Origin of the sequence: Agrobacterium sp. DE0009 (assembly GCF_007680755.1) — a bacterium.
GTDB classification, from domain to species: domain Bacteria; phylum Pseudomonadota; class Alphaproteobacteria; order Rhizobiales; family Rhizobiaceae; genus Agrobacterium; species Agrobacterium tumefaciens_B.
In genome coordinates, this window is sequence record NZ_VEIU01000011.1 from 1 (window position 1) to 93,194 (window position 93,194).

Below are 93,194 nucleotides of genomic sequence, written 5' to 3' on the forward strand. Positions count from 1 at the left end.
CCGTTTTAGCGCCCCTCTGGCGCTAAAACATCTTGCGAGGGATCGCTGCCCCCGCCAAGGACGGTCATATCATCTGGCTCTTCGCCGGATCAGATCGTGGCGCTGACCGTGCCGCCTTCATGGCCACATTGATCATGACGGCAAAACTCAACAACATTGATCCGCAGGTGTGGCTTGCCGACGCCCTTGCCTGTATCGCCGACACGCCGATCACCCGTCTGGAGCAACTGCTTCCTTGGAATTGGACGTCGCCAGCGTCAGAAGCTCAAGCTGCCTGACCTGTGGCCTTCACCGGAGGCTTACGAAACAAGGTAAGCGCGTAGGCCACCCCACGTATCTTTCGGACTGCTGATAGGCGATTTTCTGCATGAGTCATGCGGAGAATCCTATGAGCGACAATGTGAATCACCCTCGGACCTTTGAGGTTTTGACTGCAGAGCCGGTGCGAAGACGACGCAAGCCGCGTGAGTGGTCAGACGACGAAAAGGCGCGAATCCTGGCCATGGCGCTGCAGCCTGGGGCGAACGTCTCGGCGGTTGCTAGATCTGAAGGCTTAGATCCGTCACAGCTTTATGGATGGCGACGCATGGCACTGGCATCGGGCGTTGTTGCACCCCTGACTGAGAGAACTGGCAAGCAGAAGTTCGCGCGCGTTGAAACGGTGAGCAGCGGCTCGGTCGATATTGCCATTGCCGATATGGTGGTGCGCGTCTGCGGCGCGTTCGATCCTGATCACCTGGTGAAGGTTCTGCGGGCGGTTCGCAAGGCATGATCGTTTCTGGTGTGGTGGTCTATGTGTCATGCCAGCCGGTCGACTTCCGCAAAGGAGCCGCCTCGTTGATGGCGCTGGTGCGCGATGGTGCTCTCGATCCCTTCAATGGCGCGCTTTACGTCTTCCGCTCGAAACGGGCCGACCGTATTCGTATTGTCTGGTGGGATGGCAGCGGTGTCTGCCTCTATTCGAAAACCTTGGAAGATCAAGGCTTCTGCTGGCCGGGTATATCGGCGGCACGGATACGTCTGGACCATTCTCAGCTGATGGCGTTGCTGGCAGGAATGGATTGGAAAAAGATCCGCCCGACGAAGGTCAGGCGACCCTTGTTGACGGGCTGACAGCGCCTGCGACAAGATGAATCATGCCGCTGTAATGGTTGGGAAAACGGCTGTTTTTGTGCTCTACTCATTGCCATGGATTTGCCCCCTCACGACCTGCCGGACGACGTTGACGCGCTGAAAGCGATGGTCCTCGCGATGGCGCGCGAGCAGGCTGCAAAAGAAGCCCGACTGAAGGCCGCTGAAGCTGAGATCGCCCGGCTGGAGGCGGTGGAGAAGAGCGCCAACGAGCGGATTGCCAACCTCACATCGATCCTGAAGGTTCTGCAGCGCACCCAACATGGCACCCGTTCCGAGCGACTGCGGCTTGGCGTCAACGACGAACAGGTGTCCTTTGCCTTCGAGGAAGTCGAGACCGGCCTTTCGGCAATCAAGAGCGAGCTTGATCACGCCGCCAAGGACAAGCCGAAACGGGGAGCACGTCCACGCAGGGGTTTTGCCGCTCATCTCGAACGCATCGAGGAAGTGATCGAGCCAGAGATTCCTGCTGAATACGTGGGCCTGGAAAAGGTCCTGATCGGTGAGGATCGCTCCGAACGGCTGGATGTCGTGCCGCCGAAGTTCCGGGTCATCGTGACGCGCCGCCCCAAATACACCTTCCGCGGCCACGATGGCGTGCTCCAGGCTTTGGCACCGGCGCACATCATCGAAAGCGGCCTGCCGACGGAGCGGCTGCTCGCCTATATCGCCGTCTCCAAATACTCAGACGGCCTTCCGCTTTACCGGCAGGAGGCAATCTATCTCCGCGACGGTGTCGAGATCAGCCGATCGTTGATGGCCCAGTGGATGGGGCATCTGGGCTTCGAACTGCAGATCTGCGCCGATTATATCCTTGAGCGCGTCAAGGAGGGTGAAAGGATCTTCGCTGACGAAACCACCTTACCCACTCTTGCCCCTGGGTCCGGGAAAACGACGAAGGCCTGGCTTTGGGCTTACGCTCGCGATGATAGACCCTATGGTGGAACCAGCCCGCCGATGGTGGCCTATCGGTTTGAGGACAGCAGGGGCGCTGACCGCGTGGTGCGTCATCTCGCCGGATTCAGCGGCATCCTGCAAGTTGACGGCTACTCAGCCTATACAAGTCTCGACAAGACGCGTGCCAAAGACGGCAGCAATGAAACGGTCCAGCTCGCAGGCTGCTGGGCGCATCTACGCCGCAAGTTTTACGACCTTCACATTAGCGGCGTCTCGAAGGCTGCAACGGACACGATCATCGCGATGACCGAGCTGTGGCGCATCGAGGATGAGGTCCGCGGTCGCAATGCCGACAGCCGTTCCGTGCTGCGTCAGGAAAAATCTGCAACCATCGTCACCCGCCTCTTTGATCTTTGGGAGAAAGAGCTGGGCAAGGTCTCTGGCAAGTCCAAGACCGCCGAAGCGATCCGTTACGCGCTCACCCGGCGCGAAACACTGGAGCGCTTCCTGACGGACGGACGCATCGAAATTGACTCCAATATCGTCGAGCGCGCTATCAGGCCCCAAACAATTACGAGAAAGAACAGTCTATTCGCCGGCAGCGAAGGCGGTGGACGGACTTGGGCGACTCTGGCCACCCTCTTGCAGACAGCCAAGATGAACAACGTCGATCCGCTCGACTGGCTCTCACAGACATTGACCCGCATTGCTCAAGGCTGGCCTGTCTCTGAAATCGAGGCGCTTATGCCCTGGAACTTCAAGCCCCACGCCCTCGGCTAACCGCTTACGAAACAAGGGATCGCATTGAACTATATCCAGCCCAGCAGGCCTCAGCAGAACGCCTATGTCGAGCGCTACAACCGAACTGTTGGGCATGAATGGCTCGATCTGTATATTTTTGACAGCATCACGGAGGTGCAGGAGATCGCCACGGAATTGCTTTGGACGTATAACCACGAACGGCCCTACATGGGCATTGGCGGCATTACACCCGCTCAGAAACTGAAAATGGCCGCGTGAGTTCTACCGCTAAACCACCTTAAAACGGGGAGGATTACCATTTTCTGCGCTTGGCGCGCTGTGAAACAAACAACGGGCAACCCCTCAGCCGATAGCGCATGGTAGAACCACGTTGAGAGCGGACCCGTCTCGAAAACCACGCGCTTCACATATGGTGCTTGTTTGCGAATAATCGCTGCCAGGACGGTGGGATCTGATACGCACTTGCCTCGCCAAATCCGCGAGCCGCCTTGCTGGATCGAAATCGCGGTCTCATTCTGCGAAACATCAAGCCCGATGTACTGTTCCATGATTGCTCTCCATTGAATGTTTGGGCCCGGTTCCAATTGAGAGCCCGTTTCTCCATCTTATCGGGGCGCAACCACCCCGCAATGGACGTTGGTTGTTGCAGGGCGCACACCGCGATTACCCCATGTTCAATAACATCTGCCTTTTGGAGCCCATCGGCAACATACCGCCAGCCGAAGCCGTAGAACGATATTACGCCATGCTGGACGCACCGGCCGTGGCCGCATAACTTAAATGAAACGGCCTCCGGCACCTGGTGCGGTTCAGTGCCGATCACACCGATGAGTCCGGAAGGGGGTGTCCAGTCAGCTTCGTTGGTATGAGCTGTGAAACTCATCCGTCCGTTGATCCGGAAATGGCGCGGTTCAAGTTCTGGTAATAACGTCAAAATAAATGTTTTTTAATGCTAGAACGTGTCCTGAAGTCCGCGATCAGAAAATTCTCTCAAGGGAGCCTCACATTTGTTTATCAGGCTGCGATAAGGGATGGAAAGTCAGATCTACCGAGTGGAGAATTAGCTTCGCATTGCAGTTGTAATGCGTCGACAATACTCCAAGTTTTGGGAGCTGCTGATAGTGTGGTTAGAGACGATCCCGATTGATATGTGTATAAGTAAAGGTGTATCGATGAAGTGTGAAGTTTGCGGAAACGACGATTTTGTCCCGACGGAAGTCCTTTGGGACGCCCTTGTTCTGGAGTGGCAAATCTCTGAGTTTGAACGGAGCTATATCGACAGACAACAGGGGACGAAGTGCAGTCGCTGCGGATCAAACATCAGGAGCCAAGCGTTGGCTCGGTCTGTGATGAACCATTGGAATTTCACCGGGACGTTTTCTGAGTTCGCAGACGAAAAAAAAGATCTCAAGATACTGGAGTTGAACGAAGCCGCGCAGTTGTCTGGAGTATTGGCGACTATGCCTAGCCGGATTCTTGCAGAATACCCGGAAATTGATATGCAGCGATTGCCCTACGCTTCAAACAGTTTTGATCTCGTAGTCCATTCAGACACGCTTGAGCATGTTCCGAACCCGGTCGAAGCCCTAACGGAATGTCAGCGCGTGCTGAAGGACGGCGGTCTTCTCGCATACACGGTTCCGGTTATCGTTGATCGAATGTCCCGCACCCGGGACGGTATGTCGCCCAGTTATCATGGCTCGCCGGGTGATAACGCAAACGACTATATTGTTATTTCAGAATACGGTGCCAACATGTGGATAGAGGTGATTAAGGCGGGATTTGATGCCGTGACAATTACAACGTTCGATTATCCGGCAGGGATTTCAATTAGCGCGTCGAAAGGACGTAGACCCCAGCCTCAACGGCGAAAGGCGCCTCAAGCCTCGAATCTTTTTCGAAGGTTCCTAGGTCTTCTCCGACCCGAGAAGTAGGCCGAATTGCCGCAACCTTGACCGTTCGCGCCAGAGATATTGGCAAGCAATCGTGCCTATTCAGTTCTAATACGCGCGATGCTGCCGGCCATTGAGTCCACTTCTTCAATGAATACATTGGGGAAAAAAGACGTTCCCCAAAGCACCGCGATTGTGACGATGGGGTCATTGTCTCGACTTGAACCTGCAAATAGTCTATCCGCCTCAATATGTTTGCGCTTTTCGCCAAGGAAAAATTATGACCGACGATTTTGATCGCGTGGGGGGAAGCATTCTCGCAACGACAGCAGAGACAATCTCCGTTGAACCTACGTACCGGTACGATATCGCGAAAAGTTTCATCATAGGCAAAGACGTTTTGGATATCGGCTGCGGAGAAGGTGAGTGGACTGCCGCCCTCGCGTCGAGTGCCAAATGCGTCATCGGTATGGATGCTTCAGAAGAGTCCGTTCACTATGCAACGGCAAAACACAAAGGCGAAAACATTTCCTTTGTAATTGGTTCAAGTAAACATATCCCGCTGCCGTCGTCATCGGTGGACGTTGTCATATGCTTTCAAGCACACGGAACGATCAGCTCTCTCGAAAGTGTTCTAAGCGAGATCAAGCGCGTTCTTCGTGCTGAAGGAGTTTTGATTATCTCGACTCCGACGCGATGCGCTGATGCTGTCAACGTGGATAAAACTAATTTTTCTCAACATGAGAAAGTGATTGAGCAATACGTCATTGAGAAACTCGGAGAATTTTTCGCACACCTATCACTTTACGACGAGAGGATTGGTTTGGCTTCGGAAATCGACTCACAAGAACGGTTCGCCGAGTTTATTTTGGCAGACGCGGAAAGCCTTACGACCAAAGCTGGTATGCCTCCAACATATTTGCTCAGCGTCGCATCGGATAGGCCGATCGGAGAAGTAATTGCAAGCGGCTTTCTCTCAGAGGGCAGCCCCGAGACAATTCTTAAGCAGGAGGTGGGAGGCAACGCTCAATGGGTCGAAATACTCATGAAGGATATCAGTCACATATCCGGAGAGGTTGATGCACTTCAGCGCAACAACTGGATGAGTCAGGCTTCCATAACGAAGATTTTGAGGCGTCTGATTTTTGCTCGGTTGTTATACGCGTTATCGCGGGTACGCGCCTTCCCCGCCCGGAGACGCGAGCGATTTTTGAAGTCCGCAGAAAAGCGTGACCCAATGCTGCTTTCACGTAAAGTCGATCAATTTTGCCTAAACTATTATCAAGTGATTGGCTCAAACAAGGCCATCGAAGCCAGTCGCTCCGCTATCTTTGCCCGAAGTGGAATGAGAGTGACGGCGATAGTTCCGAATTTCAACCACGCGCGTTACCTAGCTCAGCGTCTAGATAGCATCCTGTCGCAGACATATCCGCTTATTGATATTCTGGTTTTAGATGATTGCTCCACTGACAATAGCCGGTCCGTGATTGACTCATATGTAACGCGTTTTCCTGGACGGATCAGTGCGGTCTACAATACTGAGAATTCAGGAAATGTGTTTCGTCAGTGGCAGAAAGGCCATTCGCTCGCGGAGGGTGATCTGGTCTGGATTTGCGAAAGCGACGATTTTTGTGAGCCGACGTTCATCGAACGAATGATCAGCGCGTTCCGCGACCCGAGCGTGATGGTGGCTTTCGGGCGGATACAGTTTGCGAATAGTCGGGGAGAATATTTTGCCGGGCTCGATCATTACCGTGAAGATAGTGAGCCTGGGATTTGGGATTCCCGCCTGACGCGGCCGGCGGCCGAATGGTTTCGCGGCGGCTTTGGCGTCAAGAATGTCATTGCCAACGTTGGAGGAAGCCTGTGGCGGCGGTTTGAGATTTCGGATCGGGTCTGGGAAGAGGCCCGACATTACAAAATCATGGGTGACTGGTACCTTTATGCGGTTATCGCGGGCGGTGGACAAATCGCTTATGAGCCAAGTGCCGTCAGCTATTTCCGTATCCACGAGAGCAATACCTCTGGGAGTAGCGCGCAATCGAAACCAGAATATTACAAAGAATATGCGCAACTGATGACATCGTTGAAGAAGCGTTGGGACATCCCAGATGGTACCGTTCAGCGCTTTATCGAAGTCTGTCGTAGTGTGTCGAGCGGCGCAGGAGTGCAGGCAGAGCAATTTGAAAAACTGGTCAACTATCGAGAGCTTAGTGAGATCCCGCGGGAACACATTCATGTCCTGATCGGCATTCTCGGATTTTCTTTCGGTGGCGGAGAAATATTCCCTGTTCACCTCGCGAATGCGCTTCGTCGGCAGGGCATAATGGTGTCCATTCTTCAGATTCACGACGCAGACGATCATAATGACGTCAGGTCGATGCTTGATCCTGGAATTCCCGTTTATCTGGCAAATGCGGTTCGCGATATGGGGATCGACAATTTTATCAGGAGTGCAGGGATCTCCGTGGTCCATTCCCACGTCGCCAATGTTGAGGGCTTTCTGCTCGACCGAAGCCGCACTTCCGTGCCGTTCATTTCCACACTGCATGGCTCTTACGAGGCAATGGGGATTTCGACGAGAAGGATAGCCAGATGGAGCAAGAAAATTGACTTATTTGCCTATACGGCTGATCGAAACCTGAGGCCGTTCGCTGATCTGAAGATCGACCAGGGGAAATTCCTGAAAGTAAAAAATGCCATGCCAGTCGATAACGTGGCGTTTCCGCAGACGCGTACGCAGTTGGGAATCTCGGATGATGCGGTAGTGTTTTCGCTGGTTGCGAGAGGGGCTGAAGGCAAAGGCTGGATGGAGGCCGTCAGGGCATATCGGTTATTGCGGGAACGGAGACCTGATGTCCCAATGGCGATGCTTATGGTGGGCGAGGGGCCAGCCACAGAGGAAGCCAAGCGTCTGGCGACATCGGATTCGACCATTCATTTCCTTGGGTTCGTAAAGGAGATCTATGGTCTCTACCGAATGAGTGACGTGGCTCTGATACCGACGCGCTTCCCCGGTGAATCCTATCCTCTGTGTTTGATCCAGGCTCTTCAAGTGGGCGTTCCTTGTGTTTCCACCGATGTCGGCGAGATCAAGGCAATGTCGCAAATTGATGGCCAGCAGGCGGGAATCGTAATCAAGAACGATAGTGACAACGACCGATTTGTGACCGAACTGAGTAATGCAATGGAGAAAATCTTGGAGAAGGATGTCCGTGGCAGCTTTAAGGAGAAAGCGAAGCTTTTGGGAGAAGCGTATGATATTAATGCACTGGCTGGGGAGTACATTGTTCATTATCGGTCGGTGCTTGCAAAAAAATGATTTTGATCGCGAATAGGTTATAGGTTCTTTATGAAGATACTGGTTCTCGGGGGCGCTGGATTTATTGGTTACCACCTCGTCGAAGATTTGGTCGCTGCAGGGAATGATATAGTGGTGATGGGGAGAGGTGCCGTGGCTTCTCGTCCACTCCCTGCAGATGTGCGATATGTTTCGGGAGAGTTGGGGAATAGCCGACTCATGCGCGAGTTGCTTAGCGGCGTGGATGCTGTTGTGCATCTCGTAAGCGGAACCGTGCCTTCAACCGGCGATAAGGATCCCGGAAGGGATGTCGAACTCAATCTCCTCGGGACCCTCAGCCTCCTCGACGATATGGCCGCATGTAACGTGACACGTATCCTCTATTTGTCGTCCGGGGGGACTGTCTATGGAAAACCGCAGGAAGTCCCAATTCCGGAACGGCACATTTTAGATCCGATATGTTCATACGGCGTCGTTAAGGTTGCAATAGAGTCTTATCTCAAACTCTACGAGAATAAAGCTGGCTTAAGGCCGGTCGTAATACGCGCCTCCAATCCATACGGCCGTTACCAGGGTAAAATTGGTGTGCAGGGCGTAATAGGCACGTATCTCAACCGAGCTCTTCACAATCAGCCCATCGAGATCTGGGGCGATGGCTCCACGATCCGCGACTATATTCATGTCAAAGATTTAAGCAGCCTGTGCGTATCGGCCCTCTTAAGCGAAAAGATGGGGATATATAATGGTGGGAGCGGAACCGGTACGTCGGTTCTCGATATCGCGGAGGTTGTAAAGGAAGTAACCGGAAATCCCATTCCTATTGTTTATAAGCCTCACCGAAGCTTGGATGTGCCTGTATCCATCCTAGATATAGAGCGGGCGAAGATGGATTTTAGCTGGCGGCCAAAGATCGGTTTGAGGGAAGGGGTAGCTGGTGTCTGGGCGTCGTTGAAAGAAAAACCGTAGTATACGCGCAGGTTTTGATTCAATTTATTTCTGCCTAAATTTGACAGCACCTTCAAGAAAGCCGCTGGCCTTCGCACGCCGACGGGCAGAGAGAAGAACAGTTGGCGAAAGGATGAGTGCCAAAGCTTGAATGAGGGTCGAAAGTCTCGGAAGGGGACGTTGGTGTTTGACGCCAGTATATATTCTAGACTGAGCCATATGATAGGCCTTAAGCCTCGCGATTTCTGCAGATCGTCCCGAAGAATGTCCCGCGTCGTGGGTAACACGAGCGTCAGAGACGAAGACAAGTTGTCCCAGTTGCGCAAGGCGCAACGATAAGTCGTCATCTTCATGATAAAGAAAAATATTTGGATCAAAGCCGTTCACTGCGTCGAAATTTTGCTTCGAGACAAATAGTGCGGCACCGCTTAAGATTGGGACAATAGTATCCTTTCTTGGCCAACCCTTCTGCATGTAACGGTTACGGGGCAGTAGCCACGATCGCCTCTTGAAGTACTGGCTCCCATCTGCGTTCGAGATTTGTGGGTTGAAGGCGACGGCTGAAGGATGCCGACTGATTGCCTCAAGCAAAGCTTCAATTGCGCCGTTAGCCAATCGAGCGTCAGGGTTCAAAAAAAGTATCCAAGGTGTTTGTGCCGCCGCCGCGCCAGCATTGCAGCCACGGCCGAAGCCCTGATTTTCTTCTAAGGCAACAATCTTTATGTCCCTGTGTGGCGGGAGCGTTGGAAAGTTATTGGTCTTCCCGTTGTCCACGAGAATTATCGGTGACGGGTCGGGGACAGTCGCAATCATATCCGCTATAAGCGCATCGGTCTTATAGCAGACAGTGACAATCGTTACATCCGAGAGCGACAAACCAGGCATCCTTTAACTCCGGAACTCATACGAGCCGCCCTGCGTCGGCTCGGCAAACGTTTTGGGCTGGTGCAGCACAAGGCGTTATCGCGGGTCGCTCCAAACGAAGCCGAGCGTTGTTGGACCGTCCTTAATAGGAGGCGAGCCTTCTGAGATAAACGCCATAATCACCCTTGCCGGCATTGTCTGCGAGTGCTGCGAACTCGGACTTTGTAATGAAACCCTTAGTCAGTGCAATCTCTTCCGGACATGCGATTTTAAATCCCTGTCTTTTTTCAAGCGTGCGGACGAATTCGCCGGCTTCAAGGAGGCTGTCAGGAGTCCCCGTGTCGAGCCATGCATAGCCACGACCCATGATTGATACCTTCAGCTTGCCGCGCTCGAGATACACGCGATTAACGTCCGTAATCTCGTATTCGCCACGTGGCGAGGGTTTGAGGTCGGCTGCGATGTCGACTACATCTGCATCGTAGAAATAGAGACCGGTAACTGCCCAGCTTGATTTCGGTTTAAGCGGTTTTTCTTCGATGGAAAGAGCACGCATTTCGCTGTCAAAGTCGACCACGCCGTATCGTTCCGGGTCGTTGACGTGATAGGCAAACACGGTCGCGCCATGGATCACGCTCGTACCACTATCAAGTAGGTCGGGAAGGCCGTGGCCGTAATAAATGTTGTCACCGAGGATAAGGCAGGACGGCGAACCCGCCACGAAGTCCGCGCCGATCATATATGCCTGCGCCAACCCATCCGGGCTCGGCTGGACCGCATATTCAATGGAAAGTCCCCATTTTGAACCATCACCCAGGAGAGACTGAAAAAGTGGCATGTCATGGGGTGTCGAGATGATCAGGATTTCGCGAATGCCGGCAAGCATCAGCGTCGTCAGCGGATAATAGATCATTGGCTTGTCGTACACCGGCAGGATCTGCTTCGAGACCGCCAATGTCATCGGATGCAGCCGCGTGCCACTGCCTCCGGCCAGAATGATACCCTTCATGGCGTTTCCTTTTTGCTCTGCGCGAGAGCGGTGACCACCGCGCGCGTTGATGTTTGCCAACTCGGTAGCTTTATGCCGTAAACCTCTTCCAGCCTGCTGCAATCAAGCCGCGAGTTTGCCGGGCGCCGAGCCGGGGTAGGGTATTGCTCAGTCGTGATATCGTTGACAACAATGGTCTTCCCGCCGTTTTCCGCGGAAAGGGCGAATATCTGTTTCGCGAAATTCGCCCAGTTCGTTTCACCGGTTCCAGACAGATGAAACACCCCGCGAAGAGGGGCCGAGGCATCTTCCACGAGCTTTTTTGCGATTGTCACGACCGCGGCAGCGATATCGTTGGCCGAAGTAGGGCATCCGAACTGGTCCGCAACGACATTGATTTCGTCCCGGTTCTCGCCGAGCCGGAGCATTGTCTTCACGAAGTTGTTGCCATATTCCGAATAGACCCATGCGGTCCGCAGAACCACATAATTGTCGGTGGCCTCCGAAACGGCGCGTTCGCCTTCGAGCTTCGAGCGGCCGTAGACGGAAGTGGGGCCTGTCGGATCACTTTCGACATAAGCGATGTGCTTGGTGCCGTCGAAAACATAATCCGTAGAGAGATGAATGACGGGAATTCCGAGGTCATTTGCCGCCTGCGCGACGGCCCTTGCTCCGTCCAGATTAACGGCAAAAGCTATTTCCGGCTCGCTTTCTGCCTTGTCGACAGCGGTGTAGGCAGCAGCCGATACCACAGCATCGGGCTTTACCTCTCGCAGCGCTTTCAAAACAGTTTTAGGCTGTGCTAGGTCGAGTTCCGGTCGACCCAGAGCCACGATCTCCAGCTCGGGGCTCGTCAGTGCCTGAAGAGCGCTGACGACCTGACCATTTTTGCCTGTAACTGCTAGCCGCATTTGTTCAGCCCTTCGTCAGAACGCCAAGGCGCTCTCCGGAGTACACACCCTCGCGAAGGGGTTGCCACCACCATTCATTGTCGAGGTACCATTGCACGGTCTTGCGGATACCAGTTGCAAAGTTTTCATGTGCTTTCCAGCCGAGCTCGGTTTCGAGCTTCGTTGCATCAATGGCGTAGCGCGCATCGTGACCAGGGCGATCGGTAACGTATTTGATAAGCTCGGCATAGGGTTTGGATTGAGGGCGCAGTTCGTCGAGAATAGAGCAGATGCAGTTCACCACATCGATATTCTTCTGCTCGTTTCTGCCGCCGACATTGTACTTCTCGCCGACAAGACCCTTTTGAACGATGAGCCAGAGTGCGCGGGCATGGTCTTCCACATAAAGCCAGTCGCGAATGTTTGTGCCGTTGCCATAAACCGGCAGCGGCTTGCCTTCCAAAGCATTGAGAATGATCAGCGGAATGAGCTTTTCCGGGAAGTGGAACGGGCCGTAATTATTGGAACAGTTGGAAATGACTACCGGAAGACCGTAGGTGCGCTGCCACGCCGTGGCGAGATGATCGCTGGCTGCTTTAGAGGCGGAGTATGGCGAGGACGGGTCGTAAGGGGTCGTTTCTTCAAAAAGACCATTGTCGCCCAGAGAACCATATACCTCGTCCGTCGAAACATGCAGCATGCGGAAGTCAGACTTTGCGTCTCCCTCAAGGCCGCTCCAGTACTGCCGCGCCGCCTCCAGCATCGTAAAAGTGCCGTTGATGTTGGTCTGAATAAAATCAGCAGCGCCGGTTATGGAGCGGTCGACATGGCTCTCGGCGGCAAGATGCATCACATAGTCCGGCTGGAATGTCGCGAAGGCGTCATTCATCGCGGTCCGGTCACATATGTCGGCCTGAAGGAAGCGGTGGTTGGGTGCATTTTCGATCGGTGTGAGGGACGCCAGATTTCCTGCATATGTCAGCTTGTCGACGGTTAGAACATCCGCGCCAATCTCGCTCACGAGATAACGTACGAGGGCCGAGCCGATAAATCCGGCGCCGCCGGTAACAAGAACGCGCATCATCAGTTTCCAGTGTTTTGGTAAGTAAAATATTCAGGCAACTCCGACAGAAGCGGTTGCTTGCAGTCCTTCTCGGAGAGGACGTAGCCCTCGAGCTTCGGCCAATTGATGCCGATCGCCGGATCATCCCATTTGACGCCGCGGTCATTGGCAGCACTGTAGGGCGCCGTGACCTTGTATGAGATGACCGTGTCGTCTACGAGCGTCATGAAACCGTGGGCAAATCCCGCCGGAATCCACAGCTGCTCGCCATTTTCAGGTGAGAGCTCGACAGCCGCCCATTGCCCGAAAGTGGGTGATCCTGTCCTGATATCCACCGCAACATCCAGCAGCCGCCCACGAATACAGCGAACGAGCTTGCCCTGTGCGAAAGGCTCTGTTTGAAAATGAAGTCCTCGTACGGTCCCGGCCTGTGCGGACAGGGATTCATTATCCTGCACAAATTTCACATCAGCCACATTGTCGCGAAACCAATCCCGCTTGAAAACCTCGCTGAAGTAACCCCTGTTGTCGCCGAAACGAGCCGGAGTTATCTTTTTCAAGTCTGGTATCGTGAATGCTTCTAGTTGCACTATCCGTGTCCTGTCTGGTCTGTCTCTCAAGGTGGTATGGCTTTATCGGCAGGGACAGTCAATAACGCTTTATTGATCGCCCACACAAGAGCGACGGAATCTCCGACAAACAACACCCAGACAGCCTACTCGATCGTGGGGTGTTTTTCACGTATAACGAGTGATCTGCTGTCAGCAGAAGTTCGCCGAAGCTAGATTCGCGGATGCGGCATGAACGCTCCTCGGCTTCGTCAGCTGTTTCAGCGTCCCAAGGGTGCTATCAAGGTCGACGGCCGAGAGGAAACGGATATTTGCTTAATACCGTCTCGTCGATCGGCGCCGCGTGGAGATAAATATTGCCGGAAAAAACCACTCCTATTTCCACATCGCCCGCATCCGCGCACCCACATCGATCCGGATCTGCTGCGCGCTGCGTTCCGAAGCGGCGGCTGAAACCAGTGGCCAAGTCATAGTCTCAAAAAACTGCAGCAATGTCGCCGGTATGAAGCGGGTTCTGGCGGCGTAAACATGCCGGTCACCCTGCTGACTCTGCCCGCCTGTGAAGAAGCGTTGCGGCGTGATCAGCGACAGGCTGTCCTTGGCGCGCGTCATGGCGACGTAGAGCAGCCGGCGTTCCTCCTCCAGTTCCTGGGTGGTGCCGACGCCGAGGTCCGAGGGGATGCAGCCGTCGACCACATTGAGGATGAAGACGGAGCGCCACTCTTGGCCTTTGGCGGAATGGATGGTCGAGAGGCTGAGATAATCCTCGTCGAGTAGGGGCACGCCGGCCTGATCGCTGGTGGCGTCGGGCGGGTCGAGTGTCAGTTCGGTCAGGAAGCGTTCGCGTGAGGGATAGCCGCCGGCGATCTGCTCTAGCTGCAGCAGATCGGCCTTGCGGGTGTCCGCATCCTCATGCAGGCGTTCGAGATGCGGCTCGTACCACAGCCGAGCCTTCCCGATCTGGCCCGGCCAGTCATTCGGCGCCTGCCGCAGGCCCACAAGCATTTGTGTAAAGGCTGCCCAGTCATCGCCGGTCTTCGGCGGCGATGGAATTTCGGCGAGGGCAAGCAGCGGCTCTGGGTCTGTCGCAATCGCATCAAGAATATTGCCAGCCTTCTTCGGTCCGATGCCTGGCAGCATCTGCAGCAGCCGGAAACCGGCGACGCGGTCGCGCGGGTTCTGTGCGAAACGCAGCACGGCCAGCATGTCCTTCACATGGGCGCTGTCCAGGAATTTCAGGCCGCCGAATTTGACGAAGGGGATGTTGCGGCGGGTCAGTTCCACCTCGAGCGGGCCACTATGGCTGGAGGTGCGGAACAGCACGGCCTGCTGTTTCAAAGTCATGCCGGTTTCGCGATTGGCGAGGATCTGGTCGATGATGAAGTTCGCCTGCTCGGTCTCGTCTTTCACCGTCACGAGTTTCGGGCGCTCCAGCGACTGCCGCTCGGTCCAGAGATTCTTGGTGAAGCGCTCGCGCGCGAGATCGATGACCCCGTTGGCGGCTGCAAGGATCGGCTGCGTCGAGCGATAGTTGCGATCCAGCGTGATGATATCGGCCGCCGGGCTGAAGGAAGCCGGGAAATCGAGGATGTTGCGCACGGTCGCCGCCCGGAAAGAATAAATCGACTGCGCATCGTCGCCCACCACGGTCAAGCCGCGGCCGCCGGGCTTTAGCGCCATCAGCACCGAAGCCTGCAGCCGGTTGGTATCCTGATATTCATCGACCATCACATGGTCGAAGCGGTTGCCTATATCATCAGCCAGAACGGGGTCGCTGACCATCTGGGACCAGTAGAGCAGAAGATCGTCGTAATCGAGCACGTTCTGGACCTGTTTGGCCTCGACATAGGCCGCGAACAGTTCCCTGAGTTCGCTTTCCCAGTTGGCAACCCAGGGATAATGCTGGCGCAAGATGTCCTTGAGCGGCGTCTGGGAATTTACGACGCGCGAATAGATCGCAAGACAGGTGCCCTTTGTCGGAAAGCGGCTTTCGGTTTTGGAAAACCCCAGCTCGTGCCGGGAAAGATTCATCAGGTCGGCGCTGTCTTCGCGGTCGTGGATGGTGAAATCGATGTTGAGGCCGATCTGCTCAGCGTAGATGCGCAACAGCCGTGCACCAATGCCGTGAAACGTGCCGGACCACGCCAATGCATCTGTCATGATGGCCGAATTTGCCCCGAGGACCTGCTTGCATATCCGTTCGACACGGCGCGCCATCTCGGAGGCTGCGCGCCTTGAGAACGTCATCAGCAGGATGCGGCGGGGATCGGCTCCATTCACGATCAGATGCGCAACACGGTGAGCCAGCGTATTGGTCTTTCCCGAGCCGGCGCCGGCGATGATCAAAAGCGGACCGGCGACATGTCCGTCCACCAGTCCAACCCCATGTTCCACGGCCTTGCGTTGCTGCTCGTTCAGTTTTTCCAGATAGGCAACCGCCATCCTGCACTAATCCTCGATATTTGCCCCAGGCGAAGTTGCCTGCCCGAAAACGGCGGGCGACTGAGCCTGCGCCGCCATGTCGCCTTCGTGCCGCAATGATTAGCAAAGACTCAAACAGCAAGCCAGAACAAATGCTGAACGCAAAAGCCTTGCTGCGCAAGTCCGGTTGGCGCCATCACCTGACAGCTCGATTTCCGAAGTCTCTTCCGCGAATGTTGCCTCAGGAGCGGAAGCGGATATGCTGGCGTCGCATCGCCGGAAATCAGATGAGGCAGTTGTCTCATTGGCCTGAAATGATGAGATATTTCATGTTTTCCGACGCGCTTTTCCTGCTTTTTCCGGGAGCGTTGAACCCGATCGGATTTAACGGTCATTACCCCCGAAGAGGCTTATTCACTGGGAGGAAAAAATCATGAGACGACTTAAATTCTGCCTGATCGCTCTGGCCGCAATCGCTGCCTCGACATTCGCACAGGCCGAACAGAAAGCGATGAAATCCGATGTCACCATCGCTTCTGACCTCAACTACCTGCTTTATACGCCCAAGGATTACGCCGGCTCGAACAAGACCTATCCTCTTGTCGTCTGGCTGCATGGCGGCGATCAGGGCGGCAGCGACGTCGAAAAGCTACGGTCGAGCGGCTTGCCAAAAATGATAGAGGACGGACGTGAGTTTCCCTTCCTGGTGTTTTCACCCCAAAATCCGAGTGAGGAACTACTTTATCCGATCGAGCGTGTTGCAAGCGTTCTTGAGGCGGTGGTGGCCAACCATCGGGTCGACCGGGAACGGATCTATCTGATCGGCTACAGCCGGGGAGGGTTCGGCGCATGGTCCATGGCAGAGCAGTTTCCTCAAACTTTCGCCGCGGTGGTTCCGATTGCCGGCGGCGGCATTCGGCACTACCTCAATCGAACGAACGAGAAGGCGGCTTTCTGGGCCTTTCATGGTGCAGATGACGAGGTGATCCCGCTGTCCGATACGGTGGTGCTTGTGCAACGTCTTAAGGAGCTGAAACGCAATGTTCGGCTTACGGTGTTTGAGGACACGGACCATCAGGCGGTCGAGGGAAAGGTGCTGAACGACGAGGCGATGTGGACTTGGTTGCTTGAGCAGAAGCTTGCGGGCGAAAAAGCATCCTCGAATCCGTAAATCCGAGCCAACCGCTGTTTCTTACAGCTGACATTGCCGCTTCTGCCGCGTTTTGCCATTGCAGCGCAGGCTGCGATAATCCGCTACCCCTCAGCGAATGCACTTTATCGCTTGACTCCCTACGCGGAGATGGTGCTAATACGCATTAGCTGCTAATACGTATTAGCAAATATCGGATGTCGGGGAGGGCATCGGTTGACTACTCACAGACGTCTCACGCAGAACGATATTGCCAAGCTTGCCGGTGTCAGCCAGGCAACGGTGTCGCTTGTTCTGAACGGCGCGCCGGCAGCGGTCGCGCGCATCCCGGACGAAACCCGGGAAAGGGTGCAGGCCGTCATTCGCCAGACCGGTTATGTTGCCGATCCGATTGCGCGGCGCATGGCCAAGGGGCTGAACCGGATCCTCGGCGTTTTCACCTATGAGCCAGCATTCCCGAGCGCCCAGGCTGACTTCTTCACGCCCTTTCTGCTGGGCATCGAAGAAGAGGCGCAGCAGCAGGCTTATGATCTTCTGCTGCTGACGAGCGCCGGTGTCGGCGATAACCGCAAGATTTTCTCGGAAGGCAACAGGCTTCGGATTGCGGACGGCTGTCTGGTTCTCGGCCGCGAGTTCGATCGCAAGGAACTCGCCCGGCTGGTTTCGGAAGACTATCCCTTCGTCGCGATCGGCCGCCGTGAAGATGCCGGTGGTCCGGTTCCCTATGTCGGCGGTGACTACGCCGCGGGAACGCGTCAGCTCGTCGAAGACGCCATCGCGCTGGGACACACCAGGCTCGCCTATATCGGACCTCATGGTCCGGCAGAATCGATTGCCGATCGCTGGCAAGGTTTCAGCGCGGCGCTCGCAGATGCGGCCACGATTGCCCTGCATATCAAGGCGGTCAACCGGCCGGCCGAGAAAATACTCGATGCCATCATTGAGAGCGGGGCAACAGTCGCCTTCTTCATAGAATTGGCCGATGCCGTGCGCGTAGAGGCGCTGGCGCGGGCGAGGGGGCTTGTCGTGCCGGACGCATTTTCGATGATCGTGCTTGGCAGCCATATCAGGGCCGCACGCAGTCCCGTGCGTTTCACCTCCTATGAAATTCCGCGCGAGGAGATGGGGCGGCAGGCAACCGCCATGCTGGTCAACCGCATCGAGACCGGCAGCGCCGGTGGGCAGATCCTTCTCAAATGTGAACCCGTCAAGGGAGAGACGTTGGGGCCGGCCCCGACCGGCTCGGCAAACAAGTCCTCAGTCAACAAAACGGATGTGACGTCGTGAAAGACATGAAAGCAGATATTCTCGTGGTCGGTGGCGGCCTTGGCGGCGTAGCGGCGGCACTGGCGGCCGCACGAGCGGGCAAACGCGTGATCATGACCGAAGAATACGACTGGATCGGCGGCCAATTGACCAGTCAGGCCGTTCCCTCGGACGAGCATACATGGGTCGAACAGTTCGGCATCACCCGTTCCTACCGGGCGCTGCGCAACGGTGTGCGGCAATATTATCGAGACCATTATCCGCTGACGGAAGGCGCGCGCGCGTGGGGCGACCTTAATCCGGGCGGCGGATGGGTGAGCCGCATCTGCGCCGAGCCGCGTGTCAGCCTCGCGGTCATGGAAAGCATGCTGATGCCCTACATTGGCGCAGGTCGCCTGACTATACTCAAGCCCTGGCGTCCTGTCGCGGCCGATGTGGACGGCGACCGGGTTCGCTCCGTGACCCTCCGCCGTCGCGACAGCGGCGCTGAAATCGTCATATCGGCCGATTACGTACTCGACGCCACCGAACTTGGCGATCTGTTGCCGATGACCGGCACGGAATATGCCAAGGGTTTTGAGGCGCAGTCGGACACGGAAGAACCGAGCGCGCCAGAGCACGCTCAACCGGACAATGTGCAGGCTGTCTCAATCTGCTTTGCCATTGACCACGTCGATGGCGATCAGACGATCGACAAGCCTGAGAACTACGACTATTGGCGCTCTTATCAGCCGCATTTCTGGGGTGGTCCGCTCCTCGGCTTCACTGCGCCGCATCCGCGCACGCTGGAGCATACCACCCGCACCTTCACGCCAAATCCCGATGATAATCCCCTGCTGGTCGATGCCGACCAGCGCAAGGGCGGCGGTGATGAGAATCTCTGGATTTTCCGGCGCATCGCGGCGCGAAAAAACTTTGCGCCCGGCTTCTACCAATCGGATATCTGCCTCGTGAATTGGCCGATGATCGATTACATGGATGGCACGATCATCGATGTGACCGAGGCAGAAAAGGCGCGCCACCTGAAGGCGGCGGCAGATCTTTCTTATTCGGTCTTTTACTGGCTGCAGACGGAAGCGCCGCGCCTTGATGGCGGACATGGGTTCCGCGGGCTTCGGCTGCGTGGCGATATCACCGGCACCGACCACGGGCTCGCCATGGCTCCCTATATTCGCGAAAGCCGCCGTATCAAGTCGGTGACGCGCATCGTCGAGCAGGATCTTTCCTACACGGTTCGCGGCGAAAGAGGCGCGGTCCGCTATCGCGACAGCATCGGTATCGGCATGTACCGCATCGACCTGCATCCATCGACAGGCGGCGACAACTATATCGACGTGCCATCTTGCCCGTTTGAAATACCGCTCGGTGCGCTGATCCCGCAGCGGGTGAGAAACCTGATCCCGGCCGGCAAGAACATCGGCACGACGCATATTACCAATGGTTGCTACCGCCTGCATCCAGTCGAATGGAACATCGGCGAAGTGGCCGGGATGCTTGCGGCGCACTGCCTGGAAAATGGCCTCACGCCGCATCAGGTGCAGGAAGACGATGATCGCCTGGAAGCGTTTCAGACGCAGCTGACCCGTCAGGGCATCGAAATACGCTGGCCTGATATCGCGGCCTATTAGGACGGCGGTTTGTCGTCTCATCGAACCCATCTTTGGAGGAGGACCGGGAATGAACAATCATTTTAAACTGAAATCCACGGCCTGTGCGCTTGCCCTGGTCGGCTCGCTTGCGTTTGCGGGCGGAGCGATTGCGCAGGATGCGGTTAATCTGCGCATGACGATCTGGAGCGCCAACGAGGCGCATCTCAAGCTCTTCAACGAGATCGCAGCCGGTTTCAAGAAGGATCATCCAAATGTCAGCGTGACTTATGAGTCCCTGCCTTTCGATACCTACACGACTGCACTCACCACACAGATCGCGGGCGGCAACGCACCTGACATGGCCTGGATTTTCGAGACGTCGGCTTATGATTTTGTCAAGTCCGGGGCGCTCTACCCGCTGACGGACACACTGAAGGCTGCGCCGGGATATAATCTTGAGGAGGTCGGTGCCGGCGCCACGGAACGCTGGTCGCAGGACGGTACGCTTTACGCCTATCCGTTTTCGACCTCGCCCTTCGCCGTCTTCGTCAATAACGATCTTATCAAGGCTGCCGGTGCCAAGACCCCTGCCGACATGATCGCTGCCGACGAATGGACGTGGGACAACGCCATCGCAACCGCGTCGGCTGTCGCCAAGACCGGAAAGGGCGGGCTTGTCGTCCGCGATTTCAATTACCAGAGCTGGCAATACCTCACCTCCGTCTGGAATGGCTGGGGGGCTTCACCCTGGAGCGCTGACGGCGCCACCTGCACCATGGCGGAAAAGCCGATGGCGGATGCTATTTCGTTCATCCACGACGCCATCTTCGACAAGAAGGCCATTCCGGGCCCCGGCGAGACGGTCGATTTCTTCGCTGGCAATGCGGCGATGACGATTACGCAGATCAGCCGCGCCTCGCTTCTGCCGAAGGACAAGCCATTTGCCTGGGACCTCGTGCCTCTTCCGAAGGGCCCTGCCGGCGATTATGCGCTGATCGGCCAGGCGGGTATCGGCGTCATGCAATCAGGCAAGAATGCCGAGACCGCGGCGCAATTCGTGGCTTACATGACCAATCCGGAAAATTCCGCCAAACTCAGCCAGTTCTTCCCTTCAGCGCGCAAGTCTTTGCTGAATGCGCAGGTGCTGAAAAAGACGAACCCGCTGCTCAGCGAGGAGCAGATCGAAAAGGTTGTCATCTCCGGCATCTCGACCGGCAAGGTCATGCCCGGCCACACCGGTTTCGCGCAGATCCAGCAGATCGTGCGTTCGAACCTCGACGCCGTCTGGCGGCCGCAGGCTGATGTGGCCGGTGCGCTTCAAAAAATCTGCGGCCAGATCGGGCCGCTCTTGAAGCGCTGAGGAGAAAACCATGGCTGTCGCGCAGGATATTGCCCGTACTCAGGAGCGTCCGGCCCCGGCGTTCTGGACCATCGCGCGGCGCGACAGTCTTGCGGGCTTCCTGTTCATCGCCCCGCAGCTGATCGGTATCGTCATCTTCGTTCTGATCCCGCTCGGGCTGGTGTTCTGGTATTCGCTGCATGAATGGAATGTGCTCGCCAACACCTTCACCTATACGGGTGCGCAGAACTACCGGATGTTGGTCGAGGACGACAATCTTCGCGACGTCCTTGGCGCGACGGCGATTTTTTCGGCCGGGCTCGTCGTGTTCAACCTGTCACTGGCGCTGCTTCTGGCCGTATTGCTGAACCAGAAACTGGCTGGCATCGCGATATTCCGGACGCTGTTTTTCTCGCCTGTCGTCGTTTCGCTGGTTGCCTGGACTATCGTCTGGGGGTTCCTGTTGCAGAAAAATGGCGGCATCAACGGCATGTTGCTGATGGTCGGCATCGAAGGCCCCAACTGGCTGCGCGAGGAAACGACCGCGATGATTTCAGTCATCGTCGTGCAGGTCTTCAAGAATGTCGGGCTTAACATGATCCTGTTTCTGGCAGCACTTCAGGGTGTGCCGAAAGAACTTTACGAAGCCGCCCGCATCGATGGCGCGCCCGCCTTCAAGCAGTTTCGTCGCATTACCCTGCCGCTGATCAGCCCGACGATCCTGTTAACCTCGATCATTACGATTGTTGGCTCGCTGCAGGTTTTTGCGCAGATCGCAGTTCTGACCCAGGGGGGGCCGGGTCTCTCGACCACGGTGCTGGTCTATTACCTCTATCAGCAGGCCTTCCAGTTTCATTTCTTTGGCTACGGCTCGACGCTGTCCATCCTGCTGTTTGTGATCGTCGCCGTACTGACCTTCGCCCAGTGGCAGATGCGCAAGAGGATCGTCTTTTATGAAAGCTGACCTTTCCCCACGCATGCAGGTCGCTCTTTACGGGGTGTTGTGCGTGCTCCTGATCCCGTTCGTTTTTCCGACCTGGTGGATGGTGACGTCATCGATCAAGCCGATCAGTGATATCTTCGCCTTCCCGCCGCAATTCTTCCCGCAAAACCAGGACTGGACGAGCTATTCCAAGGTCTTCGAGTTGCAGCCTTTCGTGCGGCAATACTGGAATTCCGCCTATATCGCAGCTGTCGTGACGGCAGGAACGATGATCATATCGTCCATGGCAGGTTATGCATTTGCGCGGATCCGGTTTCCGGGCGCAAATCTCATTTTCATGGTCGTGCTGCTTGGCCTGCTCATTCCGTCGGAAGTAACGATCGTGCCGCTGTTTCAGATGTTTCTGAAGGCGGGCATGGTCAACACACACTGGCCACTCATTCTTGTGCCGATCTTCGGTGCGCCCAGTGTCTTTGCCACTTTCGTCATGCGGCAGTTCTTCGTGACGCTGCCCGCCGAGCTCGAGGAGGCGGCGCGTGTCGATGGTCTCGGGCGCTTCAAGATATTCCGCAAGATCGCGCTGCCGCTGGCAAAACCGGCGCTGGCCTCGGTCGCGATCTTCACCTTCCTGCACTCCTGGAACCTGTTCCTTGAGCCCATCGTCTTTCTCTCCAGCGCAGAGATGTTCACGCTGCCGCAGGCGCTGACCCAATATACCGACGCCTATGGCGGACCGATGTGGAATATCCAGCTTGCCGCAGCGACGCTGACGGCGCTGCCCGTGCTCATCGTCTTCGTGATTGCCCAGAAGCAGTTCGTCGAAGGCCTCGCCCATACCGGCCTTAAGGGCTAAAGAACCGGATTTAATCGATGGCTAACGTAACCCTGTCCGACATCCGCAAAAGCTATGGCGCGGTAAAAACCATTCACGGCGTCGATCTCGATATCGGGGATGGCGAATTTGTCGTCCTCGTCGGACCCTCCGGCTGCGGCAAGTCGACCCTGCTGCGGATGGTCGCCGGTCTCGAAACGATCACGGGTGGTGAACTCAAGATCGGCGAGCGGATCGTGAACGATCTCGATCCCAAGGACCGCGACATCGCCATGGTGTTCCAGTCATACGCACTTTATCCGCATATGACGGTCGCAACCAATATGGGCTTTTCGCTGGAGCATCGCGGCTCAAGCAAACAGGAAATCGCCGAGAAGGTGAACTGGGCGGCGGAGATCCTTGGTCTCACCGCATTGCTCGACCGTTATCCCCGCCAGCTCTCTGGCGGTCAGCGCCAGCGTGTTGCAATGGGTCGCGCCATCGTTCGCAATCCGCAGGTGTTCCTGTTCGACGAGCCCCTCTCAAACCTTGATGCCAAACTGCGCGTCGTGATGCGTGGCGAGATCAAGGCCTTGCATCAGAAACTCAGGACCACCACCATCTATGTGACGCATGACCAGGTGGAGGCGATGACGATGGCTGACAGGGTGGTCGTGCTGAACGGCGGCCGTGTCGAACAGGTCGGCACGCCGCTCGACCTTTACGACCGTCCGGCAAACCAGTTCGTTGCCGGCTTCATAGGCTCACCTTCCATGAATTTTCTGCCCGGCGTGATATCGCAAGCCGGTTTTGAAACGGGCGGTGTGGTCTTGCCATTGCCGGCAGCTGCCGCCGCTCTTGCGGGAAAAGGGGCGACTTATGGCATCCGGCCCGAGCACCTCGCCCTTGATCCCTCGGGCGTACCGGCCGAGATCCTGCTCGTCGAACCGCTGGGATCGGAAACGCAGGTCACCATGACCCTGGGTGGTTCGCGGGTGCTCGGCGTTTTCCGCGAACGCATAGGCCAGGCGGTCGGCGAGGAGATAAGGATATCCCCGTCTTTGGACGGCATTCATCTGTTTTCGGACGAAAACGGCAATCGGCTGAACTGAGACCCGGCGAGCGTCCAGACAGGTCCGGCCGCGGCATTGCCATCTCCGCGGCCGGTCATTTCAAAGAAAGCTGCTTTCGAACAGCTCGCCTGAATAGGCGGCATGGGTAACGCCGGCTTCAAGGTCGGCCTTGGTCAGCTCATCCACAAAAACGCCGTTCTGCATCACCAGCACGCGGTCACACATATGGGCGATGACAGCCAGATCGTGACTGACGAGAACAAAGGTCAGATCGCGTTCTTCGCGCTGGTCGGCAAGAAGGTTGAGGATTTCGGCCTGGATGGAAACGTCGAGCGCGGATGTCGGCTCGTCGAGCAGCAGGATCGGTGGTTCGAGGATCAGCGCGCGGGCGATTGCCACGCGCTGGCGCTGACCGCCGGAAAGTTCATGCGGGAAGCGCTCGGCAAAATGCGCAGGCAGGCCAACCTGTTGCAGGGCGGCGGGAACCTTCGACCAGCCGTCGCCAAGCCCCATGGCGCGGATGGGCTCGGCAAGTGCCCGACCGATGCGGTGGCGAGGATGCAGCGAACCGTAGGGATCCTGAAACACCATCTGGGCCAGTTTCAGTTCGTCGCGGCTGCGGGTCTTGCCGACCGGTTTTCCATTAAAGCTTATCGAGCCGGTCCAGCCGGCTTCCAGCCCCGCCAGCGAGCGCAGCAAGGTCGATTTGCCGCAGCCGCTTTCGCCGACAATTCCGAGGGTTTCGCCTTTGTTGACCGTAAGGCTGACGCCGCGTACGACGTGGTTACGTTTTTCCTTGGCGCCGTAGACGACGTCGAGCTTGTCTACCGTGATCATCGCATCACCTCCGCATCGATTGCCTGACGATCCAACACCTTGAGGCGCCTGACCGGATTGCGGGGATCGGGCATGGCCGCGATCAGGCCGCGCGTATAGGGATGCCGCGCATCTTCAAGCTTCGTCAGCGTTTCCACGACGCGCCCGCCATACATGACCAGCACGCGTTCGCAGAAGGCAGCCACCATGCGGATGTCGTGGCTGATGAGGATCAGGCCCGAATTGTTCTCGCGCACCATCTCGTCCAGAAGCAGAAGTACATCCTTGCGCACGCTGACATCGAGGGCCGAGGTGGGTTCGTCGGCGATGACAAGTTTCGGCTTGGCGAGCAGCATCATGGCGATCATCACCCGCTGCCCCATGCCGCCCGATATCTGGTGCGGATAAAGCGCCATGACGCGGTCGGGATCGTTGATACGCACGCGCAGCAGCATGTCGCGCGCAGCAGCCCTTGCCGCCTGACCGGTAAGCGCCAGATGCAGTTCGGCGGCTTCCGCCACCTGTTTGCCGATGGGCAGCACCGGGTTCAGCGAATAACGCGGGTCCTGCATGATCAGCGCCATCTCGCTGCCGCGGATCGCGCCCATCTGCCGTTCGGGTTTTGTGAGCAGCGGTTCGCCAAGAAAATCCATTTTCTCCGCCGTCACTGTCGCGTTCTTCGGCAAAAGGCGCATCGCGGCCCGGCCGGTGGTGGATTTTCCGGAACCGGATTCACCGACGATACCGACCCTTTCGCGGCCAACGTCGAAATTGACGTTGGAAACGGCGGAAATGGCCTTGCGCCCAAAACGGACATTGAGGTCGCGTACCGAGAGTATGGTAGTGCTGTCAGGAACGGGCATGACGCGGATCCAGAAGGTCGCGCAGCGTATCGCCGGCGATGTTGAAGGCAAGGCTCGTCAGCAGGATGGCAATGCCGGGCATGACGGCGACCCACCAGTAATCGAGCATGAATTTGCGGCCGCTGGAGATCATCGCACCCCATTCAGGCAGCGGCGGTTGCGCCCCAAGGCCGAGAAAACCGAGCGAAGCAGCCGTCAGGATGATGCCCGCCATGTTCAGCGTGAGGCGAACGATGACCGAGGGAATGCACATCGGCGCGATATAGAGAAACAGGATGCGCAGCGGCGAGGCACCGTAGAGGCGGGCGGCGGCCACATAATCGGTGTTTCGCACCACCAGTGCTTCCGCGCGGGCGAGACGCGCAATCGGTGGCCACGCCGTCAGCGAGATCGCGATGATCGCTGTTCCGAGACCGGCTCCCATCGCAGCTGCAAAGGCAAGTGCGAGCACGAGCGAGGGGAAGGAGAGGACGATATCGGTCGCGCGCATTAAGATGGCATCGGTGCGCCCGCCGAAGAAACCCGCCATGACGCCAATCGCAAGGCCGATCGGACCAACGATGACCGAGACCGACAGGACGGTCTGGATGGTGATGCGGGTGCCGTAGACGAGCCGGCTGAAAATATCGCGGCCAAATTCGTCGGTTCCTGCCAGATGCGCCCAGCTTGGCGGCTGAAGCGCGTTTTCAAGCGCCTGACGAGCAGGATCGTAAGGCGCAATGAGCGGAGCGAAAATGGCGACCAGAACCAGAACCGCCAGAATGGCGAAGCCGAACATCCCAAGTGGCTCGTCTGCGAGCTTTCTAAGTGTCCGCACGGTTGTGGTCGACAGGCGCGACAGGACGCCGGGGCGATCAACGGTATTGTTTTGCGCGATATCGGTCATCGTGCGGCCTCCCGTGTGCGGGGATCAAGCGTGGTGTAGGCCAGATCGGCGAGGAAGTTGAGCAACATGAATATGAAGCCGATGACGATCGTGGCGGCGAGGATTGCATTCATGTCGCCGATGAGCAGCGCATTGGTCATGTATTGGCCGATGCCCGGCCAGGAAAAGACGATCTCGGTCACCACGGCGCCTTCCAGCAGATTGCCGTAGGAAATTGCCAGAACGGTGATGAGCTGCACGGCGATATTGGGCAGTACATGGCGTGTTATCGTGCGTGCGGGACTGACACCTTTTGCCCGCGCCGCGATGACATAGTCCTGGCTCAGCTGTTCGAGGGTGAAGGCCCTCGTCATGCGGGTGATATAGGCCATGGCCATATAGGCAAGGATGACGGCCGGCAGGATGATATGCCCGAGCGCGTTCCAGAAGATTTCCGTCTCGCCCGCAAGCAGGCTGTCGACCAGCATCAGGCCGGTTCTGGGTTCCACAAGACCCTCGTAGAACACGTCCACCCGGCCGGGCCCTCCGACAAGATTGAGACTGGCATAAAAAATGACGAGCCCGACAATGCCGAACCAGAAGACAGGTATCGAATGTCCAACCAGCGCAAAGACACGCGCGAACTTGTCGATGAACGTATCGCGAAACAGGGCTGCGGCAAGACCGAGGGGAACGCCGATGATCGTCGAGATGATGATCGCCAGCGTCGCGAGTTCGAAGGTTGCGGGGAAGGCCTGCGCCAGATCGCGCGTCACGGGATTGCCCGTCAGGATCGCGATACCGAAATCCCCATGCAGCAGACCACGCAAGTAAATGAAGAACTGCTGATAAAGTGGCAGATCAAGGCCAAGCCGCGCCCTCATGGCCTCATAGGCTTTTGGATCGGCAAGCTCGCCGACGATTGCTCCGACCGGATCGGTCGGCATCACACGGCCTATGATGAAGGTGATGCAGAGCAGGATGAAGAGGCTGACGATCAGTTGCAGAAAACGATGTCCAAGCCCGCGCAGTGAAATCTCCGTCATAGGTGGCCGCACTTTCTTGAGAGAAATCCGTCAGCGGCCGGCCCTTTGCCCGCTGCTCGCCGCAGACGCGCAATTCTCTTTTGTAAAAACTCTTGATGGTACTTCATCCCAACCCCTCCCTGAGTTAACATGAAAACATATGACGTGCCGCAATGTCATAATATGAGTAGCGAAGGGATTCGTATTCTGCAAGAGGGAAGACTGGCATGATTGGCGACAAAGCGAGGCCGCGGGAGAGGCGGGCGCAACAGATCATCGATAATCTCAGCGCAGAAATTCGCAGTGGAAAACTGAAAAATGGCGACCAGCTTCCCACGGAGCCGCAATTGGAACGCGCTTATGGCGTGAGCCGGACCGTGGTCCGCGAAGCGATTGCCGATTTGCGTTCCGCCGGTTACGTCGTCCCTATCCAGGGCAAGGGGGTTTTTGTCAGTAGCGACAGTGAATGGGCCGGCGTGAAGCTGACGCAGTCTGAAGTTGGCACCATTGCCGAGACGCTGGAAATGCTGGAGTTCCGCCTGGCAACGGAAGGGGAGGCGGCGGCGATCGCGGCCTATCGCCGGACGGCCCAGCAGGAAGCGGCAATCTCGGCGGCGCACCGGAAAATGGCCCGTGCCATCGACGCTGGCGAATCGACTGTCGATGCGGATTACGAATTCCATTCGGCCATCGCGACCGCGACCAATAACCGCTTCTATCTGGAGGCATTGCGCCAGTTCGGTTCACGCTCGATACCACGTGGGCAGTTCCCAACGCTGCCTGAAACCGGCGACGCGAATTATCTTCGCAAAGTCCAGGCCGAGCACGAGGCAATCCTGCGCGCCATCGTCGAGCAGGATCCCGATGCAGCCCGAAAAGCCATGCGTGAACACATGCTGGCAAGCCAACGGCGATACAGGCTGCTCTCGGAGGCGCAATAGCATCTCGACACTCATCTTATTTCATGCGATGTCATATGATGACTTGCATGGAGAGAGGAGAGAATCGATGTATGTCGGCACCCAGGTTGCTGCGCGCGATGATGAGGATTACAAGGTCTGGGCGCAGCTCGGCGTCAAAAACATCAGCGCGGATCCGCCCGGAGCACCCGCGAGCTGGACTTTCGAGGATTTCGAGCGCCACCGTGACAAGGTCGAAAGCTTTGGCCTTTTCCTTGATATGGTGCAACTGCCGTTGCCGTCCCGGCCCATCGAGCAGGCGTCGTATCCCGATATCCTGCTTGCCGGTCCAGATCGTGACCGGCAGATCGATGCCGTCTGCACGATGATCGAAAATATCGCGAGGGCTGGAATTCCTGCCGCGAAATACAATCTCAACCTCATTGGCATTCCGCGCACGGAGATGGAGCGCGGCCGTGGCGGTTCTCTCAACGAGGCTTGGCGCTGGGACAAGGCAGACCACGATGCCGCCCCGGGCCTCGCCGGCGTTCTGTCCCAAGACGAGAACTGGGAACGCATCGACTACTTCCTCGAACGCGTCGTGCCGGTTGCTGAAAGCAACAGGGTGCGTCTCGCCTGCCATCCCCATGATCCCTATACACCGCCGGGCTACAGGGGCGTCACCCGTGTGCTCGGAACAGTCGATGGGCTGAAGAAGTTCGTTCAGATGCGGGAGAGCCCTTATCACGGCCTGAATTTCTGCCAGGGGTCAATCGGCGAGATGCTTGATGATCCGCGCGAAGAGATCGACGACATCATCCGCTGGTTCGGCAGCCGCGACAAGATTTTCAACGTCCACTTCCGCAACATCAGCGGCGGAAAATTGTCCTTCATGGAGACTTTCCCCGATGAGGGAGACATGGACATGGTGCACTCCCTGAAACTCTATCACGAACTCGGTTATCGCTACATGATCATGCCGGACCATGTGCCGACGATTGCCGGGCGCGATCCCGTCGGCGTCGCATTCGCCTTCTGCTACGGCTACATCGCAGCCTTGATCGAAGCACTTGAGAACAAACATCTTTGACCGTTTTGGCCCGCGACGCCACGCTGCGTCGCGGCTTTTCCCGAACATCAATTACCGATCTGTAGGAGGAGCAGGTATGAAAAAAACGTTGATCCGTCTCGCATTCACCACCGTTCTTGGCGCTATGCTCGTGCAGGGATCGCCCGTCGCGGCCAAAACCCCCAATGACCAGCTGGTTATCGGCACGTCGCTGGCCCAGGTGCTGTCACTCGACCCCCATCAGGCCACCGAGGCAAAAGCCAACGAAATCATGGCCAATCTTTATGATCGCCTGATCTCGGTGGACGGTTCCGGCAAGGTTTCACCGCAGCTCGCCGAGCGCTGGGAAACTGATGAGAAAGGCATCACCTTTCATCTTCGCGAGGCTAATTTCGCCTCCGGTAACCCGGTGACCTCGGCCGATGTGGTTTATTCGCTCAGCCGCCTTCTGAAGATGAACCAGGCGGCCGCAGCGAACCTCAAGCGCGTGGGCTATAATGCCGACAATATCGACAAGCTGGTAAGTGCTCCGGATGAAAATACGGTTCGCGTCGATCTTTCGGGTGAAACGACTTCGGAATTGCTGCTCTATCGCCTCGCCATGGTCATTGCCAGCGTGGTCGACAGCAAGGAACTGAAGTCCCACGAGGTCAATGATGACTGGGGGAATGCATGGCTGAGAACGAATTCGGCCGGCTCCGGCCCGTTCACGCTCAACCGCTGGTCGCCGAATGAGATCATCATTCTGGAGGCGAATAAGGACTATGTGGCCGGCAGCCCCAAAATGCGCCGCGTCATCGTGCGGCATGTGCCGGAAAGCCAGGTTGAACGCCTGATGCTGGAGCGCGGCGATATCGACATCGCCAGCGCGCTGACGGCTGCGGATCTTGCGACCTTCAACAACAAGGACGGTTTCCAGATCCAGCGTGTGCCGACGGGCGGTTTTTACGTCCTGTCCATGAATGCCGGCAAGGAGCCCCTGTCCAACCCCAAGGTCCGCGAAGCGATCGCCTACGGCATCGACTACAAGGGCATGGAAAAAACCATCATGGGTCCCTACGGGCGGGCGCGCACGGTGCCGGTACCAGAGAATTTCGAGTATGCCATTCCGAGCCCGGATTGGAAGCTCGACGTGGAGAAGGGAAAAGCGCTCCTCAAGGAGGCCGGCTACGAGAACGGTTTCACGCTCAATCTGAAGACGATCGCGCAGACGCCGCGCATCGACCTTGCCACTGCCATTCAGGCCACGCTCAGCCAGATTGGTATCAAGGTCAATATCCAGCAGGGTAACGGCTCGGACGTGATTGCCGCGCACCGCGCGCGGGATTTTGATCTGCTCATCCCGCAGACCGGAGCCTACATGCCGAATGTTTTGGGCTCGATGGAACAGTTCTCCAGTAATCCGGACAACTCGCTTGCCGCCAACAACGCCGGCAATTTTGTCTGGCGCTCGGCCTGGGACATTCCGGAACTGACCGCGCTCACGGCAAAGGCGTCGCTCGAGCCTGATGCCAAGAAGCGCGGGGAAATCTACACCCAGATGCAGGAGATGTTCGTTGCGCAGAATCCGGCGGTGCTGCCGATGTTCGAGAGATTCGAGCCGATCGTGCTGAATACGCGCGTCAAGGATTATGTAGGCCATCCCAGCCAGACGACCCGGCTTGAAAACGTCACCAAGGACTGAACAACATCAGCAGGCTCTAAAACAATAGACGGGCGGCTTGACCGCCCGTTTATTCATGGATGGCCTCAGGAGCATTCCTGCACCTGCACTGAGCTCTTCCTAAACTTTGCGGTCCCTACAAGCAGGCCGGGAAAGAGTTTACAACTTTATCCCGTAATTTCAGGGGGTTTTCTCGAGAAGTTGATCGGTTTAGACCGACCGACAGCAATCTTCTCCACCTGGTGAGAGTCGCAGGCTCTGCCCGTCTACTCCCAAGAAATGCGTTGTCGACCATGAACCTTGCACAAATAAAACTTCCGTCGCGGCCTTTGACGCTGAAGCGTGGCGCCATTTCGGTGCCGGCCGCCTATTATTTCTCCGTACCCGTGCTTGTAGCAATCCTCGTCGTGATGCTTGTTGCAGAAGGGCCGGGCGTTATGCGCGATTATCGGATCAGCAAGGACCCAGTTGAGATCGAGAACGGCGATATCAGCGGTAGCTGCAAAACGCGAAAGGCAATCTTTACGACCTGCAAGGCAAATCTTTCCTACACCCATGAAGGGATGAGTTACAAAAAGGATGTCGAGGTGATGTTCGTTGACCTCCATTCTGGCGATTATGAAACCGGCCTGGTCATTTCAGCGAAAAATCCGGATCTTGCGACGATTTCTCTCGGCCTCGATATGCTGTGGAACCGCATCATCACGCTCGGCGTGTTTGTCGCCCTGCTTGGGTTCGGCACCCTGGCGATGCTATTTACCCTGATCCGCGTTTTGCGTGTCCGCCTTGGGCTCAGGCGTCCGGCGCCGTTGACTGCTATCCCAGTCGCCCTGACGGCCGTCGCGGAAAAACGCAGCCGTCTCTTCGTCACTTTTTCGGATACGGTCAGGGAGGCGAAGACCAAGCGTCAGTCCTTTGCCTATCTTGAGCGGGGCCGCATTCCCGTCGTCATCGACCATACAGGCAAGCACGATGTGGCGCTCGCGGTTCTGCAAGGCAATAGCCCGCTGCCTGTCCTGCTCGATGATCAACTGACGCAGATCGAGATGACGGACGCGGAAAGGGCGGAGGCTCTCGCGTCGCTTTCTCCGGTCGTCGTCAGTGAAACTCAGGAAGCAGCAGCGGCCCAAGCTGCGGCGACGAGGAAGGGGCCGGGGCTGGCGCGCAGGCTGCTTACCTTCGTCGCCATCGTAGCCGTGATCTTCGTTGCGGTGATGGGCTACTGGCTATGGTACGTCACCAGCGCCCCATCGCAATTCACCTCGCCCGGCATGGATATCAACAACATGCTGCCGACTGCACTCAACGAATGGGGCTGCGCCCGACTGCAGGAGCGTTTCGGCGATGGGCCGGCACCTTTCGGCTGCGCGGCGGCCGACTATCAAAGCTGGAAATAAGAATATCAGCTCCATCATTTGAGACCCGCCCGCCGAAAACACACCGTTTCGACGGGCCGGGCTCAGCGCGATTTTCCGACGCGAAAAAATATTGAAACAATTATCGATGGTTGTATTAGAGATTTATAAATAAAGCACTCCCATAGTGCCACCGTGAGCGGTTCTTCAGAGGCTGGGAGAGTGCATCATGTTCACGGTATTGGAATGCGTTGCTGTCCAGCACGATCATTTGGTCGTTCTGCTTTCTGCAATAATCTGCCTGCTCGGCATGTTTGCTTTTTTCCACCTTCTCTTGCGCGCTGAGGAAAGTTCGGCTGGCCGTAAGCCCTATTGGGTGGTGGTTGCCGCCTTCGCCGGGGGCTTGAGTGTCTGGGCCACGCACTTTGTTGCCATGCTTGCTTACAAAGGTGCGGTTCCGATCGGTTATGACTTCGCCTTCACAGCGCTGTCGGCCGTTCTCGCCGTCATTGGTTTCTGGCTGGCGCTCATGATACGAGTTACGGCTCGCTTTCGCGCCGCGGTTATCGGTACGCTGATTACGCTTTCGGTTGCCATCATGCATTTCGTCGGCATGGCCGGCATGGATGTCGCGGCGACGATAAGCTATCGATGGGGGGCGGTGCTCGGTGGTTTTGTGGTCGCCTGGGCTGTTTTTGTTCTCGCCTTTCACTGCTTCCATCGGCTCTCCTCCTGGAAACGTATTGCCGCGCCGGCGAGTGCGGCCATCTTAGGCATCTGCGCTTTGCATTTTACCGCTATGTCGGCCACAGTGCTGATACCAGATCCGTCCGTTGCAGGTCCGGATCCCGACAACGTCGCCCGATTGATCATGATCGCAGCTATATCAGGCGTCACCTTCCTCATCCTCGCCACCACAGCGATTGCGGCACTCGTTGATCGTTACCTCGTCGATCTCAAAGGGCTGGTCGACGCAACACTCGATGGTCTTGCCGTCGTCCGCGATGGGCGTATCGTCGAGTTGAACACGCGGTTTGCGGGGCTCCTTGGGCGGGACGAAGCATCACTGGTGGGTCGCAACCCTGACGATTTGTTCAAGGCGGTGGATGGAGAGCCAGCCTATCTGCCGCGCGATGTGCCCGTGGAAGCGATCCGCGAAAGGGGCGGGCAGACGCAGGTCTTTGAACTGAGCGTGCGTACGATCGAATATCGCGGCCACCCTTGTGAAGTCATGGCCATTCGCGACCTGACGGAAAAGCGGCAGGCGCAACGTGAAATCGAATATCTCGCGCGCCACGACGTTCTCACCGGTCTTGCGAACCGCACCATGTTCCAGACCCGCCTTCACCAGCAGATCGAGAATTGCAGCCAGGAGGATGAGTTCGCTTTGCTTGCGCTCGATCTCGACCGGTTCAAGGCCGTCAATGATATATTCGGCCATGCCGAAGGCGACCGCGTTCTCAAAAAGGTTGCCGCCATTCTCGATGAATGCACAAGGCTAGGCGACGTGGTTGCCCGCCTCGGCGGCGATGAGTTCGTGATCCTGACGACCCGGCAGACCAGAGCGGAGGAGGCGCGTCTGCTGGCCGAGACGGTCCTCGGCATGTTCGCGGTGAAGATGAATGTCGCCAGCGATCCGACGGCGGTCGGCGTCAGCATCGGCATCGCCGTGTTTCCACGGGATGGACACGATCAGGAGAGCATCATGCATGCCGCTGATCTCGCGCTTTACCGCGCCAAGTTGGGCGGGCGAGGCATCTTGTCTTTTTACGATCCCGTCATGGATCAGGAAGCGCGCGAGCGCCGCCAACTCGAAACGGATTTGCGCCTTGCCATCAACAGAGACGAACTGGTGCTGAATTATCAGCCGGTCCTGTCAGTCGAATGTGGCCAGGTCGTCGGTTATGAGGCGCTGGTGCGCTGGCAGCACCCGACACGCGGGGCCGTGCCACCGGATGTCTTTATTCCGATTGCGGAAGAGAGCGGCATCATCATCTCGCTTGGCGAATGGGTCCTGCGTGAGGCCTGCCGTCAGGCAGCCGGGTGGGCGCCGCATTTGAAGGTCGCGGTCAACGTATCGCCGCTGCAGTTTTCGCTGGCCAATCTCGGCCATGTCGTCTGCACGGTACTGATGCAGACCGGGCTTTCACCCAACAGGTTGGAGCTGGAGATTACCGAAGCGGCATTGCTGAAAGACCGCAAAACGACGCTGATCATTCTCAATCAGTTGAAAGCGCTCGGTGTGGCCATCGTCATGGATGACTTTGGCACCGGTTACTCGTCGCTCAGCAACCTGCAGAGCTTCCCCTTCGACAAGATCAAGATTGACCGCAGTTTCATCGCCGCCATGAGTGACGATGACAACGCCCGTGCGATCGTTCGCGCCGTTATTGGCCTTGGCCGCAGCCTTGATCTGCCGGTAACGGCAGAGGGGATTGAAACGGACGCGCAATATCGCATGGTCGTCGATGAGGGCTGCGCGCAGGCCCAGGGTTATCTTTTCGGAAAGCCGGATGTGGCCCCGACCCAGGTTGTCAAAAGCGCCGCACGGAAGCAACAATCCGTTTAATGGAGATGGCGGCGGCGACAGGAAGCCGTCGTCACCCCCGTCTCGATAATCTTTGGAACGAGAGCGAAGTCAGATCGTTAGGGTGGCGTGTGGCGCGTTGATGCTGCGGTTGCCCAATCGCAAACAGCGATCAGCATGGCGGGGTGTCCTTCCTCGTTGTCAGCGCGCCTCGGATGAACCTCTATCGATGGGAGAGACCGAGATGACAGACCGCCTCGAGCCGCAGGACCCGCGCAGCCAGTATCCGCGCCCACCCTTTTCGACACCTACCCAGGAAATGCCGGGTCTCGTCACGAACATGACGCCGTTTCCAGATCACGGCGAAAAAACTTACAAAGGCACAGGCAAGCTGACGGGGCGCAAGGCTTTGATCACCGGCGGCGACTCCGGCATTGGTCGTGCCGTCGCCATCGCCTTTGCAAGAGAGGGCGCTGACGTCGCGATATCCTACCTGCCGGAGGAAGAGTCCGATGCAGAAGAAGTCGTCACCCTCATCGAGGCGGAAGGCCGCATGGCGGTCGCGCTTCCCGGCGACATCACCGACGAGGCCTGGTGCCGTGAACTCGTAGAGAAAGCAGTCGGTGATCTTGGCGGCCTCGATATTTTGGTGATCAACGCCGCAAGGCAGCAGTTTCGTGAAGATATCGCAGAGCTTTCCACCGACGATTTCGACCGCACCATGAAGACCAACCTTTATGCGTTGCACTGGATTGCGCAGGCGGCGACCCCCCATCTCAAGCCTGGCTCTTCAGTCATCACCACCGCTTCCATCCAGGCCTATGAACCCTCCGCGATCCTCCTGGACTACGCGACCACCAAAGCCGGCATCGTTGCGTACACAAAGGCGCTCGCCAAACAGCTGATCGAGAAGGGTGTGCGCGCCAACGCCGTTGCTCCCGGCCCGTTCTGGACCGTGCTTCAGCCGAGCGGCGGTCAGCCGGACGAGAAGGTGGAAAATTTCGGCAAGGACAGCGATTTTGGCCGGCCGGGACAACCGGTGGAATTGGCGCCAGTTTACGTTCTGCTCGCCTCGCAGGATGCAAGCTTTATCAATGGTGAGGTTTATGGCGTAACCGGCGGCAGGGGAATTGCCTGAGGCAGTCCCGCGCAGTCGTTAGACGACCTTTGAGGGTGTCGACATGAAACGGCAGGCAGAACGTTCAGACAGGGCTTTGAAAAGCTTTGATGTCCGCGACCGGTTGATACTGGCGCTTTATGCGCAGCTGAAAGCCGAGCGCCAGACGCGTGAGGCTATGGAGTGGGTCATTCGCAATGGCGGGCTCTCGCCAGAGGTGCTCGAAGCCATGGCATCTGATCCGGTGCCGGTTCTAGCGGAAGCGGATCTGCCTGCCATCGAACGCATTCTGGCCGGGGATCGGCGCCGGGAGGCGTCGGCGCACAGACGGGAGGAGGAACGGCGGACATGAACCGTAGAGCCAGCTGGAGGGGACATATTTCCTTCGCCGATTTCAACTGTGAGGTCGGACTTTATTCCGCGCTGACCTCTGCCGAGAAAATTGCCTTCAATATCGTCAACCGCAAGACCGGCCACCGCGTCGAGAGACAATATGTCGATAGCGATACGGGTGAGCCGGTTCTTCGCGACGATCAGGTCAAAGGGTATGAGCTCGACAATGGTGATCACATCATTATCGAGGGAGACGAAATCGCAAAGTTGATGCCGGAGAGCGACAAGGTCATCCGCATCAAACACTTCCTCCCCTGTGACGAGATCGACAAGCTCTATTTCGACAAGTCCTACTATTTGGCTCCAAGCGGCGAGGGCGGGGAGGAAGCGCTGACGCTTCTTGCAAAAGCAATGGACGACGAAAAGGTGGCGGCGCTCGGTGAAGCGGTGCTTTTCCGCCGCAATCGCGTGCTGCTCATCCGGCCCAGCGGCAAGGCACTCGTCGCGACGACGCTGAATTTCAGTTACGAGGTTCGTTCCGAAACGTCTGTTTTCAAATCCATCCCCGATATCGAATTCGATGATGAGATGCTCGAACTCGCCAGCCACATCATCGAAAAGCGGGCTGGAGCCTTCGATCCCGCTGACTATAGCGACCGGTATAACGATGCGCTGGCGGAGCTGGTGAAAGCCAAGATCGAAGGTCGCAAGATCGAAAAGCCGCCACAGCGCAAGGAAGACAACATTATCGATCTTAAAGAGGCGCTGCGTCGTAGCGCCGGCGAAGAGAAGGGCAGCAGGAAAAAAACGACAGCGGGAAGCCGTAAGACTTCCCGGAAAGCGAGCTGATCCATGGGCTTACAGACTTATAACGCCAAACGCAGTTTTGATAAGACGCCGGAGCCAAAAGGCACTGAGGCGGGACAGGAGGGTTCAAGCTTCGTGGTGCAAAAGCACGACGCCCGCCGTTTGCACTATGATTTTCGCCTGGAAATGGATGGTGTGCTGAAGAGCTGGGCGGTAACGCGCGGCCCGAGCCTCGATCCCGAAGACAAACGGCTTGCCGTGCATGTAGAGGACCATCCTCTCAGCTATGGTGACTTCGAAGGCGTCATCCCGAAGGGTCAATATGGCGGCGGCACAGTTATCGTGTGGGACCGTGGCGTTTGGCAGCCGATCGGTGATGCGCGCAAAGGCTACCGCAAGGGCCATCTGGAATTCGAACTTGAAGGCGAGAAGCTGAAAGGCCGCTGGCATCTTGTGCGTATGCACGGAAAGCCGGGGGAAAGCCGCGAGAACTGGCTGCTCATCAAAGGTGATGATGCGGAGGCCAGACATAATGGCGGTGCAGATATTCTGGAGGAACGACCGGAATCGGTAAAGACCGGGCGAAGCGTCGAGGAGGTTGCGGCCAAGCCAAAAGATACCTGGAATTCCAAGCCGGTGTCAAAGAAGGCTGTCGGATCGACCTCGGGTAAAAAACAGGCGCATGCGCTGCCCAAAGGCGCGCGCAAACAAGCCTTGCCGGCCTTCGTGCAGCCAGCGCTCGCAATGCTGAAACCAAAGCCGCCCGCGGGAGACCGGTGGCTGCACGAAATCAAATTTGATGGCTACCGCCTGCAGGCCCGCCTCGATCATGGCAAACTTCAATTCCTGACCCGCAGCGGCCTGGACTGGACGGAGAAGTTTGGTGATGCGGTTGCGGCGGCATTTAAAGCGCTGCCGGCTGAGACTGCCCTCATTGATGGCGAAATAGTCGTAGAGCGCGACAGTGGCGCTTCCGACTTTTCCGCCTTGCAACAGGATCTGAGTGAAGGCCGCAGCGATCGCTTCGTCTTTTATGCCTTCGACCTGTTGTATCTGGATGGCAGCGATCTGCGCGGTGCCGCCCTCATTGAGCGAAAAGCCCTGCTCGAAAAACTGCTGCCGGCCGGCGACCCCCATCTCCGCTACAGCCAGCATTTCGAAGAGAGCGGCGGGCTCGTTCTCGACCACGCGTGCAGGCTCAGCCTCGAGGGGGTTATCTCCAAGGTCAAGACAAGCAAGTATGTGTCGGGCCGGAAGGGCGAGTGGGTAAAATCTAAATGCTCGATGCGGCAGGAATTCGTCATAGGCGGTTATACGGTTTCGTCCACGTCGGACCAGGCAATCGGGTCGCTCGCCCTTGGCGTCTATGAAAGTGGCAAATTGCGACATGTCGGTCGTGTCGGCACGGGTTACACGGTGGAAATGGCCGAGATGCTGTTCGGGCGGCTGAAGCCGCTTCAGCAAAAGGAGAGCCCCTTCGGCGAAAAGCTTACCGCGCTCGCCCGGCGCGATCTTCACTTTGTGAAGCCGGAACTGGTGGCCGAGGTGGAGTTTCGCGCTTGGTCAGGCGATGGAAATCTGCGTCACGCCTCATTCCGGGGCCTGCGCGAAGACAAGCCCGCAGGAGAAATCGAACGCGAGGAGAAAGCCGTGTCCGATACCAAGGCGCCGCAATCGTCGGTCAAGTTCACCCATCCGGACCGGCTTTATTGGCCGGATGACGGCGTAACGAAGGAGGGGCTCGCCGATTATTACGCGCAGGTCTGGCGGTATATCGCACCGTTTGTCGTCGACCGACCGCTGGCGCTGCTGCGTTGCCCAGAGGGTATCGGGGGCCAGCGCTTTTTCCAGAAACATGCCTGGCGTGGCATCAATAAAGCCATCGAGCAGATCAAGGACCCCAAGGATAAAGGCGGTGAACCTCTGATCCGCATCACTGATTTCGATGGCATGATGGCGCTCGTGCAATCGGCGGCGCTCGAAATCCATCCCTGGGGGGCGACAACTGCCAACTGGGAAAAACCCGATATGATCACCATGGACATCGACCCAGCCGAAGATGTCACGTGGGAAGAGGTGATCGCGGCGGCGCACGAGCTGAAGCGGCGTTTTGAGGAAGCGGGCTTGGCCGCCTTCGTCAAAACTTCCGGTGGGAAGGGCCTCCATGTCGTCGCACCTTTGAAGCCGCAGGCGGGCTGGGCGCCGGTCAAGGCCTTTGCCAAGGCAATGGCGGTGGAGATGTCGAAGGCCGAGCCGGATAAATATCTTGCCGTGGCCACGAAAGCGAAACGCAAGGGCCGCATTTTTATCGATTATCTCCGAAATGGCAGGGGCAATACGGCGGTGGCAGCCTATTCGACGCGGGCGCGCCCGGGCGCTGCGGTCTCGACGCCATTGGAATGGTCGGAACTGACCGCCGACATAGGGCCCGCCTATTTTACCGTCAACAACATCGGCGCGCGCCTGTCGAAGTTGAAGAAAGACCCCTGGGATGGCTTCTTCGCCGCTGCCGCACCGCTGCCAAAGAAAGGCCGCTAAGCGCTAATGACTGTCTCGCTATGCAGAGCCGGACAGACTTCAGCCTCGCTTTTCGGCGGCGATGCTTTTCTTCAGCGCATCCATGATGTTGATGACATTGCCGCCGGTCTTAGGCTTGCTGCTGCTCTTCTTTTTCGAGGAGGAGACCTCGTCGCCCTTTGACTTCAAAAGAGATTTGATCTTCTTCTGAATAGGGTCCTGCACGAGGGTGGGCTTCCAGCCGGTCACCTGTTTGCCGATGCGTTTTTCCATCGCCTGCAGCAATGGCTTTTCGATCTTCATCTTTGGTTCCAGCGCATCGATGCTGTCTCTGACCTCCTCGCCGTAATGCAGGGTCCAGAGGATAATGCCCTTTCCCGATGGCTCAAGGAGCACGGCTCTTTCACGGCGGTAAATAACGAGCCGTGCTATGCCGTAAACGTCGTTCGCCTTCATCGCTTCACGGATGACGCTGAAGGCTTCAGTGCCGATTTTATCTTCCGGGCGCAGAAAATGAGGTCGGTCGTACCATATCCAGTCGATCGATCCCTTGGGAACGAAGGTCTTGATATCGATGGTGCGGGTGCTTTCCAGCGCCACGGCGTCGATTTCGTCGTCTTCCAGCAAAACGTAATCGTCTTCGCCGCGGGGAAAACCCTTTACCTGGTTTTTGGCGGCGACCGGCTTGTGAGTGACGCTATCGACATAGCGGCTTTCGATGCGGTTGCCGGTTTTTCGGTTGAGAACGTGGAACCGAACCTTATTGCTTTCCGTCGTTGCCGGTGTCAGCGAAACCGATGCGGTGACCAGCGACAGTTTGAGATAACCCTTCCAGAAAACCTGCCGCGCCATGATGAAAATCCGCCTGTTTTTTGAACTCCCGGATCAAACAGCCTCGATAAGCTTTTGTTCCGGGAGCCCTTTCCAAGCTTGTCACATGTCAGCTGAAGAGCGAGGTCAGTCCGTAAACCGAAGCGGAGATCAGTGCCGCCGCTGGCATGGTGACCACCCAGGCGATAACGATATTGCCTGCTAGCCCCCAGCGCACCGCCGAGACACGGCGGGCCGCACCCACGCCGACGATCGCGCCGGTGATGGTGTGGGTGGTCGAAACAGGGATACCGAGCCATGTGGCGCCGAACAGGGTCAGCGCACCGCCGGTTTCGGCACAGAACCCCTGCATCGGGTTGAGCCGGGTGATCTTCGATCCCATCGTATGCACGATGCGCCAGCCGCCGAACAGTGTGCCAAGCGCCATGGCAGACTGGCAGGAAATCACCACCCAGAACGGGACATAGAAGCTTTCGCCAAGATGCCCCTGGCTGAAAAGCAGCACGGCGATGATGCCCATGGTTTTCTGGGCATCATTGCCGCCGTGGCCGAGTGAATAAAGCGAGGCGGAAATGAACTGCATCACGCGGAAGGTTCTGTCGACGGCAAACGGCGTTTGCCGCACGAAAAGCCATGACACGGCCAGTACGAGAATGAGCGCCAGAAAGAACCCGATGGCCGGCGACATGAAGATCGCGCCAACCGTCTTCAATAGGCCTGACCAGACGATGGAATTAAAGCCCACCTTGGCAAGGCCGGCCCCGACGAGGCCGCCGATCAAGGCATGCGACGAGCTGGACGGTATGCCGAAAACCCAGGTGACGATGTTCCAGACGATGGCGCCGATGAGGGCCGCAAAGATGACTTGCGGTGAGACAATGGCCGGATCGATGATGCCGGTGCCGAGGGTCTCTGCCACATGCAGGCCGAAGAAGAGAAAGGCGATGAAATTGAAGAACGCCGCCCACGCGACTGCATATTGCGGCCGCAGCACGCGCGTCGAAACGATGGTGGCGATGGAATTGGCGGCGTCGTGCAAGCCGTTCAGGAAATCGAAGAACAATGCGATGGCAATGAGGCCGACAAGCAGCGGCAAGGCGAGTGCGACATCCATCACACGTTCTCGATCACGATGCCGCTGATCTCATTGGCCACATCCTCGAACCGGTCGACCACCTTTTCGAGTTCGCCATAGATTTCGCTGCCGATCATGTAGGCCATCGCATTGCCGGTCGCACCATGGCGGCGGAAGAGATCCTTCAGCCCCTGATCATGGAGATCGTCGGAGCGGCCCTCGACCCGCGTCACCTCTTCGGCGATCGCCGACAGGCGTTGCGCATTCGCACCGACCTTGTTGAGAAGCGGGATTGCCTCCGCGATCAGTCCAGCTGCACGCACGATCTCATGGCCCATCTCTTTCATAAGCGGGTCGAACTCGCTCTGTTCGAAAAGCCTGATTGTCTTGACGGTCTTGTGCATCATGTCGATGGCATCATCCATCGACTGGATGAGGTCCTTGATGTCGCCACGATCGAATGGCGTGATGAAGCTGCGTCTGACGGCAAGAAGCACATCGCGGGTAATGTCATCAGCCTGATGTTCGAGCGCAACGATCAGCTCACAGTTCTTGTCGACGTCTGTCCCGCTCAGCAATTGGTCAAGGGCTTCAGCCGCTTTGATGACGGTTTCGGAATGTTTGCTGAACATGTCGAAGAAACGGTCCTCGCGCGGCATCAGCTTGCGAAAAATACTCATCATGCGAATTGGCCCTCAATGGCGCTATATTAGTTGTTGGGGGTGATTGTCATAAAACTGTCATAAATCCACGCGGGGCATTGATGCAACCCGGAAAATCAGCACTATCAACGGATATGAAATCATCAAAGAAGCGCCGCAAATCCCGACCGGCTCGTCCACTGACCTTACTCCAGCAACTGGCTGCGGTTCCCGAAAAGCTCTTCACCGGCGCTTTTCGGCAGCAATATGCCGCCTTGTGCTTCCGTTATGCCGCCGATGGCGAGGGCGTTGAGATTTTGCTGGTCACCTCCAGGACCAGCGGACGGTGGATCATTCCGCGTGGCTGGCCGATGAAACGCAAGAAGCCGCACCAGGCAGCAGCGATCGAAGCTTGGGAAGAGGCGGGCGTGCGCGGCCGCGTCAGGAAGGACGCCGTCGGCCGCTATACGTATCTGAAGATGCTCGATAACGGCGATGTCGTGCCCTGCATGGTGGATGTGTTTCAGATCGAAGTGACTGAGGCTGACGCCAGTTTCAAGGAACGCGGACAACGCGTCTCGGAATGGCTACGCCCCGATGAAGCGGCAAGGCGCGTCCGGGATATTGAACTGAAATCGCTGCTGGTCGATTTCCGCCCGAAAGGCAAGAGTAAACGAGAAAGCGGCGGAAAGCTGTAAGCCGCAAGCTGCCGTTCCACCTAGATCGTCAGCAGCCGAAAGAGGCGGATCAGAATCGCCTGTTGTCTCGGCTTTGTGTACCCCGCTCTGCCGAGCTTCATCGGGTAGGGACGGCTCCGCCCTGAACTTTCTGCAGACCACAGTCGCGAACGATCTCCGCAATATGGGAAAATTGCGCCGAAAGCGGATTGCTCCTGCGCCACACCATGCCGATTGTGCGTGATGGACGCGGCTCCGCCAGCCGGAACACCGATACGGAGGATTGCCGCGTCTCCATATCGACGGCCATCTGGGGAATGAGTGTCACGCCTATTCCGGCACCAACCATCTGAACAAGTGTCGAGAGCGAACTGCCTTCCATCAGCACCCGTGGCGGCGCGTTTGTCGTGCTGCAGAAAGAAAGGGCCTGGTTGCGGAAACAATGACCCTCCTCCAATAGCAAAAGCCGCATTTCGCCCAGCTTGTCAGCGCTCGGTACCGGCATTCCCTCGTCCTCGGAAGGACGCACCAAAATGAATTCTTCCGAAAACAGCGGAACCTCCTCGAGCGCCGGTTCCGAGACGGGCAGGGCAACGATCGCCATGTCGAGCCGGGCTTCGAGCAAGTCCTCAATAAGTTTCTGCGTCACGGCCTCACGCGGCCGAGCTTCCAAGTCCGGATAATGGCGGGTCAGCGTCTTGATGACCTGCGGCAACAGATAGGGCGCGACCGTCGGGATGACCCCGATCCGCAGCCGACCGCTGAGCGGGCCCTGACCGGCGCGCGCCAGATCCTGCAATTCATCCACAGAACGCAGGATCGACCGCGTACGCTCGGCAAATTCTTCACCAAGGGTGGTCAGCCTGATCTGGCGGCTGCCACGCTCGACAAGCGGCGCACCGATCAAATCCTCCAGTTCCCGGATCTGCAAAGAAAGTGCAGGCTGAGAGATGGCGCACGCTTCCGCTGCGCGCCCGAAATGGCCAATCTTTGCCAACGAGTCGAAATAACGGAGGTGTTTCATCGATAGGGAAATCATAAGCTCAGCATATCGGAGTCTTTAGAATATACAATTGGAAATTATGGAACCCGACTGTTAGTCATCTTCGTGACAGAAAGAAGATGTAGCTGTGAGAGATCACTAGCGCGTAGGCCTCTTGGCGATGGCGGCTGCTGCATGTGTCGAGTTGACTGTTACGATTAATTGTAAAACCCATCGGAGGGCGAAATGGACGCAACTTCTAAACCGGCTGGTAAATGTCCCGTCATGCATGGAGGCAATACGGCTTCCGGTAAATCGGTGACCGAGTGGTGGCCGAATGCGCTGAACCTCGACATCCTGCACCAGCACGACACCAAGACCAACCCGCTTGGAAGCTCCTTCAACTACCGCGAAGCCTTAAAGACGCTCGACGTCGAGGCACTCAAAGCCGATCTGCGCGCCCTGATGACAGACAGTCAGGACTGGTGGCCGGCCGACTGGGGTAGCTATGTCGGCATGATGGCGCGCGTGACCTGGCATGCGGCCGGCTCCTATCGCGTCACAGACGGTCGCGGTGGCGCCAACACCGGAAACCAGCGTTTTGCGCCGCTCAATTCCTGGCCTGACAATGTCAACACCGACAAAGGGCGCCGCCTGCTCTGGCCGATCAAAAAGAAATACGGCAACAAGATTTCCTGGGCGGACCTCATCGCTCTTGCCGGCACTATTGCCTATGATGTTGCAGGTCTGAAGACCTACGGTTTCGCCTTCGGCCGCGAAGATATCTGGGCTCCGGAAAAAGACACCTACTGGGGTGACGAAAAAGAATGGCTGGCGCCGAGTGATGGCCGTTACGGCGACGTGACCAAGCCAGAGACGCTTGAAAATCCGCTCGCCGCCGTGCAGATGGGCCTCATCTACGTCAACCCGGAAGGCGTGAACGGCAAGTCCGATCCTATGGCGACCGCAGCACAAATGCGCGAGACCTTTGCCCGCATGGGCATGAACGACGAGGAAACCGTCGCTCTTACCGCTGGCGGTCATACCATTGGCAAGTCTCATGGTAACGGTAGCGCTGCAAACCTCAGCCCCGATCCGGAAGCCGCAGGCCCTGAATTCCAGGGGCTTGGCTGGATGAACACCAAGGGGCGCGGTGTTGGCCGTGACACCGTTGTCTCGGGGATCGAAGGCGCGTGGACGAGCCATCCGACCAAGTGGGACAACGGCTTTTTCGACATGTTGTTCAAGCATGAGTGGACGTTGACGCACAGCCCGGCTGGCGCATCGCAATGGGCGCCAATCACCATCGCTGAAGAAGACAAGCCCGTCGATGTCGAAGACGCCTCGATCCGCACTATCCCGATGATGACCGATGCCGACATGGCTTTGAAGGTCGACCCGATCTACCGCGAGATTGCGCTGAAGTTTAAGGACGATCAGGAACATTTCTCCGAGGTTTTCGCCCGCGCCTGGTTCAAGCTGACCCACCGCGACATGGGTCCGAAGTCCCGTTATTTCGGCCCGGATGTGCCGGCTGAAGACCTGATCTGGCAGGATCCGGTACCGGCAGGTTCCACGAGCTACAATATCGCTGCCGTCAAGGCGAAGATCGCCGCTTCCAGCCTTTCCGTCGCCGATCTGGTTTCGACTGCATGGGATAGCGCTCGCACGTTCCGCGGGTCGGACAAGCGCGGCGGTGCTAATGGCGCGCGCATCCGCCTTGCGCCGCAGAAGGACTGGGAAGGCAACGAGCCCGAGCGGCTTCAGCGTGTGCTGTCGGTTCTGGAACAGATTGCCAATGAAGCCGGTGCAAGCATCGCCGATGTTATCGTTCTTGCGGGCAATTACGGCGTTGAACAGGCAGCCAAGGCTGCCGGTTTCGATATCGCTGTGCCTTTCGCGCCCGGTCGTGGCGATGCCACCGCTGAGCAGACGGATGCTGATAGCTTCGCGCCGCTTGAGCCCCTGGCTGACGGATTCCGCAACTGGATCAAGAAGGACTATGTGGTCAGCCCTGAGGAGCTTCTGCTTGACCGGGCCCAGCTTCTCGGTCTTACCGCACCGGAACTGACGGTGCTGATTGGCGGTCTTCGCGTCATTGGCGCCAACTATGGCGGGGCGGCGCACGGTGTCTTTACTGAACAGCGGGGCGCTTTGACGACCGACTTCTTCACGACCCTCACGGATATGGCCTTTTCCTGGGTCCCGACCGGCAGCAATCTCTATGAGATCCGTGATCGCAAGACGGGCGCCACGAGATACACGGCAACCCGTGTCGACCTCGTCATCGGCTCCAACTCGATCCTGCGCGCTTACGCGGAAGTCTATGCACAGGACGACAACCGGGAGAAATTCGTCCACGACTTCGTTGCTGCTTGGACGAAAGTAATGAACGCCGACCGTTTCGACCTGCTCTAAGTCGACATCAAACCTGCCAAAGCAAAGACCTCCCCGAGCGATCGGGGAGGTCTTTTTATGGAGCTGATTTGCTTACTAGACAACGGCGGCAGGCGATTGGCTTTATCGTCCGGCGGAGGTTGTCGGATCGGCGCGTTTATCGGCGATCGGAGGAGGGAACGTCGCGCTCTGGAGAGGACTTTTCCGTACGTCCAGCAGGCGTCTTGCCGCTTTTTTCATTTTCGTGGGCATCCGGTCCCGCAACGATAACGCCACGGCCATGCTCCTCGCGCTTCTTGTCGGCGAAGTCGCCCGGTTCTTTCTTGCTATCCATGATGATCTCCCTTGTTAAATCGTCTCGTGAGTTCAACGGTCGCGATCAACAGAGGTTCCGAACTCGCGGCCCAGCAAATGTTTTGCATGACAAAAAACTTCGCTATTAACATGAATAACTAACTCATGTTATTGGACGGAGTGGAAACACGGGCGCTTGGTGCCCCTCATTTAACTCCAGCTGATTATAATCGAAATCGAACGGTACGCGCATTGAGTTTCTGGCATTCCATGACCTGGCACACCGAAGGGATCAGTGTTACTGCACCGGTGAAATGGCGGCAGTTGGACGGGCTGGTCGGAGCTTTCTGGGAGGCCGAAAGCCAGGATGGGGCGAAGGGTTATTATCTCGCAGCCGACCCACGCATCATGATTTTTTTCAATGATGTCTCCTCCCGCATCACCATGTCCAACAGCAACGGCGAATCTACCGATCACGCACGGCCGATGACACGGGCTGTCTATGTCCCTGCTGGAGTGCCGATGTGGACGAGCAGCAGCGCCACCCATCGCTTCTCGCATCTCAACCTGCATATCCATAAAGACCGTTTGCTGCGTTTCCTGGCGCCCTCCATTGGTAGTTCAGCGGCTATGGCAGCACTACGCCGCCCGGTCGAGATTCAGGATATTGGGTCTGTGGAAACCCTTGCCAGCGTGCTCGTCGATGAACTGGCGGAACCCTCGAAGCATGCGGTCTACGCCGAAAGTCTGGTCGGCAGCATTGTTGCCGGTCTGTTGGATATTCCTGGCCTTCCGGGGGATCAGGTGAACGGCAGGCTAACGCAGGCGCAACTGAACAAGCTCTTTGCAAAGTTAGAAAAGCGCGGCGACCGTGTGACCGTCGCCGAAATGGCGGATATTGTCGGGCTGTCGGAAAGCTGGTTCGCGACCGTATTTCGCCAGACCACGGGCAAGACACCTCTGCAGTGGCAATTGCAACAGCGCATCAACGTCGCCCAGAAACTTCTGCTGGAGAGTGATTTAACCGTCGCCGATATCGCCGCTCAGCTCGGCTTTTCTGATCAGGCACATCTGACGAAAGCCTTCCGCCAATCAGTGGGCAACACGCCCGCCGCGTGGCGGCGGTTGCACCTGTTGCTTTAGAGAGTGGGATTGATATCGCGTCTACTCGCGATCTCGTTTGAAATCCCACTTTCGGTCATACTCGGGAATAGGCCAGGGATAAGTTGATTGTTCCGAAACTGCACAGGATGTCTTGGAACGTGTCGGCTCACCACGTCTTTCGTAAGGTGACGGAAAACGCCCGTCCCGGGTTATAGAAGTCAGCGCCAAACCCGCCATAGGAAACGTGTTTTTCATTGAAGATGTTGGAGACATTGACGTCCAACGAGGCCGTTTCCTGGATCTTGTAGCTTAGCGCGGCGTCAACGGTAAAGCTGCTTGCCGTTTCGACCTTGTTGGCATTGTCGAAATAATAGGCGCCGGTGTAGCGGCCACCAAGACCGAAGGTCGTGTCTCCGAAGTGATCATTACCCTGGAGCGTGTAATTGACCCACAGCGAGGCCTGATGCTCGGGAACAAATTGCGGGCGGTTGCCGACGTTGCCGCCGGTGCCGTTTTCGGTGATCTCGGCGTTGAGATAGGAGTAAGCCGCGGTCAGGCTGAGATTGTCCGTCACCTCCGCCTTTGCTTCGAGATCGAGACCGCGCACACGCACTTCGCCTATAGTGGTTGGCAGGTTGGTGATCGGGCTCGTGACTGTGATATTGTTCTTCTTCAAGTCATAGATACAGGCGGTAAACAGGGCTGGGTACGCTTCCGGCCTATATTTGATCCCAAGCTCGATTTGCTCGCCGCGTTCGGGTTCGACCGTTAGCCCGGAGGCCGGCACCACCGACTCGGCATAGCTGAGATAGGGTGCGATTTCGCTGGTGATCTTGTAGGAAACCCCGATGCGCTTCGTCAATTCGCTGATGTCGCCGCTCGCTGTCGTGCTATTCAGGCGGTTGGTCTGGTCCGTATCGATCCAGTCGTTGCGCAGGCCGGCGCTGACGATGAGCCTGTCGAAAAAGGTCAGGTCCTGCTGCAGGTAAACCGCCTTTGTCTTCTGGTTAGTAAGCGAGCTGGCATAGAGCGGAACGGAAGAGGGCGCGCCAGTGTAAACCGGGTTCATCCAATCGATGCCCGGCGCGGCCCCAAAGTAGCTTTTGCTTCCGGATTCGTAGTCATTATAAAAAACACCGACGAGGCTGCGGCTTTCAACATTTTCAAACCGCGTGTCATATTGCAGGCGCGTATCGATCAGGAAGTTCTCGGTCTCGGTATCGTTGCCGAAATAGGAACGATTGGCGATAGTCGAACCGTTGGTTGGCGTCGAAGAGATATAGGCGTATCCGAAATCGGTATTCGCCTTGCTGTAACGCGCATTGGAACTGAAGGTTAGACCAGAGCCAAAATCGTGGTCGAACATCACGCTTAGCGAATTGCGATTCGTGCCGCGATAATTGTAGTCCGGCTCGCCGAAAAAGCGGCTTCGATCGAAATGTGAGCCTACCGGATGGCCGCCGCCGCCGGGAACGCCATCCTTGTTGAGATGGTCATAAACGACGGTCAAGCTCGTGGCGTCGGTCGGGCGCCATGTCAAACCACCCATGAAGAACTTTTCGTCGTCGCGCGAATAGTCATATTCTGCATCGGCATTTCTGAGCTTGCCCGTCAGACGATAGGACAGAGTGTCGTCGCTGGTGATGTTGTCGCCGAAATCGAAGCCTGTCTCGGCGCGGCTATAAGACCCGCCGGTGATATAAGCTTCGCCGAAACGGCTTCGTTTCGGGACCTTGGTGGAATAATTGACCGAGCCACCGGGGTCCGACACGCCGAACGTGGTGGAATTTCCGCCCTTCAGCACTTCCACACGCTCATAGGCATAGGTCTCTTCGCGCAACGCACCGAAAGGCCGGCCGAGTGTGAGGCCATCGCGATAGGTATAGGCATCGAAACCGCGAATTTTGAAGTAGTCGAAACGGTCGTCTGAGCCATAAAAATCGGTAGTCACACCGGCCGTGTATTGCAACGCCTCTTCCACGCTCTGAACGCCGCGCTGCTGCATTTCCTTGGCAGTGATAACGGAGACGGCAGCCGGTGTGTCGAGAATATCCGTCGCCATTTTGCTACCGCTCGTCGTGCGGGTAGCAACGATTGACTTTTGGTCATTATCGCCGCTGTCGATGGTGATGCGCTCCAGAACTGTGGTACTGTCGGTATTGGCCGCATCTTGCGCCGACAGGGAGCCGGGCAGGGTGGCGGCAAGCGCCGTGCAGGCTAGCAGCGCCGCGTCCCGATAAGGACGACGCGCGGTTTTGCGATACCTGCCTACGGTTTTGATATTCATTGGTATGCCCCAGACCTTGATGCCCCGATCGCCGCTTTCCACGGCCACTCTCGACGCGCCCAATAACTTGAGAATGTTAGTCCGGTATTGTATTTTTTTATTGTTTTGTAAAAAACCCCGGAAATTTCACCACCCCTACACCGGTATTTCGTGCCCGGGCTTGACGGGAGCATTTGAAGCTGAGAACTCAAGTCTACTTTTAAATCTGTGAAAGCTTCGTCATGCCCCACCCGTTCCGCGGCCTCGTGCCAGCACTTGTGCTTTTAGTGTCGGTGATCGCAACTCACACGGCCTCGGCGGTGGAGGCGACAAGCTATCCGGTGGTCATCAAACACGCTTTTGGATCGACAACGATCGCGAAGAAGCCGCAGCGGATCGCTACTGTCGCCTGGGCGAACCATGAGGTGCCGTTGGCGCTTGGCATCGTGCCCGTCGGTTTTGCGGCAGCCAATTTTGGCGATGATGATGGCGACGGGCTGCTGCCATGGGTGACAAAGCGGCTTGCCGAGCTCAATGCGGGAACACCGGTTCTGTTCGACGAGGGGGATGGCATCGATTTCGAGGCCGTCGCGGCAACGCAGCCCGATGTGATCCTTGCTGCCTATTCCGGCCTCAGCCAGTCCGATTACGATACGCTGAGCCAGATTGCGCCTGTTGTTGCTTATCCGGTTTCCCCTTGGGCGACCGACTGGCGCGAGACGATCCGGCTGAACAGCGCCGGCCTTGGCATGTCGGTGGAGGGTGAGGCACTCATCAAACGCATTCAGGGCGAGATAGAGCAGGTCGTTGCTGGCCACCCGCAGCTGAAGGGCAAGACGGCGATGTTTGTCACTCATCTCGACGCCACAAATCTCAGCGTCGTCAATTTCTATACGGCGAACGACACCAGGGTGAAGTTCTTTTCCGATCTTGGTCTTGGCTCTCCAAAAAGCGTCGCGGAGGCAACGAAGCCAGGGCAATTTGCAGCCGGCATCAGCGCGGAAAGTGTCGATGCGTTCGACGATGTCGACATCCTCGTTACCTATGGCAGTGAGCCACTTCTCAATGCCATGCGCGCTGATCCGCTTCTCGCCCGCATGCCTGCTGTCTCCAATAATGCCGTCGTGATGCTTGGCCGCGATCCGCTTGGCACGGCTTCGAACCCCACACCGCTTTCGATTTCATGGGTTTTGAAGGACTATGCTGACCTGCTTGCGAAGGCCGCAAGCAAATCCTCGGGAAAATCGCAGTGACCCTATCGGAACCAGGCAAAGCGACGGCTCTGCCACGCGGCAGTCGCTCAAGCCGCGTTCGCGCGATATGGCTTGGCGCCACGCTGGCCTTTCTTGCCTTTCTTTGCGCGCTGTCCGTTGCCATCGGAACGCGGGACGTTTCTTTCTTGGATATTCTTGGCGGGCTCAGCGGTCGCAAGGACACTATTGCAGAGGCGGCGGTCGCGGTACGAATACCACGCACACTGCTCGCCCTCACGTGTGGGGCAGCACTTGGGCTGTCCGGTGCCATCATGCAGGGCGTTACCCGCAATCCGCTTGCCGATCCGGGCATTCTCGGCGTGAACATGGGAGCATCGCTCGCCGTCGTCATCGGGATCGTCTGGTTAGACATTGCCTCGGCGCAGGCCTTCATAATCACTGCGGTTGCCGGTGCGGGGGCGTCCGCGGTTTTCGTTTATGTCGTCGGCTCTTTGGGGCGAGGCGGCGCGACACCATTAAAACTCGCTCTCGCGGGCGCGGCCACGTCCGTCGCCTTTTCGTCGCTGGTTATCGCCGTCGTCCTGCCGCGCAGCGATATTGCCGGCGGCGTCCGATCCTGGCAGATCGGCGGTGTTGGCGGGGCGACCTTCGAGCGCATCGAGACCGTGCTGCCCTTTCTGGCCGCCGGTTCCATCATCAGCCTGCTTTCGGCGCGCAAGCTGAACTCTCTCGCGCTGGGAGATGAGCTTGCCGCCGGGCTCGGCGAGAATGTCGTGTTGGCCCGAGCCGTCGCCTCGTTGGGCGCTATTCTACTCTGCGGCGCGGCCACCGCGGTTTGCGGACCAATCGGTTTTGTCGGGCTAGTGGTACCCCATCTTTCCCGCTTGCTGGTCGGCGTGGATAACCGCTGGTTGCTACCATTTTCGGCGCTGGGAGGGGCATGTCTGCTCATCTCTGCCGATATTGTCGGACGCATGGTTGCGCGGCCTTCCGAACTTGATGTCGGGATTGTCACTGCCCTCGTCGGCGCGCCCTTCTTCATCTGGATCGTCAGACGCCAGAGGGTGCGCGAACTGTGACCATGCACGCTCCCATCATCGAAAACCTCGTTCTTAATCGCCGAGCCCGCGACAGCCGGCGTCGCATTGTCATCACCATTCTGTCGATGATCCTGATCGCCGCTTCGGCCGTCACGCTGATGGTCGGGCAATCCTTCACATCTCCCACTGATGTCATTCGCGTTCTCATAGGGGAGGAAATTCCCGGTGTTACCTTCACCGTCGGGCAGCTGCGCCTTCCCCGCGCGTTGCTTTCGCTTCTGGCGGGCATGAGCTTCGGACTCGGGGGCGTCGCGTTCCAGATCATGCTGCGCAATCCGCTCGCCAGTCCGGATATTATTGGCATCAGCTCAGGCGCAAGTGCCGCGGCCGTCTTTGCCATCGTTGTCCTCAAGATGAGCGGGCCGCTAGTCTCTGTCTTCGCTGTCATCGCCGGTCTCGGCGTTGCGCTCGTTGTTTATCTTCTTGCCCTGCGCAACGGTGCGGCCGGTACTCGATTGATCCTTGTTGGCATCGGCGTGTCAGCCATGCTGGAGAGCTTTATTGCCTATGTTCTCTCAGTTGCCCCGGCCTGGTCGCTCCAGGAGGCGATGCGCTGGCTGACCGGCAGCGTCAACGGTGCGAAGATGGCTCAACTTCTGCCCCTGTCAATCGCGCTCCTCCTTTTCGGCGGCCTGCTTGTCAGCCGCGCGCGCGATCTCGAAGCCTTGAGACTGGGAGACGATGCGGCTGCGGCGCTCGGTGTTTCGGTCGGACTAACCCGAGTTCTTGTCATCATTGCCGCCGTCGGCATGATTGCTTTTGCGACAGCCGTCTGCGGGCCAATAGCCTTTGTGGCTTTCCTTGCTGGGCCAATTGCGGCGCGTATCATTGGCAACAATGGCTCACTGCTCATTCCTGCCGCGCTGATTGGGGCGGTGCTGGTGCTGGTGGGTGACTATTGCGGCCAGTTCCTGTTGACGGGCCGCTACCCGGTCGGCGTCGTGACCGGTGCGCTAGGCGCGCCTTATCTGATTTACCTAATCGTGCGGGTGAACCGCAGCGGAGCCTCGTTATGACCGGCCACTCCCTCTCTGTCAGCGGCCTGTCTGCCGGCTACGGCGAAAACCTCATTATCGATGGGTTGGATCTTACCGTCCCGCGCGGCAAGATCACCGTCATCGTCGGGGCCAATGCGTGCGGCAAGTCCACCCTCCTGCGCAGCATGTCGCGGCTGATCACGCCGCACGCTGGTCAGGTCCTGCTTGATGGGAAGTCGATCCATCGTCTACCCGCGCGCGACTTGGCAAGACGTATGGGCCTTTTGCCGCAATCCCCGATCGCACCGGACGGCATCGTTGTTGCCGATCTCGTCAGCCGAGGCCGACACCCTCATCATGGCCTCTTCGCCCGCTGGTCAAGGCAGGATGATGAGGCGGTAGCTGCGGCGCTTGCCGCCACGGACACGGTGGAACTGGCCGAATGCCCTGTCGATGAACTCTCCGGCGGCCAGCGCCAGCGGGTCTGGATCGCAATGGCGCTAGCCCAGCAAACAGACATATTGCTCTTGGATGAACCGACAACCTTCCTCGATATCAGCCATCAGGTTGAGGTACTGGACCTTTTGACGGATCTCAATCAGGTCCGCCAGACCACCATCGTCATGGTGCTGCATGACCTCAACCTTGCGGCGCGTTATGCGGATCATCTCGTCGCGATGCGCGCCGGAAAGCTGCATGTCAATGGCTCGTCTGAAGAGGTGCTGACAGAGGAAAATATCCGCGAGGTTTTTGGTATTGAAAGCCGGGTGATCAAGGATCCCACCTCCGGCAAACCTATAATGCTGCCAATCGGAAGGTATCGCGTGTTGACGAAGGCAGATGGCATTGCCGATAGCTGATCGCAGTCAAGGCCATGCTGCAAAAGAATGCGCAGCTTCAGCAGGAAACCGAAACGCCGCCCGCCTCAACCGCCCGGGCGATATCCCCTCAATCCGAGTGAAAAATCGGTTGAAGTAACCCGAATCTCGAAATCCTAAACGATATGCGATTTCAGATACTTGAAAGGAAGAGTTCAGAAGAAGCTCGCGCGCTTCTGAAAATAATTCGCGGTGGATGTAAGCCTTCGGCGACAATCCAGTTGCGGCTTTAATGATCGAGCCCAGTCGCTCACGACTGATGCCAAGGTGGTTTGCATAAGTCTCAACGTTCCAATGGTCACGTTTGTGTTGAGCAACCAGCAGAACGAAACGCTCTGCGATGCTCGACGGCATGGAAGCCGCTGTCATTGCGGATGTGGCACACTGGCAAATACGGATTAAAGCTACGCAAAGAAGATTGATAATGATCGTCTGTGTCGCGGCGGTTGGACGAAGATTTTCGGACGCAATGGTTTTTAGATAACCTGCGAGCTCCGCATGGTGTTCCTGCGAAAGCGTTTCTGTCAAAACGCGATCGAGACCGTTTCGCGGGGAAAGCGCGCTGGTCCCTTTCGCCACCGCATGCATAAGGCAGATGTCGTTGATGGACAGCAGTGACGCCCGGCTTCCCGCTTCCAGCCGAAGGCGACCGGTGTGCCCTGCCGGCAACCACGCCAAGCCCGGTGCCGGCAGGTTAAGGTCTTCGTCGTTGCCGGTGATGCATGCGTTTCCGGATGCGAGCAGGATCAGATGCGCATTCCCCGGCGTGAGTTTCACCTCATTTACCCGTAGCGGTGAACTCAATATTCGGGCGAGGGTGGGCTGGCCGCCCACGGACTTGTGATTTGGAGACGCCATCTTTTTCTCAAAAGTACAAAAACGAGCCACACTAGTGCATTTCCTGTGGCGATGTCCTCGCTAAACTTTGCGTATTGCGGGCATAAACACCTTGAGGAGAAGGTGGGCCCGGCAGGAGGAGACATATGCAGACCGTCAATCTTTTTATCGGTGGCGATCATTGCGCTGCCGCAAGTGACAAGCGCTTCGAGCGTAACAATCCAGTTACCGGTAAAGCCGTGACGAGCGCCGCCGCAGCGTCTGTCGTGGATGCAACGAAAGCGGCCGATGCAGCCGCAGCCGCCTTTCCTATGTGGTCCGCGACAACGCCCGGTGAACGTCGGCGCCATCTTCTAGCTGCGGCAGACGCGCTGCGCGCGGCGGGCCCCGCTATCATCGAAGCAATGAAGGAGGAGATCGGCGCGACCGAGGCCTGGGCCGGGTTCAATGTGATGCTCGCCAGTGACATGCTGGTGGAGGCGGCAAGTCTCACCACTCAGATCAAGGGAGAGGTTATTCCGTCCAATCGTCCGGGCACCATGGCGATGGCGTTGCGCCAACCCGCCGGCGTTGTCATCTCCATGGCGCCCTGGAATGCGCCTGTCATCCTTGGTGTGCGTTCCATCGCCACGCCTCTTGCCTGCGGCAACACCGTTGTCATGAAGACTTCGGAACTTTGCCCGCGCACTCATGCTCTGATTATTGACGCGGTTGCGTCCGCAGGCCTGCCGAAGGGCGTGCTCAATGCCGTTTCGAATGCGCCGGAAGACGCAGCGAAAATCGTTGAAGCGCTTATTGCCCATCCGGCAGTAAGGCGTGTCAACTTTACTGGCTCCACGCGCGTCGGACGCGTCATCGCGGAAACGGCAGGTCGACATCTCAAACCAGCGTTGCTTGAACTTGGGGGGAAGGCGCCGCTCATCGTGCTAGACGATGCGGATATCGATGCGGCGGTCGCGGCTGCGGCATTTGGGGCATACATGAATCAAGGGCAGATCTGCATGTCGACCGAGCGCATTATCGTGCTGGATAGTATTGCTGACGAGTTTGTCGATGCTTTTGCGAAAAAGGCGGGCGGTCTTATCGCAGGTGATCCGCGTGAGGGCAGAACGCCGCTGGGCTCACTTGTGACGGGTGAAGCAGCTTTGCGCATCCGTTCGCTTGTGGATGATGCGGTCTCCAAAGGCGCGCGACGGATCGCAGGGGGCGGTGGTGAAGGCACCATGCTTGACGCGATTGCCGTCGATGGCGTCACCCCGGCCATGCGCCTTTATTCCGAAGAGAGTTTTGGTCCAGTCGTGTCGATTATCCGCGCAGGCACGATCGATGAAGCCATCAGCATCGCCAACGAGAGTGAATTTGGGCTGTCGGCGGCGGTTTTCGGAAGGGATCAGGCAAGGGCGCTTTCCGTTGCCGCGCGGATCGAGAGTGGTATTTGCCATGTCAACGGGCCGACCGTGCATGATGAGGCGCAAATGCCGTTCGGCGGCGTCAAGGCCTCGGGTTACGGGCGCTTTGGCGGTACGGCCGGTATAGCTGAATTTACTGAACTAAGGTGGGTAACGCTTCAGGACGGACCCTTGCATTATCCCATCTGAAGCGGAAAATGTGCGGGGCGAGCGGCGTCACCGCCGCTCGTCGATCAGCCATGCCGTAAGCTTTTTAACCGCATTGTCGCTGCTTTTCGGCCGAACGAGCCAGTAACCGCGACCCGGCGCCTCAAGACTCGGGCCAGCCATTACCAGCACGCCTGCTTCAAGCAGGGGATCGACGAGCCCGGCCCAGCCGAGCGCGAAACCCTGTTCGCCTATGGTTGCCTGCACCACCATGGTGTAATTGTTGAAGGTGATATCGCTGCCGTCGCTCTCTGCTCCCCTGTGCGCGCCGAAATGCTTGAAATAGCTGGGCCAGTCGAACCAATGCGCCTGAGACGTGTTTTCAAGATGAATGAGTTTGCGCTGTAAAAAATCCGCGATGGTTGCGGGCGCAGGTGTGTCTGACAGAAGAGCCGGGGAGCAGACCGGCGTAACTTTTTCCGAAAGCAGCAAGATTGAACCCTCGCCAGCCTCCTGCCGCGTACCGAAGATGATCATCACGTCGCTATCGTGCTTGCCTTGACCCAGCGGATCCTGCGTGGCGACGATCTGGATATTGATATCGGGGTTGAGCGCACGAAACCCATGCATCCGCGGGATAAGCCACAACGACGAGAAGGCATAGTCGGTATGCAGACGAATGGTCTGCCGCTCATTTGTGCGGCGAAGTTGTTGCGCCACCAGGTCGACGGCATCGACATTGCGCGAAACGACCTCGAACAGCCGCTGCCCCTCGGCCGTCAGTTCGATGCCGCGGTGTCGTCGGCGGATAAGAGTGACACCAAGCTCATCCTCAAGCCTGCGGATCTGATAGCTCACAGCCGGTTGGGTCAGTCTCATCGATGCTGCCGCGGCCGTCAGGCTGCCACAGCGGGCCACCTCGGTGAAAATGCGCATCCAGCCAAGATCGAGAGGTCGCTCTGCCATCAAATTCCTTTATATCAGGCATCGAAAATTACCCGCTTCACAGGTGAAAGCAACGTGGTGTTCAATAAACTGGACTAATAAAGGGGATCCGCAATGAAAACAGTGTCTCATCTGCATCGCATTGCCGCCGGTCTGTTTCTGTCAGTGGCAGCCTTCTCAACCCCGCTTCAGGCTGCCGACGATGCCGCCTGCAAGACCATCCGTCTCAGCGATCCCGGCTGGACAGATATTACCGCAACCAATGGCGTCGCCTCGGTACTGCTCGATGCACTGGGTTATGAAGCCGACGTCAAGACGCTCTCCGTGCCCATCGGCTATCAGGCGATGAAGAACGGCGAAATTGATGTTTTCCTAGGGAACTGGATGCCGGCGCAAAAATCCTTCGTGGACGACCTGAACGCGGCCAAGGCGGCGCAGGTTATCACGAAAAATCTGGAGGGGGCGAAGTTCACGCTCGCCGTGCCGGCCTATATGGCGGAAAAAGGCGTCAAGGATTTTGCCGACCTCGCCAAACATGCCGATGAATTCGAAAGCAAGATCTACGGCATCGAGCCCGGCGCACCGGCCAACCAGAATATCCAGAAGATCATCGACGCCAATGATTTCGGCCTGAAAGGCTGGGAGCTCGTCGAATCTGGTGAGCAGGCCATGCTGGCGCAGGTGGAACGGGCCGGCAGGGACAAGAAGGCTGTGGTCTTCCTTGCCTGGGCACCGCATCCGATGAACGAGAAGATCGATATTGCCTATCTCTCCGGCGGTGACGCCTATTTCGGCCCGAATTTCGGCGGTGCAGAGGTTTATACGCTTGCCCGCACCGGCTGGCCGGAAAAATGCCCCAATGCCGCGGGGCTCTTCAAAAACCTGAAGTTCGATATTGGCATGGAAAATACGCTGATGGGTTCGATTCTCGGCGGCGAAGATTCCAAAGCTGCGGCAGCGGCCTGGTTGAAGGCCAATCCCAAAGCGTTGGATGGCTGGTTGCAGGGCGTAAATACGCTGGATGGCAAACCGGGTGCGGATGCCGTTAAGGGCAAGCTTGGTCTCTGAGCCGGAAAGTGGAAATGCCGCGTCCCAATATTCTGATCCTGATGGCCGACCAGTTCAACGGGACGTTGTTTCCCGATGGACCGGCCGATTTCCTCCATGCGCCGCATCTCAAAGCCTTGGCGGAGCGCTCTGTCCGCTTCGCCAATACCTATACGGCTAGCCCGCTTTGTGCACCGGCTCGCGCGTCGTTCATGTCCGGGCAATTGCCAAGTCGTACCCGCGTTTACGACAATGCCGCAGAGTTTGCCTCCGACATCCCGACCTATGCGCACCATCTGCGCGCGGCGGGTTATTACACCGGACTTTCCGGAAAGATGCACTTCGTCGGGCCTGATCAGCTGCACGGCTTCGAAGAGCGTCTGACGACCGATATCTATCCCGCGGATTTTGGCTGGACGCCCGACTATACCAAGCCAGGCGAGCGGATCGACTGGTGGTACCACAATCTCGGTTCGGTCACCGGTGCAGGCGTTGCCGAAATCACCAACCAGATGGAATATGACGACGAGGTGGCCTATCACGCCACACGCAAGCTTTACGACCTGTCTCGTAGACTTGATGAACGACCGTGGTGTCTGACGGTCAGCTTCACCCATCCGCACGATCCCTATGTTGCGCGGCGGAAATTCTGGGATCTCTACGAGGACTGCCCGGCCCTTGATCCTCAGTCGAAGGCGATAGCTTTCGATCAGCAGGATCCGCATTCGAAACGGCTGCTGGAAGCCTGTGACCACAAGGCCTTCGACATTTCGCCGGAGCAGATACGCCGGGCACGCCGCGGTTACTTCGCCAACGTCTCCTATATCGACGAGAAGATCGGCGAAATCCTTGGGGTCCTGAAGGCGACGCGGATGGAGGAGGACACCATCGTCCTCTTCCTGTCAGATCATGGCGATATGTTGGGTGAGCGCGGCCTCTGGTTCAAGATGTGCTTTTTCGAGGGCTCAGCCCGCGTCCCGCTGATGATCGCCGCACCCGGTTGGCAGCCGGCTTTGATCGACACGCCGGTCTCGACACTGGATGTCACGCCGACATTGTGCGGTCTGGCAGGGCTTGATATCACCTCGCTCAAACGCTGGACCGACGGTGAGGATCTGGCGCCGTTGGCTGCTGGCACCGGCGGGCGCGGCCCGGTGCCGATGGAATATGCGGCCGAAGGCTCGATCTCGCCGCTCGTCGCCATCCGGGACGGCCGATACAAATTGTCCGTCTGTGAGGTCGATCCGCCGCTGCTTTACGATCTGGACGCCGATCCCGAAGAGCGTACCAACCTTGCCGGCGATCCCGTTTTCAGCGACGCGCTCTCATCGCTTTCCGCCGAAATTGGCCGGCGGTGGCAGTTGCCGGTGTTCGACGCTGCTGTTCGCGAGAGCCAGGCGCGGCGCTGGGTGGTCTATAAGGCGCTGCGCAACGGCGCTTATTACCCGTGGGACTACCAACCCCTGCAAAAGGCTTCGGAACGCTACATGCGCAACCACATGGACCTCAACGTGCTGGAAGAAAACCAGCGTTTTCCGCGGGGAGAGTGAGGCGGGCAAGGTGCGTCAAGCGGTGGTCGACACCCTCGGGGCGCCGCCCGCCGCCTGCACGGCAAGACTGCCCGCGGCAACCCCGGCTGTGAGGCATTGCTGTTCGTCCCAGCCTTGAAGCCAGGCATCAAGAAAACCGGCATTAAAGGCATCGCCGGCGCCGGTCGTGTCGACCACGGGTACTTCCTGGGCTGCTAGATGCTGCAAGCCCCTTCGAAAAGATACCCACGCGCCTTGCGCGCCGCCTTTCAGCGCCACGACGGGAAAGGCCTCTGACAGGGCGTGCATGGCTCTTTCCGGGTCAGAATGCCCCGTGATTGCTTCCGCCTCTTCGAGATTGGGCAAAAACACGTCGACACCGGCACAGGCCTTGAGCAGCCCCTTGTCGTAAATCAGCGAAGCATCCCAGCTTGGATCGAGCGATACCGACAATCCGCTTGCCTTGGCGCGTGAAACCAGATCGGGCATCTCATGCAGCGTGGCGAATTCGGCGATGTGCAGATGCCGGGCGTTATCCCACGCAAAGGCGGCATCCAGCGTCGAAGGCCGGGCGGCACCGGCGCGGCGCGTCAAAAAAGCCCGGTCCTGACCAACCACAGTCGCCACCGTAACTTGCGGTCCGGCATCTGCTGCATGTTCCAGAAACTTCAGATCGACGCCGCTCTGCGCCATTTTCTCACCGATATCGCGCGAAAACGTATCGGTGCCCAGTCTTGCAAGCAGCGCAACCGGGCGGCCTATATGGGCGAAATGCGCAGCGGCAATGAAGGCTCCGCCGCCGGCTGCAATTTCCATGTCCCGGGCAAACAGTTCCCGGCCGAGGACTGGCAGTTCATTAAGACCGGTGAAAATGAGGTCACAATAGATCCGGCCGACGCTGATGACGGCAGTTTTTTCCGTTGACATCATGCGCGGCCCAGAAGCTTTTCCGTCTTGGCGTCGAAGAGATAAAGCGAACCTCGCTCCGCCTGGCATTGCAGCCGGCTGCCGACGGCCGGAATGGTTTTGCTTCTCGCCGTGGCGATCACCGAACTGTTGTCGGTGTCCAGATGAACAAGCGTCTCCGGCCCGAGCGGCTCGACTGCCGTGACCGTTCCTTCCAAGGTAAACGTTCCCTGAGCGGACCCAGACTCGCCAACAAGCAGATCATGCGGCCGGACGCCGATCAGAAGCTCACCCGTTGCGGACGGCGCGACGCCGTCGCCGGCTCTGGTTCCGCGCAGCAGGTTCATCGAGGGGCTGCCGATGAAGCGTGCGGTAAAGATGTCGACGGGTGTTTCATAAAGCTCCGTTGGAGTGCCGACCTGCAGGATGTGGCCGTCCTTCATCACCACGATGCGATCCGCCATGGTCATGGCTTCCACCTGATCGTGGGTGACATAAACGGTTGTCGTCTTAAGACGCTGATGCAAGCGCTTGATTTCAATACGCATCTGAGCGCGCAGCTGGGCGTCTAGATTAGACAGCGGCTCATCGAACAGGAAGGCGGCAGGATCGCGCACCATGGCGCGGCCGATGGCGACACGCTGCCGCTGACCGCCTGACAGGGCCGCCGGCCGCCGGTCGAGCAGGGCCTCCAGTCCGAGCACCCGGCCGGCCTCCTCAATGCGGCGGTTCTTTTCTTCACGGTCAAGCTTCGAGGTGTAGAGGCCAAAGCCGATGTTCTGGCGAACCGTCATGTGCGGATAGATCGCATAGTTCTGGAAGACCATCGCGATGTTGCGCTGTTTCGGTTCCTTCTCATTGACGATGTCGCCACCGATCTTCAGCGCGCCGTCAGAGATTTCTTCCAGCCCGGCGATCATTCTAAGGGTGGTTGATTTGCCGCAGCCGGAAGGGCCGACAAAAACAACGAATTCTCCGTCTTCAATGGCAAGGTCAATGCCCTTGACCGCCTCGACTTTGCCGTAGCGCTTCACGAGTTGATTGAGTTCGATTGTCGCCATCATCGGGCTCCCGTCAGCGCGGTGAATTTCTCTGCGAGTTCCGCGGCCTTTGCCGCTTCGTGATCGGCGGATCGCCGTGCTTCCGCCTCGAATGCAGCAAGCGTGTTGCGATAGCTGGCAATCGCTTGCCGCATGGGTTCAGGCGCGGGGCCGCCGAAACGGCTGCGCACGGCGACGAAGTGCTCGGGCGAGACGATCTGTCTGAATTTTTTCTCGTCGATTCCGGTTTGCCGCCCTGTCAGCTCGTGGAACGCCTTGAGGAAGGGCTGGTAACCGTCGTTCGGAAGATCGCCCTTCAGCGCGACGACGCTCTTGGCAACACTCGCGGCAATTTCATGGGCCTGACGGAAAGACAGGTCTTCTATGCGGACAAGCGAATCCGCCAGCTCCGTAATGGTAATGCAGGATCGGCGGATGTTCTGGTCAACCCTTTCGGGATCGATGCTGATCTGGCCAACGAGGCTGGCAAGCAGATCGAGAACCCGGCCGGCAGAGGCGAAGGCCTCATAACCCATGCCCTGCGTCTCGCCCTCACTGTCATTCATGTCGGTGAAGGGCGTATTGTGCATCACATCCAGCACCGTGCGCGCCCGCCCAAATGTCTGGCTGGCGAGGTGGCGCAGATGCTCGATCGGCACCGGGTTTCGCTTTTGCGGCATGATCGAGGAAATCTGCACCAGCGCATTCGGCACGTAGATCTGGCCGACCTCAAAACTCGTCCAGAACTGGAAGTCCTGAATGAGCCGTCCGAGATGCAGGAACATCAGCTCGATCGCGCCATAGGTTGCCGTTGTATAGTCGACGGCTGCGATGCAGGAATAGGAATTGCGCAACGGTGCAGCAAAGCCCAGCAATTCGGCAACGCGTGCGCGGTCGATGGGAAAGCCCGAGGTGGTGATGGCGGCGGCGCCCATCGGCGACAGATCAACGATGCGGCGCGCCTCCGCAAAACGGTCGATATCCCTAATCAACACTTCAATGGCGGCAGAAAGGTAATGGCCAAAGGTGGTGGGCTGGGCCGGCTGCCCATGCGTATAGGCCACGATGAGCGTGGATTGGTTACGCTCGGCGGCATCGATCAGCGCTTTCAGCAGAACACGCGCCTTGGCGGTGAGCGTGTCAATCTTGTCCTTCAGGCCGATCTTGAACAGGGTGTGATCGATATCGTTGCGCGAACGGGCCGTGTGCAGGCGACCGGCGATATCAACGCCGATGCGGGCTTTCAGCTCTTTCTCGATCAGGAAGAAAAAATCCTCGACTTCGCCGGTATAGACGAGCTCGGAGGGCTCGATGGTTTTGTCGATGTCCTCAAGTGCGCCGGCGATCTTAGCCGCTGTTTCGGCATCGAGAATGCCGGTCTCGCGCAGCATGACAAGGTGGGCGCGGTCTATGCGGCGAAACCCGTCGACGTGGTGGTTCTTGGCGCCATCGAAAAGCGGGCGCAGCACGGTTTCCTTGTAGACAGGGTCGGGAAACTTGCTGGTATCCGACTGGCGTGGGTTGATATCGGCCATGATATTATCCTTTCAGTCCCGCCAGCATCACACCGCGCACGATGTAGCGTTGCAGGACAATGAAGACGATGAGGGTAGGGATGGTCGCAATGGCTGCGCCCGTCATGATCATTTCCCACTGGATCTGCTGTTCCACGGCAAAGCTCGAAAGACCGACGGGCAGGGTGTAGAGCTCCTTGCTTGTCGTGACGATCAACGGCCAGAAAAAGGCTGTCCAGTTGCCGAGGAAGGTGAAGATCGCAAGCGCGGAGAGCGCGGGTGTCACAAGCGGCAGGGCGACTTTCCACCAGATCTGGAATTCGTTCAGCCCGTCGACGCGTGCGGCCTCGATAAAGTCGTTCGGAACCGTCTCGAAGAACTGCTTCATCAGGAAGGTGCCGAAGGCCGTCATCATGCCAGGGAACATGATGCCCCAGTAGCTGTCGAGCCAGCCCAGCTGGCTCGACATCAGATACCAGGGAATGACGAGCATTTCGGTCGGGATCATCAGCGTGGACAGGATGGCGAGGAAGATGAAATAACGACCGCGAAACTCGAACTTCGCCAAGGTATAACCAACCAGACTGTCGAAAAAGCAGTTGGAGACGGTGACGAGGACCGCAACCAGCGTCGAGTTGAAGAACCAGCGCAGGAAACGGCCATCAGCCATGACGGTCATGTAGTTTGCGATTGTCGGTGCAGCGGGAATGAGGCGCAGATCATAGACCTGATCCGCCGTCTTGAACGAGGTCGCGAACATGAACAGCAGCGGCGAGACCATGATCAGACCGCCGATCAACAGCAACGTCCAGGCGATGATGCGGCCGGGGCGGATGCGGGCGTGGGAGAGTGGCGAGGTTTCGCTCATTTCTTTTCCCTCAGGACCCAGAGCTGGATCAGCGATACGACAAGAAGAATGGTGAAGAGGACCACAGTCTGCGCGGCCGCATAGCCCATCGCATAGGAATTGAAAGCGGTCTGGTAGATCATCAGCACCAGCGGTTTGGTGGAGCCTAGCGGGCCACCCGGATCATTGGTGGTCATGTTATAGACCTGGTCGAAAATCCGCAGGAAACCGATCGATGAAAATACGACAAGGAAAACCGTGGTGGGTTTCAGAAGCGGCAGCGTGATCTTGCGCAGGATTGCCCATTCACCCAGCCCGTCTATCCGAGCGGCTTCGTAGAATGTCGTGGGAATGGCGCGCAAGCCGGCCATGAAGATGATGATCTGGAAACCGAGCCCCGCCCAGATGGCGGTTACCATGACCGAATAAAGCGCCTGATCGGTGGAGCGGATAAACGGTTGCTGGGGAATGCCGATCATGCCGAGCACGTCATTGATGATGCCGATGGGCGGCGGCTGATAGAACCAGCGCCACACCCAGGCCATCGCCGCTGCGGTTGTCAGGTAGGGCAGGAAATAGAGCGCTCGGATGAAGCTGTGCAGAATGCGCACCCGATCAAGATAAAAGGCGATGACGAAGGCGAGCACGAGGCTTATCGGCGTGCCGACGATGAGATAGGTGAAGGTGTTCTTGAAAACCTTCCAGAATTGCGGGTCCTTGAAGAGCTTGACGTAATTGGCTGTGCCGATGAACTTAGCCGGCCGCAGCAGGTCCCAGTTGGTGAAGGACAGGTAGAAGGCCTGCAGTGTCGGGTAAAACCGGATGACGCTATAAAACAGGATCGGGATCGCCAGAAAACTCCAGATCCACAAAAGCCGCTTGGTGCGCATGGAAAGGCGATCTCCGAAGGAGCCGCCGGGGCGGCCGGATGCCGCCCCCTGTTGATCGATCGCTGTCATTGTTGGACCTGCGGTTTTCAGGGTTTCGCCGCGTCGATGATTTCCTGCTCGGCCTCGGCGGCCTGCTTGATGGAATCTTCAACCGACTGGCCTTCGAGAAGCACACGGTTGGTCATGTCGATGGCATTCTGCCGCTGGGCGGCTTCATCCATGAACAGCGTCGTATGGGCGTATTCCAGCCCCTTCAGGAACGGCGCGTAGATAGGGTCCTTCAGGTTTTCTTCGGTCAGGGCCGCAGAGCGGCGTGCCGGCAGTTCACCCACCGTCTTCAGCCAGATCGCCATGGCTTCCGGGGAAGAGATATAGGCGAGGAACTTCTTGGAGGCCTCCAGCTCTTCACCCGTGGTCTTGGCGCTGATGCCATTGGCGAAGTAGCTCGCATAGTTGGAGCGGATATTCTTGTCATTGGTGGGAAGCTCGGTCACGCCCCATTCGAAATCCTTGATGGTGCGGAATGAGCCCAGCCGGAACGTGCCGTCGATGGTCATGCCGGCCTTGCCGGCGCGGAAGGCGGCCTGGCCTTCATCCATGAAACCCGCCTGGCCGATCTTCTTTTCAAGCTGCAGGCTGGTGTAGAATTTCAGCGCCTGGATGCCCGGCTCGCTGTTATAAGCTACCTTCTGGTCGTTGTCGGTATAGGGCTCGCCGCCATATTGGCGAATGAGCACTTCACGCCACCACTGGTGATCCTGACCGCCCATATCGAGCGTGGAACCGGCGACGGTGAGATTGCCGGCGGCATCGTGCTTGGCGATCTTTTGCGCGGCGGCGACGAATTCATCGAGCGTCTTCGGTGGATTGGCGGGATCGAGTCCTGCTTCGGTAAATAGCTTCTTGTTGTAGAACAGCGCCAGCGAACGAACCGCTGTCGGCAGACCATAATAGTCGTCGCCGCGTTTCATGGCGCTGACGATCGGGAAGAATTCGCTTTCGATCTTGTCATGCGGGAAGGTATCGGTCGGCAGTGGCTGCAAAATGCCGCCGGCCGCGAACTTGTCGAGCCAGCCGTAGAACAGCTGCATCACGTCTGGGCCTTTGCCCGACATATTGGCGGCAATCACGCGTGTCTGGTAGTCGGCATAAGGGAAGGTTACCTGCTTGACGGTGATGTCGGGATTGGCCTTCTGGAATTGTGCGATCAGCTCATCCATGGCCTTCACGCGGGTGTCGAAGACATATTGCCAATATTCGATTTCAACCGCCTGCGCGGCGTTGAATGCAAATGTGCTGAAACCGGCAACCAAGCCGGCGAACAGAGTTGCCCTGCGCATGTAAGCCTCCTTTTCCTCCGCCCGGTCTTCCGGATGCGGAGCGATCGTTCCCATTATCCGCGCTTTCGCGCGCGCTCATCGATTTGCCGGCAGCGAAGTTTCCTCTTCCGCCCAGACAAGACTGACCCCGGTCGGCCTCTACGGTTCTCCGAAGGCGCGCTTTTGTCAATAAGATAATTTACTTGAATTATTATATTGCGCTTATCCCCAATTGGACGCTATGAATTTTCTAACAGACGGGAAGTTGAAGAGATGACGGTGCACACGGTGGACGATTATCCCGTAGCAATCGGAAAAAATCCCGAGCGGAGCCGGGAGCACAACAGGCGAGTCGTTCTCGACCTCGTGCGGCGGCACGGCTCACTCGGTCGCGCCCAGATTGCCAAGATTACCCATCTCACCCCGCAGGCGGTTGCCAATATTGTCGATGAGCTGGTTGGCGAGGAATTGCTGAAGGAACTGGGCCGTCGTCGCACCGGGCGGGGGCAGCCGCCGATCCAGTTCGCGGTCAATCCTGACGGCGGGGCAACGATCGGCGTCGAGATCGCCGCAGACCACATGGTCACCGTCGGTCTTGATCTCGCCGGTGTTCTTCGCACGCAGCGCATCACGCCGCTCTTGGACACGACGCCGGATGCTATATTCAATACCTTTGCCGCCGAGCATGACGCCGTTGCCAAAAATCTAGGCTGCAGGCTGCTCGGCACCGGGGTCGTCATGCCCGGCCCCTTCGAGATCGATGGCATGACTTCGGTGGGACCGACGACGCTTTCCGGCTGGGGCGGCATTGATGCCCGGCAGATGCTGGGCGAAGCCTGCGGCCAGCCGGTCGTGGTTGAAAACGATGCCACGGCCGCAGCAGTCGGGGAACGGCTGTTTGGTGCTGGTCTGGCGATCCCGAATTTCTGCATGATCTATTTCGGCGTCGGTATCGGCCTCGGCATCATCCAGGATGGTGCGCCCTATCGCGGTGCATTCGGGAATGCCGGCGAAATCGGCCATGTGACTGTTTCGCCGAGGGGAAGGCCTTGTCCTTCCTGTGGGCAAAGAGGATGCCTGGAGGCTTATGCCTCAGTCTACGTACTGAAGGAAAAGCTTGTATGCGCCGGTGTTGCAGATACGGAACTTGATGATCTGGAGGCCCTGTTCGAGGCAGGTCATCCCGTAGTGAGGGAATGGATCGACGAAGCTGCGGCGCATCTGGCGCCCATGGTGGCGATGCTCGAGAATATTCTCGATCCGCAGACAGTCATTCTCGGCGGCGCTCTGCCTGAGCTCATCATCAGTGAAATCATTGCGCGGATGGGGCCTTTGCCGACCTCGGTCGCAAGTCGCAGGCAGCGGGAACTTCCGCGTGTCATCCATGGCAAGTCCGGGCAGTTGACTGCTGCCCTCGGCGCTGCCGCCTTGCCGCTTTTCGATATCGTCACGCCAAAACTTGAGACATCCATGGGAGCCGCAGCGCAGGCACCCGGCTGAATATTGGAGGAGACCGCCCATGCTTACGCCCCGGGAGCGCATCGAACGGCAAATGGCCGATCCGTGGCTCATACGCCTGCATCGCAGGCTGAGCGCGCTGAAGTCTATCGTGACCGTCATGCATACCGGCGCGCATCCGGACGACGAGCAGAACGGGTTGCTTGCCTATTTCCGAATGGAGCTTGGCATGCGTACCATCATCGCCTGCTCGACCCGTGGCGAGGGCGGTCAGAATGCGCTGGGGCCGGAAAGGCTTGGCGCGCTCGGCGTCATCCGCTCGCGGGAGCTGGAGGAGGCGGCCCGCGTCATCGACGCGGATATCAGCTGGCTCGGCCATGGGCCGGCGGATCTCATTCATGACTTCGGGTTCTCCAAGGATGGCGACCAGACCTTTGGCCGCTGGGGGCAGGAGCGCATCGTTGAGCGGCTGGTGCGCGCCTATCGCAAGGAGCGGCCGGATATCGTCATCCCGACCTTTCTCGATGTGCCGGGACAACATGGGCACCACCGCGCCATGACGCGTGCGGCAAAGAGCGCCATCGCGCTGGCGGCGGACCCTGCGGCCTATCCTGAACATCTTGCAGAGGGGCTGAAGCCGTGGCAGGTGGCGAAATATTACCTTCCCGCATGGTCGGGCGGTGGTGACACCTATGATGACGAAGTGCCGCCGCCGAAGACAACCGTAACGGTAAATGCTCGCGGCAGGGAGCAGGCGACTGGCGCGCAATACGACCGGATCGGCGAATGGTCGCGTTATTATCACGCTTCCCAGGGAATGGGACATTGGCCTAAGCTGGCGCAGGAGGTCTGGCCGCTGCATCTCGAACTCGGCAGTGATGCAGGGGGCGAAGAACGCTCAATCCTCGACGGGCTGCCGTCTTCGTTGTCAGACCTTGCGGTGTTCCCGGGCCTGGATGCCGACTTGGCAAGGGCGCTGGTCAAGGCGGAGCAGGCGATAAGCGAAGCGATATCGGCCTTTCCCGACAGGCAGCGGATCACGGCGTCACTTCTTGCCGCGGCAGCGCTTTTGCAGACGGTGGACGAATCCGCCACTGCGGATTTCAGGGAACTGCACGGACATCGGATCAGGCGCAAGCGGGAGCAGATCGATGCCGCCGTCCTGACGGCGCTTGATGTTTTCGAGCGGGCCTACGCCGAGCCGGCGGAGATCGTTCCAGGCGGAACGTCAGTTCTTTCCGTGGAGCTTTCAGACAAGGCAAATCACATTGATGTCGAGGTCACTCCGGTCCTGCCATCAGGTGTATCGTCATCCATCCAGTCGCTTGGCGAGACGCGGGTCTTTAAGCTTGTCGCGGATCAGGATGCAGCTGTTTCCGGGCTGTATCAGCCTGACTGGAAAGCCATGGGCGGCAATGGCCATGCCTCGGTGCGGCTTTCCGCAACGGTTGAAGGCAGAACGGTTTCGGCCGCCTTCGACCTTGAGGAACCGTTTTTCGTGACGCCGGCGCAGTCGCTGACGATTGCGCCGGACGCTCTTCTCGTTCCGCTCGGACAGGGGCAGGAGCAGGAGGCGCATGTCTTTCAGGCGCATATAAAGGGAGCCGATGCGTCGCTGTCGTTCAGGAATACGGGCGGCTGGAACCTGCGCAAGAACGGCGGCGACTGGATTGCCGAACGTAACGGCGAGGCCCGGGTGGGCCTTGCCCAGATCGAGGCGCTTGTCGGTGCGCAACCCGCTTTTCAGATAACGCCGATCGCTTATCCGCACATCGGTCGGGCAAGGTTTTTGGCGCCGTCCGTTCTGAAAATCCTCTCGCTGGACCTCAAGCTGCCCGAGAAGGCGCGGATCGGGTATGTCGGTGGTGGTGCTGACAGGGTCGGTCTTTGGCTGTCGCGAATGGGCCTCGATGTCACCGACCTCGACGCTCAGGCGCTTGGCGGGGACCTGTCGTCCTTTACGACGATCGTTATTGGCATCTTCGCCTTCGGCATCCGCAGAGATCTCGCTGCCGAGACGGAGAAACTTCACCGCTTCGTGGAAAACGGCGGTCATCTGGTCACGCTCTATCACCGGCCGACTGACGGGTGGAATACGGAAACGACACCAGTCCGGCGTCTTGAGATAGGCAAGCCTTCCCTGCGCTGGCGTGTGACCGATCCACAGGCGGAGGTAACGGTGCTCTTGCCCGACCATCCGCTGCTTACTGGGCCGAACAGGATTGATGCCGTCGACTGGGGGGGCTGGGACAAGGAACGCGGGCTTTATTTCGCCTCGCGCTGGGATGATGTCTACGAGCCATTGCTTGCCATGCACGATGTCGATGAGCAGCCGCTGAAGGGTGCGCTGGTTTCGGGCGTCATCGGCAAGGGTAGGCATACCCATACCAGCCTCGTGCTGCACCACCAGATGGACAAGCTTGTGCCTGGCGCTTTCCGCCTCATGGCCAATCTTGTGCAACCGGCGTGAATGGCGACCATCAAAGCGAAGAACAGCAAGGCCCTCGCGCAACGGACACCCGCGCGGGCATAGGCTGGCTGTTGCTGGACATGACCCTTGTTGCGGGCGGTATGACCGCGCTCGTCAAGGCGCAAGGCGTCACCTATCCCGCCTTCCAGCTCGTCTTCATCAGGGCGATGATCGGTCTGCTGTTCATCCTGCCGCTGATCTGGCGACACAGGGGAGAGATAGCGCGTGTCAAATATCCCTGGCGCAATCTTTTTCGCATCTGCTGCAATGCCATCGCGCTCACCAGCAATTTCATCGCCATTACCCTCTTGCCGCTTGCGACAGTCAATGCCGTTGGCTTTTCCCGGCCATTGGTGACTATGGCGATGGCCGTTGCCTTTCTTGGAGAAAGTGTGGGCCGCTTTCGCTGGGCGGGAGCCTGTCTTGCATTTGTCGGTGTGCTCGTCGTCATTGGGCCGGGCGGTGCGGAATTTGGCGTGGGCGTGATTGTTGTTCTGATATCGGTGGTGTTCGGCGCCCTTGCGGTGATCCAGACACGGGCGCTGCGGCGGGAAAACACCACGGTCATGATGGTGTTCTATACGGTGGGCCTCGCCGTCATCACCGCCATTCCGGCAATCTGGACATGGAGGCCGGTTGCGTCATTTGACTGGGTTCCGTTGCTCGGCATTGGATTGCTGGCGCAGATGGGACAATATTGCTTCCTGCGGGCCTATCGCATCGCGGATGCAAGCGTCCTTGCGCCGGTCAGCTATCTGTCGATCCTGTTTGTGACTGCGGTCGGATATTTTCTCTTCGACGAGGTGCCAGAAACTCGCGTTGTACTTGGCATTGTCATCATCCTCGTTTCGCTCCAATCCACTACCCTTGCGGAATATCTTCTGAAGAGGTTGCGGCGCAAACGGTGATTGTTACCGCTGCTGCGCCAGGAGGCGGAGCCGTATCCAACTGAGGGAGGAGGCCTTGGCGCGATCGTAAAAGGCGCGTGCGAAGCGCACATAGCGCATGATCCAGGCGAGCCAGCCGTAGGTCAGCAGCTTTTCCTTTCCGGCATGGTAGATGCGCTCGACAATGAGGAAAGTCGAGAGATGTGCAAGTACCGTCATAACGACGCCGGACTTAAGAGCGCCATGGGCGATGAGGACGAGGCCGACGATCTTCATCGGTTCGGCGATCGCAAAAGGGACGGCAAGACAGAGAAGAATGGCAAGACGCGGTAGTCTAGCAATCCGGGTCTCCACCTTCTGGATGATTGTAATACGGGATATCACCCTGATGACCGGGCGATAGAGCGGACGGAAAATTCCGTCAAGGATCAGCGCGAGAACGATGATCGCCCGGATGGGGAAGACCAGAATCCTCCGGATTTTGCTGTTCACCTCGGTCGGTCTCCATCAACGGCGCTACAACAATCCTTAGTCGCTCGAAACATGTCAAAACCAAGTCGGAATTGCCGTCAACCTTGACGAACGCTTGCATACATCCCGGTGGTGCGGAATTCGCTCGGGTTGGTGCCGTACAGTCGTCTGAAAACCTTGGAGAAATAATTGGGGTCCTCGAAACCGCAAAGGACCGAAACTTCCTTGATGGGGATGTGGGCTGCTGTCGTTAAAAGCTTGGCAGCGCGGCGAAGACGTCGCTGAAGAACGAATTCCGCAGGCGGCAGGCCCTCGCTCGCCGTGAAGATGCGGGAGAAATGTGCGCGACTGAGCCCCGCCACAGCTGCGAGATCGCTGACGGAAAGGCGTTCGCCGAGGTGGCTGTCGATGTAGCTCAGCACCTGCTGCATGGTGCGATATTCACCGCCGAAGGAGGGGTGCGACCCGAAAACGTCGTCATAAAGCGTCATCGCCGCTTCATAGGCAACGGCAGAAGCCGCGCCAGGTGTTTCCGCACCGTTGACGAGGCGTGAACAGCATTCTGCAAGGTGGTCGATCGTTTCCGGCTGTAGCTTGAGGACCGGACCGGTGACAGAAAGAATATTGCGGTGGATGCGAAGCGCCTCTTCGCCATTCATGGATATCCAGAAGAACTCCCATTCCTTGCCCTCTTCCAGCCAGTAACGGTGATTGTGAGGGATGAGCAACAGCAGGGTTTCCCCGGGTCTGATGACGTAATGCCGGTTCTCGTACCTCAGATTTCCCTGGCCGCTGATGCAGTATTGCAGGACGGTAAACGGCGTCTGGCCGCGCTTGCGACCATCCCAGTCATAATTGCCGCTACGGCGCAATTCATATCCGCTGCTGGTCGGCATGGTGTGCAGTGTCTGGCGTCCACGGGGCAGGGAGACAGTGCGCATGCAGGGTCCCTGATCGATCAGATCGTGCAGCACAAAATTACCCATAAAAGCATAATCCTTCTCTGGTTCTACATGTCTTTATAAGCATAATCCCGATCCGAGGAGACAGCCAGCAGGATATTGGTGCTGAAAAAATGGCGAGAAAGCCGGTTTTCCGGGATTCTCGCGGGTATTTTCTTATAGCGCCGTTTTAGTGTCCGTCGGCCCGTTTCACCCGTTCGATTTGCAACAGAGGTGGCGTTATGAGTTTCAAAATCGCTATTATTGGCGCAGGCAGCGTCGGTTTCACGAAAAAACTGTTCACTGATCTCCTGTGTGTGCCCGAGTTTCGCGATATTGAAGTCGCGCTCACGGATATCAGCCAGCACAATCTCGATATGATCAGGGCGATCCTCGACAAGATCGTTGAGGCCAATGGTTTCCCCGTCAAGGTGACCGCCCATACGGACCGCCGCCGGGCGCTGGAGGGCGCGAAATACATTATCAGCTGCGTGCGTGTCGGCGGGCTCGAAGCCTATGCCGATGACATCCGCATTCCGCTGAAATACGGCATCGACCAGTGCGTGGGCGATACGATCTGCGCCGGCGGCATTCTCTACGGTCAGCGCAACATTCCCGTCATTCTGGATTTCTGCAAGGATATCCGCGAGGTCGCAGCACCCGGCGCGAAATTCCTGAACTACGCGAACCCCATGGCCATGAACACGTGGGCAGCCATCGAATATGGCAAGGTGGATACGGTCGGTCTCTGCCATGGCGTTCAGCACGGCGCGGAACAGATCGCCGAAATCCTCGGTGCGAAATCCCCTGCGGAACTTGATTACATCTGCTCCGGCATCAACCACCAAACATGGTTCATCGATCTGCGGCTCAACGGCCGCAAGATCGGCAAGGAAGAACTGGTTGCCGCTTTCGAGGCACACCCCGTCTTTTCGCAGCAGGAGAAGTTGCGCATCGACGTGCTGAAGCGTTTCGGCGTCTATTCGACCGAGAGCAACGGCCATCTCTCCGAATACCTGCCCTGGTATCGGAAGCGGCCAGAAGAGATTGCTCGCTGGATCGACATGTCCGACTGGATTCACGGGGAAACCGGCGGCTATCTTCGCCACTCCACCGAAACACGCAACTGGTTCGAAACCGAGTTTCCGCAGTTTCTCGCCTCGGCAGACAAGCCGATTGATCCAGCCAAACGCTCCAACGAACACGCAAGCCACATCCTCGAAGCGCTGGAGACGGGGCGCGTTTATCGCGGCCATTTCAACGTCAAGAACAATGGCGTCATCAGCAACCTGCCGGCGGACGCCATTATCGAGTCACCCGGTTTCGTCGATCGTTTCGGCATCAACATGGTATCGGGCATCACGCTGCCAGAAGCTTGCGCGGCAACCTGCATGGCCTCGATCAATGTTCAGCGCATGTCAGTCCATGCGGCAGTCAGCGGCGATATCGATCTTTTGAAACTTGCCGTGCTGCATGATCCGCTGGTCGGCGCGGTCGCCACGCCGGAGGAGGTCTGGCAGATGGTGGACGAGATGGTTGTCGCTCAGGCGCGCTGGTTGCCGCAATATCACGATGCCGTTCCGGCAGCGAAGGAGCGGCTGGCGAAATCAACCGTCAAGACGCGGGACTGGGCGGGGGCTGCGCGCCGCAACGTGCGTTCCATCGAAGAGCTACGGGCTGAAAAGTCGGCTCTGAAAAAGGCTGTCTGAGGAAAAGCATTGAAACAGGCCGGCGGCGAAAGGGAGTTCGCCGTCCGGTCTAACGATCACAGAGGGTGGGCGCTCGAAGAGCTGCCATTTGGGAGGAAAAACGATGTTACTTCAACGCAGGATCGGTATCATCGCGGCACTGGGCTTAAGTGTTTCGATGATCGCACTCAATGCGAATGCCTTCGAGACCACGACGCCGCCCGAGCCGCCGCAATTTCCGGCCGAAGGCAAGATCAACTATGTAGCGCGCGACTCGATCCTCGAATTCAAGGCGCTTCCAAATTATAGTGAACCCGACTGGATCACCGAAAAATTCGAAAAGACCGGCAAGCTGCCGCCGCTGAAGGAGCGCCTGCCGGAGGAGCCGCTGGTCTACAAGACCGGTAATATGCCAGACGGTATGGGCGTTTACGGCGATACGATGCGCCACGTCGTCGGCGGCAGGCCCGAGGGCTGGAACTACATTGCCGGCCAGAGTCAGGGCTGGGGCGGCATCGATATCGCCCTTTCCGAATGCCTGACGCGCACCGCCCCGCTGTTCCAGGTGGATGCCAAGGATACCGAGCCGCTGCCCAATCTGGCGAACAGCTGGGAATGGTCGGAAGATGGCCACAAGTTAACGATGCATCTCGTCAAGGGTGCCAAGTGGTCCGACGGCGAGCCCTTTAACGCCGATGACGTGATGTTTTATTGGGAAGACGCCGTCATCGATCCCAATGTCTCACCGCTTGGCGGTGGCGCATCGCCTGAGGCTTTCGGTGAGGGAACGACGCTCAAGAAGATCGATGACTATACCGTCGAATGGACGTTCAAGGCGGCGTTCCCGAAGCAATATCTCTACACCATGGCCTATCCGAGCTTCTGCCCCGGGCCGTCGCATATTCTGAAACCGCAGCATCCGAAATACTCGAAGAACACCTATAACCAGTTTAAGAACGCGTTCCCGCCTGAGTATATGAACATGCCGGTCATGGGCGCATGGGTGCCGGTGTCATACCGGCCGGATGATCTCATTGTTCTGCGTCGCAACCCCTATTACTGGAAAGTGGATGAGAAAGGCCAGCAGTTGCCTTATCTCAATGAAGTCCATTACAAGCTCTCCACCTGGGCGGACCGCGACGTGCAGGCCGTGGCGGGATCGGGCGATTTCTCCAATCTCGAGCAGCCGGAGAATTTCGTCGCCTCGCTGAAACGCGCCGCTGATCCCAATGCGCCAGCCCGCCTTGCCTTTGGGCCGCGGCTCATCGGTTATAATCTGCAGATGAATTTTTCCGCCAATGGCTGGGGCAATCCGGATGAGCGCGGACAGGCCATCCGCGAGTTGAACCGTAACGAGGTCTTCCGCCAGGCCGTCACCTCCGCTCTGGATCGCAAGGCGATCGGCGACTCGCTGGTCAAGGGGCCTTTCACGGCGATCTATCCGGGTGGCATTTCGTCGGGGACAAGCTTTTATGATCGCGCTTCGACGGTCTATTACCCCTTCAACCTCGAGGCTGCCAAGGCGGCGCTGGCTTCGATTGGCCTGAAAGACACCGACGGCGATGGTTTCCTGAATTTCCCCAAGGAAACGCTTGGCGGCCGTAATGTCGAGATTACCCTTCTCGTCAACAACGGTTATGCGACGGACAAGAGCCTTGCAGAAGGTCTTGTTGGCCAGATGGCGAAACTCGGCCTGCGCGTCGTCATCAACAGCCTCGATTCCAACCAGCGCGATGCGGCCCATTATGGCGGGCAGTTTGACTGGCTGGTGCGGCGCAATTCCACCGAGCTTTCGTCCGTGGTGCAGAATACCGAGCAACTGGCGCCTGTCGGGCCGCGCACCAGCTGGAACCACCGCTCGCCTGAGGGCAAGGAACTGGACCTGATGCCATTCGAGAAGGACATCGCCGACATTGTGCGCAAGTTCATCTCTTCGCAGGACAATGCCGAGCGGGCCGAGCTGATGAAGCAGTACCAGAAGGTCTATACGCAGAACCTCTACACGATTGGCCTCACCGAATATCCTGGTGCCCTCATCGTCAACAAGCGGTTCTCCAATGTGCCGCAGGGTACGCCGATCTTCATGTTCAACTGGGCTGAAGATTCCATCATCCGCGAACGCCTGTGGGTCGCGGCCGACAAGCAGGGCAAATATGAACTCTTCCCTGAGCAGCTTCCCGGCAAGCCGGGCGAGGGCGGGCCGATCAACTAAAGCATTTCCAGGAAATGCGAACACTGCTTTCGTCTGAAAATGCCAAGACCCTGAAGAACTCCTCCCGGAGCACACCCGGTACCGGTCGCGCGTGAAGCGCGGCCGGCAACACACGGCCAATCCAAACCGAGGAAGACCGTTCGATGCTGAGATTTCTGACGATACGCGTGGCGTCCGCCATTCCGGTGCTGTTGATCCTGAGCGTGGTGACCTTCGCCATCATTCAGGCGCCGCCCGGCGACTATGCCGACTACATCCGCTCGCAGCTGATGAACCAGGGCGGGGCGTCCTTCGAGCAGGCGGAAGCGCAGGCGCAGGCATACCGCATCGAACACGGGCTCGATAAGCCGCTTGTCATTCAATATTTCAACTGGATCGGCGGTATCATCACCCGCGGTGATTTCGGCTACAGCTTTTATTACAACAAGCCGGTCGCCGATGTGGTTGGCGAACGCCTGCCGCGCACGATCGCGCTGGCGCTGGTCTGCCACATCTTCGCATCGGTACTTGGCATCGCCTTTGGCATCTGGGCCGCCACACGGCAATATTCCTGGGTCGACAACCTGCTCTCCACCATCGCCTTCCTCGGCATGACGATCCCGCGCTTCCTGATGGCGCTGATCCTCGTCTATCTCATGGTGTTTCATTTCGATGTGTCGGAGATCGGCAGCTTCTTCTCGCCGCAATACGGCGGTGCGCCCTGGTCGTGGGGCAAATTCGTCGATCTGGTCAGCCATGTCTGGCCGGTTGTCGCCATCGCCGTCTTCGGGGGGCTGGCCTACAACATGCGGGTGATGCGCGGCAATCTTCTCGATACGCTGAATGCGCAATATGTCGAAACGGCCCGAGCCAAGGGCCTTTCGGAGGGCGCCGTCATTATGCGCCATGCAGTGCCAAATGCCGTGCACCCGCTCGTCATGTATCAGGGCGTGGTGCTGCCCTACATGCTGAGTGGCGAGATCGAGACCGCCATCATCTTCGCGTTGCCGACCGTCGGCCCGGCCATCGTCGGCTCCATGGCGGTGGGTGACGTCTATGTCACCGCGACCTTCATGATGGTGCTGGCTGCCACGCTCATCGTCGGCAACATCATCGCCGATATGCTGCTCGCCATGCTTGACCCGCGCGTTCGCGAATTCGGGAGGGCCTGAGATGATGGCGTTTGACGAGATAAAAACCGAAACTGCCGCCACGGCGAAACCCGACCGCTCCACCCATGGCAACGAGACCTATCTCGCACTGGTCTGGCGGCGTCTCCGGCGCTCGTTTACCGGCATGGTCGGGCTGGTGCTGGTGGCGCTGTTGATCCTGATCGCCATCTTTGCGGATTTCTTCGCGCCGATGAACCCGCTTGAAACGCATGGCAGCTTTTCCCCGCCACAGGTGATCCGGTTCACCGACAAGGACGGCAGTTTCAGCCTTGCGCCGCGCGTCTATGCCATTGCAGAGTCGGAAGAGCTCGATCCGGTCACCTTCCAGCCTATTGTCGGCCCGGACTATGACAATCCCGTCTATCTCGGCTTCTTCGTGAAGGGTGCGGAATACAAACTTCTGGGTCTCATTCCGATGAGCCGGCATTTCTTTGGCTCTACCGACATCCAGCCGGTGCATTTTCTTGGCACCGATAAATTCGGACGCGACGTGCTGTCGCGCGCTATTTATGGCTCGCGTATCTCGCTTGCCATTGCCTTGAGCGTCGTCGCCATCGTTACCGTCATCGGCACCAGCGTCGGTCTGATATCAGGCTATTTCGGCGGGCCGCTGGATGCCTGGGTGCAGCGTTTCGTGGAGGTGGTGCTCGCCTTCCCGCAATTGCCGCTCTACCTCGCGCTGACTTCTCTTATTCCCGTCACCGCACCAACCACTGTGTTTCTTGTTTTTGTGGTCGGCGTCATGTCGGCGCTCGGCTGGGCACAGATGTCGCGCGAGGTGCGCGGCAAGACGCTGGCACTGGCGCGGATCGATTATGTCCGGGCGGCGATCGCTGTCGGCGCCACCGACCGGCGCATCATCTTCCACCACATCCTGCCAAATGTGATGAGCCATGTGATCGTGGCCGTCACCTTGCATATTCCAAGCGTCGTGCTGCTCGAATCCTTCCTCGGTTTCCTCGGCTTTGCGGTGAAGCCGCCGCTGATCTCCTGGGGGCTGATGCTGCAGGACACCGCGACCTATTCGGTCATCGGTTCCTATCCCTGGATTCTTGCGCCGGTCGGTTTCGTGCTGGTCACCGTGTTTGCCTTCAACGCGCTGGGCGACGGCCTGCGCGATGCCGTCGATCCCTATTGAGAGGAGCGTGACATGGTAGCTGCCCTGAACGACACCTTCGCCCCCGCCATCCGCTTCGACGCCGATGATCGTCAGGATAAAGCCATCATCGATGCCCGCAACATTGCCGTGACCTTCAAGGTGGAACACGGAATGGTGGAGGCCGTGAAGGACATTTCCTTCCAGCTTTATCGCGGCGAGACGATTGCCATCGTCGGCGAATCCGGTTCGGGAAAATCCGTCACGGCCCGCACGATCATGGGCCTTCTAACGAAGCGGGCGTCTGTTTCGAAATCCGCCACCGTGCGATTCAACGGCGACGACATTTTGAAGTTCTCGAGCCGCCAGCGGCGGGCGCTGCGCGGAAACCGCATCTCGATGATCTTTCAGGAGCCGATGAGTTCGCTGAACCCGATCTATACGATCGGCAGCCAGATCGTCGAAGCGATCCGCGTTCATTCAAAACTGAGCCGGAAAGAGGCCGAGGCGAGGGCGCTCGATCTTCTGCGGCAGGTGCAGATACCGGAACCGGAAGCGCGGCTCAAACAATACCCGCACCAGCTTTCCGGCGGCCAGCGCCAACGTGTCATGATCGCCATGGCGCTTTCCAACGATCCCGACGTGCTGATTGCCGACGAACCCACCACTGCGCTGGATGTGACGGTGCAGGCGCAGATCCTTAACCTCATCCGCGACCTGCAGAAGAAGCGCGGCATGGCCGTGGTGCTCATCACCCATGACTTGACGATCGTGAAGCAGTTTTCCGATTACGTCTACGTCATGCAGCACGGCGAGATGCGCGAGCACAACACCACGGAAAAGCTCTTCGAAGCGCCGCAGCACCCCTATACCGAACGACTGCTCGGCTCCGAACCGCATGGAACGGCAAAGCCGCTGTCAGAAAATTCCGGCGTGTTGCTGACGGCAAGCGGCGTGCGGGTCTCTTTCATGATGCGCTACGGCGGGTTGTTCAAACCGGAATTGAAGGAACTGATTGCTGTCGACAGTCTCGGCTTGACCCTAAGACGGCATGAGACGCTGGGGCTTGTCGGTGAATCCGGTTCCGGCAAGACGACCTTCGGCCAATCCCTGCTGCGACTGAACGAACCTGTCGCAGGCGAGGTGGTCTTTGACGGGGAGAGGGTGGATGGCCGCTCCCGCGCTGAAATGCGACCGTTGCGGTCTCGTATGCAGATCGTGTTTCAAGACCCTTTCGCCTCGCTCAATCCACGTATGACGATCGGCCAGATCATCGAGGAAGGCCTCATCATCAATGGCCTTGGGCGAACCAAGGCCGAAAGGTTGGACCGGGTGCGCGATGCGCTGGAGGCGGCGGGCATGCCCGGCAATATCCTCTCACGTTTCCCGCATGAATTCTCCGGCGGCCAGCGCCAGCGCATCGCCATTGCCCGTGCGGTGGCGCTGGAGCCGGAATTCATCCTGCTCGACGAGCCGACTTCAGCGCTCGATCTTTCCGTGCAGGCGCAGATCATCGATCTGCTGCGCAAGCTGCAGGACGAAAGGGGGCTCAGCTACCTTTTCATCTCGCATGACCTGAAGGGTGGTGCGTGCGCTCTGCCACCGCGTCATCGTCATGCAGCGCGGGCAGATCGTTGAGCAAGGGCCTGTCGAGGAAGTGCTGACAAATCCGAAAACCGAATATACTCAGCGGCTTGTACGGGCCGCCTTCGAGATCGCTTGAATTTCAATGCCGGAGGTAAACATGGCAAGAGATCCCAGGATTGCATTCATCGGCGCAGGCTCAACGGTGTTCATGAAGAACATCATTGGCGATGTGCTGCAACGTCCGGCGCTTTCGGGTGCAACCATCGCCCTGATGGATATCAACCGCGAAAGGCTGGAAGAAAGCGCCATCGTCGTCAACAAGTTGATTTCGACATTGGGGGCAAAGGCAAAAGCCGAGACCTATACCGACCAGAAAAAAGCACTCACCGGTGCGGATTTCGTCGTCGTCGCTTTCCAGATCGGCGGATACGAGCCCTGCACGGTCACCGATTTCGAGGTGCCGCGGAAATATGGCCTGCGCCAGACTATTGCCGACACGCTCGGTGTCGGCGGTATCATGCGCGGTCTTCGCACCGTTCCGCATCTGTGGAAGATCTGCGAGGACATACTGGCGGTCTGCCCAAACGCGATCATGCTGCAATATGTGAATCCTATGGCGATCAACACCTGGGCGATCGCGGAGAAATACCCGACGATCCGGCAGGTCGGCCTTTGCCATTCGGTTCAGGGCACGGCGATGGAACTCGCGCATGATCTCGATATTCCCTATGAGGAAATCCGTTATCGTTCGGCCGGCATCAACCATATGGCGTTTTTCCTGCAGTTCGAGCACCGCCAGGCAGATGGCAGCTACAAGAACCTCTATCCCGACCTCTTGCGTGGCTATCGCGAGGGCCGTGCCCCAAAACCCGGCTGGAACCCGCGCTGCCCCAACAAGGTGCGTTACGAGATGCTGACGCGGCTCGGCTATTTCGTCACTGAAAGCTCGGAGCATTTTGCCGAATATACGCCCTATTTCATCAAGGAAGGCCGCGAGGACCTGATCGAGAAATTTGGCATCCCGCTCGACGAATATCCCAAGCGTTGCATCGAGCAGATCGAGCGCTGGAAGGGCCAAGCGGCGGCCTATCGTTCGGCCGAGAAAATCGAGGTCAAACAGTCGAAGGAATATGCCTCGTCTATCATCAACTCGGTATGGACGGGCGAACCCTCGGTTATTTACGGCAACCAGCGCAACAATGGCTGCATCACCTCGCTGCCATCAGACTGCGCGGCGGAAGTGCCGTGCCTTGTCGACAATAACGGCGTGCAGCCCACTTTCATCGGGGAATTGCCGCCGCAGCTCACCGCCCTGATGCGCACCAACATCAATGTGCAGGAGCTGACGGTACGGGCGCTGATGAGCAAAAACCGCGAGCACATCTACCACGCCGCGATGATGGATCCCCACACGGCGGCCGAACTCGACCTCGACCAAATCTGGTCGATGGTGGACGATCTGCTTCTCGCCCATCGCGACTGGTTGCCGGAATGGACGCAGGCGGAGGTAAGACGGGCGCGGGCGGTGTAAGGCGGGGTTGCTGCGAAAAATGCGAGGCGTAGGGTTTTCGTCTGTGGTCGAGTTCCCCGACACGCCTCTCTCCATATTCGACGTTATCCTCGGGTTTGTCCCGAGGAACCAACCACGTAGCGAAAATTGACAGGGAGCAGATGCTCGGGACAGGCCCGAGCATGACGGATGGTGATTGTCATGCCGCCCATCAATTTCGGCGGTGAGTCTCCATGTTGCTTCCAGCTTTTGCCCTAAACCTCCCGCGCACTTGACTTGTGTCAAAGCCGCAGAGCGAACCCTCACGTAAACAGCACTCAAACCGGCCCACTTCCTCAAACAGGAGAAATGTCGGGTGCGAATACTAAACGCAAAGGTGGCTGGCTTCTTCGGTTTCATCGTATTAGGGTTGAAATTCGAAGGGTTCATGGGGAAGACGGATGTCTAAAAAAGGCTTGCTCGTTGGTCTGGTGATTCTGGTTATTGCCGGTGTTGCCTACTTCTCCTGGTCAAAGCTAAAGGGTGGGGCACTTCCCGCCGGTTTCGTGGCCAGCAACGGCCGGATTGAGGCCGTCGAGATCGACATTGCCACCAAAACCGCCGGTCGCCTTCACGACATCATGGTGCGTGAAGGCGATTTCGTGAAGGCCGGGCAGGTGCTCGCCCAGATGGATACGGCGCAACTGGAGGCGAGGAAGCGTCAGGCGGAAGCACAGTTTCGCCGTGCGAAAATAGCAATCGATACGGCCCACAGCCTTGTCACCCAGCGGGAAGCCGAAAAGACCTCGGCGCTGGCGGTGGTGGAACAGCGCAAGGCCCAGCTCGATTCCGCCTCCAAGACCTATGCGCGCTCGAAGCAGCTGCTGACCGGCAATGCCGTCTCGCAGCAGATCGTCGATGACAGCGAGGCCGCCGAACAGTCCGCCCGCGCCGCGCTCGCCTCGGCGCAGGCCTCGCTTGCGGCTTCCGACGCCGCGATCAATGCCGCCAAGGCGCAGATAGTTGACGCCGAAGCGGCGGTGGACGCCGCACAGGCTGACATCGAGAGCATCGAGACTGACATAGCCGATGCGACGCTGAAATCGCCCCGCGACGGTCGCGTGCAATATCGCATCGCCCAGCCCGGAGAAGTGCTATCCGCCGGTGGAAGGGTTATGAGCCTCGTCGATCTCGCCGATGTCTATATGACGTTTTTCCTGCCGACGGCTGAGGCTGGCCGTACGTCCATGGGATCGGATGTGCGCCTGATATTGGATGCCGCCCCGCAATATACCATCCCCGCCAAGGTTTCCTTCGTCGCCGATGTCGCGCAATTCACGCCGAAAACGGTGGAGACCGAAGAAGAACGCCAGAAGCTGACATTCCGGGTGAGGGCACAAATCCCGCAGGAGCTGCTGCAGAAGTATATAAAGTATGTCAAAACCGGGCTGCCCGGTATGGCCTATGTCCGGCTTGATCCGCAGGCCGTCTGGCCGGAAAACCTCGAACGCAATCTCGTCAAGTGACGGTGGCCACCATGGTCGCGTCTCCCGTAACGAATGACAGCAACGCACCAGTCGCGCGATTGGCCGATGTGCGGTTGACCTTCGGAAGCGCCATCGCGCTGGCCGACATATCGGTCGAGATCCCCGCCGGGCGGATGATCGGGCTTATCGGGCCTGACGGTGTGGGCAAATCGAGCCTGTTGTCGCTCGTCTCCGGCGCGCGCGCCATCCAGAAGGGCAAGGTGGAGGTTCTGGGCGGCGACATGTCCGATCCCCGCCACCGCGAGGATACCTGCCCGCGTATCGCCTATATGCCGCAGGGTCTTGGCAAGAACCTCTATCCCACCCTGTCCGTCTTCGAGAATATCGACTTCTTCGGCAGGCTGTTTGGACAGGGCGGCAGGGAGCGGCAGGCGCGCATTGCCGATCTGCTGAAAAGTACCGGCCTCGAGCCCTTCGCCGACCGCCCCGCGATGAAACTTTCTGGCGGCATGAAGCAGAAGCTGGGGCTCTGCTGCGCGCTGATCCACGATCCCGACCTGCTCATTCTCGATGAGCCGACCACGGGTGTCGATCCGCTGTCGCGGCGGCAATTCTGGGAACTGATCGATTCCATACGGGCCGGGCGTCCGGGCATGAGCGTCATCGTCGCCACGGCCTATATGGAAGAGGCCGCCGGTTTCGACTGGCTGGTCGCCATGGATGGCGGCAAGATTTTAGCGACCGGCTCGCCTGCCGAACTTCTCCAGCGCACCTCCGCACCCAATCTCGATGCAGCCTTTATCGCGCTCCTGCCGGAAGAAAAGCGCAAGGGCTACCACGAAGTCCATATCGCGCCGCGCAAGGTGGCGGGTGAGGGCGACTATGCCATCGAGGCGTCGCATCTCAGCATGCGTTTCGGCGATTTTACCGCCGTCGACAATGTCAGCTTCAAGATTCCGCGTGGCGAGATTTTCGGCTTTCTCGGCTCCAATGGCTGCGGAAAATCCACCACCATGAAGATGCTGACGGGGCTTCTGGCGGCCAGCGAAGGCGAGGCGAAACTTTTCGGGCACAAGGTGGATGCCAGCGATATGGCGATCCGTCACCGCGTCGGCTATATGAGCCAAGCCTTTTCGCTTTATTCCGAGCTGACGGTGCGCCAGAACCTCGATCTTCATGCCCGCCTGTTCAAGCTGCCGGAAGAGACCATTCAGCCGCGTATCGCCGATATGGCCGAGCGTTTCGATCTCGGTGCGGTCATGGAGACACTACCGGACGACCTGCCGCTTGGCATCCGGCAGAGGCTGTCGCTGGCGGTGGCGATGATCCATTCGCCTGATATTCTCATCCTCGACGAGCCGACCTCCGGCGTCGACCCGGTGGCACGGGACGGGTTCTGGCAAATCCTTGCCGATCTCTCCCGCCACGATAATGTCACCATCTTCATCTCCACCCATTTCATGAATGAGGCGGAGCGCTGCGACCGGATTTCGCTGATGCATGCCGGCAAGGTACTGATCAGCGATTCGCCTGACGCGATTACCAAGAGCCGAAATGCCGCAACGCTCGAAGAGGCCTTCATCGCCTATCTCGAGGATGCTTCAGGCGTCAAAAAGGTGACAACTGCCGGCGGCCCTGTCGCGGCAGCGCAGGTGCCGGCGACGCAGCATGCGGCGCCCACCCGCAGGAGATTTTTCGATTTCAGGCGCATGTTCAGCTATACGCGCCGCGAGGCGCTGGAACTGCAGCGCGATCCCATTCGCGGCACGCTGGCGGTGCTCGGCAGCGTCATCCTGATGTTCGTCATCGGATACGGCATCAATCTCGATGTCGAGGATCTGACTTTCGCGGTGCTGGATCGCGACGATTCCACCATCAGCCGCGACTACGTGCTCGACATTGCCGGCTCTCGATATTTTATCGAGAAGGAGCCGATCCGGGACTATGCCGATATGGACCGGCGGATGCGTGACGGGGAACTCAGCCTTGCCATTGAAATTCCTCCTGGCTTCGGCCGCGATGTCTTGCGAGGCAAGACCGTAGAGGTGGGCGCCTGGATAGACGGCGCCATGCCGCAGCGAGCGGAGACAGTCCGCGGTTACGTGCAGGGCATGCATCAGACGTGGCTGGCGCGGAAGGCCGCCGAAATTTACGGCAGCGCGGCCACGCAAAGCAGCTTCAGCATCGAAACGCGTTATCGTTACAATCCCGACGTCAAGAGCCTTGTCGCCATGGTGCCAGCGGTCATTCCGCTGCTTCTCATGCTCATCCCCGCAATGCTGGCGGCCCTCAGCGTCGTAAGGGAAAAAGAGCTCGGGTCCATCGTCAATCTATACGTGACTCCGACCACGCGGCTGGAATTCCTGATTGGCAAGCAGCTTCCCTATGTCGCCCTTGGCATGCTCAATTTCGTGCTTCTGACGGCATTTGCGGTCTTCGTCTTCCAGGTGCCATTCACCGGAAGTTATCTCGCGTATGCGACGGGCGCGCTGCTCTATGTCATCATCGCCACATCCATCGGCCTTCTCATGTCTTCCTTTATGAAGAGCCAGATTGCGGCAATCTTCGGCACGGCTCTTCTGACGCTCATTCCGGCGACTCAATATTCTGGCATGATCGATCCCGTCTCGTCGCTGCAAGGGGCGGGCGCCTTTATCGGCAACGTCTATCCTGCCACCTATTTCATGACCATTTCGCGTGGGACTTTTTCCAAGGGCTTGGACTTCGCCGGACTTTCAGGCTCCTTCCTGCCTCTTCTCATTGCCATTCCACTGCTCCTCATTGCTGGTGCTGCACTTTTGAGAAAGCAGGCGTTATGAGGCTTTTTTCGTCCAACATTTTGCAGCTCGGCATCAAGGAACTGCGCGGACTTGCGCGAGACGGAATGCTGATGCTGCTTATCGTCTATGCCTTCACGCTGCAGATCTATACCGGTTCCAGCGCGCTGCCGGAGACTCTGAACAACGCGGCCATCGCCATTGTCGACGAGGATCAGTCGCCGCTTTCCAGCCGCATCAGCACGGCATTTTATCCGCCCTATTTCGCACCGCCAAAGCAGATTTCCATCGCCGAAATGGACAAGCGCATGGATGCGGGCCTCGATACCTTCGCCCTCGATATCCCGCCGGATTTCCAGCGCCGGCTGATGGCCGGCCAGCTGCCTGCCATCCAGCTCAACATCGATGCCACCCGCATGAGCCAGGCTTTCAGCGGCGGCGGTTATGTGCAGAGCATCGTGACGAGCGAAGTTCAGGAATATATCAATCGTTATCGCGGTGCGACCTCGGTGTCGGTGGAACTGACGCTGCGCTCCCGTTTCAATCCGGAGCTGGATAAATCCTGGTTCGGCTCGATCAACAACATCATCACCGCCATTACCATGCTCTCCATCGTGCTCACAGGGGCGGCGCTTATTCGCGAGCGAGAACACGGAACGGTCGAACATCTGCTGGTCATGCCGGTCACGCCACTGGAAATCATGCTCAGCAAGGTCTGGTCCATGGGCCTTGTTGTGCTGGTAGCCTCCGCATTTTCCCTTCTTGTTGTCGTCAAGGGGCTGCTCGCCATCCCCATAGAAGGCTCGCTTTCGCTTTTCCTGCTTGGAACGGCGCTGCAGCTTTTTGCCATGACATCGATGGGCATTTTCCTCGCGACAGTGGCAGGTTCCATGCCGCAATTCGGCATGTTGCTGATCCTGTTTTTGTTACCGCTGCAGGTGCTGTCCGGCGCCATGACACCGCGCGAAAGCATGCCTGATATCATCCAGTACATCATGCTTCTGGCACCAAACACCCATTTCGTCATCCTGGCGCAATCGGTGCTTTTCAGAGGGGCGGGGCTGGATGTGGTCTGGCCGCAGCTGCTCGCGCTGCTGGCCATCGGCTCGACGCTTTTCGTTCTTGCGCTTCGCCGATTCAGGCGGTTCCTTCGCTGAAAATCGGAAATGAACCCGTCTTCCCGCATATCCAGACGAGTTAAACTAATTGTGTTCGGCAACGCTATTTTCGCCCTCGGGCAATATGCCTATGAGACGGCTGGGTAAAAGAGGGCTTTGTTCAGGAGTAGCAAATGAATATCGCAGCACGCCTGTCGCTGGTGGCTAGTATCGCACTGGCCGCGACACCATCTTTCGCATCGGAGGATATGGCTTCGGAGACGAGCGAGGCGATATTTGGTTTCGGCGGTATGCTGACGAAAGAAGACATGCTGAAAAGCGCGGCCCTCATTCCCGTGGAATACGAAAAGAATGCCATTCTGGGCGGCGGTTACCAGTTTTATCCCTACCGCATCGGCAATGTAAAACTGGGTGGCGAAATCGGCATTGCTGCGAGATTTGGCAAGGGCCTTACCGGTGAGGTGTGGGCCGGCCCGGTCGCGCGTTATGAGCAGATCAGGCTCAGTGAGCGACTGTTCATTACCCCGAGCTTTACCGCCGGTGTCAGCCTCGTCACGGATGCGCAGCCGGGCCGCGAGCGCGAGCAGGAAATCAAGGATGATGGCAATGCCAACGTCCTGTTTTATCTCGGGCCTGAGATCAACGTCTCCTTCAGCGAGGATTCCTCGACGGAATTCTTCTGGCGCCTTCACCACCGGTCTGGGGGTGGCAAAACACTGGGCAACATGAAGGGCGCCACAAACGCCAACGTCTTCGGCGTGCGCTACAAGTTCTAAGCAGGCGCTCCGTTACCAGGTCATGGATTTGAGCCACGTTACTTTTCGACCCAGGCCGGGTCGGCAACCCTTGCGTCTGACGCATGGGTGGATTGCCTTATTCTGCCTGTTAATTCCCCATTGAAAAGCGCATATAGAGGTCATCGAAGGACGCCGGAACAAAACGTTACTGACGTCACCAAAACCTCAGAAAGGGTCATGTCATGAACGTAGCACGCAGCTTCAACAATTGGCGCAAATATCGTCAGACGATCAACGAACTGGGCCGTATGAGCAGCCGTGAACTGCACGATCTCGGTATCGACCGCAGCCAGATTACCAGCGTTGCCCGCGCCGCCGTTGGCAAATAAACAAGCGGCACTTCCGCATTTTCAAGTCCCGAACGCCCGCCTTGCGGGCGTTTTTGTTTTTTACTGAATGTGACCTCAACCTTTAGCGCCCGGATCACCGCAAAGCATGCGAGAGGAGCGCATTCGTCGGCTACTCCCAAGCATCAAGACAATCCGCAGATCCAATATGTAGAGCGGACGAAGGTAGCATCCGTTTAGCCGCTCCACCGGATGGCGACTTCCCTTACGGGGTATGCGTCCAGCGCATATCAGTGCTGCAACCTTGTGCCTGGCAAATGCGCAGAAGAATGGTATCTTCATTTCATCGAAACGGATGTACCTCCTCCCACATCCTTTTCGTGAAGCGGACGATCCTACTCCTCCTCCCAAAGGATTGCCCCGGGGACAGCGTCTATCCTCCTCCCAAGTCGCTGTTCATTTTTTCAGAAAGCCTGCCGCACCTCCTCCCGCGGCAGGCTTTTTTGTTTTCAGCCCGTTTTATAACCGTGGTTCTACTCGAAGGGCATCATGCCGATCGGGGTCACGGCGTGGGTGCCGGCGCGTTTGGCAATGGCATAAGCGAGGCACTGTTCTACCGCGTCCTGCGGCACTGGCTTTGAGATCACGCCCGCCCCGACACCGAGGTTAACGACGACCTCAGGATTGGCGGTCATGAAGATCACGACCACACCGCTCTCGGAAAGTCTGCGGCCGATTTCAGGACCGGTCTGGCCGTCTGCCAGATTGACGTCGACAAAAGCGACGTCGGCGCTGCGTCCGAGTGCGATGGCATCGTCCAGACGGTTGGCGATGCCGATGACGTTGGCATCATCTTCGGCCTGCATGATTGAGTCTTCAATATCCATGGCAATCAGAAATTCGTCTTCCACAATCAGGACGCGAGGCTGTTGCGTGCTGTAACCTGGTTCTCTCTGCAAGACGTCTGCCAACATTGCCTGTCTCCATACTATGCGCTCATCGGGCGCTGTCGGCTAGCAAACACCCGTGAGGGTAACTCGTTCCAAATTGAGATAAACATAGTGAATGGAGTGTAAACGATGTCCCTTTTCGGCTATCAACACTCAATGGTGAAGCATTTGATTCGGTTTGGTTTTCATCCGGGGAAGGGGTGGGAGAACGTTGCCGTAGCGCATCTTTCGCCGCTTGTGCGCAAGTCTTTTGGCCGCAATCTGTCCTTAAGGCTTGCATGAAATTTCAAGGCGTTACCGTGTTGTTCCTGCGCCCAGGAAGACGCGCTGCAATGCCGCCGATCATTCGGGTGCCGATTATCTGTACGGCGCCGGACCCTATGAGTTGAGAAAGAGAACAAGACGATGACCCAGTCTCCGCGCGCCACCATTGCTCGCAATACCCCCAATATCGCTGTTGTCGGCGTCGGGGGTGGCGGTGGCAATGCGATCAACAACATGATCGCTGAAGGGATTGGCGGGGTGGATTTTATTGCCGCCAATACGGATGCGCAGGCGTTGAAGAAGACCAACGCTCCCCGCCTCGTCCAGCTCAGTTCAGAGCTGACGGGCGGTCTGGGAGCGGGCGCCGATCCCGAGGTCGGCCGTCAGGCGGCGATCGATTCCCTCGATGAGATCATGGACCACCTCAGCGGTTACGACATGTGCTTTATCACCGCCGGCATGGGCGGCGGCACCGGTACCGGGGCTGCTCCAGTGATCGCTGAAGCCTGCAGGGCAAAGAACATCCTCACCGTCGGCGTCGTTACTCTGCCTTTCAGCTTCGAGGGCGCGCGCCGCATGCGCGCTGCCGAGTATGGCTTTGCCAACCTGCTCAATACGGCCGACACCGTCATCGTCATTCCCAACCAAAACCTGCTGCGCATCGCGGACGCCGGCACCACGTTTGAGAATGCTTTGAAGACCGCGGACAAGGTCCTGTCGCTCGGCGTGCGCTGCATCACCGATCTCATTCTGCGCGAAGGCCTGGTCAACCTTGATTTTGCCGATGTGCGTTACGTTATGAAGAACGGTGGCCGCGCGCTGATGGGAACCGCGCAGGCCAAGGGCGAGAAGCGCGCGTCGGAAGCGGCGGCCGCAGCCATTGCCAATCCACTGCTCGGCGAACCTTCGCTGAAGGAAGCCCGCGGCGCGTTGGTCTCGATTTCCGGTGGCAACGACCTCACCCTTTACGAAATCGATGAAGCAATGACGCTGGTTCGCGAGGCCGTCAGCGAGGAAACGGACGTCGTTATGGGTGCGTCTTTTGATCCGACGCTGGACGGCGCTTTCAAAATTTCCGTCGTGGCGACCGGTCTGCGTAACTGATCGCTGGCCGAAGCGTTGTAGCAAGTCGTATCCTCTTTTATCGCACAATCCGCGCTCGTGACCGGCTTGCGACACAAATCGAATGATCTGAAGCCGTCGTGGGCAATTTCCGCGACGGCTTTTTGTTGTTTTTGAACGATTATTCCGGCATTCAAAGTCACGGCCGTGCCACGCCGCGTTGATAACGAAAAAAAATAATAGTACTCTTTATGTCGACAAGAGGGATTAATGATGACGGATATTATTGCTTCTGCAGAGCGCAAGCGCGGCTCCGGCGTGAAAATGGTTTATGACCTGCTGCGTGACGAGATTCTCGATCTGGTTCTGCCGCCGGGAAGCCCCATCGATGAAGTGCAGCTGGCCGAACGATTCAAAATGTCACGCACGCCCATTCGTGAAGCGCTGGTGCGCCTTTCGGGTGAGGGGCTGATCGATACGCTGCCCAACCGCTCGACCATGGTGTCGAATATCGATTTCTTGAACATGCACACCTATTTCGACGCTTTGGTCTTGATGTACCGCGTCACAACCCAACTGGCCGCGCAATATCATCGGCCGGAGGACCTGGCTGGCATTCGCGCGCATAACAAGGAGTTTGCCATAGCCGTTGAGGAGCAGGACGCACTGGCAATGATCTCCACCAACGCCGCTCTTCATCTCTCGATAGCGGAGGCCGGCCGCAACCCCTATTTCACCAGCCTCTTCAAGCGCCTGCTGGATGAGGGGCGACGTATCCTCAGGCTCTATTATCAATCCTACGAGGACCGCCTGCCTAAGCGGTTCGTCGATGACCATGAGGAAATGATCGCGGCGATCGCCGCGCGCGATATCGCACTTTCGGAAAAACTGGCGCGTGAACACGCGGAACAGATCGTTCGCCAGGTGCAGAAACTGCTGGTGCGAAACGAGCGCCTTGAAATAAGTCTGTAGCCTGTCGATTTCTTGTCGACAAATAAAATACAAGATAGTAATGTCCTCCTCGAAAGGGTGGCGCGGAGCCGCGACCATTCCTGAGAACCCTGTGCCTTAGGAGCTAATAATGACGGCCAGCATTTTTTCCGGCGTAATCCCTGCTTTGATGACCCCATGCAAGGCAGACCGCACACCTGATTTCGATGCGCTTGTCCGCAAGGGCAAGGAACTCATCGCCGACGGAATGTCCGCCGTCGTTTATTGCGGCTCCATGGGCGACTGGCCGCTCCTGACGGACGAGCAGCGCATGGAAGGCGTCGAGCGTCTCGTTAAGGCTGGCATTCCTGTCATCGTTGGTACCGGGGCGGTCAACACGGCATCTGCCGTTGCTCATGCCGCGCACGCCCAGAAGGTTGGCGCCAAGGGGTTGATGGTCATTCCACGCGTCCTGTCGCGCGGTTCTGTCATCGCTGCCCAGAAGGCGCACTTCAAAGCCATTCTCTCGGCTGCTCCGGAAATCCCGGCCGTCATCTACAACAGCCCATACTACGGCTTCGCGACCCGCGCCGATCTCTTCTTTGCGTTGCGCGCCGAGCATAAGAACCTCGTCGGTTTCAAGGAATTCGGCGGTCCCGCCGATATGCGTTATGCGGCTGAAAACATTACCAGCCGTGACGACGACGTTGCCCTGATGATTGGCGTCGATACCGCCGTCTTCCACGGCTTCGTCAATTGCGGCGCAACCGGCGCCATCACCGGCATCGGCAATGTGCTTCCCAAGGAAGTCATTCATCTCTGCAAGCTGTCGCAGGCGGCCGCCAAGGGTGATGCGGATGCCCGCGCCCGCGCGCTGGAACTGGAACAGGCGCTCGCCGTACTATCCTCCTTCGATGAAGGCCCGGATCTGGTTCTCTACTTCAAGCATATGATGGTGCTGAAGGGCGACAAGGAATACACGCTCCACTTCAACGAAACCGATGCCTTGACCGACAGCCAGCGCGGTTATGTCGAAGCGCAGTTCAAGCTGTTCAACAGCTGGTACGCTGACTGGAGCAAGCTTCCGGGCGCAGTGCAGGCCTGCAAGGCTGCCTGAGATATCGCTGCTGTGAAAGAAAGGCCCGCAACTGTGGGCCTTTTTTTGCATGAGATGAGCCTTGATATTTCTCCTCCGTCATGCCGAACTAGATGCGGCATCCAGCCACAGCGCGTCTGCGCCGTGAAAGGACTTTTCCGCGATCAAGGACCTGATCGCGCTGGAAGCCGATCTAGTCAGGTGTGCCGGCGCGGGGATGCTATGCAGTCGCAAAAAAACGCTGAGTGACGTTGTCGCTATCAAGGCCCGCAATTGCGGGCCGCAGACTGCTGACAAACCCCTGGCGTGAGCTGGGGGTTTGTGATTCATTGGGACATGTTGAAGAAACCTGCTCCCGAA

General features: G+C 58.0%; 75 protein-coding genes and 4 pseudogenes. 51 read left to right on the plus strand and 28 right to left on the minus strand.

The window, feature by feature from the left end:
- Window positions 1–32: 32 nt before the first annotated feature.
- The 5 genes and pseudogenes from FS804_RS23135 to FS804_RS23155 all read left to right on the plus strand — a co-directional run.
- Window positions 33–278: pseudogene (locus FS804_RS23135) on the plus strand (transposase domain-containing protein); the annotation flags it as partial.
- A gap of 110 nt (window positions 279–388) precedes the next feature.
- The gene (locus tag FS804_RS23140; RefSeq protein WP_144579151.1) at window positions 389–772 is read left to right on the plus strand and encodes a transposase; all 384 of its coding nucleotides are present in this window, start codon (window positions 389–391) and stop codon (window positions 770–772) included.
- A complete protein-coding gene (tnpB, locus tag FS804_RS23145) occupies window positions 769–1,113 on the plus strand; it encodes an IS66 family insertion sequence element accessory protein TnpB (protein WP_144579152.1) in 345 nt (114 codons plus the stop codon). The genes FS804_RS23140 and tnpB overlap by 4 nt, the downstream gene beginning before the upstream one ends.
- Window positions 1,114–1,188: 75 nt before the next feature.
- Window positions 1,189–2,808, plus strand: a complete 1,620-nt coding sequence (locus FS804_RS23150; protein ID WP_144579153.1) for an IS66 family transposase — start codon at window positions 1,189–1,191, stop codon at window positions 2,806–2,808.
- Between the two features lie 15 nt (window positions 2,809–2,823).
- Window positions 2,824–3,048, plus strand: a pseudogene (locus FS804_RS23155) (transposase); the annotation flags it as partial.
- 44 nt (window positions 3,049–3,092) lie between these two features.
- Here FS804_RS23155 and FS804_RS25290 read toward each other — a convergent pair.
- Window positions 3,093–3,338, minus strand: a pseudogene (locus tag FS804_RS25290) (IS110 family transposase); the annotation flags it as partial.
- Between the two features lie 786 nt (window positions 3,339–4,124).
- Between FS804_RS25290 and FS804_RS23165 the strand changes: the two are divergent.
- From FS804_RS23165 to FS804_RS23175, 3 genes are all read left to right on the plus strand, one after another.
- Window positions 4,125–4,724 carry a class I SAM-dependent methyltransferase gene (locus FS804_RS23165; protein ID WP_246665944.1) on the plus strand — a complete coding sequence of 200 codons (600 nt, stop codon included), beginning with the start codon at window positions 4,125–4,127 and terminating at the stop codon, window positions 4,722–4,724.
- A gap of 238 nt (window positions 4,725–4,962) precedes the next feature.
- Window positions 4,963–8,004, plus strand: a complete 3,042-nt coding sequence (locus FS804_RS23170; RefSeq protein ID WP_144579155.1) for a glycosyltransferase — start codon at window positions 4,963–4,965, stop codon at window positions 8,002–8,004.
- A gap of 30 nt (window positions 8,005–8,034) precedes the next feature.
- The gene (locus FS804_RS23175) at window positions 8,035–8,949 is read left to right on the plus strand and encodes an NAD-dependent epimerase/dehydratase family protein (RefSeq protein WP_144579156.1); all 915 of its coding nucleotides are present in this window, start codon (window positions 8,035–8,037) and stop codon (window positions 8,947–8,949) included.
- A gap of 24 nt (window positions 8,950–8,973) precedes the next feature.
- Here the strand turns inward: FS804_RS23175 and FS804_RS23180 are convergent, their stop codons facing one another.
- The 6 genes from FS804_RS23180 to FS804_RS23205 form a co-directional block, all read right to left on the minus strand.
- The gene (locus FS804_RS23180) at window positions 8,974–9,813 is read right to left on the minus strand and encodes a glycosyltransferase family 2 protein (RefSeq protein WP_144579157.1); all 840 of its coding nucleotides are present in this window, start codon (window positions 9,811–9,813) and stop codon (window positions 8,974–8,976) included.
- Between the two features lie 121 nt (window positions 9,814–9,934).
- A complete protein-coding gene (gene rfbA / locus FS804_RS23185; protein WP_144579158.1) occupies window positions 9,935–10,801 on the minus strand; it encodes a glucose-1-phosphate thymidylyltransferase RfbA in 867 nt (288 codons plus the stop codon).
- Window positions 10,798–11,691: a dTDP-4-dehydrorhamnose reductase gene (rfbD, locus tag FS804_RS23190; RefSeq protein WP_144579159.1), complete on the minus strand. Its 894-nt coding sequence runs from the start codon at window positions 11,689–11,691 to the stop codon at window positions 10,798–10,800. Before rfbD ends, rfbA begins: the two co-directional genes overlap by 4 nt.
- A 4-nt stretch (window positions 11,692–11,695) precedes the next feature.
- On the minus strand, window positions 11,696–12,751 hold the full coding sequence (gene rfbB, locus FS804_RS23195) for a dTDP-glucose 4,6-dehydratase (RefSeq protein ID WP_144579160.1): 1,056 nt from the start codon (window positions 12,749–12,751) through the stop codon (window positions 11,696–11,698).
- Between the two features lie 2 nt (window positions 12,752–12,753).
- Window positions 12,754–13,323 (minus strand): dTDP-4-dehydrorhamnose 3,5-epimerase, encoded by a 570-nt coding sequence (rfbC, locus tag FS804_RS23200; RefSeq protein WP_144579161.1) that lies wholly within the window; start codon window positions 13,321–13,323, stop codon window positions 12,754–12,756.
- A gap of 354 nt (window positions 13,324–13,677) precedes the next feature.
- On the minus strand, window positions 13,678–15,744 hold the full coding sequence (locus tag FS804_RS23205) for an ATP-dependent helicase (RefSeq protein ID WP_144579162.1): 2,067 nt from the start codon (window positions 15,742–15,744) through the stop codon (window positions 13,678–13,680).
- A gap of 412 nt (window positions 15,745–16,156) precedes the next feature.
- Here FS804_RS23205 and FS804_RS23210 point away from each other — a divergent pair, with 412 nt between their 5' ends.
- From FS804_RS23210 to FS804_RS23240, 7 genes are all read left to right on the plus strand, one after another.
- A complete protein-coding gene (locus FS804_RS23210; RefSeq protein ID WP_063947024.1) occupies window positions 16,157–16,894 on the plus strand; it encodes a prolyl oligopeptidase family serine peptidase in 738 nt (245 codons plus the stop codon).
- A gap of 195 nt (window positions 16,895–17,089) precedes the next feature.
- Entirely contained in the window at window positions 17,090–18,160 is a 1,071-nt protein-coding gene (locus FS804_RS23215; protein WP_144579163.1) for a LacI family DNA-binding transcriptional regulator, read from the plus strand.
- A 5-nt stretch (window positions 18,161–18,165) separates the two neighbouring features.
- Window positions 18,166–19,767 carry an FAD-dependent oxidoreductase gene (locus FS804_RS23220; RefSeq protein ID WP_144579210.1) on the plus strand — a complete coding sequence of 534 codons (1,602 nt, stop codon included), beginning with the start codon at window positions 18,166–18,168 and terminating at the stop codon, window positions 19,765–19,767.
- Between the two features lie 49 nt (window positions 19,768–19,816).
- Window positions 19,817–21,088 carry a sugar ABC transporter substrate-binding protein gene (locus FS804_RS23225; RefSeq protein WP_144579164.1) on the plus strand — a complete coding sequence of 424 codons (1,272 nt, stop codon included), beginning with the start codon at window positions 19,817–19,819 and terminating at the stop codon, window positions 21,086–21,088.
- A gap of 10 nt (window positions 21,089–21,098) precedes the next feature.
- Entirely contained in the window at window positions 21,099–22,031 is a 933-nt protein-coding gene (locus tag FS804_RS23230) for a carbohydrate ABC transporter permease (RefSeq protein ID WP_112637208.1), read from the plus strand.
- Complete coding sequence (locus tag FS804_RS23235) at window positions 22,021–22,863, plus strand: carbohydrate ABC transporter permease (RefSeq protein ID WP_006697331.1); 843 nt, start codon at window positions 22,021–22,023, stop codon at window positions 22,861–22,863. Before FS804_RS23230 ends, FS804_RS23235 begins: the two co-directional genes overlap by 11 nt.
- 17 nt (window positions 22,864–22,880) lie before the next feature.
- Complete coding sequence (locus FS804_RS23240; RefSeq protein WP_144579165.1) at window positions 22,881–23,933, plus strand: ABC transporter ATP-binding protein; 1,053 nt, start codon at window positions 22,881–22,883, stop codon at window positions 23,931–23,933.
- Between the two features lie 60 nt (window positions 23,934–23,993).
- On the opposite strand, the gene FS804_RS23245 is transcribed toward FS804_RS23240, so the two are convergent.
- The 4 genes from FS804_RS23245 to FS804_RS23260 are packed head-to-tail and all read right to left on the minus strand — an operon-like array spanning window position 23,994 to window position 27,484.
- Window positions 23,994–24,731 carry an ABC transporter ATP-binding protein gene (locus tag FS804_RS23245; RefSeq protein WP_144579166.1) on the minus strand — a complete coding sequence of 246 codons (738 nt, stop codon included), beginning with the start codon at window positions 24,729–24,731 and terminating at the stop codon, window positions 23,994–23,996.
- Window positions 24,728–25,573, minus strand: coding sequence for an ABC transporter ATP-binding protein (locus FS804_RS23250; protein WP_144579167.1), 846 nt, complete (start codon window positions 25,571–25,573; stop codon window positions 24,728–24,730). Before FS804_RS23250 ends, FS804_RS23245 begins: the two co-directional genes overlap by 4 nt.
- Window positions 25,560–26,459: an ABC transporter permease gene (locus tag FS804_RS23255; protein WP_034497999.1), complete on the minus strand. Its 900-nt coding sequence runs from the start codon at window positions 26,457–26,459 to the stop codon at window positions 25,560–25,562. Before FS804_RS23255 ends, FS804_RS23250 begins: the two co-directional genes overlap by 14 nt.
- The gene (locus tag FS804_RS23260; protein WP_022563795.1) at window positions 26,456–27,484 is read right to left on the minus strand and encodes an ABC transporter permease; all 1,029 of its coding nucleotides are present in this window, start codon (window positions 27,482–27,484) and stop codon (window positions 26,456–26,458) included. The genes FS804_RS23255 and FS804_RS23260 overlap by 4 nt, the downstream gene beginning before the upstream one ends.
- A gap of 206 nt (window positions 27,485–27,690) precedes the next feature.
- Between FS804_RS23260 and FS804_RS23265 the strand changes: the two genes are divergently transcribed.
- The 9 genes from FS804_RS23265 to ligD all read left to right on the plus strand — a co-directional run bounded on the left by FS804_RS23265 (window position 27,691) and on the right by ligD (window position 39,771).
- Complete coding sequence (locus tag FS804_RS23265) at window positions 27,691–28,404, plus strand: FadR/GntR family transcriptional regulator (RefSeq protein WP_004444769.1); 714 nt, start codon at window positions 27,691–27,693, stop codon at window positions 28,402–28,404.
- A 67-nt stretch (window positions 28,405–28,471) separates the two neighbouring features.
- The gene (locus FS804_RS23270) at window positions 28,472–29,452 is read left to right on the plus strand and encodes a mannonate dehydratase (protein ID WP_144579168.1); all 981 of its coding nucleotides are present in this window, start codon (window positions 28,472–28,474) and stop codon (window positions 29,450–29,452) included.
- Window positions 29,453–29,576: 124 nt separating this feature from the next.
- On the plus strand, window positions 29,577–31,115 hold the full coding sequence (locus tag FS804_RS23275; protein WP_246665946.1) for an ABC transporter substrate-binding protein: 1,539 nt from the start codon (window positions 29,577–29,579) through the stop codon (window positions 31,113–31,115).
- Between the two features lie 272 nt (window positions 31,116–31,387).
- Entirely contained in the window at window positions 31,388–32,491 is a 1,104-nt protein-coding gene (locus FS804_RS23280; protein WP_144579170.1) for a hypothetical protein, read from the plus strand.
- 187 nt (window positions 32,492–32,678) lie between these two features.
- Window positions 32,679–35,018: an EAL domain-containing protein gene (locus tag FS804_RS23285; protein WP_144579171.1), complete on the plus strand. Its 2,340-nt coding sequence runs from the start codon at window positions 32,679–32,681 to the stop codon at window positions 35,016–35,018.
- A gap of 202 nt (window positions 35,019–35,220) precedes the next feature.
- Window positions 35,221–36,114, plus strand: a complete 894-nt coding sequence (locus tag FS804_RS23290) for an SDR family oxidoreductase (protein WP_144579172.1) — start codon at window positions 35,221–35,223, stop codon at window positions 36,112–36,114.
- A gap of 43 nt (window positions 36,115–36,157) precedes the next feature.
- Window positions 36,158–36,445: a hypothetical protein gene (locus FS804_RS23295; protein ID WP_144579173.1), complete on the plus strand. Its 288-nt coding sequence runs from the start codon at window positions 36,158–36,160 to the stop codon at window positions 36,443–36,445.
- On the plus strand, window positions 36,442–37,275 hold the full coding sequence (locus FS804_RS23300) for a Ku protein (RefSeq protein WP_144579174.1): 834 nt from the start codon (window positions 36,442–36,444) through the stop codon (window positions 37,273–37,275). The genes FS804_RS23295 and FS804_RS23300 overlap by 4 nt, the downstream gene beginning before the upstream one ends.
- Window positions 37,276–37,278: 3 nt before the next feature.
- Window positions 37,279–39,771, plus strand: a complete 2,493-nt coding sequence (gene ligD / locus FS804_RS23305; protein WP_144579175.1) for a DNA ligase D — start codon at window positions 37,279–37,281, stop codon at window positions 39,769–39,771.
- A 39-nt stretch (window positions 39,772–39,810) separates the two neighbouring features.
- On the opposite strand, the gene FS804_RS23310 is transcribed toward ligD, so the two are convergent.
- The 3 genes from FS804_RS23310 to FS804_RS23320 form a co-directional block, all read right to left on the minus strand.
- Window positions 39,811–40,602: a Ku protein gene (locus tag FS804_RS23310; RefSeq protein WP_063951627.1), complete on the minus strand. Its 792-nt coding sequence runs from the start codon at window positions 40,600–40,602 to the stop codon at window positions 39,811–39,813.
- 88 nt (window positions 40,603–40,690) lie between these two features.
- The gene (locus tag FS804_RS23315) at window positions 40,691–41,695 is read right to left on the minus strand and encodes an inorganic phosphate transporter (RefSeq protein WP_063951628.1); all 1,005 of its coding nucleotides are present in this window, start codon (window positions 41,693–41,695) and stop codon (window positions 40,691–40,693) included.
- On the minus strand, window positions 41,695–42,339 hold the full coding sequence (locus tag FS804_RS23320) for a DUF47 domain-containing protein (protein ID WP_063951629.1): 645 nt from the start codon (window positions 42,337–42,339) through the stop codon (window positions 41,695–41,697). The genes FS804_RS23315 and FS804_RS23320 overlap by 1 nt, the downstream gene beginning before the upstream one ends.
- 113 nt (window positions 42,340–42,452) lie before the next feature.
- Here FS804_RS23320 and FS804_RS23325 point away from each other — a divergent pair, with 113 nt between their 5' ends.
- On the plus strand, window positions 42,453–42,995 hold the full coding sequence (locus FS804_RS23325) for an NUDIX hydrolase (protein WP_144579176.1): 543 nt from the start codon (window positions 42,453–42,455) through the stop codon (window positions 42,993–42,995).
- 97 nt (window positions 42,996–43,092) lie between these two features.
- On the opposite strand, the gene FS804_RS23330 is transcribed toward FS804_RS23325, so the two are convergent.
- Window positions 43,093–44,013, minus strand: coding sequence for a hydrogen peroxide-inducible genes activator (locus tag FS804_RS23330; RefSeq protein ID WP_144579177.1), 921 nt, complete (start codon window positions 44,011–44,013; stop codon window positions 43,093–43,095).
- Between the two features lie 189 nt (window positions 44,014–44,202).
- Here FS804_RS23330 and katG point away from each other — a divergent pair, with 189 nt between their 5' ends.
- On the plus strand, window positions 44,203–46,374 hold the full coding sequence (gene katG, locus FS804_RS23335) for a catalase/peroxidase HPI (RefSeq protein WP_144579178.1): 2,172 nt from the start codon (window positions 44,203–44,205) through the stop codon (window positions 46,372–46,374).
- A gap of 136 nt (window positions 46,375–46,510) precedes the next feature.
- Here the strand turns inward: katG and FS804_RS23340 are convergent, their stop codons facing one another.
- Window positions 46,511–46,687 (minus strand): hypothetical protein, encoded by a 177-nt coding sequence (locus FS804_RS23340; RefSeq protein WP_144579179.1) that lies wholly within the window; start codon window positions 46,685–46,687, stop codon window positions 46,511–46,513.
- A gap of 212 nt (window positions 46,688–46,899) precedes the next feature.
- Between FS804_RS23340 and FS804_RS23345 the strand changes: the two genes are divergently transcribed.
- Window positions 46,900–47,790, plus strand: a complete 891-nt coding sequence (locus FS804_RS23345; RefSeq protein ID WP_210244461.1) for an AraC family transcriptional regulator — start codon at window positions 46,900–46,902, stop codon at window positions 47,788–47,790.
- Between the two features lie 127 nt (window positions 47,791–47,917).
- Here FS804_RS23345 and FS804_RS23350 read toward each other — a convergent pair whose 3' ends face one another.
- Window positions 47,918–50,038, minus strand: coding sequence for a TonB-dependent siderophore receptor (locus tag FS804_RS23350; RefSeq protein WP_144579181.1), 2,121 nt, complete (start codon window positions 50,036–50,038; stop codon window positions 47,918–47,920).
- A 221-nt stretch (window positions 50,039–50,259) separates the two neighbouring features.
- On the opposite strand from FS804_RS23350, the gene FS804_RS23355 reads away from it, so the two are divergent.
- From FS804_RS23355 to FS804_RS23370, 4 genes are read left to right on the plus strand one after another with little or no spacing between them, the layout of a single operon-like run.
- On the plus strand, window positions 50,260–51,270 hold the full coding sequence (locus tag FS804_RS23355) for an iron-siderophore ABC transporter substrate-binding protein (RefSeq protein ID WP_144579182.1): 1,011 nt from the start codon (window positions 50,260–50,262) through the stop codon (window positions 51,268–51,270).
- A complete protein-coding gene (locus FS804_RS23360) occupies window positions 51,267–52,310 on the plus strand; it encodes an iron ABC transporter permease (protein ID WP_144579183.1) in 1,044 nt (347 codons plus the stop codon). Before FS804_RS23355 ends, FS804_RS23360 begins: the two co-directional genes overlap by 4 nt.
- A gap of 2 nt (window positions 52,311–52,312) precedes the next feature.
- On the plus strand, window positions 52,313–53,347 hold the full coding sequence (locus FS804_RS23365) for an iron chelate uptake ABC transporter family permease subunit (RefSeq protein ID WP_144579184.1): 1,035 nt from the start codon (window positions 52,313–52,315) through the stop codon (window positions 53,345–53,347).
- The gene (locus FS804_RS23370) at window positions 53,344–54,168 is read left to right on the plus strand and encodes an ABC transporter ATP-binding protein (protein ID WP_144579185.1); all 825 of its coding nucleotides are present in this window, start codon (window positions 53,344–53,346) and stop codon (window positions 54,166–54,168) included. Before FS804_RS23365 ends, FS804_RS23370 begins: the two co-directional genes overlap by 4 nt.
- A gap of 6 nt (window positions 54,169–54,174) precedes the next feature.
- On the opposite strand, the gene FS804_RS23375 is transcribed toward FS804_RS23370, so the two are convergent.
- Complete coding sequence (locus tag FS804_RS23375; RefSeq protein ID WP_246665945.1) at window positions 54,175–55,074, minus strand: helix-turn-helix transcriptional regulator; 900 nt, start codon at window positions 55,072–55,074, stop codon at window positions 54,175–54,177.
- A gap of 95 nt (window positions 55,075–55,169) precedes the next feature.
- Here FS804_RS23375 and FS804_RS23380 point away from each other — a divergent pair, with 95 nt between their 5' ends.
- Window positions 55,170–56,621: an aldehyde dehydrogenase gene (locus FS804_RS23380; protein WP_144579186.1), complete on the plus strand. Its 1,452-nt coding sequence runs from the start codon at window positions 55,170–55,172 to the stop codon at window positions 56,619–56,621.
- 27 nt (window positions 56,622–56,648) lie between these two features.
- Here FS804_RS23380 and FS804_RS23385 read toward each other — a convergent pair whose 3' ends face one another.
- Window positions 56,649–57,545 carry a LysR family transcriptional regulator gene (locus FS804_RS23385; protein WP_144579187.1) on the minus strand — a complete coding sequence of 299 codons (897 nt, stop codon included), beginning with the start codon at window positions 57,543–57,545 and terminating at the stop codon, window positions 56,649–56,651.
- Window positions 57,546–57,638: 93 nt separating this feature from the next.
- Here FS804_RS23385 and choX point away from each other — a divergent pair, with 93 nt between their 5' ends.
- Together choX and betC are read left to right on the plus strand one after the other, a co-directional pair.
- Window positions 57,639–58,592: a choline ABC transporter substrate-binding protein gene (gene choX, locus FS804_RS23390; protein WP_144579188.1), complete on the plus strand. Its 954-nt coding sequence runs from the start codon at window positions 57,639–57,641 to the stop codon at window positions 58,590–58,592.
- Window positions 58,593–58,606: 14 nt separating this feature from the next.
- A complete protein-coding gene (gene betC / locus FS804_RS23395) occupies window positions 58,607–60,121 on the plus strand; it encodes a choline-sulfatase (RefSeq protein WP_144579189.1) in 1,515 nt (504 codons plus the stop codon).
- Window positions 60,122–60,136: 15 nt separating this feature from the next.
- Here betC and FS804_RS23400 read toward each other — a convergent pair whose 3' ends face one another.
- The 6 genes from FS804_RS23400 to FS804_RS23425 are packed head-to-tail and all read right to left on the minus strand — an operon-like array spanning window position 60,137 to window position 66,637.
- Window positions 60,137–61,030: a carbohydrate kinase family protein gene (locus FS804_RS23400; protein ID WP_144579190.1), complete on the minus strand. Its 894-nt coding sequence runs from the start codon at window positions 61,028–61,030 to the stop codon at window positions 60,137–60,139.
- Window positions 61,027–62,067, minus strand: coding sequence for an ABC transporter ATP-binding protein (locus tag FS804_RS23405; RefSeq protein WP_144579191.1), 1,041 nt, complete (start codon window positions 62,065–62,067; stop codon window positions 61,027–61,029). The genes FS804_RS23400 and FS804_RS23405 overlap by 4 nt, the downstream gene beginning before the upstream one ends.
- Window positions 62,067–63,581 (minus strand): argininosuccinate lyase, encoded by a 1,515-nt coding sequence (gene argH, locus FS804_RS23410; RefSeq protein ID WP_144579192.1) that lies wholly within the window; start codon window positions 63,579–63,581, stop codon window positions 62,067–62,069. The genes FS804_RS23405 and argH overlap by 1 nt, the downstream gene beginning before the upstream one ends.
- 4 nt (window positions 63,582–63,585) lie before the next feature.
- A complete protein-coding gene (locus FS804_RS23415; RefSeq protein ID WP_144579193.1) occupies window positions 63,586–64,428 on the minus strand; it encodes a carbohydrate ABC transporter permease in 843 nt (280 codons plus the stop codon).
- Complete coding sequence (locus FS804_RS23420; protein ID WP_144579194.1) at window positions 64,425–65,366, minus strand: carbohydrate ABC transporter permease; 942 nt, start codon at window positions 65,364–65,366, stop codon at window positions 64,425–64,427. The genes FS804_RS23415 and FS804_RS23420 overlap by 4 nt, the downstream gene beginning before the upstream one ends.
- A 17-nt stretch (window positions 65,367–65,383) precedes the next feature.
- On the minus strand, window positions 65,384–66,637 hold the full coding sequence (locus FS804_RS23425; RefSeq protein ID WP_144579195.1) for an extracellular solute-binding protein: 1,254 nt from the start codon (window positions 66,635–66,637) through the stop codon (window positions 65,384–65,386).
- Window positions 66,638–66,889: 252 nt separating this feature from the next.
- Between FS804_RS23425 and FS804_RS23430 the strand changes: the two genes are divergently transcribed.
- The 3 genes from FS804_RS23430 to FS804_RS23440 are packed head-to-tail and all read left to right on the plus strand — an operon-like array spanning window position 66,890 to window position 71,452.
- The gene (locus FS804_RS23430; RefSeq protein WP_144579196.1) at window positions 66,890–68,116 is read left to right on the plus strand and encodes an ROK family transcriptional regulator; all 1,227 of its coding nucleotides are present in this window, start codon (window positions 66,890–66,892) and stop codon (window positions 68,114–68,116) included.
- Window positions 68,117–68,135: 19 nt separating this feature from the next.
- Window positions 68,136–70,544: a PIG-L family deacetylase gene (locus tag FS804_RS23435; RefSeq protein ID WP_144579197.1), complete on the plus strand. Its 2,409-nt coding sequence runs from the start codon at window positions 68,136–68,138 to the stop codon at window positions 70,542–70,544.
- Window positions 70,541–71,452, plus strand: a complete 912-nt coding sequence (locus FS804_RS23440; RefSeq protein ID WP_144579198.1) for a DMT family transporter — start codon at window positions 70,541–70,543, stop codon at window positions 71,450–71,452. Before FS804_RS23435 ends, FS804_RS23440 begins: the two co-directional genes overlap by 4 nt.
- A gap of 3 nt (window positions 71,453–71,455) precedes the next feature.
- Here the strand turns inward: FS804_RS23440 and FS804_RS23445 are convergent, their stop codons facing one another.
- Window positions 71,456–71,923, minus strand: coding sequence for a hypothetical protein (locus FS804_RS23445; protein WP_144579199.1), 468 nt, complete (start codon window positions 71,921–71,923; stop codon window positions 71,456–71,458).
- Window positions 71,924–72,000: 77 nt separating this feature from the next.
- The gene (locus tag FS804_RS23450; RefSeq protein WP_144579200.1) at window positions 72,001–72,888 is read right to left on the minus strand and encodes an AraC family transcriptional regulator; all 888 of its coding nucleotides are present in this window, start codon (window positions 72,886–72,888) and stop codon (window positions 72,001–72,003) included.
- Window positions 72,889–73,085: 197 nt separating this feature from the next.
- Here FS804_RS23450 and FS804_RS23455 point away from each other — a divergent pair, with 197 nt between their 5' ends.
- From FS804_RS23455 to FS804_RS23505, 11 genes and pseudogenes are all read left to right on the plus strand, one after another.
- Window positions 73,086–74,552 carry an alpha-glucosidase/alpha-galactosidase gene (locus FS804_RS23455; RefSeq protein ID WP_144579201.1) on the plus strand — a complete coding sequence of 489 codons (1,467 nt, stop codon included), beginning with the start codon at window positions 73,086–73,088 and terminating at the stop codon, window positions 74,550–74,552.
- Window positions 74,553–74,655: 103 nt separating this feature from the next.
- Entirely contained in the window at window positions 74,656–76,743 is a 2,088-nt protein-coding gene (locus tag FS804_RS23460) for an ABC transporter substrate-binding protein (RefSeq protein WP_144579202.1), read from the plus strand.
- Window positions 76,744–76,886: 143 nt separating this feature from the next.
- Window positions 76,887–77,894 carry an ABC transporter permease gene (locus tag FS804_RS23465; protein WP_010974056.1) on the plus strand — a complete coding sequence of 336 codons (1,008 nt, stop codon included), beginning with the start codon at window positions 76,887–76,889 and terminating at the stop codon, window positions 77,892–77,894.
- A 1-nt stretch (window position 77,895) separates the two neighbouring features.
- Window positions 77,896–79,032: an ABC transporter permease gene (locus tag FS804_RS23470; protein ID WP_144579203.1), complete on the plus strand. Its 1,137-nt coding sequence runs from the start codon at window positions 77,896–77,898 to the stop codon at window positions 79,030–79,032.
- Window positions 79,033–79,044: 12 nt separating this feature from the next.
- Window positions 79,045–80,713: pseudogene (locus FS804_RS23475) on the plus strand (ABC transporter ATP-binding protein).
- A 21-nt stretch (window positions 80,714–80,734) separates the two neighbouring features.
- Window positions 80,735–82,108 carry an alpha-glucosidase/alpha-galactosidase gene (locus FS804_RS23480; protein ID WP_144579204.1) on the plus strand — a complete coding sequence of 458 codons (1,374 nt, stop codon included), beginning with the start codon at window positions 80,735–80,737 and terminating at the stop codon, window positions 82,106–82,108.
- A 419-nt stretch (window positions 82,109–82,527) separates the two neighbouring features.
- A complete protein-coding gene (locus FS804_RS23485) occupies window positions 82,528–83,592 on the plus strand; it encodes an HlyD family secretion protein (RefSeq protein WP_144579205.1) in 1,065 nt (354 codons plus the stop codon).
- Window positions 83,593–83,603: 11 nt separating this feature from the next.
- On the plus strand, window positions 83,604–86,372 hold the full coding sequence (gene rbbA, locus FS804_RS23490; RefSeq protein WP_144579206.1) for a ribosome-associated ATPase/putative transporter RbbA: 2,769 nt from the start codon (window positions 83,604–83,606) through the stop codon (window positions 86,370–86,372).
- Complete coding sequence (locus FS804_RS23495) at window positions 86,369–87,487, plus strand: ABC transporter permease (protein ID WP_144579207.1); 1,119 nt, start codon at window positions 86,369–86,371, stop codon at window positions 87,485–87,487. The genes rbbA and FS804_RS23495 overlap by 4 nt, the downstream gene beginning before the upstream one ends.
- 134 nt (window positions 87,488–87,621) lie before the next feature.
- The gene (locus FS804_RS23500) at window positions 87,622–88,224 is read left to right on the plus strand and encodes a hypothetical protein (protein WP_186376971.1); all 603 of its coding nucleotides are present in this window, start codon (window positions 87,622–87,624) and stop codon (window positions 88,222–88,224) included.
- Window positions 88,225–88,427: 203 nt separating this feature from the next.
- Window positions 88,428–88,574, plus strand: coding sequence for a DUF1127 domain-containing protein (locus FS804_RS23505; protein WP_003505647.1), 147 nt, complete (start codon window positions 88,428–88,430; stop codon window positions 88,572–88,574).
- 491 nt (window positions 88,575–89,065) lie between these two features.
- Here the strand turns inward: FS804_RS23505 and FS804_RS23510 are convergent, their stop codons facing one another.
- Entirely contained in the window at window positions 89,066–89,506 is a 441-nt protein-coding gene (locus tag FS804_RS23510; RefSeq protein WP_144579208.1) for a response regulator, read from the minus strand.
- Between the two features lie 381 nt (window positions 89,507–89,887).
- Between FS804_RS23510 and ftsZ the strand changes: the two genes are divergently transcribed.
- The 3 genes from ftsZ to FS804_RS23525 all read left to right on the plus strand — a co-directional run bounded on the left by ftsZ (window position 89,888) and on the right by FS804_RS23525 (window position 92,855).
- The gene (gene ftsZ, locus FS804_RS23515) at window positions 89,888–90,850 is read left to right on the plus strand and encodes a cell division protein FtsZ (RefSeq protein ID WP_003521714.1); all 963 of its coding nucleotides are present in this window, start codon (window positions 89,888–89,890) and stop codon (window positions 90,848–90,850) included.
- Between the two features lie 231 nt (window positions 90,851–91,081).
- Entirely contained in the window at window positions 91,082–91,780 is a 699-nt protein-coding gene (locus tag FS804_RS23520; RefSeq protein ID WP_063951805.1) for a GntR family transcriptional regulator, read from the plus strand.
- A 109-nt stretch (window positions 91,781–91,889) separates the two neighbouring features.
- Window positions 91,890–92,855: a dihydrodipicolinate synthase family protein gene (locus FS804_RS23525; RefSeq protein WP_144579209.1), complete on the plus strand. Its 966-nt coding sequence runs from the start codon at window positions 91,890–91,892 to the stop codon at window positions 92,853–92,855.
- The last annotated feature ends 339 nt before the right edge of the window (window positions 92,856–93,194 follow it).

What these genes read in the sequence shown, in the direction of transcription:
- FS804_RS23400 (WP_144579190.1), bottom strand. Translation starts at nt 61,030, where the DNA reads ATGATGTCAACGGAAAAAACTGCCGTCATCAGCGTCGGCCGGATCTAT.
- FS804_RS23310 (WP_063951627.1), bottom strand. Translation starts at nt 40,602, where the DNA reads ATGGCGCGGCAGGTTTTCTGGAAGGGTTATCTCAAACTGTCGCTGGTC.
- FS804_RS23495 (WP_144579207.1), top strand. Translation starts at nt 86,369, where the DNA reads ATGAGGCTTTTTTCGTCCAACATTTTGCAGCTCGGCATCAAGGAACTG.
- FS804_RS23525 (WP_144579209.1), top strand. Translation starts at nt 91,890, where the DNA reads ATGACGGCCAGCATTTTTTCCGGCGTAATCCCTGCTTTGATGACCCCA.
- rfbB (WP_144579160.1), bottom strand. Translation starts at nt 12,751, where the DNA reads ATGCGCGTTCTTGTTACCGGCGGCGCCGGATTTATCGGCTCGGCCCTC.
- FS804_RS23315 (WP_063951628.1), bottom strand. Translation starts at nt 41,695, where the DNA reads ATGGATGTCGCACTCGCCTTGCCGCTGCTTGTCGGCCTCATTGCCATC.
- FS804_RS23380 (WP_144579186.1), top strand. Translation starts at nt 55,170, where the DNA reads ATGCAGACCGTCAATCTTTTTATCGGTGGCGATCATTGCGCTGCCGCA.
- FS804_RS23465 (WP_010974056.1), top strand. Translation starts at nt 76,887, where the DNA reads ATGCTGAGATTTCTGACGATACGCGTGGCGTCCGCCATTCCGGTGCTG.
- FS804_RS23435 (WP_144579197.1), top strand. Translation starts at nt 68,136, where the DNA reads ATGCTTACGCCCCGGGAGCGCATCGAACGGCAAATGGCCGATCCGTGG.
- FS804_RS23520 (WP_063951805.1), top strand. Translation starts at nt 91,082, where the DNA reads ATGACGGATATTATTGCTTCTGCAGAGCGCAAGCGCGGCTCCGGCGTG.
- FS804_RS23285 (WP_144579171.1), top strand. Translation starts at nt 32,679, where the DNA reads ATGTTCACGGTATTGGAATGCGTTGCTGTCCAGCACGATCATTTGGTC.
- FS804_RS23230 (WP_112637208.1), top strand. Translation starts at nt 21,099, where the DNA reads ATGGCTGTCGCGCAGGATATTGCCCGTACTCAGGAGCGTCCGGCCCCG.
- choX (WP_144579188.1), top strand. Translation starts at nt 57,639, where the DNA reads ATGAAAACAGTGTCTCATCTGCATCGCATTGCCGCCGGTCTGTTTCTG.
- FS804_RS23270 (WP_144579168.1), top strand. Translation starts at nt 28,472, where the DNA reads ATGTATGTCGGCACCCAGGTTGCTGCGCGCGATGATGAGGATTACAAG.
- FS804_RS23265 (WP_004444769.1), top strand. Translation starts at nt 27,691, where the DNA reads ATGATTGGCGACAAAGCGAGGCCGCGGGAGAGGCGGGCGCAACAGATC.
- FS804_RS23460 (WP_144579202.1), top strand. Translation starts at nt 74,656, where the DNA reads ATGTTACTTCAACGCAGGATCGGTATCATCGCGGCACTGGGCTTAAGT.
- FS804_RS23280 (WP_144579170.1), top strand. Translation starts at nt 31,388, where the DNA reads ATGAACCTTGCACAAATAAAACTTCCGTCGCGGCCTTTGACGCTGAAG.
- FS804_RS23225 (WP_144579164.1), top strand. Translation starts at nt 19,817, where the DNA reads ATGAACAATCATTTTAAACTGAAATCCACGGCCTGTGCGCTTGCCCTG.
- FS804_RS23385 (WP_144579187.1), bottom strand. Translation starts at nt 57,545, where the DNA reads ATGGCAGAGCGACCTCTCGATCTTGGCTGGATGCGCATTTTCACCGAG.
- FS804_RS23205 (WP_144579162.1), bottom strand. Translation starts at nt 15,744, where the DNA reads ATGGCGGTTGCCTATCTGGAAAAACTGAACGAGCAGCAACGCAAGGCC.
- FS804_RS23140 (WP_144579151.1), top strand. Translation starts at nt 389, where the DNA reads ATGAGCGACAATGTGAATCACCCTCGGACCTTTGAGGTTTTGACTGCA.
- argH (WP_144579192.1), bottom strand. Translation starts at nt 63,581, where the DNA reads ATGGCCGATATCAACCCACGCCAGTCGGATACCAGCAAGTTTCCCGAC.
- FS804_RS23250 (WP_144579167.1), bottom strand. Translation starts at nt 25,573, where the DNA reads ATGCCCGTTCCTGACAGCACTACCATACTCTCGGTACGCGACCTCAAT.
- FS804_RS23170 (WP_144579155.1), top strand. Translation starts at nt 4,963, where the DNA reads ATGACCGACGATTTTGATCGCGTGGGGGGAAGCATTCTCGCAACGACA.
- rbbA (WP_144579206.1), top strand. Translation starts at nt 83,604, where the DNA reads ATGGTCGCGTCTCCCGTAACGAATGACAGCAACGCACCAGTCGCGCGA.
- FS804_RS23340 (WP_144579179.1), bottom strand. Translation starts at nt 46,687, where the DNA reads ATGGATAGCAAGAAAGAACCGGGCGACTTCGCCGACAAGAAGCGCGAG.
- FS804_RS23245 (WP_144579166.1), bottom strand. Translation starts at nt 24,731, where the DNA reads ATGATCACGGTAGACAAGCTCGACGTCGTCTACGGCGCCAAGGAAAAA.
- FS804_RS23330 (WP_144579177.1), bottom strand. Translation starts at nt 44,013, where the DNA reads ATGATTTCCCTATCGATGAAACACCTCCGTTATTTCGACTCGTTGGCA.
- FS804_RS23500 (WP_186376971.1), top strand. Translation starts at nt 87,622, where the DNA reads ATGAATATCGCAGCACGCCTGTCGCTGGTGGCTAGTATCGCACTGGCC.
- FS804_RS23480 (WP_144579204.1), top strand. Translation starts at nt 80,735, where the DNA reads ATGGCAAGAGATCCCAGGATTGCATTCATCGGCGCAGGCTCAACGGTG.
- rfbA (WP_144579158.1), bottom strand. Translation starts at nt 10,801, where the DNA reads ATGAAGGGTATCATTCTGGCCGGAGGCAGTGGCACGCGGCTGCATCCG.
- FS804_RS23295 (WP_144579173.1), top strand. Translation starts at nt 36,158, where the DNA reads ATGAAACGGCAGGCAGAACGTTCAGACAGGGCTTTGAAAAGCTTTGAT.
- ligD (WP_144579175.1), top strand. Translation starts at nt 37,279, where the DNA reads ATGGGCTTACAGACTTATAACGCCAAACGCAGTTTTGATAAGACGCCG.
- FS804_RS23450 (WP_144579200.1), bottom strand. Translation starts at nt 72,888, where the DNA reads ATGGGTAATTTTGTGCTGCACGATCTGATCGATCAGGGACCCTGCATG.
- FS804_RS23430 (WP_144579196.1), top strand. Translation starts at nt 66,890, where the DNA reads ATGACGGTGCACACGGTGGACGATTATCCCGTAGCAATCGGAAAAAAT.
- tnpB (WP_144579152.1), top strand. Translation starts at nt 769, where the DNA reads ATGATCGTTTCTGGTGTGGTGGTCTATGTGTCATGCCAGCCGGTCGAC.
- ftsZ (WP_003521714.1), top strand. Translation starts at nt 89,888, where the DNA reads ATGACCCAGTCTCCGCGCGCCACCATTGCTCGCAATACCCCCAATATC.
- FS804_RS23325 (WP_144579176.1), top strand. Translation starts at nt 42,453, where the DNA reads ATGAAATCATCAAAGAAGCGCCGCAAATCCCGACCGGCTCGTCCACTG.
- FS804_RS23510 (WP_144579208.1), bottom strand. Translation starts at nt 89,506, where the DNA reads ATGTTGGCAGACGTCTTGCAGAGAGAACCAGGTTACAGCACGCAACAG.
- FS804_RS23235 (WP_006697331.1), top strand. Translation starts at nt 22,021, where the DNA reads ATGAAAGCTGACCTTTCCCCACGCATGCAGGTCGCTCTTTACGGGGTG.
- katG (WP_144579178.1), top strand. Translation starts at nt 44,203, where the DNA reads ATGGACGCAACTTCTAAACCGGCTGGTAAATGTCCCGTCATGCATGGA.
- FS804_RS23405 (WP_144579191.1), bottom strand. Translation starts at nt 62,067, where the DNA reads ATGGCGACAATCGAACTCAATCAACTCGTGAAGCGCTACGGCAAAGTC.
- FS804_RS23300 (WP_144579174.1), top strand. Translation starts at nt 36,442, where the DNA reads ATGAACCGTAGAGCCAGCTGGAGGGGACATATTTCCTTCGCCGATTTC.
- FS804_RS23240 (WP_144579165.1), top strand. Translation starts at nt 22,881, where the DNA reads ATGGCTAACGTAACCCTGTCCGACATCCGCAAAAGCTATGGCGCGGTA.
- FS804_RS23150 (WP_144579153.1), top strand. Translation starts at nt 1,189, where the DNA reads ATGGATTTGCCCCCTCACGACCTGCCGGACGACGTTGACGCGCTGAAA.
- FS804_RS23290 (WP_144579172.1), top strand. Translation starts at nt 35,221, where the DNA reads ATGACAGACCGCCTCGAGCCGCAGGACCCGCGCAGCCAGTATCCGCGC.
- rfbD (WP_144579159.1), bottom strand. Translation starts at nt 11,691, where the DNA reads ATGCGGCTAGCAGTTACAGGCAAAAATGGTCAGGTCGTCAGCGCTCTT.
- FS804_RS23370 (WP_144579185.1), top strand. Translation starts at nt 53,344, where the DNA reads ATGACCGGCCACTCCCTCTCTGTCAGCGGCCTGTCTGCCGGCTACGGC.
- FS804_RS23505 (WP_003505647.1), top strand. Translation starts at nt 88,428, where the DNA reads ATGAACGTAGCACGCAGCTTCAACAATTGGCGCAAATATCGTCAGACG.
- FS804_RS23470 (WP_144579203.1), top strand. Translation starts at nt 77,896, where the DNA reads ATGATGGCGTTTGACGAGATAAAAACCGAAACTGCCGCCACGGCGAAA.
- FS804_RS23260 (WP_022563795.1), bottom strand. Translation starts at nt 27,484, where the DNA reads ATGACGGAGATTTCACTGCGCGGGCTTGGACATCGTTTTCTGCAACTG.
- FS804_RS23175 (WP_144579156.1), top strand. Translation starts at nt 8,035, where the DNA reads ATGAAGATACTGGTTCTCGGGGGCGCTGGATTTATTGGTTACCACCTC.
- FS804_RS23255 (WP_034497999.1), bottom strand. Translation starts at nt 26,459, where the DNA reads ATGACCGATATCGCGCAAAACAATACCGTTGATCGCCCCGGCGTCCTG.
- FS804_RS23455 (WP_144579201.1), top strand. Translation starts at nt 73,086, where the DNA reads ATGAGTTTCAAAATCGCTATTATTGGCGCAGGCAGCGTCGGTTTCACG.
- FS804_RS23180 (WP_144579157.1), bottom strand. Translation starts at nt 9,813, where the DNA reads ATGCCTGGTTTGTCGCTCTCGGATGTAACGATTGTCACTGTCTGCTAT.
- FS804_RS23220 (WP_144579210.1), top strand. Translation starts at nt 18,166, where the DNA reads ATGAAAGCAGATATTCTCGTGGTCGGTGGCGGCCTTGGCGGCGTAGCG.
- FS804_RS23420 (WP_144579194.1), bottom strand. Translation starts at nt 65,366, where the DNA reads ATGACAGCGATCGATCAACAGGGGGCGGCATCCGGCCGCCCCGGCGGC.
- FS804_RS23365 (WP_144579184.1), top strand. Translation starts at nt 52,313, where the DNA reads ATGCACGCTCCCATCATCGAAAACCTCGTTCTTAATCGCCGAGCCCGC.
- FS804_RS23425 (WP_144579195.1), bottom strand. Translation starts at nt 66,637, where the DNA reads ATGCGCAGGGCAACTCTGTTCGCCGGCTTGGTTGCCGGTTTCAGCACA.
- FS804_RS23415 (WP_144579193.1), bottom strand. Translation starts at nt 64,428, where the DNA reads ATGAGCGAAACCTCGCCACTCTCCCACGCCCGCATCCGCCCCGGCCGC.
- FS804_RS23350 (WP_144579181.1), bottom strand. Translation starts at nt 50,038, where the DNA reads ATGAATATCAAAACCGTAGGCAGGTATCGCAAAACCGCGCGTCGTCCT.
- FS804_RS23210 (WP_063947024.1), top strand. Translation starts at nt 16,157, where the DNA reads ATGAGACGACTTAAATTCTGCCTGATCGCTCTGGCCGCAATCGCTGCC.
- FS804_RS23355 (WP_144579182.1), top strand. Translation starts at nt 50,260, where the DNA reads ATGCCCCACCCGTTCCGCGGCCTCGTGCCAGCACTTGTGCTTTTAGTG.
- betC (WP_144579189.1), top strand. Translation starts at nt 58,607, where the DNA reads ATGCCGCGTCCCAATATTCTGATCCTGATGGCCGACCAGTTCAACGGG.
- FS804_RS23485 (WP_144579205.1), top strand. Translation starts at nt 82,528, where the DNA reads ATGTCTAAAAAAGGCTTGCTCGTTGGTCTGGTGATTCTGGTTATTGCC.
- FS804_RS23275 (WP_246665946.1), top strand. Translation starts at nt 29,577, where the DNA reads ATGCTCGTGCAGGGATCGCCCGTCGCGGCCAAAACCCCCAATGACCAG.
- FS804_RS23320 (WP_063951629.1), bottom strand. Translation starts at nt 42,339, where the DNA reads ATGATGAGTATTTTTCGCAAGCTGATGCCGCGCGAGGACCGTTTCTTC.